The sequence below is a fragment of the Streptomyces sp. NPDC052109 genome (genome assembly GCF_040680195.1).
In the GTDB taxonomy this organism is placed as follows: domain Bacteria; phylum Actinomycetota; class Actinomycetes; order Streptomycetales; family Streptomycetaceae; genus Streptomyces.
Genome location: NZ_JBFAWF010000001.1, coordinates 390,625 through 505,967, shown reverse-complemented (window position 1 = coordinate 505,967; position 115,343 = coordinate 390,625). Strand labels below are relative to the sequence as shown.

Here is a 115,343-nt window from a genome sequence, read left to right as displayed (position 1 = left end):
CGGGTGGTCGGCAGGGGCGGCAGGTGTCCGGCGGAGCAGTGGTGCGCCCGCAGCCCGGCTCACCGGCCCCGGCCGCCACAGGACGATCTGCACACCGGAGCACGCATCTTCACCGCGCACCGGAGAGCACGGTGGTGCGCTTCACCCCGCGCAAGGCGTACCCGTGGAGCAACTCCCTCATCGCTCCTCCAGGAACGTCAGCTGAGCCCATCACGCAGAAGGGCCAGGTGAACATTCCCGGAGGCGCGTTGGGGCCAACCGGCTACTTGTTCACGACGGTCAGAGGGAGCAGCTTCTTTCCTGTCGGCCCAACCTGGATCTGCGTGTCCATGGCGGGGCAGACGCCGCAGTCGAAGCAGGGGGTCCAGCGGCAGTCCTCGACCTCCGTCTCGTCGAGGGCGTCCTGCCAGTCCTCCCAGAGCCAGTCCTTGTCCAGGCCGGAGTCCAGGTGGTCCCAGGGCAGGACCTCCTCGTAGGTGCGCTCGCGGGTGGTGTACCAGTCGACGTCGACGCCGTAGGGGGCGAGTGCCTTGTCCGCGCAGGCCATCCAGCGGTCGTAGGAGAAGTGCTCGCGCCAGCCGTCGAAGCGACCGCCGTCGTCGTACACCGCGCGGATCACGGCGCCGATGCGGCGGTCACCGCGCGAGAGCAGGCCCTCGATGATGCCCGGCTTGCCGTCGTGGTACCGGAAGCCGATCGAGCGGCCGTACTTCTTGTCGCCGCGGATCTTGTCGCGGAGCTTCTCCAGTCGGGCGTCCGTCTCTTCCGCCGAGAGCTGCGGGGCCCACTGGAAGGGGGTGTGGGGCTTGGGGACGAAGCCGCCGATCGAGACGGTGCATCGGATGTCGTTCGAGCCCGAGACCTCGCGGCCCTTCTGGATGACGTGCGTCGCCATGTCGGCGATCTGGAGGACGTCGTCGTCGGTCTCCGTCGGCAGGCCGCACATGAAGTACAGCTTCACCTGGCGCCAGCCGTTGCCGTAGGCCGTGGCGACCGTGCGGATCAGGTCCTCCTCCGAGACCATCTTGTTGATGACCTTGCGCATGCGCTCCGAGCCGCCTTCGGGGGCGAAGGTCAGGCCGGAGCGGCGGCCGTTGCGGGTCAGCTCGTTCGCCAGGTCGACGTTGAAGGCGTCGACGCGGGTGGAGGGGAGCGACAGGCCGATCTTGTCGTCCTCGTAGCGGTCCGCCAGGCCCTTGGCGATGTCACCGATCTCCGAGTGGTCCGCCGAGGACAGGGACAGGAGGCCCACCTCCTCGAAGCCCGTCGCCTTCAGGCCCTTGTCGACCATGTCGCCGATGCCCGTGATCGAGCGCTCGCGCACCGGGCGGGTGATCATGCCTGCCTGGCAGAACCGGCAGCCGCGCGTGCAGCCGCGGAAGATCTCCACCGACATGCGCTCATGGACCGTCTCGGCCAGGGGGACCAGCGGCTGCTTCGGGTACGGCCACTCGTCCAGGTCCATGACCGTGTGCTTGGACACGCGCCACGGAACGCCCGACTTGTTCGGGACCACGCGGGCGATCCGGCCGTCCTGCAGGTACTCGACGTCGTAGAACGCCGGGATGTACACCCCGCCCGTCTTCGCCAGGCGGAACAGGACCTCCTCGCGGCCGCCGGGACGGCCCTCGGCCTTCCACTCGCGGATGATCCTGGTCATGTCGAGGACGGCCTGCTCGCCGTCGCCGATGACCGCCGCGTCGATGAAGTCGGCGATCGGCTCCGGGTTGAAGGCGGCGTGGCCGCCGGCGAGGACGATCGGGTCGTCCTCGGTGCGGTCCCTGGACTCCAGGGGGATGCCGGCCAGGTCCAGGGCGGTGAGCATGTTGGTGTAGCCCAGCTCCGTGGAGAAGCTGAGGCCGAACACGTCGAAGGCCTTCACCGGGCGGTGGCTGTCGACCGTGAACTGCGGGACGCCGTGCTCGCGCATCAGCGCCTCCAGGTCCGGCCACACGCTGTAGGTGCGCTCGGCGAGGACGCCCTCCTGCTCGTTGAGGACCTCGTAGAGGATCATGACGCCCTGGTTGGGCAGACCAACCTCGTACGCGTCCGGGTACATGAGCGCCCAGCGGACGTCGCACTCGTCCCACGGCTTGACCGTGGAGTTGAGCTCTCCGCCGACGTACTGGATCGGCTTCTGCACGTGCGGGAGCAGAGCTTCGAGCTGCGGGAAAACCGACTCGACAGGCATCTCGCGAACCTTCATGAGCTGACAGGGGTGACCATCAAGCGTAACCCGGCCGAGGAGCTCCCCCGAACGCTCAGAGGGCCGCCCCGGAACTGATCTCCTTCCACAGCCCGGGCAGCTCCGCCTCGACCTGCGCCGCCCGTGCCTCCTCTCGCCCGTACAGCACCCCGAACGTGAACGTGTTCTCCCCCGCCGCGTGCGCCACCGCGGACAGCTCGCGCAGGGTGTGCCGGGTCATGACGCTGTCCTGGTGGTCGCCGAGGAGGGTGGTCAGGGACTTCATGGCCCGTGTCAGGGACCGGGCCGGTTTCCCGAGGGCCGGGGTGGCCGCCTCGGCCGCGTACCGGGTGCGCTTGCCCTTCTTGCGGGCCTCGTGCACGGCGAGGTCCCGCTCCTCGCCGTGCGGGGTGTCGAGCGCCCGCTCGACCAGGGCGGTAAGAGTCGCCAGGTCCTTGTTCACGGCCTTGCGGAGCACCTTCTCCGGCCGTTTCCCGCCGGCCTTGCGCAGCGGCGGGTCGGCGAGGAGCGCGTCCAGGGCGTCGAGCAGGGTCAGATAGCGGCGGGAGTCCAGCACGCCGGCCAGATGGGCGTGCGTGCCGCCGCGCCGGGCCCCGGCCCAGGCCGCGAGGCGTTCGGGGGCCGGGCCGGTGACCAGATCGGGCGGCAGGGCGTCGAGGGCGGCAGCCAGCCGTTCGGTCATCACCTCCCGGTCGCGGTCCACGCCCAGCTCGCCCGCGAGCCACTTCAGCTCGGCCCCGATGGAATCGGTCACCGTGCGGTCGAGCACGGAGCGGAAGGTGCGCAGGGTGCTGCGGGCGCGGCGGGTGGCGACCCGCATGCGGTGCACGGAGTCGGGCACGTCCCGGCGGACAGCGGGGTCGAGCTCGACCAGCACGTCCCGCTGGGCGCGCAGATAGGCGAGGACGTGGTCGCCGGCCGTCACCGGCGATGCGGGCTTGCCCTTCTTGCGGCGGTGTCCCGAGGTCTGCTCCAGGGCCCGGGCCAGCTTCGACGCCGACTTCGAGGGGCGCACACCCGCCCTGCGCAGCCGTTTCTCCACCAGGTCCAGGAAGGCGGGGTCGCCGTCGTCGGCCAGTTCCACCTCGATCTCGGTCCACTGGGCGGCCCCGCCCCGGCCGGCGAGCCGCTCGGCGGTGACGGCGTCGACGCTCGCCTCGGCCAGCAGGGTGCCGTCGGCGTCGACGAGGTGACGCACATCGCGGGCGGAGCGCAGCCGTACCACCGGGACCAGCTCGGCGTCCCGGACCCGGGAGCGGACCAGGGCCGCGATCTCCTCGGGGACGATGTCGGACAGCGGGGCCTGGATCTCGTCACGGACGCCGGGGGCGACGGGGAACTTCAGATGCCAGCCGGCGTCCGAGCCTCCGGTGCGGCGACGCAGGGTGAGGGAGGCATCGGCGAGGCGTTCGTCGGCGGTGTCGTAGTAGATGGCGTCGAGTTCCACCCGGCCCTTGTCCAGGACGGCCGCCACTCTGCCGACGCCGGTCAGGTCGGGCAGCCCGCTGTCATCGGACTCGTACTTGCGCTCGATCTCGCGCTTCGTATCCGCCATGAACCGAATCTAGTGGGCCGTGGAGCGGTGCGGCAGGGGCCGTTCCGGGTGAATGGCAGGAAAATTCCACACATCCACCCGGCATACGACCGCTGCCCGGACCGAACACCTAGGCCGACATGGGTCTCTGCACCTTGATCGACTGCAGCAGTCCCACGGCCACCCACACCACGAACATCGACGAGCCGCCGTACGACACGAACGGCAGGGGCAGACCGGTGACCGGCATGATGCCGAGGGTCATGCCGATGTTCTCGAAGGACTGGAAGGCGAACCAGGCGACGATCCCGGCGGCCACGATCGTCCCGTACAGCTCGGTGGACTCCCGGGCGATGCGGCAGGCGCGCCACAGCACCACCCCCAGCAGGAAGATGATCAGGCCCGCGCCGACGAAGCCCAGCTCCTCCCCCGCGACCGTGAAGACGAAGTCCGTCTGCTGCTCGGGCACGAACTGGCCGGTGGTCTGCGAACCGTGGAAGAGACCGGCCCCGGTCAGGCCGCCGGAACCGATGGCGATGCGGGCCTGGTTGGTGTTGTAGCCCACGCCCGCCGGATCCAGCTCCGGGTTGGCGAAGGCGGCGAAGCGGTTGATCTGGTACTGGTCCAGGATGTGCAGCTGCCAGATGGCGACACAGCCGAGCACACCGGCGATGAGCAGGCCGAAGATCCAGCGGTTGGAGGCGCCGGAGGCGAGCAGCACGCCCAGGATGATGGCCACCATGGCCAGGACCGTGCCGAGGTCGGGCATGAGCAGCACGATCAGGATCGGCACGGTGGCCAGGCCGAGCGCCTGCACCACCGTGCGGTGGTCGGGGTACGGCTTGTCCCCGGCGTCTACCCGGGCCGCCAGTATCATCGCCATGCCCAGGATGATCGAGACCTTCACGAACTCGGCGGGCTGCAGCGAGAAACCGCCGCCGAACACGATCCAGTTCCGGCTGCCGTTGATGGTCGCGCCGAGCGGGGTGAGCACCAGCAGCACCCCGAGCAGCGAGACGCCGTAGAGGATCGGCACGACGTTGCGCAGGGCGCGGTGCCCGAGCCAGATCGTGCCGATCATCAGGGCGAATCCGATGCCGAGGTTCATCAGATGGCGGACCAGGAAGTAGTACTGGTCGCCCTGGTTGATCTCGGTGCGGTTGCGGGTAGCCGAGTACACCAGCAGCGAGCCCAGCAGCGACAGCACGAGGGCCGCCAGCAGTATCGGCCAGTCGAGCCTGCGGGTCAGCGAGTCACGGGCGAAGAGCCTGGTCCAGCCGGCCCGGTCGGGGCCGTACCCGGAGACGGAGAAGCTGTTCACGCCGGTCATGAGGGCATCCTCCGGCTCCCCCTCTTGCGAGGCCGCCTGCGGGTGTTGCGGTTGCCCGTGGTGGGCGAGGCCGTGGTGGCGGGCTGCTGGTCGGACCCGTTGCTGGGGTTGTTCTGCTGGGAGGCCTCGGCGTCCTTCCCGGGGTCGCCGGTGATCTTCGGGGCGTCGATGGTGCCGTCCGTGCGGACCTTGGGCAGGCCCTTCTGCGGCTCGGGCAGCAGCGCCTTCTTGTTGTCGACGGAGCCGTCGCCCTGGACGCCGTAGAGCGCGCTGTAGATGTTGCGCACGGCCTCGCCGGAGGCGCCGGAACCCGTACCGGCCTGGGCGATCGTCATGATCACCGTGTAGTCCTTGGAATACGTGGCGAGCCATGAGGTGGTCTGCTTGCCGTAGACCTCCGCCGTACCGGTCTTGCCGTGCAGCGGGATCTTGTTCTGCGGCCAGCCGTTGAACTTCCACGCGGCCGTACCGCGGGTGATGACGCCCGCGAAGGCGTCGTCCATGCCCTTGAGGGTGGCCTGGCTGACCGGGAGCTTGGCACGCACCTTCGGTTTGATCGGGGTGACGGTCTTGCCGTCGGGGCTGATGATCGCCTTGCCGATGGTGGGCACGTACTCGGTGCCGCCGTTGGCGACGGCGCCGTAGATCATCGCCTCCTGGATCGGCGTGACGAGCGTGTCGCCCTGGCCGATGGAGTAGTTGATCTCGTCACCCTCGCGCATCTTGTTGCCTTCGAGGCAGTTCTCGTAATAGATCCTCTGGACGTAGGAGCCGTCCTTCTTGCCGCTCTTGCACCAGGCGTCCTTGTTGGCCTTCCAGTAGTCCAGCTTCCACTGGCGGTCGGGGACGCGGCCGGTGACCTCGTTGGGGAGGTCGACGCCGGTCTCCTTGCCGAGGCCGAACTGGTGGGCGGTCTTGAAGAAGTAGTCCTTCGGCTGGCCCTTCTTGGGGTTGATGCCGCCGTCCTTCTTCCACTCGTTGTCGGCTAGGCCGTAGAAGACGGTGTCGCAGGAGACCTCCAGGGCGCGGCCGAGGGAGATGTCGCCGAAGTTCTCGCCTTCGAAGTTCTTGAAGACCTGGCCGCCGACCGAGTAGGAGCTCGTGCAGGGGTAGCCGCCGTCCCAGGCGTAGCCGGCGTTGACCGCGGCGGCCGTGGAGACCACCTTGAACGTCGAACCGGGGGCCGCCTGACCCTGGATGGCCCTGTTGAGCAGCGGGTAGTCGGACCCCTTGCCGGTGAGGGCCTTGTAGTCCTTGGCGGAGATGCCGCCCACCCACACGTTCGGGTCGTAGGTCGGCGCCGAGGCCATCGCGACGATCCGGCCGGTCTTGGCCTCCATGACGACGACGGCGCCGGAGTCGGCCTTGTAGTTCTCGTGGGTGATGTCGTCGTACTGCTGGCGGGCGGCCCGCATGGCCTTGTCCAGTTCGTACTCGGCGACGCGCTGGACCCGGGAGTCGATGCTGGTGACCAGGTTCGAGCCGGGCTCGGCGGCGTCCGACTTGGCCTTGCCGATGACCCGGCCGAGGTTGTCCACCTCGTAGCGGGTGACGCCGGCCTTGCCACGCAGTTCCTTGTCGTACTCCCGCTCGAGGCCGGAGCGGCCGACCATGTCGGAGCGCAGATAGGGCGAGTCGGTGTTCTTCGCCTTCTGGATCTCGTCGTCGGTGACGGGCGAGAGATAGCCGAGCACCTGCGCGGTGTTGGAGTTGCCCGGGCCCGGGTAGCTCCGTACGGCCTCGGGCTCGGCGGTGATGCCGGGGAAGTCCTCGGCGCGCTCACGGATCTGCAGGGCCTGCTTGGGCGTCGCCTTGTCGGTGATCGGGATCGGCTGGTACGGCGAGCCGTTCCAGCACGGCTTGGGGGTCTTGGCGTCGCACAGCCGGACCTTCTGGATGACGTCCTCGGGCTTCACGCCGAGGACGCCGGCCAGCTTGGTGAGGACGGCCCTGCCGTCGTCCTTCTGCTTGAGCAGGTCGGTGCGGGAGGCGGAGACGACCAGACGTGTCTCGTTGTCGGCGAGGGGCACACCCCGGGCATCCAGGATGTCGCCGCGCACGGCGGGGTCGACGACCTGCTGGACGTGGTTGCCGGACGCCTCCTTCTGGTACTGGGCGCCCTCGCGGATCTGCAGGTACCACAACCGGCCGCCGAGCGTGCCGAGGAGGGACAGGACAAGGATCTGGAGCACGACGAGCCGGATCTGGACCCGTGGGGTCTTGCCGGTCTCGGGGATGTTGGTCACTGCTGGTGTCTCCCCCTCTCAGTGCGCGGATGTCCGGGCGGCCGGCGCGTGTGTGCGATGCGCCTGTGCGCGTACGAATGATGAACGACCAGCCTGTGAGCCCGCGTTCCGCGGCAGCTGACCTGTTCGGGTGAATGTGCGGCTGCCCGCTCGCGTGAACTCGTCCGCTCTCACAGCCGCTTGACCCCCTTGATCCGGCCGACCCGCACGGAACGGGTGCGGGCCTTGGCCTTCAGCGCACCCAGCCCGCCGCGCTGGCCGCCGACGCGCAGGCCCGTGCCGGAGGAGAGCCAGCCGGCGGAGATGTTGCCGGCCTTGGCGGCGGGGCCGCTCTCGGTCAGCGGGTCGTTGTCGGCGCGGCGGGCCAGCCACATGATCCCGGGGACCACGAACGGGGCGAGCAGCAGGTCGTACAGGGCCGCCGAGAACAGCAGCCCGGGCAGGCCGACATGACGGGCGGCGGTGTCGCCGACCAGCGCGCCGACGCCGGCGTACAGCAGCGTGGAGCCGACGGCGGCGGCGACCACGACGGCCATCGGCCCGGTCGCCGACTTCAGGCGGCCGTTCTCCGGCTTGATGAGCCCGGCGAAGTAGCCGATGACGCACAGCACGAGCGCGTAACGGCCGGCCGCGTGGTCGGCGGGCGGGGCGAGGTCGGCGAGCAGGCCGGCGCCGAAGCCGACGAGGGCGCCGCCGACATGGCCGTACACCATGGCGAGGCCGAGGACGGTGAGCAGCAGCAGGTCGGGCACGGCGCCCGGCAGATGCAGGCGGGCGAGGACGCTGACCTGGATCACCAGGGCCACGACGACCAGCGCGCTGGAGAGCAGGATCCGGTTGAGGCGCATGGAAGAAGTCAGCTCCTACTGCTGCTGGCCGGTCGTGTTGTTCGCGTTGGCCGAGGGGGTCACCGTGACGGTCACCGTCGGCGTCGGGACCGGCTTGGGCTGGGCCGGCAGGACCGCGTCGCGCGGGTCCTTCTTCGGGGCCTGGACGACCACGCCGACGATGTCGAGCTTGGTGAAGCCGACGTACGGGGTGACGTAGATCGTGCGGGTGAGGCCGCCGTTGGAGGGTTCGACGCGGGAGACCACGCCGACCGGCACGCCGGGCACGAACGGCCGGTCGGCCTGGGAGCCGAAGGTGACGAGCCGGTCGCCCTTCTTCACCTGCGCCTGGCCGTTGAGCAGTTCGACGCGCAGCGGTCGGTCGCCCTGCCCGGAGGCGAAGCCCAGTTCGTCGCTGCCCTCCATGCGGGTACCGACTGTGAAGTCGGGGTCGTTGGCGAGCAGGACGGTGGAGGTGTCGGGGCCGACCGTGGTGACCCGGCCGACCAGCCCGTCACCGTTGAGGACGGTCATGTCGCGCTTGATGCCGTCGTTGGCGCCGGCGTCGATGGTGATGGTCCAGGAGAAGCCCTGCGCCGCTCCTATGGCGATGACCTGGGCGCCCTTGATGCCGTACTGGCCCTCACCGGCGATCTTCAGCATCTTGTCGAGCTGGTTCAGCCGGCTGCGGTTGCGGTCGTCGCTGCCGAGCTTCGCCTTGAGGGCCGCGTTCTCCTTCTCCAGCCGGGCGAGCCGGTCGTGCCGGTTGCCGGAGTCGCGGATCGCGGAGACGGCGTTGCCGACCGGGTCGACCGCCGAGGACAGCCCGTTCTCGACCGGGCCGAACACCGCGGCCGCGGCCTGCCGGGCACCGTCGACCGGGGAGTTCCTGCCCCCGCGAATGTCCACCGTGATCAGCGCGAATGCGATGGCGACCAGCAGGACCAGGAGCAGCCGGCTCTCTTTCGTGTCCCTCACGTGCGGCGGCCGTGCCCTTCCTCAATAGGAATTCGGGAGCCCCTTGACGGGCGCTTGCGCGAAAGGCAAACCCAAGGGGGCCATTTGTGGGAGCTTATGCCTGTAATCAACGATCCGCCGCACGAGAGGAGAACGTCTCGTACGGCGGAATCGAAGAGTCATGTCATCTGCGCGGCTGAGCGTCCAGGACCTGCTGCAGCGCCTCGAACTCCTCGACGCACTTTCCGGAGCCGAGCGCGACGCTGTCCAGCGGATCCTCGGCGATGTGGATCGGCATGCCGGTCTCCCGGCGCAGCCGCTCGTCGAGGCCGCGCAGCAGCGCTCCGCCGCCGGTCAGAACGATTCCTCGGTCCATGATGTCGCCGGACAGCTCCGGCGGGCACTTGTCGAGGGTCGTCTTGACCGCGTCGACGATCGCATTGACCGGCTCCTCGATCGCCTTGCGGACCTCGGCGGCCGAGATGACGACGGTCTTCGGCAGCCCGGACACCAGGTCCCGGCCGCGGACTTCGGTGTGCTCGTCGGCGTCGAGGTCGTAGGCCGAACCGATCGTGATCTTGATCTGCTCGGCCGTGCGCTCACCCAGCAGAAGGCTGTACTCCTTCTTGATGTACTGGATGATCGCGTTGTCCAGCTCGTCGCCCGCGACCCGGATGGACTGGGCGGTGACGATGCCGCCGAGCGAGATGACCGCGACCTCCGTGGTGCCGCCGCCGATGTCCACCACCATGTTGCCCGTGGCCTCGTGGACCGGTAGGCCGGAGCCGATGGCGGCGGCCATGGGCTCCTCGATGATGTGCACCTGGCGGGCGCCGGCCTGGGAGGACGCCTCGATCACGGCGCGGCGCTCGACGCCCGTGATGCCCGAGGGCACACAGACGACGACCCGCGGCCGGGCGAGATACCGCCGCTTGTGGATCTTCAGGATGAAGTAGCGGAGCATCCGCTCGGTGATCTCGAAGTCGGCGATCACGCCGTCCTTCAGCGGGCGGACGGCCACGATGTTGCCCGGGGTCCGGCCGATCATCTTCTTCGCTTCGGCACCGACCGCGAGGATTCCACCCGTGTTGGTGTTGATCGCGACGACGGACGGCTCGTTGAGTACGATTCCGCGACCCCTGACGTACACCAGCGTGTTGGCGGTCCCGAGGTCGACAGCCATGTCACGGCCGATGAACGACATTGAGTTCCCCATCCGGATTCATCTGGCCTTCCCGAACTTTTGAGGGCATGTCAGGACGGCGAGGCGGGTGCTGTGACGTGAAGGCTTCCATCGTAAACGCGCCTGCACGAACACTGCGCGAGGGTCTCCGCCATTGTCACCAGATGGCGGCCCGCCCCGCTTGTGGAGACGGCCCATCAGGGGCACGCGTTCCCCCGATCGGCGAGGCATATGCCAAGGGACGGCCGGAAATGTACGGCCGTCCCTGGTCAGACGCCACCGGACGGAGCTGACGCCCACTCAGAAAAATTACCGAAAACTAAAGACGCGGCTCAGACCCGGCCCGGGAAGAAGATCTTCACCTCGCGCTCGGCGGACTCCTCGGAGTCGGAGGCGTGGATGAGGTTCTCGCGAACGATCACGCCGTAGTCGCCGCGGATGGAGCCGGGCGCGGCGGCGATCGGGTCGGTCGGGCCGGCGAGCGCGCGCACGCCCTCGATGACCCGCTCGCCCTCGACGATCAGCGCGACGACGGGACCGGAGGACATGAAGTCCACCAGCGGCTCGTAGAAGGGCTTGCCGACATGCTCGCCGTAGTGCTGCTCCAGCGTGGCGCGGTCCAGGGTGCGCAGCTCCAGCGCGGTGATCTGCCAGCCGGCCTTGCGCTCGATGCGGCTGATGATCTCGCCGGTCAGGCCGCGACGGACGGCGTCGGGCTTGAGCAGGACGAGGGTGCGCTGGCTCACGGGAGGACTCCTTCTGACGGACGTCGGCGGTGGTGGGACGAGGTTACAGGGCGTGTCGGGGCGTCCGTTACGCAGCGTCAGGTGTAGAGGGACCGGACTCCGCCTGGGCGGCGAATCGGGCCTTCGCCTCGTCCACCTTTCTGCCGAAGTGCACCGATGCCCACCACAGCGCCGCGAACACCGCGCCCAGGAAGTACATGGTCGGGACGAAGACGCCGGAGACGACCAGCGCGATCTGCAGGGCCCAGCCGAGGACGACCCCGCCGGGCCGGGTCACCATGCCGCACAGCAGGACGCAGAGCAGCATGGCGATGCCGCTGACCAGCCACACCGTGGACATGGACAGGCCCGGGTCCTTCATGGCGACCAGACCGGCGAACCCGATGACGAAGAACTCGCCGATCAGTGTCGATGCACAGAGCGTACGCATTCCTCGATCCTCAGCCCTTCCCCAGCAGCAGCCGGGCCTCGCCGACGGTGATGACGGAACCGGTGACCAGCACGCCACCGCCCGCGAACTCGCCCTCCTCCTCGGCCAGCGTGATCGCGGCCTCCAGGGCGTCCGGCAGCCGCGGCTCGACCTGCACCCGCTCCTCGCCGAACACCTCCACGGCGATGGCGGCCAGCTCGTCCGCGTCCATCGCCCGGTGACTGGAGTTCTGCGTGACGACGACCTCGGCGAAGATCGGCTCGAAGGCCTCCAGCAGGCCCCGCACGTTCTTGTCACCGCTGGCGCCCACGACACCGATCAGCCGGCTGAAGTCGAACGCCTCCTGCACCGCGTCCGCGGTCACCCGCGCCCCCGCCGGGTTGTGCGCCGCGTCCAGCACGACGGCCGGGGAGCGCCGTACGACCTCCAGGCGGCCCGGCGAGGACACGGCCGCGAAGGCCTTGCGGACGGCGTCGATGTCCAGCGGCTCGGCGCGCTGGGCACCGACGCCGAAGAACGCCTCCACGGCGGCGAGGGCGACGGCCGCGTTGTGCGCCTGGTGGGCGCCGTACAGCGGGAGATACACCTCGTGGTACTCGCCGCCGAGGCCGCGCAGCGTGAGCAGCTGCCCGCCGACGGCGACCTGCCGGGCCACGACGCCGAACTCCAGGCCCTCGCGGGCCACGGTGGCGTCCACCTCGACGGCCTTCTTCAGCAGCACCTGGGCCGCGTCCACCGGCTGCTGCGCCATGATCACCGTCGCGCCCTGCTTGATGATCCCGCTCTTCTCGCCGGCGATCTCCCCCGGGGTCTCGCCGAGGCGATCGGTGTGGTCCAGGTCGATGGGCGTGACGACCGCGACATCCCCGTCGATCACGTTGGTGGCGTCCCAGCTGCCGCCCATGCCGACCTCGACGACGGCCACGTCGACGGGCGCGTCGGCGAAGGCGGCGTACGCCATGCCGGTGAGGACCTCGAAGAAGGAGAGGCGGTACTCCTGCTGTGCGTCCACCATCTCGATGTACGGCTTGACGTCGTGGTAGGTCTCGATGAACCGCTCGGCGGAGATCGGGGCGCCGTCGAGGCTGATGCGCTCGGTGACCGACTGCACGTGCGGGCTGGTGTAGCGGCCGGTGCGCAGCTCGAAGGCGCCGAGCAGGGCCTCGATCATGCGGGCGGTGGAGGTCTTGCCGTTGGTGCCCGTGATGTGGATCGAGGGATACGACCTCTGGGGCTCGCCCAGGACGTCCATCAGCGCGGAGATGCGGCTGACGGAGGGCTCCAGCTTGGTCTCGCCCCAGCGGGTGGCCAGCTCCGCCTCGACCTCGCGCAGGGCCCTGTCGACCTCCGGGTCCTCCGGACGTGCGGGTACGTCGCCCTGCGACTGGCCGCCCTGGGTACGCAGGGTACGGCTGCCGGCCTCGATCACGGCGAGGTCGGGATCGCGGGTGGTTTCGGCTTCGATGATCTCGTCGAAGCGGTTCAGGGGGTCTGGCGTGTCGCTGGTGCCGGGGTGGTCGCTCACGGCCCCAGTCTACGGAGCGGCAGTGACAAAGAGTGCGGTGGCTTCGCGCCGCCGGTACGGGGTGGCTCGTCGTGTCGGCCGGCTGCCGGTGCGTGGTGGCTCGTCGCACAGTCCCCCGCGCCCCCTTGAGGTGGGCGAAGGCCCCGGCGCCTCATGGGCACCGGGGCCTTCGGTCACGCCGGACGACTCACGCCTGCGGCAGCTTCTCCAGCTGGGCGGTGATGCGCGCGATGTCCTCCTCGGCCTTGGAGAGGCGCGTGCGGATCTTGTCCACGACGTTCTCCGGGGCCTTGGCGAGGAACGCCTCGTTGCCGAGCTTGGCCGTGGCCTGGGCCTTCTCCTTCTCGGCGGCCGCCAGGTCCTTGGCGAGCCGCTTGCGCTCGGCGGCGACGTCGATCGTGCCGGAGAGGTCGAGGGCGACCTCGGCACCGGAGATCGGGAGGGTCGCCGTCGCCGTGAAGGAGTCGCCCTCCGGCTGGAGCCGCAGGAGCTGACGGATGGCGGCCTCGTGCGGGGCGAGGGCGGTACCACTCAGGGTCAGGCGGGCCGGGACCCGCTGACCGGGCTGCAGGCCCTGGTCGGCGCGGAAGCGGCGGACCTCGGTGATGACCGACTGGAGGGTCTCGATCTCCCGCTCGGCGTCGGCGTCGCGGAAGCCGCCGGGTGCGTCGGCACCGGGGACGAACACGGCCTTCGGCCACTCGGCGATGACGACCGACTCGCCGCCCGTGAGGGTGGTCCAGAGGGTCTCGGTGACGAACGGGACCACCGGGTGCAGCAGCTTGAGGGTGACGTCCAGGACCTCGCCCAGGACGCGCTTGCTGACCTCGGCCGGCTCGCCGCCCGCCTGGAAGGTCGTCTTGGACAGCTCGACGTACCAGTCGAAGACCTCGTCCCACGCGAAGTGGAAGAGGGCGTCGGACAGCTTGGCGAACTGGAAGTCGTCGTAGTACGCGTCGACTTCGGCCACGACCGAGTTCAGGCGGGAGAGGATCCAGCGGTCCGTCGCGGACATCCTCGCGGAGTCCGGCAGCTCGCCCTCCACCGTCGCGCCGTTCATCAGCGCGAAGCGGGTGGCGTTCCAGATCTTGTTGGCGAAGTTGCGGGAGCCCTGGACCCAGTCCTCGCCGATCGGGACGTCGACGCCGGGGTTGGCGCCACGGGCCAGAGTGAACCGGAGCGCGTCGCTGCCGTACTTGTCCATCCAGTCCAGCGGGTTGACCGCGTTGCCGAAGGACTTCGACATCTTCTTGCCGAACTGGTCGCGGACCATGCCGTGCAGCGCGATGGTGTGGAACGGCGGGGTGCCGTCCATCGCGTACAGGCCGAACATCATCATCCGGGCGACCCAGAAGAAGAGGATGTCGTAGCCCGTGACCAGGACGGAGTTCGGGTAGAACTTCGCGAGCGACTCGGTCTGTTCGGGCCAGCCGAGGGTGGAGAACGGCCACAGGCCGGAGGAGAACCAGGTGTCGAGGACGTCGGTGTCCTGGTGCCAGCCCTCGCCGGTGGGGACCTCGTCGTCGGGCCCGACGCACACGACTTCCCCGCCCGGGCCGTACCAGACCGGGATCCGGTGACCCCACCACAACTGCCGCGAGATGCACCAGTCGTGGAGGTTGTCGACCCAGTCGAAGTACCGCTTCTCCATCTCCTGCGGGTGGATCTTGACGCGGCCGTCGCGGACGGCGTCGCCCGCCGCCTTCGCCAGCGGGCCGACCTTGACCCACCACTGCATCGACAGGCGCGGCTCGATGGTGGTCTTGCAGCGCGAGCAGTGGCCGACGGAGTGGACGTACGGCCTCTTCTCGGCGACGATCCGGCCCTCGGCGCGCAGCGCGGCGACGATCGCCGAGCGGGCCTCCAGGCGGTCCATGCCCTGGAAGGGGCCGTGGACGGTGATGACGGCGTGCTCGTCCATCACGGTGATGGCCGGCAGGTCGTGCCGCTGGCCGATCTCGAAGTCGTTCGGGTCGTGGGCCGGGGTGACCTTGACGGCGCCGGTGCCGAACTCGGGGTCGACGTGGGTGTCGGCGACCACCGGGATGGAGCGGTCGGTCAGCGGGAGCCTGATGAGCTTGCCGACGAGGTGCTTGTAGCGCTCGTCGTCCGGGTGGACGGCGACGGCGGTGTCGCCGAGCATCGTCTCGGCACGTGTGGTGGCGACGACGATGGTGTCGTCCCCCTCGCCGTACTTCATGGAGACGAGCTCGCCGTCGTCGTCCTGGTACTCGACCTCGATGTCCGAGATGGCCGTCAGACAGCGCGGGCACCAGTTGATGATGCGCTCGGCGCGGTAGATCAGCTCGTCGTCGTAGAGGCGCTTGAAGATGGTCTGGACGGCCTGGGAGAGGCCCTCGTCCATGGTGAAGCGCTCGCGCGACCAGGCGACGCCGTCACCGAGGCGACGCATCTGCCCGCTGATCTGCCCGCCGGACTCGGCCTTCCACTGCCAGACGCGCTCGACGAAGGCCTCGCGGCCGAGGTCGTGTCGGGACTTGCCCTCCTTGCCGAGTTCGCGCTCGACGACGTTCTGCGTGGCGATGCCGGCGTGGTCCATGCCGGGCTGCCACAGCGTCTCGTAGCCCTGCATGCGCTTGCGGCGCGTGAGGGCGTCGATGAGGGTGTGCTCGAAGGCGTGGCCCAGGTGGAGGCTGCCCGTGACGTTCGGCGGCGGGATGACGACGGTGTACGGCGGCTTGTCGCTCTTCTCGTCCGCCTCGAAGTAACCGCGCTCTACCCAGCGCTCGTACAGCGGGCCCTCTACATCGGCCGGCGCGTACTGGGTCGGCAGTTCGGAGTCGGGCGCGGGTGGCTGCTGCTGAGCGTTCTCGGTCACGGGGGTCAGTTTAGAGGTGTCACGCGGTGGTCCCGAAACGCGTTTGTTCTGTAACGGTGCGGCCCCCGGTGCCGTGCGTTTCCCGTGCCTGGTCCAGGATGTCAGGAACACATAAGCATCTGGAGGGGAACCCAGAGATGAGCAACAACCAGCCGGGCCCGTACGGCGGACCGCCCCAGCAGCCGGGCCCTTACGGCCGGCCGGGGCAGCCTGGTCCGTACGGCCAGCCGGGACCCTACGGCCAGCCGGGCCCTTACGGCCAGCCGCCGCAGGCCCCGCAGCCCGGCTACGGCTACCCCCAGCAGGCCCCTCCGACTCCGCCGCAGCCGGGTTACGGCTACCCGCAACAGGGCGTCATGCCGCCGCAGCCGAACCCGTACGGCCAGCAGCCGGGCCCCTATGGGCAGCAGCCGAACCCCTACGGCCAGCAGCCCTACGGCATGCCCCAGGCGCCGCAGGCCGGCGGCGGCAAGAAGAAGACGGGCCTGATCATCGGCGCGGTGGCCGTGGTGGCGGCCGTGGCGGTGGGCGCTTACTACGCCTTCGCCGGGGGCAGTACAGGCATCGCGGACGACGGACCCCACAAGTTGACGACTCCGGAATCCGTGATCAACGGGACGTACACCAAGAAGAGCGATACCGGCTCCTCGGCCGACATCAGTGACTCCGATAAATCGGACTACGCGAAGTGGGGGGTGAAGAACCCCACGGAGGTGGGCGCCAAGTACGAGAACGGTACGGGCCTGACCATGAAGGGCATTGCCTTCAGCGGCGTTTACGGGACGATCGACAACCCCGAGGCGGTCGTCGACGCCATGTTCGCCAAGGCCAAGGCGGAGTCCGAGAAGGACCAGAGCGGTTCCGACACCAAGGGCAAGCTGATCGGCAGCCCCGAGACCGTCCACCCGGCGGGCTTCTCCAACGGCGTCATGAAGTGCCAGGTGGCCGAGATCGACACCAGCGGCTCGTCGGCCTCGCAGGCGGGGCTGCCGAAGAGCATGAAGCTGCCGGTGTGCATCTGGGGCGACCACAGCACCGTCGCCTTCGTCTCGTCGTACAGCGTCGCCTCCATCGCCTCGGGCCAGGGCGAGTCGATCGACGACGCCGCGGATCTCGGGGCCAAGCTGCGCAACGACGTGCGCGTCAAGGCGTAGCGCTCGTCACGCTCGGACGGAGCCCCGGTCGATCGACGACCGGGGCTCCGTCGTGCGGCGACTCCCCGAGGACTGTGTCGGCCCGCACGCTCCGGCCCGACCCACAGCCCCTGCCGCCGAACGCAGCCGTCCGATCGCGATGCGGCCGACATGCCGAAAGGGGGCGCCCCGTGCCCCGGGGCGCCCCCTTTCCTCGTCGTGCCGGACCGCCTACGCCGACTTCTGCTCCCCCGACCCCCGACCCCGCGCATCCCGGGGAATCAGGGTCGGGTTGACGTTGGAGAGGACCACGTCGGCCGTGATGACCACGCGGGCCACGTCCTTGCGGGACGGGACCTCGTACATGACGCCCTGGAGGACTTCCTCCATGATGGCGCGCAGGCCCCGGGCGCCGGTCTGGCGCAGGATGGCCTGGTCGGCGATGGCCTCCAGGGCCTCGCGCTCGAAGTCCAGCTCCACGCCGTCGAGTTCGAAGAGCCGCTGGTACTGCTTGACCAGGGCGTTGCGGGGTTCCACCAGGATCTTGAGGAGCGCCTCGCGGTCGAGGTTGTGGACCGACGTGATCACCGGGAGGCGGCCGATGAACTCCGGGATCATGCCGAACTTGACCAGGTCCTCCGGCATGACGTCCTCGAAGACGTCCTTCGACTCCAGCTCGCGCTTGGAGAGGATCGTCGCGCCGAAACCGATGCCCTTGGCGCCCGCACGAGCCTCGATGATCTTCTCCAGGCCGGCGAAGGCACCGCCCACGATGAACAGGACGTTCGTCGTGTCGATCTGGATGAACTCCTGGTGCGGGTGCTTGCGGCCGCCCTGGGGCGGGACCGAGGCCGTGGTGCCTTCGAGGATCTTGAGGAGCGCCTGCTGGACGCCCTCGCCCGAGACGTCACGGGTGATCGAGGGGTTCTCGCTCTTCCTCGCCACCTTGTCGATCTCGTCGATGTAGATGATGCCCGTCTCGGCCTTCTTGACGTCGTAGTCCGCCGCCTGGATGAGCTTCAACAGGATGTTCTCGACGTCCTCGCCGACATAGCCCGCCTCCGTCAGCGCCGTCGCGTCGGCGATCGCGAAGGGGACGTTCAGCATGCGCGCAAGGGTCTGCGCGAGGAGGGTCTTGCCGGAGCCCGTAGGGCCCAGCAGGAGGATGTTGGACTTCGCCAGCTCGATGGCGTCGTCACGGCCGCCCGGACCGCCGTTCTCGCCCGCCTGGACCCGCTTGTAGTGGTTGTACACCGCGACGGAGAGGGCCTTCTTCGCCGCCTCCTGGCCGACCACATAGCCCTCGAGGAACTCGTAGATCTCGCGGGGCTTGGGCAGTTCCTCCCAGCGCACCTCGCTGGTCTCCGCGAGCTCTTCCTCGATGATCTCGTTGCAGAGATCGATGCACTCGTCGCAGATGTACACACCGGGCCCTGCGATGAGCTTCTTGACCTGCTTCTGGCTCTTGCCGCAGAACGAGCACTTGAGCAGATCGCCGCCGTCACCGATGCGTGCCACGGTGTGCTTCCCCTTCGCCTGGGAGACGCCTGGACGCGGTGGTCCAGCGGCTCCTGGTGCTGCCTTATGTCCGACGGTACCTTGCCGGGCCCGGTGTTCGGGCCCCCCTTGGCAGGGTTCACTTTGACGTGCACCGCGCCAGGGGGAGCCCGGAGAGCGCCGCTCCGCGTCAGCGGACCGCGGCGTTGTTCAGCTTGCGGGTGGAGATGATCTGGTCGACGAGGCCGTACTCGAGCGCCTCCTCGGCCGTGAGGATCTTGTCGCGCTCGATGTCCTCGCGGATCTTCTCGATCGGCTGGTTCGAGTGCTTGGCCAGCATGTCCTCCAGCTGCTCACGCATCCGGGTGAACTCGTTGGCGATGATCTCCAGGTCGGAGAGCTGGCCGCGGCCGGTGGAGCCCGCCGGCTGGTGGATCAGCACACGGGAATTCGGCAGCGCCATACGCTTGCCGGGCGTACCGGCGGCGAGCAGGATGGCCGCCGCGGAGGCGGCCTGGCCCATGCAGACCGTCTGGATGTCGGGCTTGACGAACTGCATCGTGTCGTAGATCGCCGTGAGGGCGGTCATGTCGCCACCGGGGCTGTTGATGTAGATCGAGATGTCCCGGTCCGGGTCCATCGACTCCAGGCACAGCAGCTGCGCCATGACGTCGTTGGCGGAGGCGTCGTCGATCTGGACGCCCAGGAAGATCACGCGCTCCTCGAAGAGCTTCGCGTACGGGTCGTACTCGCGGATGCCCTGGGAGGTGCGCTCGACGAAGCGCGGGATGACGTAGCGGCTGTCGGGGCGCGGCCCCTCGTACATGCCGCTGGCGGCGCCGGGGAAGTTGCTCATGGGGTGTTCACCGTCCTGGTGGCGTTCTGGGGGGCTGGGCGTCGTGGCGGTGCGTGGCGTGGCCGGGCCGGTCAGGCACCGGTGCCGCCGCCTCCCGGAACACCCGAGGCGTGCGTGATGATCTCGTCAATGAGACCGTACTCCTTGGCCTCTTCCGGGGTGAACCAGCGGTCGCGGTCGCCGTCGCGGACGATCGTCTCGACGGACTGGCCGGAGTGCAGCGCGGTCAGCTCGGACATGGTCTTCTTGGTACGCAGCAGGTACTGGGCCTGGATCTTGATGTCCGAGACCGTACCGCCCAGGCCCGCGGAGCCCTGGTGCATCATGATGTCCGTGTGCGGCAGGGCGAAGCGCTTGCCGGCGGTGCCGCCGGTGAGCAGGAACTGACCCATCGAAGCCGCCATGCCCATGCCGATCGTCACCACGTCGTTCGGGATGTACTGCATGGTGTCGTAGATCGCCATGCCGGCCGTCACCGAGCCGCCCGGGCTGTTGATGTAGAGGTAGATGTCCTTGTCCGGGTCGGCGGCGAGGAGCAGCAGCTGTGCGGTGATCTTGTTGGCGATGTCGTCGTCAACCTGCTGGCCGAGGAAGATGATCCGCTCGCCGAGCAGCCGGTTGTAGACCTGGTCGCCGAGGCCACCACCGATGGAAGGCTCGCCGGCGGCTGAGGGCATCAGATTCGTCACGTATCCACCTGCTCGTCTTACGACGGCGCCGGGCCGTCTCATTGTTCTGCCTTTCATGGACCCTAACGCCATGGTCCCTTCGGGGAATCCCGGGAATGCGGGTGTTCGCCGGGGGCGTAGCGCGTGGGGCTCCACCAGGCGCCGGGTGCGGTTCGCCGGGGGGGGAGAGAGAGCGGTCGTCGGGCCGCGGGCGCGCTGTGGCCGGTCGCGCGGTCCCCGCGCCCCTTCAGGTCCGCCGCTCCCCCGTGTACGGCACAGGCCCCCGGGAGACACTCCCGGGGGCCTGTGCACGCGCTTCGGAGGCGCTGCGGGGCGGCTCAGCCCTCGGTGGTCTCCTCGGAGGTCTCCGACGCCTCGGCGGCCTCGGTCTCGTCCTCGTCGTCCAGGTCGACGATCTCGCCGTTGGTGTCCTTCACCGTGGCGGCCTCGACCACGACGGCCAGAGCCTTGCCGCGGGCGACCTCGCCGACCAGGAGCGGCACCTGGCCACCCTCGACGACGGCCTGGGCGAACTGGTCGGGGGACATGCCGGAGGAGGCGGCGCGCCGCATGAGGTGCTCGGTGAGCTCCTCCTGGTTGACGTTCAGCTGCTCCTTCTTGACCAGCTCGTCCAGGACGAACTGGGTCTTGATGCCCTTGACCGCGGCCTCGCGGGTCTCGGTCTCGAACTCCTCGGCGGTCTTGCCCTGGAGCTCCAGGTACTTGTCGAGGGTGAGGCCCATCTGGCCGAGCTGGTGGTGCTCCAGGTTGTGCTTGCGGGTGTTGATCTCGTCCTCGAGCAGCTTCTCGGGGACCGGGACCTCGACCAGGTCGAGCAGCTTCTCCAGGACGCGCTCCTGCGCCTGGGTGGCCTGGTCGAACTGCTTCATGTTCGCGAGGCGCTTGCGGCTGTCGGCCTTCAGCTCCTCCAGGGTGTCGAACTCGGAGGCGAGCTGCGCGAACTCGTCGTCCAGCTCGGGCAGTTCACGGGCGGCGACCTGGGTGACCTTGACGGTGACCTCGGCCTCCTTGCCCGCGGCGGAGCCGCCCTTCAGCTCGGAGGCGAAGGTGGCCTCGCCACCGGCCTCCAGGCCCTTCACAGCGTCGTCGATGCCGTCGAGCAGCTCGCCGGAGCCGATGGTGTAGGAGACACCGTTGGCGATGCCGTCCTCGAGGACCTCGCCGTCGACCTTGGCCTGCAGGTCGATGGTGACGACGTCGCCGTCCTCGGCGGCGCGCTCGACCGGGGACGTGGAGGCGAAGCGCTCGCGCAGCTGCTCGACCGACTTCTCGACGTCCTCGTCGGTCACCTCGACGGCGTCGACCTCGACCTCGATGCCCGAGTAGTCGGGGATCTCCAGGGCCGGGCGGACGTCGACCTCGGCGGTGAAGTTCAGCGTCTCGCCGTCCTTCAGCTCGGTGATGTCGACCTCGGGCTGGCCCAGCGGGCTCAGCTCGGCCTCGTTGACCGCGTCGGTGTAGAACTTCGGAAGCGCGTCGTTGACGGCCTCCTCCAGCACCGCACCGCGGCCGAACCGCTGGTCGATGACGCGGGCCGGGATCTTGCCCTTGCGGAAGCCCTTCACCGTGACCTGCTGGTTGATCTTCTTGTACGCCGCGTCGAGGCTGTCCTTGAGCTCCTCGAAGGGCACCTCGACAGTGAGCCGAACCCGGGTCGGGTTCAGGGTCTCCACGGCGCTCTTCACGGTTCGGTCTCCTTGTGGCTGACTTCTTGGTTTCTGCCGGAGCCAGACAGGTCCGGCGGATTCGCCGCCCGGAGGAGTACGTAGGCCGTGAGGGCCGGGTCACACGGGCGCGCAGCTTGCATAGTAACCGCAGCGGGTCAGCGCCCCAAAAGGCGATCATCACGACGTCGTGGGCAGGTGGTCGGGGTGGCGGGATTTGAACCCACGGCCTTCCGCTCCCAAAGCGGACGCGCTACCAAGCTGCGCCACACCCCGTCTGGTGCGACACGTAGGGTACATGGCCCAGCCGGTCACGTCGGCCGCATTCTCCGAGGCGGCATGCGCGGGGGCTCCGCCGCGGGGCACGAGAGTCTCGGGAACCAACTCGTTGGCCTCGGCGGCGGGCGACCCGCTACGATGCCTCCAGTGCCGCGGTCACCGACCTGCGGCGCACTCTCGCGGGCGTAGCTCAATGGTAGAGCCCTAGTCTTCCAAACTAGCTACGCGGGTTCGATTCCCGTCGCCCGCTCCAGAATGGCTCAGGCCCAGGTGAGAGGGTAAATTTACCCTCTCACCTGGGCCTTCAGCCGTTTTCGGGGACCGCTCGGCCCTCCGGGTTCCCCGCGCGCCCCTGCGGAGCGGTTGCGCAGGACGTGCTGCGGCCGAGGAGAGAGCGGCACACCCCCCTGGGACGACCCGGTCAGCCGCCCAGCAGTGTGCTCAGGAACGCGATGACGGCGCAGAGCGCCGCACCCGGCAGCAGGACGATCCCTGCCTGACCGAGTCGGATCCCTACGCGGCCGACGAGGCCGGCGCGGGGTTCGGGTCGGCCGGTGGAGCTCGCCCGGGAGGCGAATCCGGCCCCCGCAAAGACGAACAGCGCCACGCCGAACAGCGTCAACGCCGCGTACCCCGTGGTGCGGGCCGGGCTGATCCGAACGTAGGAGTCAGCGTCGACCCGGTCCAGGCGGGCTGTCTGCCCCGAGGCCAAGGACTGGTTCGCGGTGAAGCGTGCCGCCGGGTCCGTGGAGCGGCCGTCGTCCGACCGGAAGGTGCCGGTACACCGGATCTCGGGCTTCGGCTGACCGGCCCGTGCGCAGGATGCGACTGTGAGCGTGCCGGGCCGGCCGAGCAGGCCGACGGCGTGGCCTGCCTGGTCGAGCCCGAAGGCGATCAGCCCGGCCCCGGTCAGCGCGAACAGGACGGAGAACACCAGCCGCTGGGCCGGGTTCGCCGACCGCGACGGTCCACGGCTGGAGATCACTGGTGCCATGCACTACCTCCCCGACCCGGCGGTCCCGTGAAGACGACACGTGAGGCTACCCAACGGGCCCGAACCGGGCCGCTGGGGGGGCCACTCCGGCACGGCCGTACGAGAGCCGGCCAAGGGCCGGGAGCGGGCCAGGGTGCCGGACGGCCGTGCACACGGCACAGAGCCGCACGTACCCTCGGCGTGCCCGGTCTGGCGGCGCCCGTCGGGAACCCCCGGAAACACCAGCGGACGGACCAGGAACGCGCAGGTCACCCAGGTCAGAGGATCATTGCTCCGCCCGGCCCTGATCGCTTCGCCTCCGGCCGGTTGGTGGAGGAGGGAGCAGCGCGCCCCCTGGGGCGACTCCGTCGGCCGCCGCGGGCCGCCCGGTGGCACTCTCGGCGACCGCGTGAGAGGCGCCGCCCCGCGGCCGGACCGGGTGCCCGGCAGGCCCTGAACGCGCCCTGGAGCCGCATGCGCCCTCTGCGTGTCCGGTCGAGGAGTGCCCGACAGGGAACACCGGTGAGCGGGGAGCGGGCCGCCCCCGGTGAGGTCGACGGTGAGTTCGCGCACCGGTCCGGAGGCAGTGGGGCGGACGAGGGCGGCCAGGTGCCCGCCGGGTATGCGGGGCGTGGGCGCCCAAGGTCTCGGGACGCTCCCGCGCCGCCACCCACGCACCTTGCCGGCCGCGTGACCGGACCGGGGGCGAGGCCCGGCGTCGGCGGCGTGCCGGCCGTGGGCGGGGCTCGACCGCGTGCCGGCGGCCGCAGGCGGAGCAGGCGAGGTCACCGCGCCCTCACCCGACCGCGCCGCCCTGGCGCAGCGCCATCCCCGTACGCCCCCGCTGCTTCAGTTGTTCAGCGCGTTCGGTCGGCCGGCGCCCGCACCAGATCAGAACTTGATGGAGCTGATGGAGTCCGCTATCGAGTTCAGGAAGCGGTCGATGGACGGAGCCATGCCGGTCGAGGCGAGGAAGAAACCGAAGAGGACCGCGACGATCGCGGGACCTGCCTTGATGTTCCCCCCTCTCAGCAGCACTACCAGGATGATCGCCAACAGCAGCACCACAGACAGTGAAATGGCCACAACTGATCACACCCTCGGTCGGTCCGCTCTGCCGGCCCGGAGGTACGGCCCGCGCACCCCCGCCAGAACCATCGTGCCACCAACCCGGCCCGCTCATGCGGCCCGTGACACAACGTCGGACACCGGCCGCCGCGGGCCACCGGCCGCCCGGCAATTCGACCGAGCCTTCCGCACATGACTTCCCTGGGAATTGCGCGACTTCGTTTCCGCCTCCACACATCCCGTGCGCAGCTAATTCGAATTGATGACACAGAGGCGTCGTATGCCCCATTTCGTAGGGATGAATCGGGACATCGCGGGTGATCCGTCGACCCCGTGTGCGCACCATCACGTAGGCAGAGATGCCGAGTTCGGCAAAAGAGCGGGTACCCGAAGGCGATAACCAGGAATGACTGCGGGAGTTTTACGAAATCCCGCAGACGACGCTAGGGTGCCTGAGATGTTTGACGCCGCCTCGTCCCCCGGCCAGAACCGCAGGCCGCTCCCCCCGGCACAGTCGCCGGCGGACGGAGTGCCCGGTCCACGTACCCCGATGAGCGCGCAGAAGGGGCCGGCGAAGGCGGACAGACCCGACGAACAGCGCGACAGCCGACAGCGTGGCGGCAAGCAGCGCGACGCGTTCTTCGACAACGCCAAGTACCTGGCCATCGTGCTCGTCGCGATGGGGCACTCGTGGGAACCGCTGAAGGGCGACAGCCGGATCCTGGAGGGCGTGTACACGGTCGTGTACTGCTTCCACATGCCGGCCTTCATCATCATCTCCGGCTTCTTCTCGCGCGGCTTCGACATGCGCCCGGACCGGCTGAAGCGGCTGATCACCGGCGTCGTGGTGCCGTACGTCCTCTTCGAGACCGCCTACCCGACCTTCAAGAACCTGATCACGGGCTCGCACGAGGAGATCAGCCTCCTCGACCCCTGGTATCTGACCTGGTTCCTGGTCGCCCTGTTCGTCTGGCGGCTGACGACGCCGATCTGGAAGCTGGTGCGCTCACCGTTCGCGGTCGCCCTGGCCATCGCCATGCTCGCCTCCGCCACCCCGAACATCGGTGACGACCTCGATCTGCAGCGCGTCCTGCAGTTCCTGCCGTACTTCGTGCTCGGCCTGTGCATGAAGCCCGAGCACTTCCAGCTGGTCCGCCGTCGCTCGGTGCGGATCGCCGCGGTGCCGGTGTTCGCCGCCGCGCTGGCCGTCGGCTGGTGGGCGGTGCCGCGCATGAACACCGCGTGGTTCTACCACCGTGACTCCGCGCAGGAGCTGGGCGCGCCCTGGTGGTGCGGCCCGGTGATGACGCTCGCGATGATGGGTTGCTCGCTGCTGCTGACAGCCTGCTTCTTCTCCTGGGTGCCGGGCCGCAGGACGTGGTTCACGGCCCTCGGCGCGGGCACCCTGTACGGCTACCTGCTGCACGGCTTCCTGGTGAAGTTCGCCGACTACCGCGGCTGGTTCGACCACCCCTGGCTGCACCGCCCGCTCGGCGAGATCCTGGTGACCGTCCTCTTCGGCGCCGCCGTCACCGTGTTGTGCACCAAGCCCGTGCAGCGCGTCTTCCGGTTCGCGATGGAGCCGAGGATGGAGTGGGCGTTCAAGCAGGACGCGGCCGAACTCGCCCGTGAGCGGCAGAAGAAGGCGCGCGAGAGGGCCGGCGCCTAGCTCATCCCTGACCGAGGCCGAGAAGTGCGCGCATCCGGGCGTACTTCTCGGTCAGTCGTTTCCGGGTCGGCTCGTCGAGGACCGCCAGGCGCTCCGGGTCGGCGTTGTGCGCCAGGTCGGCCTCTTTCACCAGCCGTGCGCCGTCCGTGGCGAGGATCCGCCGGGCGTACGCCTCCGGCTCCTCCCCCGGCCGCTTGGTCAGGGCGTCCACGATGGCCTTCGTCCGCGCGGTCAGCGCCGATTGTGCGAGCCACTCCCGGGTCAGCGCGTCGTCCTCGACGGAGTCGTGCAGCCAGGCCGCCGCGATCTGCTCCGCGTCCCCGCCCCGGGCGCGCACCCCGGCGGCGACGGCGGCGAGATGGCCGGCGTACGGCCGTCCCGCCTTGTCCGTCTGGCCTTCGTGGGCGGCACGGGCGAGGGCCTCGACCTCGGCGAGCGTGAGCTGTGTCATCGCCCCAGTGTCTCGTGCCCGGCACCGGCTCCATGCTGTAATAAGCAGTATCCGCCATCACCTGTTACCTGCCGGGGAGGGGTCGTGCCTTTCGAGAGCACCGCCGAGGCTGTACGCGCATGGGTCGACGGCTGGGTCGTCTCACGCGGTGCGGCCGAACCGACGCGTGAGCCCTGGGGCTACACGGTCCAGGTCGGGCTGGCCGAGGAAGTGGCCCGGCACGTTCTGACCGCCGCGGACGAGGCGACCGTTCGGAAACTGGCCGAGCACAGCGCCGCCGGTGTCGCACTGAAGGTCTTCGTGCAGGCGCGGACCCTGGAGACGTGGCTGCCGCCGGGCTGGGGCCTGCTCGACGGCCACGCCGCCTTCATGGCCGCCTCCTTGGCCGACGTGGAGGCCACGCCCGGCCTTCCCGACGGTTACCGGCTGAGCAGCTGGAGCCGGGGTGGGGTCACCCGGGTGGTGGTGCGTGCCGCCGACGGTGCCTTCGCGGCACGCGGGCAGATCGCCGTCACCGGTACGACGGCCGCCGTCGACCAGGTGGAGACCGCCGCGGCCCACCAGCGGCGTGGACTCGGGCGCGTGGTGCTGGGCACGCTGGCCGAGGCCGGCGCCCGCCAGGGGGTGAGGGCGGCCGTGCTGGGCGCCACCGAGGAGGGCCGGGCGCTGTACGAGGCGCTGGGCTGGCGGGTACTGGCCCCGCTGAGCGCGGCCAAGCGGACCACCGACGCCGGCACGACGGACACCACCCCGGGCCGGGCCGCGCCGGCACGCTAGGACAGACGGGCCGATGAGGCCTGGCGGCAGATCAGGAGCAGGGCCCGGTCGTCGTTGACGTCCTTCGCGACCGCCTCGATGAGGTGCCAGGCGGCACCGTGGAAGCCGCCGGCCACATAGCGGTCGGCCTCGCCGGTGAGGCGGTCGATGCCTTCCACGATGTCGCGGTCGGAGGTCTCCACCAGACCGTCCGTGAACAGCATCAACACGTCGCCGGGGCGCAGCGAGCCCTTCACCGGGTCGAACTGGGCGCCGTCGTACACGCCGAGCAGCGGCCCCTCGGCGGCCTTCTCCTCCCAGCGTCCGCTGCCCGCGCTCAGTTGCAGGCCCGGTGGATGGCCGGCGGAGTACAGCTCGTAGTCGCCGGAGTCGAGGTCCAGGACGAGGTGGATGGAGGTCGCGAAGCCCTCGTCCCAGTCCTGGCGCAGGAGATAGCCGTTCGCCGCCGGGAGGAAGGCGTGCGGGGGGAGGGAGCCCAGCAGGCCTCCGAAAGCCCCCGACAGCAGCAGGGCGCGCGAAGCCGCGTCCATGCCCTTGCCGGACACGTCCGTGAGCACGACCTCCAGCGTCCGCCCGCCGTTCGTGCGGGACGCGACGACGAAGTCACCCGAGAAGGACTGACCGCCGGCCGGCCGCAGCGCCATCTCGTGGTGCCAGCCCTGGGGCAGCTTCGGCAGCTTGCTCTGCACCCGGATCCGCTCGCGCAGGTCGAACAGCATGGTGCCGCCGCGCCGCCAGGGCACGCCGACCCGGCTGCGGAACTGGGCCGTGAGCAGACCGAAGAAACCGCACGCCGCCACGACCAGGACCACGCCCGGCGTGACCCGCGAGGGTCCCTCGGTGTACGGGCCGAGCCGCACCGACTCCACGATGAGCGCGGTGGCCGCGGTCGCGTACAGGCCGAGCAGGCTCGCCGGGCGCAGCAACAGGCCGCCGGCGACGATCGGCAGCACCAGGGTGGCCGGGGAACACCACACCGAGTCGATGAGTGTCAGGCCCGCCAGGAGAGGCACGGTCAGCAGCAGTCCGGCGAACGCGATCCAGTCGGAGCCGTCGCCGCGGAAGTAGTCCACGGCGCTTCTGCGCAGGCCGATGCGGGCCCGGTGCCACTGCATCCTCCACCGGGCCGTGAACGTCTCGGCCTTCGCGCGCCGCTCTCGTCCTGCTGCCATTAGTTCGGGACCCTATCCATCTGACCGGCTGCTTGGCACGGGAGGTCCCACTTGTCCCCCGTGCGAGACTCCACTTCGCGGTTCGTCCTCACAGTGAACGGCACGCGAGGCCGGCGCGCCGCCGTCCGGGAGAAATTCGCTGGCTCGTCCCCCAACGCCCTGGTAGGCATGGCTCATGGGGACTGACCGGGGAACCGAGCTGAAGGTGCTGCGCGAGTCCGACTGGGACCGGTGGTACGACGTCCTGTACCGCGCCTTCGGTGCCTCGTCGGCGCCGCCCGAGGAGCGCGAACTGGACAGGTCCGTCACCGAGTTCGAGCGTTCCCTGGCCGCGTGGGACGGGGAGGAGATCGTCGGTACGGCGGGCGCGTTCAGCTTCCGGATGACCGTGCCGGGCGGTACCGCGGTCCCCGCGGCGGGCGTGACCATGGTGGGGGTGGCGGCCACCCATCGGCGGCGCGGCGTGCTGACCTCGATGATGCGCCGGCAACTGGACGACGTACGGGCGCTCGGCGAGCCGGTGGCGGTGCTGACCGCGTCCGAGCCGGCGATCTACGGCCGGTTCGGGTACGCCGCGGCGACCTTCCGGACGGCCGCCGAGATCGACACGAGCCGGGTGACGCTGGCCCTGCCGCCCGGCGTCGAGGACGTGCGGGTGCGGTACGCGGCACCCGCCGACGCCCTCGACGCCTGCGAGGCGGTCTACGCCGCGCTGGTGCCGCGGCGGCCCGGGATGCTGGCCCGGCAGCCCGGCTGGGAGCGGGCCGGACTCCTCGACCCCGAGAGCGAGCGGGGCGGGGCGTCGGCACTGCAGTGCGCGGTCGCGGAACGGGACGGCCAGGTCACGGGGTACGTCCGGTTCAGCACCAAGATCGGCTGGGGCGAGAGCGGGCACGACGGCACGGTGCAACTGAGGGACCTGGCCGCGCTCGATCCCGTCACCGAGGCGGCGCTGTGGCGGTTCCTGTTCGGGATCGACCTGATGACGACGCTGTCGGTGGGGTCGCGGCCGGTCGACGACGCCTGGCGGTACCTGGTCTCGGACATCCGCCGCTGCCGGCCGCGACTGCGGGACGACGCGTACGTCCGTCTCGTCGACGTGGGTACGGCCCTGTCGGCCCGCACGTATCAGGTGCCGGTGGACGTGGTGCTGGAGGTGGAGGACGCCTTCTGCCCGTGGAACGCCGGGCGTTGGCGGCTCACGGGTGACCCGAAGGGTGCCTCCTGCGAGCGTACCGCCGATGCCGCCGATCTCGCCCTTTCCGTACGGGAGTTGGGCGCGGCCTATCTCGGCGGGGTGACGCTGCTGTCGCTCGCGGCGGCCGGGCGGGTACGGGAGCTGCGGCCGGGGGCGCTGGCGGAGGCGTCGGTGGCGTTCGGCTCACCGGTGGCACCCTGGCTGCCGCACGGCTTCTAGACCCTGTCGTCAAACTCCCGTCGCCCCGGCCCTCGTACCGGATGCGACGAGAGTGCCTGCACGGCGTCGCGGGGCGGGCGGGAGTTCGACGACGGGGCCCGGTGCCGGGTCACCGCTGCTGGCAGGTGGGGCACCAGAAGAGGTTGCGGGCGGCGAGGTCGGCGGTGCGGACCTCGGTGCCGCAGATGTGGCAGGGCAGGGTGGCGCGGCGGTAGACGTACACCTCGCCGCCGTGGTCGTCCACGCGGGGCGGCCGGCCCATGGCCTCCGGTGTGTGCTCGATCCGGACGGTGTCGATGCGGTTCGCCCGAACCCCCTCGTGCATCAACGCGACGAGGTCGGCCCACAGGGCGTCCCACTCGGCGCGGGTGATGTCCTTGCCCGCGCGGTACGGGTCGATCCCGTGCCGGAACAGCACCTCGGCCCGGTAGACGTTGCCGACGCCGGCGACGATCTTCTGGTCCATGAGGAGGGCGGCGATCGTCGTACGGCTGCGGGAGATCCTGCGGTACGCGGCGTCCGGGGCGGCGTCGTCGCGGAGCGGGTCGGGGCCGAGGCGGTCGTGTACGGCCTGCTTCTCGGTGTCGGTGATCAGCGCGCAGGTGGTGGGGCCGCGGAGGTCGACGTACGCGGTGTCGTTCGCGAGGCGGAGGCGGACGGTGTCGGTGGGCGGGGGCGCGGGGGCGTCGCCGAAACCGACCTTGCCGAAGAGGCCGAGGTGGATGTGGACCCAGTCGGTGTCCCGGAAGCGGAGGAAGAGGTGCTTGCCGTGGGCTTCGGTGGCCGTCAGCGGGGCTCTGTCGAGCAGGGCGGCGGCGTCGGAGAACTTGCCCTGGGGGCTGGTGACGCGCGGGGCGGACCCCAGGAACCGCTCGGCGTAGTCGTGGGCCAGCCGATGGATGGTATGCCCTTCCGGCAAGGCGGGGTGTCCTTTCGGGATCATTTCGCCCACCATCCCGGCCGACTGCTTCGGGCGGCCGGCCCTCAGCCGCTTTCCCGCTCCCCCCTCGTACCGGTCGATCGGGAGGTGAGCATCTGGGACGGGGTGCCGGCGGTCGGTCGGGAAGCGGACGAGCGGAATGTACAGAGCCGGTCCGCCGAGAGACGGACGAGCCGGGTGCGCCGACGCGCTCGGCCGAGAGGTCAACGACTGGGATGGGCCGGCGGCGGTCAAGGCGGCTGAGTGGCCGGGCCACCCAGCCTTCCAGCCGACCGCGCCGCACGACCCGGCACTCCAGCCGTCCGAACCACACCGCCCGGCCCTCCAGCCCACCGCGTGTCAGCGGGGGCCGGGGCAGGGGGCGGAGCCTACTGCTGGGGGTGGTGGGCCGGGATCGGGGGGAGGTCGCCCGTCGTTTCGTAGGCCGACAGCATGTCGATCCGGCGGATGTGACGCTCGTCACCGGAGAACGGCGTGTTGAGGAAGACCTCGACGAATTTCGTCGCCTCCTCCGTGCTGTGCATGCGCGCGCCCACCGCGACCACGTTGGCGTTGTTGTGCTGCCGCCCCAGCGTCGCCGTCTCCTCGCTCCAGGCCAGCGCCGCACGCACGCCCTTCACCTTGTTCGCGGCGATCTGCTCCCCGTTGCCGGAGCCGCCGATCACGATGCCGAGGGCGTCGGGGTCCGCGGCCGTCTTCTCCGCGGCACGCAGACAGAAGGGCGGGTAGTCGTCCTGGGCGTCGTACAGGTGTGGCCCGCAGTCGACGGGCTCATGACCCGCCGCCTTGAGCCATTCCACGAGGTGGTTCTTGAGTTCGTAGCCAGCATGGTCGGAGCCGAGATACACGCGCATGCCACGAGTGTGACACGCCTCATCCGGGGCAGCAGCCTCGGGTGGCGGCGCCTCACCCGGCCCCGGGGAACAGCTCTCGGGTGCCCCGGGGAAAACCTTGCCAGGCTCAGGGAAATGTGAGTCAGACCATAGAACCTCAAGGGAACCTCAAGTAACGATACGGATTCAGAGGTTCCCGAATTCGTTCGCCTCGGATTCACTGGACCGACTCGTACACCGCTCGTACGTAATGCTCCGCCTGGCGTAAAGGAAATCCGTCCATGACCCCTGGTTCGGGACTCCAAGCAGGACTCAAGAACCGCCATCTGTCGATGATCGCGATCGGTGGCGTCATCGGAGCCGGCCTCTTCGTCGGTTCCAGCTCCGGTATCGCTACCGCGGGACCAGGCATCCTCTTGTCGTACGCGCTCGTCGGCACACTCGTCGTCCTCGTGATGCGCATGCTCGGCGAGATGTCCGCCGCCAACCCCACCTCCGGCTCCTTCTCCGCGCACGCCGACCGTGCCCTCGGCCGCTGGGCCGGGTTCTCCATCGGCTGGCTCTACTGGTTCTTCTGGGTCGTCGTGCTGGCCGTCGAGGCCACCGCCGGCGCCGGGATCCTGCACGGCTGGGTCCCCGCCGTGCCGCAGTGGGGCTGGGCACTCATCGTGATGAGCGTGCTGACCGCGACCAACCTGGTCTCCGTCGGCTCCTACGGCGAGTTCGAGTTCTGGTTCGCCGGCATCAAGGTCGTGGCGATCGGCGCGTTCATCGTCGTCGGTCTGCTGGCCATGTTCGGCGTGCTTCCGGGGGTGCACACCGACAAGGCGTCCTTCGGCAACCTGACGAACCACGGCGGCTTCCTGCCGCACGGTCCCGGCGCCATCCTCACCGGTGTGCTGCTGGTCGTCTTCTCCTTCATGGGCAGCGAGATCGCGACCCTCGCGGCCGGCGAGTCCGAGGACCCGCAGCGGGCGGTCACCAAGTCCACCAACAGCATCATCTGGCGTATCGGCGTCTTCTACCTGGGCTCGATCCTGGTCGTGGTCTCGCTGCTGCCGTGGAACGACCCGTCCATCAAGAAGGACGGCTCCTACGTCGCCGCCCTGAACTCGCTCGGCATCGCGCACGCCGGCGACATCATGAACATCATCGTGCTGACCTCGGTGCTGTCCTGTCTCAACTCCGGTCTGTACACGGCCTCCCGGATGGCGTTCTCGCTGGGCCAGCGCGGCGACGCACCGAAGGCGTTCGCCCGCACCACCTCCCGGGGTGTGCCGATGACGGCGATCCTGGCCTCGGTCGTCTTCGGCTTCGTGGCGGTCTTCTTCGACTACGCCTACCCGAAGACGGTCTTCCTCTTCCTGGTCAACTCCTCCGGCGCGGTGGCCCTGTTCGTGTGGCTGGTCATCTGCTTCTCGCAGCTGCGGATGCGGAAGATCATCCAGCGGGAGGCGCCGGAGAAGCTCGTCGTGAAGATGTGGCTCTACCCGTACCTGACCTGGATCACGGCGGCCTTCATCGTCGGTGTCCTCGGTTACATGCTGACCGACACCAAGGGCGAGAGCAGCGGACGTACGACCGTGCTGCTGTCGTTGGGCGTGGCGGCCGTCGTCGTGGTGATCGCCGTGGTCAAGCAGAAGCTCACGGCGAACCGCCCGGCCACCGCGGTCGAGGCCCCGGCCGACAAGGTGTCCGTCGGCTGATCCGCCCTCCGGCCGAACACGGCCGCATAACCTGACGGCAGTTGTCAGGTTATGCGGCCATGCTGCATGCCATGACCTATGTGGACGACCACCTCGACCTGACCCTCCTGCGCCCCGGCGACACCGGTTACGACGGCGAACTCGCCGGATTCCAGCTCGGTTTCGCCCAGCGGCCCGCCGTGGTCGTGCCCGCCCGTTCGGCGGCCGACGTGGTGGCCGCCGTCCGGTACGCGGCGGCCGCGGGCCTGCCGGTCGGGGTGCAGGCCACCGGGCACGGGCTGCCCGGCGGCTACGAGGGCGGGATGCTCATCGGCACCCGGCGGATGGACGGCGTCACGGTCGACCCCGAGGCACGGACCGTCCGGGTGCAGGCCGGGGTGCGTTGGGGGCAGGTGGTCGCGGCGGCCGAGCCGTACGGGCTGGCGCCGTTGAACGGGTCGGCGCCGAGCGTGGGCGCGGTGTCGTACACCCTGGGCGGCGGACTGGGCCTCCTGGCCCGGGAGTTCGGCTACGCGGCCGACCATGTGCGCCGGCTGGAGCTCGTCACCGCCGACGGGGAGCTGCGCCGGGTGACCTTGGACTCCGACCCCGAGCTGTACTGGGCTCTGCTCGGCGCCGGGCAGAACCTCGGGATCGTCACGGAGCTGGAGATCGGGCTGGTACCGGTGCGGACCCTGTACGGGGGCTCGCTCGCCTTCGACGGACGCATGGTGGACCCGGCGGCCGTGCTGCGGGCGTACGAGGACTGGACGCGGACGGTGCCGGACGGGCTGACCTCGTCCTTCGCCGCCGTTCCGTACCCGGACCTGCCCGCGCTGCCCCCGCAGCTGCGCGGCAGGTACGTGGTCTCCGTCCGCGTGGCCCACACCGGTGCCGACGGTGAGCGGATCACCGCCCCGCTGCGCGAGATCGGCCCGCCGCTGTCCGACTCGCTGCGCGAGATGCCGTACGCCGAGAGCCACACCATCCACAGCGACCCGGACTTCCCGCACGCCTACTACGGCGACAGCGCGGTGCTGCGGGACCTCGACGTCGAGCGGGCCGGAGAACTGCTGCGGGCGACCGGGCCGGAGGCGGACCTGATGTGCGTGGTGCAGATCAACCACCTGGGCGGCGCGCTCGCCCGGCCGGCGCCGAACGCGGTGCCGTACCGCGACGGGCGGTTCCTGGCGCGCCTGCTGACCGCCGGGGACCGGGAGCGGGCGCGGGCCGTGCTCGATCCGGTGTTCGCGCGGCTGACGGAGGGCACCGTCCGCCGGTCCCTCAACTTCGCCTTCGGTGCGGGCGACCGGGGCGCGGGGCTCTACGACCCCGAAACGCGCAAGAGGCTCGCCCGGGTCAAGGAGACCTACGACCCGGCGAACCTCTTCCGCAGGAACTACGGCGTCAGCGCATGAGCCTCAGCGCTTGTTCGCGAACTTCCAGGCGGTGGGCAGCGCGCCCATCGCCAGGGCCGCCTTGACGGCGTCGCCGATCAGGAACGGGGTGAGGCCGAGCGCGACCGCCTTGGAGAGGGACAGGTCGGCGGCGAGGGCCAGGTAGGGCACGCCCACGGCGTAGATGATCGCCTCGCCGAGGAGCATCGTGCCCGCCATGCGCAGCGGGGAGCGGTCGGCGCCGCGCCGGGCCAGGGCGCCCACGGCGGCGGAGGCGAGCAGCATGCCGATGACATAGCCGAAGGAGACCATGCCGGCACCGGAGGCGCCGTCCGCGAACCACGGCACGCCCACGACTCCGGCGAGCGCGTACAGGGCGAGCGAGAGGAAGCCGCGGCGGGCGCCGAGCGCGGTGCCGACGAGCAGCGCCGCGAAGGTCTGGCCGGTCACCGGCACCGGGGAGCCGGGCACCGGGACCGCCACCTGGGCCGCGAGGCCGGTGAGCACGGCGCCGCCGCCGACGAGGGCCGCGTCGCGGACGCGGGACGCGGGGAGCAGGTCGGCGAGTACGGCGCCGGGGCGGGCGATGGCGGTGGCGGTGCTCATGGGGACTCCGCGGGGTGATGTGGGCACGTCGGGACTCCGTGACGCTATCCCAGCGGGTGCGCGCCGATCACCGTCGGCGCCCGACAAAGGGTCGAACAGCGCCTTCGTGACCTTCGGACAAAGGGTGCTGCTTACACGCGGTCGGGCGTGATGCCGATCACTGAGGCGGCGATGCGCAGCTCACTCCCCCGCCCCGTACCGCGACTGTGGGGTCCCACCAAAGCCCGCGAGGTCCCGTCTCGCCCGTCGGTCACCGTCTGGGCAGCGCCGGGGCGCTTTGCTAGCTTCGACCGCATGGTTGCCCAGGCCCGGTACTTCACCTCGCGTCGCTATGTCGACCTGCGACGCCAGGGCACGGCCACCTGTCGCCGCCCGGGGTAGGGGCGGGCTTCGCGGCACGCCTCGCCTTTTCGAGTCTCCTCTGCCGAGTCCCGACGAGCCTCCGAGACGTGTCGGCCCCGTTTCCCGAGGACGGTTCCCATGCCCCGTACCGCGGTGTCCCCCCTTGTCTCGCCCGTTCCGCGGGCCGCCGAAAGCGACCGGCTGCGCACCAGCGCCAGTGTCGTGCTGCGGTCCGTGCTGGAGCACGGGCCGGTGGCGCGCAGCACCATCGCCCGGCTGACGGGGCTGTCCCCCGCGTCGGTGACCGAGCACTGTGCCCGGCTCACCGGTCTCGGCCTGATCCGGGAGTCTGCGGCGCCCCGCCGCTCGAACGGGGTCGGTCGGCCGCACGTTCCCGTCGATCTGGACGACACCGGGTTCCTGGTCGGCGGGGTGCATGTGGCCGTGCCGTACACGACGGTCGCGCTGCTGGACCTGCGCGGCCGGGTGCTGGCACGGCGTGAGCTGAAGCACGAACGGACCGATCCCGGCTGGGTGCTGGCGCGGGCCGCCGAGGGGCTGTGCGCACTGCTCGCCGGGGTGCCGGGCCGACGGCCGCTGGGGGTCGGGGTGGCGGTCGGCGGCTGGGTGGACCGGGAGACGGGCACCGTGGTCGAGCACGAGCTGCTGGGCTGGCGCGAGGTGCCGGCGCGGGAGCTGCTCCGCGCCCGCACCGGTCTGCCGGTCCATGTGGACGGGCACGCTCGGGCGTTGGTGCACGGGGAGCGGCTGTTCGGGCGGGCCCGGGGCAGCCGGAGCGTGCTGCATCTGTTCGTGGGCAATGTGGTCGACGCGGCTTTCGCCACCAACGACGAGGTGCACCACGGGCCGCGTTCGGCGGCCGGCGCGATCGCGCATCTGCCGGTGCCGGGCGGCACCGAACCCTGCCCGTGCGGCCGCAGCGGCTGTCTGCAGGCGGAGCTCGGCGAGCGGACGTTGCGCCGACGGGCTCGCGCGGCCGGTGTGATCGGCTCGCCCGATCCGATGCACGTGGTGGCCGCCGCGGCGGCCGGTGACGCGGTGGCCCGGCGGCTGCTGGTGGAACGGGCGGGGATGACGGGGCGGGCGGCCGGGCTGCTGCTGGACGTGCTCAATCCGGAGACGGTCGTGGTGACCGAGGTGGGGGTCATCCACTTCGAGGACTGCCTCGCCGCGCTGCGGGAAGCAGTCGGAATTCGGCGTGCGGCGGCCGTGCTGCCGACCAGTTTCCCGGATTCCGTGCTGGCGATGGCGGGCGGCTGCGTGGCCCTTGACGTGGTGTTCAGGGACCCGCTGGGCGCGTCACCTGAGGCTATTTAATTCAGAAACTCTGAATGTTGACAGGGGGCGTTCGCGGCCAGGAACATCCTGGTCATGGACGTCCTCACCAGCTGTCGCACCTTCTGTTGCTGACACATTGCCGCGCATGAAGCGCGTGTTTCCCGCTGCGTGAGTCTTTCTCCGTCTGGCCTTCCGTACCGGAATTCTTCCTGCCTTTCCCCTCCTTTCCTTCGGGGAGTACTCCCATGCACCGTCGTACCTTTCTCACCTCCGTGCTGGGCGCGTCCGCCGCCGTGGGCCTCAGCGGATGCGCCAAGGGCGACGCCTCCGCCGACACCAAGGGAGCCGCCACCAGGCCGCTCGCCGACAAGGTCCCGGCCGGCACCAGCCTGAAGATCGCCTCCTATCTGGGTCAGCAGCAGCTCCAGTTCAGGCTGGCGAAGCTGCCCACGCTGCCGTTCGCCGTGTCGAACTGGCTGAACATCGGGGCCGGCCCGGATGTCATCAACGCCTTCCGCGCCAAGTCCCTCGACCTCGCCAACAACGCGGGCATTCCTCCGATCCAGGCCCACTACCAGGGATACGCGGCCAAGATCGTGGCGATCGACCTCACCCGCAAGCCCAACTACCTCTTCGCCACCAAGCCAGGCAGCGACGTCCACACCGTCGACGACTTCAAGGGCAAGCGGCTCGCCTTCTCGCAGGGCCAGGCCCAGGGCGTCGTCCTGCTGCGGGCGCTCAAGAAGGCGGGCCTCGCGTACGACGAGGTGAAGCTGGTCCCGCTGACCAGCAACCAGTTCTTCACCGCCCTGCAGTCCGGGCAGGTCGACGTGGCACCGCTCGCCATCAGCCAGGCGCCCGCCTATCTGAAGCAGTACGCCGCGAAGGGCGCCCGCACCATCTCCACCGACGTCGTCGACCTGCTGAACCTGCTGTGGGCCCCGCAGTCCGTGCTGGACGACCCCGCGAAGGCCGCCGCGGTCGCCGCCTACATCCCGCAGTGGGCCCAGGGACAGGTGTGGACGTACGAGCACCCGGACGTGTGGAACGAGGAGTTCTACGTCAAGACCCAGAACCTGACCCTCCAGCAGGCGCAGAGCATCACCAAGCTCGCCAACAAGCCGCTGTTCCCGCCCAGTTGGGAAGAGGCGATCAAGTGGGAGCAGGAGACGGCCGATCTGCTCGCCGAGGGCGGGTTCGTGAAGAAGTTCGACGTCTCCTCGCTCTTCGACCACCGCTTCGAAGCGATCGCCGCCAGGGCCGTACCCGAGGAGTACCGCAAATGACCGCCGTGACCACGACGCCGACCGCCGTCGCGGCGGCGGAGGCCGGGGACCTGCCCCAGGTCCGCCGGCGCCGCCGCCTCTCCCCCGGCCGCCGGCTGCCCGCCGCCCGGCTGATCGGCCCGCTCGTCCTGCTCGCCCTGTGGGCCGTCGCCTCGGCCGCCGGGGCCCTCGACACCGGCGCCGTACCGGCGCCCTGGACGGTGGTGCGGACGGCAGGCCATCTGTGGACCGGTGGCACCCTGCCCACCGACATCCTGACCTCCCTGAGGCGGGCCGCTTACGGCTTCGCGATCGGTCTGGCCGCGGGCGTGCTGCTCGCGCTCGTCTCGGGGCTCAGCCGCACGGGGGAGGCGCTGATCGACGGGACCGTGCAGCTCAACCGGGCGATCCCGACCCTCGGGCTGATCCCGCTGTTCATCCTCTGGCTGGGCATCGGCGAGACCTTCAAGGTCGCCATCATCGCGATCGTCGTCTACGTCCCGATCTACCTGAACACGCACGCCGCGCTGTCCGGCATCGACAGCCGCTTCGTCGAACTCGCCGAGGTGCAGGGCCTGTCGCGGTTCGGCTTCATCCGCCAGGTCGTCATCCCCGGCGCGCTGCCCGGCTTCTTCGTGGGACTCCGGCTCGGCGTGACCGGCTCCTGGCTGGGACTGGTGGTGCTGGAGCAGATCAACGCCACCTCCGGCCTCGGCTACATGATGTTCCAGGCACAGAACTACGGCCAGACGGACGTCATCCTGGTCGGCCTGCTGATCTACGGCGTCTTCGGCCTGATCTCCGACAGCGTGGTCCGTCTCGTCGAACGGAGGGTGCTGTCGTGGCGCCGCACACTGAGCAGCTGACCCGGCCCGCCGTCCGGCTGCAGGGCCTGACCCGCTCCTTCGGGGGGCGTACGGTCCTCGACGGCATCGATCTCGACCTGCCCTCCGGCCAGTTCACGGCCCTGCTCGGGCACAGCGGCTCGGGCAAGAGCACCCTGCTGCGGGCCGTCGCCGGGCTCGACCACGGAGTCGCGGGCGGCGGCCGGCTCACCGCGCCGGAGCGGGTGTCGGTCGTCTTCCAGGACTCCCGGCTGCTGCCCTGGCGCAGGGTGCTGGACAACGTCCTGCTGGGCACCGACGGCAGGGACGCCGAGGAGCGGGGCCGGGCGGCGCTCTCGGAGGTCGGTCTGAAGGGCCGCGAGCGGGCCTGGCCGGGCGAGCTGTCCGGCGGTGAGGCCCAGCGGGCCGCGCTCGCCCGCTCCCTGGTCCGTGAGCCCGAACTCCTCCTGGCCGACGAGCCGTTCGGCGCGCTGGACGCGCTGACCCGGATCAGGATGCACAGCCTGCTGCGAGACCTGTGGCAGCGCCACCGGCCGTCGGTGCTGCTGGTCACCCACGACGTGGACGAGGCGATCGTGCTCGCCGACCGCGTCCTCGTCCTGGACCAGGGGCGCATCGGCCTCGACCTGACCATCGACCACCCCCACCCGCGCTCCTACCGCGAGCCGGTGCTCGGCGAGTACCGGGAGCGGCTGCTGGCCGCGCTGGGCGTCACGGAGGACCACCGGTGACACAGAGAAGTCTCCATCTGAACGCGTTCCTGATGAACACCGGCCACCACGAGGCGTCGTGGCGGCTCCCGGAGAGCGACCCGTACGCGCACGTAAACCTCGGCCACTACGTCAACCTCGCCCGGACAGCCGAGCGCGGCACCTTCGACTCGCTCTTCCTCGCCGACGGCCCCCAGCTGTGGAGCAACCTCGCCCAGCGCCCGGCAGGCGCCCTGGAACCGCTCACCCTGCTGACCGCGCTGGCGACGGCCACCGAGCACATCGGACTGATCGCCACCGCCTCCACCTCCTACAACTCCCCCTACAACCTGGCCCGCAAGTTCGCCTCCCTCGACATCATCAGCGGCGGCCGGGCCGGCTGGAACATCGTCACCACCGCCGGTGCCGAGGCCGCCCGGAACTTCGGCCTCGACGCCGAGCCCGCGCACGCCGAGCGGTACGCCCGCGCGGCCGAGTTCCTCGACGTGGCGCTGAAGCTGTGGGACAGCTGGGAGGACGACGCGATCGTCGCCGACAAGGCGGCCGGCGTCTGGGGCGACGACAGCAAGATCCATCCGCCCCGGCACCAGGGCACGTACTTCAGCGTCGCCGGCGCCCTCAACGTGCCCCGCACCCCCCAGGGTTACCCGCTCCTCGTGCAGGCGGGGTCGAGCGAGGACGGCAAGGCCTTCGCCGCCCGGTACGCGGAGGCGGTCTTCACCGCCCAGCAGACCCTCGCCGACGCGCAGGCCTTCTACGCCGACCTCAAGTCGCGCACGGAGCGGGCGGGCCGGAACCCCGAGCACATCAAGGTGCTGCCCGGGATCGTGCCCGTGCTCGGTTCCACGGAGGCAGAGGCGCGGGCCGCCGAGCGGCTGCTGGAGGACCACATCGTGTACGACCACGGGGTGGCCCGGCTGGAGAACCTGCTCCAGCTTCCGGCCGGGACACTGGAGCTGGACGCGCGACTGCCCGACGGCCTGCCGCCCGAGTCCGCCGTCGAGGGCGCCAAGAGCCGCTACACGCTCGTGGTGGAGCTGGCCCGCCGCGAGCGGCTCACCGTGCGCCGGCTGATCGGCCGGCTCGGCGGCGGACGCGGCCACCTCACCTTCGCCGGGACGCCCGAGCAGGTCGCCGACCAGATCGCAACCTGGTTCACACAGGGAGCCGCCGACGGCTTCAACATCATGCCGGCCGTGCTGCCCTCCGGCCTGGACGCCTTCGTCGAGCAGGTCGTACCGCTGCTGCGCGCCCGCGGCCTGTTCCGCACGGAGTACGGCCCCCACCAGACCCTCCGGGAGCGCTACGGCCTCCCTCGTCCGGCCAACCAGTACCTGCCCCCGGCTCCCGCCCTCGTCTGAAAGGACCCGCACATGTCCCTCGAGATCACCAAGGTCACCGCCCGCATCGGCGCCCGTGTCTCCGGCGTCGACATCACCCGGCCGCTCGCTCCGGAGGAGGTCGCCGCGATCCGCGAGGCCCTGAACGTGCACAAGGCGCTCGTCTTCGACGCGGCCGGCCTGGACGACGCCGGCCAGCAGGCCTTCGCCCGCCACTTCGGCGACCTCACCACCGCGCACCCGACGGTCGGCGCGGTCGACGGCGCCCCGAACGTGCTGCCCGTGGACAGCGAGCGGGGCCGCGCCAACCACTGGCACACGGACGTCACGTTCGTCCTCAACCCGCCGCAGGCCAGCACCCTGCGCTCGATCACCGTTCCGCCGTACGGCGGCGAGACCCTCATCGCCGACGCGGCCGCCGCCTACCGCGATCTGCCCGAGCCGCTGCGCCGTCTCGCCGACACGCTGTGGGCGGAGCACACCAACGACTACGACTACGCGGTGCCGGACGAGGAGATCGACGAGGAGAAGGCCGCTCAGCGCGCCCAGTTCACCTCGATCACCTACCGCACCGCCCACCCGGTGGTACGTGTGCACCCGCTGACCGGCGAGCGCGGGCTGTTCATCGGCGGGTTCGCCCAGCGGATCGTCGGCCTGTCCGCCGGCGAGTCCCGCAAGATCCTCGACCTGCTGCAGGCGTACGTCACCCGCCCGGAGAACATCCTGCGCCACCGCTGGGCCGAGAACGAGCTGGTGCTCTTCGACAACCGGATCACCCAGCACTACGCCGTCGACAACTACGACGGTCAGCCGCGCCGGCTGCACCGCGTGACCGTCGCCGGTGACGTGCCCGTCGGCATCGAGGGCAAGGAGAGCTACTCGATCGAGGGTGACGCCTCGCACTACACCCCGGTGCTCGAGGCGGCCGCGTAACCACCGCTTCACCCTGCGTACGCCGGGTGTCCGGATACTGGGCGGCCCCTTCGCGTGAGCGGACGGGCCGCCCAGACTGGCGGGGTTTTTGCCCGCCCATTGCCCTTGCCCGGGAGAGCGCGCCCATGCCCAGCAGCACGACCACCGAGACGCCACCGCAGCAACAGGACGGCACCTCTCTCCCCCACGGCCTCAAGCAGCGCCACCTGTCGATGATCGCCCTCGGCGGGGTCATCGGCGCGGGCCTGTTCGTCGGCTCCGGCGCGGGCATCGCGGCCGCCGGCCCGTCGATCGTGATCGCCTACACGCTCTCCGGCCTGCTGGTGATGCTGGTGATGCGGATGCTCGGCGAGATGTCCGCCGCGTACCCGTCGTCGGGTTCCTTCTCGGCGCACGCCGAGCGGGCGATCGGCCCCTGGGCGGGCTTCGCCGCCGGCTGGTCCTTCTGGGTGCTGCTGTGCACGGCGGTCGGCCTGGAGGGCATCGGCGCCGCGCACATCGTCACCGGCTGGCTGCCCGGCACCCCCGAGTGGATGTGGGTGGCGCTGTTCATGGTCGTCTTCTGCGGCACGAACCTGGCCGCGGTGAAGAACTTCGGCGAGTTCGAGTTCTGGTTCGCGGCGCTGAAGGTCGGCGCGATCAGCCTGTTCCTGATCCTGGGCGCCCTGGCCATCGCGGGCGTGCTGCCCGGCACCAACTCCCCCGGCGCCGCACACCTCACCCACTTCCTCCCGCACGGCAGCGAGGGCCTGATCATCGGCCTGCTCGCGTCCGTCTTCTCCTACGGCGGCATGGAGACGGTCACCATCGCCGCGGCCGAGTCGGAGAACCCGGTCAAGGGCGTGGCCTCCGCCGTCCGCACGGCGATGTGGCGCATCGCCCTGTTCTACGTCGGCTCCATGGCGGTCGTCGTCACCCTGGTGCCGTGGGACTCCAAGGAAGTCGTCGAGAAGGGCCCCTACGTCGCCACGCTCGACCACCTCGGCATCCCCGGCGCCGGTCAGCTGATGAACGTGGTCGTCCTGGTCGCCCTGCTCTCCGCGATGAACGCCAACATCTACGGCTCCTCGCGCATCGCCTACTCGCTGGTCGAGCGCGGCCAGGGCCCGAAGGTGCTGGCGAAGCTGTCCGGCGGGGTCCCGCGGATCGCGGTCCTCGTCTCCTGCGTCCTCGGGTTCGTGTGCGTCCTGCTCAGCTACTGGAGCCCCAACGGCGCCTTCAAGTGGCTGCTGAACATGATCGGCGCGGTCATCCTGGTCGTCTGGATCTTCATCGCGGTCTCCCAGCTGCTGCTGCGTCGCCGCATCGAGCGCGAGGCCCCGGAGAAGCTGGTCGTGCGCATGTGGGCGTTCCCGTGGCTGACCTGGGTCGCGCTGGCCGGCATGGCCGCGATCTTCGTCCTGATGGCCCGTGAGCAGGACACCCGGGTCCAGCTCTGCTCCACCGGCGGCATGACCCTGCTGCTCGCGGCCGTCGGCTACCTCCGGCAGCGGGCCCGCGCCCGGCGCTGAGCCTCGCACACCGAGAAGGCCCCCGCGTGCGACACGTGGGGGCCTTTCTGTTGCCCGCACGCTCTTCTTGCTAGCGTGCAGTTGCAAGTAACTTGCAATAAGCTTTCCGGAGGGGACCCTCATGCCCGTCTACACGCTGCCCGACCTGCCCTACGACTACTCCGCGCTGGCCCCCGTGATCAGCCCGGAGATCATCGAGTTGCACCACGACAAGCACCACGCCGCCTATGTGAAGGGCGCCAACGACACGCTGGAGCAGCTCGCCGAGGCACGGGACAACGACGCGTGGGGCTCGATCAACGGCCTGGAGAAGAACCTGGCCTTCCACCTCTCCGGCCACATCCTGCACAGCATCTACTGGCAGAACATGACCGGTCCGAAGGACGGCGGCGGCGAGCCGCTGGCCCAGGACGGCGTGGGCGAACTGGCCGACGCGATCGAGGAGTCCTTCGGCTCCTTCGCCGCCTTCAGGACCCAGCTGTCCAAGGCCGCGGCCACCACGCAGGGCTCGGGCTGGGGCGTGCTGGCCTACGAGCCGCTCAGTGGCCGGCTGATCGTGGAGCAGGTCTACGACCACCAGGGCAACGTCGGCCAGGGCTCCACCCCGATCCTTGTCTTCGACGCCTGGGAGCACGCCTTCTACCTGCAGTACCGCAACCAGAAGGCCGACTTCGTCGAGGCCATGTGGGAGGTCGTCAACTGGCAGGACGTGGCCCGCCGTCACGAGGCCGCGAAGTCCCGCGCGAACACCCTGCTGCTCGCCCCCTGAGAATCCCGGGAACGTCCTGCCTCGTGATCGTCTTCTCACCCTTCACGACGGCAGGCGGATGAACGGAAGGCCCCGCGAGGACGTGACTCGCGGGGTCTTCCTCTTGCCGGCGGGGTCTCAACGGCGGGTCTCCCCCTCGCAGGGCACGTGGGGCGACAGCAGCGCGGCGTGGTCGCCGTCCACGCGGATCTCACTGACCGCCGCGTCGCCGAGCCTCGACAGGACCCGGCGGCATGCGGCGAGCGGGATGTGCAGCAGCGGGCAGAGCACCAGCCGCAGCAGGGTGCTGTGGAGCCCGGCTGCGCGCCGAACCGCCCGGTGACGGCACCGGCCGGATCCCGGACCGGCTCGGCGGCGGCCCCCTTCAGGACCGGCGTCGTGCCGAGCACCGCGTTCCATGCGGCCTCGCGCAGTGCGCCGGAGGAGATCCGGGCCGCGCAGCCGTCGGTCACGCCTGCTGGGACCGGGGCTGGACGCGCTGCCGGCCGAGTCCCCGCCCGGCTCGTTCGGGGTGCGGGTGGTGCCGTACTTCGCGCCCTCGGGCGGGCGCGCGCCCTTCGTGGAGCCCGGGCTGCACGCCGAACTGCTCGGTGCCTCCCTGGAGGCCCGGCACGCTCGCGGTGTGCGGCGGGGCATCCGCAGCCCCGCCTGGATACGGCTGCCGGCGGATGTGCTGGGCCGGTCGCCGAGGGTGGTGTGGGGCGAGGTCGGCGCGCCGGGGGTCCTCGCGGCGGCCGAGCGGTACGGCGTCCGCCGGACACGGCGGCCTGGACCGGGCCGACCCGCGTCGTCGAGCCGGACCCGGACCGGGCGGCGTGCTGCGCCAGGGGGCACGAGGAGCACCTGGAGCTACTGCGGCGAGCACGCGAACGGGCCCGGCGCCGATCGGCACCGGGCCCTGGTCCCGACCGGGGCCTACAGGTTGCTGAAGTCCGGCCCCTGGGTGCGGGTCCGCTTGATCTCGTAGAAGCCCGGGACCGAGGCGACCGCGACCGCGCCGTCCCACAGGCGGGCCGCCTCGTCGCCCTTCGGGGCGGGGGTGACGACCGGTCCGAAGAAGGCGATCTGCTCGCCGTCGGGGCCGGGCAGCGCGATGACCGGGGTGCCGACGTCCTGGCCGACCTTCTCGATGCCCTCCTTGTGGGAGGCGCGCAGCTCGGCGTCGAACTCGAAGTCCTCCTGTTCGGCGTAGTCGATGAGGTCGGCGGGCAGGCCGACGTCGGCGAGGGCGCCGGCGACGGCCTCCAGGGTCGGGCCCTCGCCGTTGTTGTGGATGCGGGTGCCGAGCGCGGTGTAGAGCGGGCCGAGGACGTCGTCGCCGTGCTTCTGCCAGGCCGCGGTGACCACGCGCACCGGCTGCCAGGCCTTGGTGGCGAGCATCTCCCGGTACTCCTCCGACAGCTCGTCCAGCCTGTTCTCGTTGAGGACGGCGAGGCTCATGATGTGCCAGCGGACGTCGATGTCACGGACCTTCTCGACTTCCAGCACCCAGCGTGACGTCATCCAGGCCCACGGGCACAGGGGGTCGAACCAGAAGTCGACGGGGGTCTTTCCGGACTCGGACATGGGTCTCCTCAGCAACGCACTTTTTTCAATCGTCAACTATGTCAACGACGTCCTCGCGACCCGCATTCCCCGCTGTCCGCCGTCAGGGGCGCATGGCAGGATCGGTGCTGTCCAGCCGCCATTCACGCGATCACGAGGGAGTGCCGCCGTGCCCGGTGAGAATCTGTCCCGCGAAGAGGCCCGGGAGCGGGCCGCCCTGCTGTCCGTCGACGGGTACGACGTGTCCCTGGACCTCAGGTCCGCCGTCGGCGACGGGAACGGTGACCGGGAGCCGCGCACGTTCCGCTCGGTGACCACGATCCGCTTCCGCTGCAACGAACCGGGCGCGTCCAGCTTCGCCGACCTGATCGCGCCGAGCGTGACCTCGGTCTCGCTCAACGGCCGGGACCTGGACCCGGGCGAGGTCTTCGACGGCGCGCGGATCGCCCTCGAGGACCTGGCCGCGGAGAACGAGCTGGTGGTGGACGCGCAGTGCGCCTACTCCCGCACCGGCGAGGGCCTGCACCGCTTCGTCGACCCCGAGGACGGCGAGGTCTACCTCTACACCCAGTACGAGCCGGCCGACTCCCGCCGGGTGTTCGCCAACTTCGAGCAGCCGGACCTCAAGGCGCCGTACCGCTTCGAGGTGCGGGCGCCCGAGGGCTGGACGGTGTGGAGCAACGGCGCGGGCGAACTGACCGACGGCGTCTGGCAGTTCGCGGAGACCAAGCCGATCTCGACGTACATCACGTGCGTGGTAGCGGGCCCCTACCACTACGTGACGGACCACTACGAGCGGGTGTTCGACGACGGGACCAAGCTGGAGATCCCGCTCGGCGCGATGTGCCGCAAGGGGCTCGCCCCCCATTTCGACGCCGACGACGTCTTCCTGGTCACCAAGCAGGGCCTGGACTTCTTCCACGACCACTTCGACTACCCGTACCCGTTCGGGAAGTACGACCAGGCGTTCGTGCCCGAGTACAACCTGGGCGCGATGGAGAACCCGGGCCTGGTGACCTTCCGCGAGGAGTACATCTTCCGCGGGAAGGTGACGCAGGCGTCGTACGAGGCGCGGGCCAACGTCATCCTGCACGAGATGGCGCACATGTGGTTCGGCGACCTGGTGACGATGGAGTGGTGGGACGACCTGTGGCTGAAGGAGTCCTTCGCGGACTTCATGGGCACGTTCGCAGCCGTCGGCGCCACCCGCTTCAAGGATGCCTGGATCACCTTCGCCAACCGCCGCAAGGCCTGGGCGTACCGCGCGGACCAGCTGCCGTCCACCCATCCGATCACGGCGGACATCCGTGACCTGGAGGACGCCAAGCTGAACTTCGACGGCATCACCTACGCCAAGGGCGCCTCCGTGCTCAAGCAGCTGGTGGCCTACGTCGGCCGGGAGGCGTTCCTGGAGGGCGCCCGCCGCTACTTCAAGCGCAACGCGTACGGCAACACCCGCCTCGGCGACCTGCTGTCGGTGCTGGCCGAGACCAGCGGCCGGGACATGTCCGGGTGGGCGCGGTCGTGGCTGCAGACGGCCGGGGTCAACTCGCTGACGCCGCAGGTGCTGCTGGACGCCGAGGGCCGGGTCGCCGAGCTGGCGGTGGTGCAGGAGGCGCCGGAGTCGCACCCCGAGGAACGTCCGCACCGCATCGCGGTGGGCCTGTACCGCCGTACCCCGGAGGGCGCGCTGGAGCGGTACGCGCGCACGGAGACCGACGTGGAGGGCCCGCGCACGGTCGTCACGGACCTGGCGGGCGCCGAGCCCCCGGAGCTGGTCCTGGTCAACGACGACGACCTGACGTACTGCAAGATCCGCTTCGACGACACCTCGCTGGCCACCCTCAAGGCGCACCTGGGCGCGCTGACCGATCCGCTGGCCCGGGCCCTGTGCTGGTCGGCGCTGTGGAACATGACCCGGGACGCGCTGCTGCCGGCGCGGGACTTCGTCGATCTGGTGCTGCGGTTCGCGGGCCGCGAGTCCGACATCGGGGTGCTGCAGATGCTGCACGCGTGGGCGGACTCGGCGCTGGTGCACTATGTGGCGCCCGAGTGGCGGGCGACCGGCGAGGAGCTGCTGGCCGAGGGCGCGCTGCGGGAGCTGCGGACGGCCGGGCCGGGCAGCGAGCAGCAGCTGGCGTGGGCGCGGTTCTTCGCGAACGTGGCGTTCGCCGAGCCGGACCTGAAGCTGCTGAAGGACCTCCTGGACGGGACGACGGCGATCGACGGTCTCGAGGTGGACCAGGAGCTGCGCTGGGCGTTCCTGGAGCCGCTGGCCGCGCACGGTGCGGCGGACGAGTCGGTGCTGGCGGCCGAACTGGCCCGGGACGACACGGCGTCCGGCAAGCGGCACCAGGTGCGGTGTCTGGCGGCCCGCCCGTCGGCGGCGGTCAAGGCGCAGGCGTGGGCGCAGGTGGTGGAGTCCGACGCGCTGTCGAACGCGCTGGTGGAGGCGACCATCGCAGGGTTCGCCCGGCCTTCACAGCGGGAGCTGACCGCGCCGTACACGGAGACGTACTTCGCGGTGATCGAGCGGGTGTGGCAGGAGCGGTCGATCCAGATCGGCATGGACGTCGTACGGGGCCTGTTCCCGGCGCTCCAGGACCGTGCCGAGACGCTGCGGGCGACGGACGCGTGGCTGCAGGCGCACGCGGGCGCGGCGCCGGCGCTGCGCCGTCTCGTGCTGGAGGCGCGGGACGACCTGGCGCGGGCGCTGCGCGCACAGGAGTGCGACGCGACCGCGATCGCCGACTGACGCCGCCCGGCACCGGCTGACCATTGGCCTAAGCTTGGGCCGCCGGTCACCGTTACGGAATTCGTTCAATCGGAACCGTAACCCCTGGTCCGCACCCGATCGGACCAGGGGTTTCCCGTCCATACTCGGCACCCGAACACCTGACCTTTAGTCCCACCTTGTCCGCATTCTTCGACGACCGTGTAACAGCGGTTAAGGGTGGGACCGGGCGCGGGAATCCCGACGCCATGACGCACAACACCCCGCTCTCCCCCCGCCCCCTCCGCCACCTCTCCGAGGTCCACCGCCGCGTTCTGACGGCGGCCCAGCTCCGCTCCCACGGTGTGACGACCGCCGAACTGAACGAGCACTGCCGCCCTGGCGGACCCTGGCAGCTGCTGCTGCCGAACGTGATCCTCCTCCACCCCGGCCCGCCGACGAGCGAGGAGCGCCTGCACGGGGCCCTGCTGTACGCGGCCCGCGAGTCCGCGCCGGGCGTACCGGCCCAGCCGACGGCGGAGGAGCCGCACCGCCCGGTCTACGCCGAGGCGATGATCACGGGCCTCGCCGCCCTCACCCTCCACGGCTTCTCCGCCACCCCGCCGCTGCCGTCCCTGGACCATGTCGACGTCCTGGTCCCGCGGCTGCGCCGGCTGCGCTCCTCGGGGTACGTCCGGGTCCTGCGCACCCCCGCCCTGCCCACCCCCCGCGTGGTGAAGGGCCTGCCGGTGGCGCCGGTGCCGCGGGCACTGGCGGACGCGGTGGCGGAGCTGACGGAGGGGGAGGCGGTACGGCGGCTGCTGACCGAGGCGGTGCGTGCCGGCCACTGCGAACCGGCCGCGGTGGTGAGGGAGTTGACCCGGGCGAAGCTGCTGCACCGCCCGCACGTGGTGGACGCGGTGGACTCGCTGGTGGCGGAAGGCCGCTCGATCGCCGAGAACCGCCTGTACCAGATGGTCGCCACGTACGGGCTGCCCGACCCGGTCTGGAACGTCGACCTGCGTCTGCCCGGCGGTCCGCACCTCGGCGGCCTGGACGCGTACTGGCCCGACCAGGCGGTGGCGGTGGAGCTGGACACCCGCGCCCCCCGGCAGGACGACGACGCGCTCTGGTCGGAGTACGCCCGCAAGCGCGAGCACCTGGAGCGCCTCGGGATCACGGTCGTGCACATCACCCCGAAGAAGCTCAGGGAGCGGATGGAACAGCAGGCCGCGGTGGTCCGCACGGCCCTGATGGCCTCCGCCGACCGCGACCCGGCCGCGTATGTCGTGGTGCTTCCCCGGTAGTGACGGACCGGGAGAGCGCCAGGAGGGGAGAGGAGGGGCCACCGGGCTGATTCCGGTGGCCCCTCCTCGGAGTTACGGCCCCCGGGTGACGCTGCGTTCTCACCCGAACGGCGGAGCCTCGCGAGCGGCGCCGCCCGGTCCACGAAAGATGAGAGGTATGCGACATACCCGGACAGCCGCGTGCTCGTCGGCCCTCCTGCTCGCCGCCTGCCTCGTCACCGCCCCCGGGACGGCACAAGCGGCGGCGGCGAGAGCGGGCCCGGGGTACGTGGCCCTCGGCGACTCGTACTCCGCCGGGCTCGGTGCCGGCGACTACCTCCCCACCGGCACGAACTGCAAGCGCAGCGGCCGGGCGTACCCGGTCCTGTGGGCCTCGGCGCACAGGGTGGCGTCCTTCGCGTTCGCCGCGTGCAACCACGCCCGGACGGGCGACGTCCTGTCCGGCCAGCTCGGCGCGCTCGGCGCCGGCACCAGGCTGGTCACCCTCACCGTCGGCGGCATGGACGCGGGCTTCACCGGCGTCATGACGACCTGCGCACTGGGCGGCACCAGCCGCTGCCTCTCAGCCGTGGCCGGCGCCCGCGCCACGATGGACAGGTCCCTCGGGGACAGCCTGGACCGGCTCTACTCGGCCATCAGGGACCGGGCTCCCGCCGCCCGCGTCGTGGTGCTCGGCTATCCGCACCTGTACCACCTCAGAGGCACCTGCGAAATGGGCCTCCAGGACAGCGCGCGCGCCGCCATCAACGACGGCGTGGACGACCTCGACGCACTGATCGCCCGCCGCGCCGCCGCCCACGGGTTCACCTACGCCGATGTCAGGGCCGCCTTCGCCGGCCACGAGATCTGCTCCGGCAGCCCCTGGCTGCACAGCGTCGACGCGCTGTCCTTCACCGAGTCCTACCACCCCACGGCCCCGGGACAGGCCCTCGGCTACCTCCCGGCCCTCGACCGGGTCTCCTGAGCCCCACCGGGCCGGGACGGGCGACGTCCGTGCCTGCCGGGAACGCCGGCGCCCGGCAGCCGCCCGAGGCCCGCGGGCGGGGCACCGGCCGCCGGGCCCGGCTACAGCTCGTCCGCCACCTCTTCGACCACACCCCCGTGATGCGGATCGAGGCCGACACCGAGGCCGAGAACCTCGCCGAGCAACGGGCCCTGGAGCACGCCGGGTTCACCCGCGAGGGCGTACTGCGGGGCGTCGCCCTCCGGAACGGCCGGTGGCGTGACGACGTCGCCCACAGCGGGCTGCGGCACGATCCCCTGCCCGGCGACGTGTGCGGCGTACACCTCGTCGAGCAGCGTGGCGTAGGCCGCGATCATGCGGGTGCGGCTGAACCGCTCGCGGCTGCGTTCCAGGGCCGGGGTCAGGTCCGCGCGACCGGCGGCCGCGGCGGACCAGGCCAGGGCGATCGCGGCCGGGTCCGGCGGAGTGACATGGCCGAGGCCGTCCACGATCGACGCGCTGTCGCCGACGTCGGTCGTGACCGGGACGGCACCGCACATCATGCCCTCGATCAGGCACAGCGGCGCCGCCTCCCCGGAGACGGAGGTCAGGGCGACGACGTCGGCGGCGGCGTAGACGGCCGGCATGTCGTGCCGCACGCCGAGCAGGTGCACGCGGTCGGTGAGGGACGGCGCGTCCCCGAAGGCGTCGGCGAGGTCCGCGCGCAGTCCGGGGTTGTCCGGGGTCATCCCGGCGCCGCACATCACCACGTGCCCGCCGCCCTCGCGGGCCAGCCAGGTCCGGGCCGCGCGCAGCAGCAGGGGGACGTTCTTCATCGCGGCGTACCGGGCCGCGAAGACGACGACGGGTGCCCGGTCCGCGATCCCGAGGGAGGCGCGCAGGGCGAGGCGCGCGGCCGGGTCGGGGCGGAAGCGGAGCAGGTCGACACCGTTGGGGATGACGTGCAGCAGCCGGGACGGGATGCCGGCGGCCTCGTAGGCGGCCCGCGTGGACTCGGCGCAGCACACGCACGCGGCCACCGTGCCGTCGGCGATGGCGGCCTTCAGCTCGTCCAGGGCGGGGCCCTGGTTCTCCGGGTCGGAGCGGTGCAGACAGACCACGACCGGGCGGCGGGGCAGGCCGGCCTGGTTCAGCAGGGCCAGCGGCTGCTCCTTCAGGGAGAGGATCACATCCGCCCCTGCCATCGACCGAGCCGTTCCGGCCAGCTCGGGCCCGCTGAAGACGTTCGCCGCGAGCGACCCGTCCACCAGGCCCGCGCTGCGGCCGAGGGAGCTGACGCCGACCCCGCCGGCGGTCAGCGCCCGGTAGCAGTGGTCGTCCTCCATCCGCTGCCTGGTGGCCTCGCGATGGACCTCGCCGTGGATGCTGAGTACCTGGTGGGACTGGCCGCCCTCGGCCAGTCCCAGTACGACGTCGCTGTGCACGATCCGGGCTCCTCCGGAGAAGAAGCCCTCGTAGACCGACAGCACACGCAGTCCGTGCCTCGCGCGCACGCGACCACCCGCCTTGCATAAATGATCGAGAAGATCGAGCCATCCCCGTCCAAAGCGGGTTAGCCGATATGAGGCGGTATGGACATTACGTACGCGTTAACGGAGAACTACGCGCATGAAACGTTGACTAACAGAATTCCTCTTCCACGATCTTGCGCGCGTCGCCGGTCCAGTCGCCGTTGAAATTGAAGGCCAGCGCATGCCGGCCGTCCTGTGTCGTCACCGCCGTCGACGTGGAGCCGTGGATGCCGCCGTCATGGCCCCAGACGCGGACACCGCAGCTCAGCGGGGTCTCCATGAGGCCGAGGCCATAGCCGCCCGGATTCGGAGCGCCCTTGATCGGGACGGTGGTCTTCATTTCCTTCAGCTGGTGCGCCGGAAGGAGTTTTCCACCGAGCAGGGCGCTGTAGAAACGGTCCAGGTCGGCGGAGTCCGAGATCATTTCGCCCGCGGAGGAGGCGATGGAGGGGTTGAGGGCCGTGACGTCGTACGGCGGGCTGGTCGGATCGGTGAATTTCGAGTAGGCGCGGCTGCTCGGGGGCGGGACGTCCGTCCTGGTCCCGGGCAGGGAGGTGGCCCTCAGGTGCAGCGGGCCGAGGATGCGGCGGGTGATCTCGGTGGCGTACGTGTGTCCCGTCACCTTCTCGATCAGCATGCCGGCCACGACGTAGTTCGTGTTGGAGTAGTTCCAGGACGTGCCGGGCGCGAAGTCCGGCTTGTGCTTCATGGCGATGGCCACCAGATGGGCCGGGGTGAGGGTGTCGTAGCGGTGCCGGCGGAAGCCGTCCTTCGTGAAGTAGGCGCGGCCGAAGTCCGGGTCCGACGTGTAGCTGTAGATGCCGCTGGTGTGGTTGAGCAGCCGGCGGACGGTGATGCGGCGGCCGTCGTGGCCGTGGCCGTGGACGACGCCCGGCAGCCACTTCTCCACCGTGTCCTCCAGGGACAGCCGGCCCTCCGCCTCCAGCTGGAGCAGGACGGTGGCGAGGAAGGTCTTGGTGATGCTGCCGACGCGGTAGCGGTCGGCGGCAGAGCGGGGTGCGCCCGTGCGGAGGTCGCCCACACCGGCGGTGGCGGACCAGGTGCCGTGGGTGTCCTTGGCGGTGGCGGTCACCCCGGGCACGCCGGCCGCGACCGCCGCCTCGACGGCCTTGCGGGTGCGGGTGTGCCCGCCGCCGTCGGCGGCGGCCACGGCGGGAGCCGCGAGGGCCGCCGAGAGGAGCAGGGCGGTGGCGCCCACCAGGGTCGTGCGTACACGCATGTCTTCCCCCAACCTGTGGTGTTCCGTGCGGTCGGGGGAAGAAACACGTGTGGGATACGCGAAGGTTGCTTAGTTGTAGGCCGGTTGGGTGACAATCAGCCCTTCTTCAGCACCAGCTCGGTGTTCCGGTCGGCCGCGCTGCCGGCGAGGGTCTTGTTGGCGCCGGGGGCGTTGTAGGCCAGCTCGCGGTAGAGGGCGGCGAGGCCGGTCTGGGAGAGGTCGGCGAAGTCGGTGCGGTGCGGGGCGGCGGACTCGATCAGCGTGGTGAACAGGGAGATCGTGCCGTCCTTGTTGTCCACCAGCTCGACGATGCGGGCCAGGTGGGGGTAGTCGATGTGCGAGGCGGTGGAGATCTCCCAGAAGGAGCGGCCGCCGGAGTGTTGGTGCGGGGTGATGACGTTCTTGTGGATGTGGCCGTTCACCCAGGCCAGGACGTTGGCGTGGGCGCCCAGCAGGGAGAGCACCTCGGCGCCGCCGTGCCGCTTCTCGCCCGGGTGGGCCGGGTCGGGGCGGGTGTTGTCCATCGTCTTGCTGGTGTGGTGGCTGAAGACGACGGCGTAGGAGTCCTTGTTGTCCCTCAGCGTCTTGTCCAGCCAGTTCAGCTGGGCGGTGCCGATGGAGCCCTCGTAGTGGCCGCCGGCGTCGGTGGTGTCGAGGCTGATGCCGATGACGTCGTCGGAGATGCGGAAGGCGTAGTACTGGGTGCCCGCGTCGAGGTTCGCCGAGGAGTAGCCGTGCCCGACCGGGCCGTGGCCCTGGTAGGCGGGGTCCAGGTGGGCCTTGAGGTAGTCGGCCTGGGTGTACGGCGCCCGCTTCTCGTCCGGTGTGACCGAGCGCATCGAGCGGGCGTGGGCCTTGAGGAAGTCCCGGTAGCCGGTGCCCTTGGGGTCCTTGGCGTTCTTGATGGCGTCCTGGAGCTTCCTGGCGTCGGCGGCGGAGACGCTGAAGAGCTTCTTGCCGCCGATGGCCGCCTCGGCGAGGTAGGGGTCGCCGTGGGAGCCGTAGCAGCCGAGCGGGAGGGCGTCGTGGTTGCCGACGGTGGAGTACCAGGGCAGCTTCAGGCCCGGGCTCTGCACCTCGCGGATCGCGGCGGCCAGGAAGCCCTTGAGGTGGGGGAAGCCGAGCGCCTTGTCGTTGTCGCGCAGGGTGGCGTCGGACTGCCAGTACAGCTTCAGGCCGCTGTTCTGCACGCCCTCGTAGTGCTTGGCGTCACCGGTGTTGGGGATGATGCGGCCACCGCTCATGATCTTCATGAACCACTCCAGTTCGGAGTGGGCGTTGTTGTCGGTGTTGTCGCCGGTGGTCATGACGAAGTGCAGCGGGGCGCCGGTGACGGGGGCGCCCTTGAGCGCGTTGACCCGCTCGACGAGCGAGACGGCACCGGGCACGGTGAGCGCCTCCTGCGGGCGCCAGGAGTGCACGTCGGTTGAGCGCAGGTACTCCAGCCTCAGCGGGTGCTGCACGTCCTGCAGATGCAGGTCGGTGAACTGCACGAACGCGGCGAGGGTGGTACGGCGGCCCGCCCGGCCCGACTTGGGCGCGGCCAGCTCGCCGCGCACCACGCGCTGCCAGCCGGCGCCGTCGCCGAGCCGGCGGTAGCCGGAGCTGTTCCGCGGGGCGGCGACGGAGGCGAGGGTGGTGCCGTTGGTGTAGGGGGCGAGCGGAGCCGTCGCCGGGGCCTGCCGGGAGTGGGCGACCGGCGCCTCGGCCCCGGCCTGCGGCGAGGCCGGTGCGGCCTGGCTGTCGGCGGGGCGGAGGGCATAGCCGACGCCCGCGGAGAGCGAGACCGCTCCGGCGGCGGCGAGGACGGTACGGCGGTTGACCCCCGGAGCGGAGGTGGCGACAGAGCGTATGCGCGACATTGGCGCGATCTCCCCGAGTGCGAACGCGTCGGCAGTGGTCGCGGGCCGTCGCTGACGCGAACTTCCCGCTCACTCTGGATGGTTGGCACCGGGGATGACCCGCGCGTGAACGCGGCGGCAACGCGCAGCGCCGATCACCGTACGTGGATCACGGGGTACCGGTCGCGGTCATGGAGTGGATTGCGGGCGGCCGGAGGGCGGTCACTCCTCGTTCATCTCCTGGGGTAGGGGACGGGCCCCGGGGGTGAGATGACCGTTCGCGGGGCGTTCGCGCCAGAGCCTGAGCGCGGTGTCGACGAGCGGCACGCGCACCAGGCCGCCGACGGCGGACAAGTCCTGCCATGCGGCGAAGTCGGTCGATCCGCCTACTTCGTACCGTAGTTCACCGCCGACGACCTCGCCCTCGTAGAGGAGGCGCAGCGCGTGGTGGTCGGTGCGACGGCCCAGGGTCAGCCGGTACGAGTCCACGCCGAGGAGACCGGTCACCTCGATGCGGTAGCCGGTCTCCTCGGTGACCTCGCGGCGGACGGTGTCGTAGGGGTCCTCGCCGTGCTCCATGCCGCCACCGGGCAGCACCCACTCGGGAGTTCCGTCGGGGCTGGGCGAACGGGCCAGCAGGATCTGTCCGTCGCGGACGCACACGGCGTAGGCCGCCACCCTCAAGTTCCGTCGCATTCCCAGACGTTAGCCCGGTGGGCTCGGATTCGCCGGTGAGTATTCGGGCGCGGACCAGCGCAGCGGCAGGGCGGCCGGGGTCCACCGGGCCGCGCCGAGGGTGAAGCGGACGGTGCGGTCGCCGCCGGCACCGAACTCGGTGTGCGCCTCGCCGGTGAGCTGAAGGGTGGTGCCGGTGGTCCAGTCGAGGAAGAGCAGTCCGGCGCGGGGGTCGGTACGGAGGTTGCCCAGAGTGAGGAACATGGCGTTGCCGGGGTAGTCCGGCCAGGCCAGCTCGCGCGGCGAAACGACCTGTACGAAGCCGGGGTTGCCACCTCGATGGCTCACGTCGGCGCCGCCGGGGTGGGCCGTCGCCAGGAAGAAGGTGTCGGCCGCCCGTGCGAACTCCGCTTGCGGCGAGCGGAGTTCAGTCATGCAAGTGGAACCGTCCGGCTCACGGTCGCCGAGTGTCTCGTACGACTGCCTGCGCTGGATGTATTTGGGGCAGTTGGAGAAGACCTGGTCCGCCTCCACCGCGAAGCCCCTCGATGTCGGCCTCAGCCGGCCGTTGAGGCGCATGCGGCGGCGGGTTCGGGGGTCCAGGGCGATGGTGCCGATGGGGGTGCCGGGGGTTTTCAGCGCCGTCGCGAGGGGGTCCTCGAGGCCGTCGTGCGACTGCGGGTTGCCGGCGGATGCTCCCGCCCGCGCGGCGGTGGCCGCAGATCCGGCACAGCCCCGCGCCCCCTCGGGCCGACCGTCCTGCCCGGCGTCCGTGACGACCGACATCCGCCTCGGCCCCGTCGCCCGGACGAAACCGGGCGTGCCCGTGAGCGCCGACGCCCACACCCTGCCCGTCCCCGGGTCCGCCGCGCCCACCACCAGCAGGGGCTGCAGCTCCAGGAAGGCCGCCGCGATCGGCTTGATGTCCTGGCCGAGGGAGCGGCCCACGTGGTCGGCACGGTCGCGTACGCCCACCAGTTCCTGCACGGCGAGCGAGCCCGCGTGATAGGCACCCACGGCTAGAAGAAACCGCAGGTCGGGGCGGACGCGTGCGGGGCCGGAGCGCCGTCGGGGCCGAGCGGGGCGGAGATCTCCAGGCGGATGCCGTCCGGGTCGTGGAAGAAGATCCCGCCGGAGGTGCCGCCCTCGCGGTGGGCGACCACGCCGTCGTGGGCGAAGTCCACCCCGGCCGCCCGCAGCGCGGTCTCGTACTCCCGGACGCGGTCGACCGAGTCGACCGCGAAGGCGAGGTGGTGCAGCCCCGGCCGGCCGCTGTCGTACGACCCCCGCGCCTGCTGCCAGAGGGTGACGAGCGGCGTGCCACCGGCCTCCCCCAGCATCGCCCAGCGCTGGTCGTCCTCCTTGCCCTCGGCGAGCACGGCGAAGCCGAGGAGGTCGCGGTAGAGGGCGAGGGAGCGGTCGAGGTCGGTGACGTTCAGGCCTGTGTGCGCGATACGCGGAGCCATGGCGTTCTCCTTCGAGGGATCTAACCTTCATTAACGAGGCTAGACGGTTAGATGCGCCATGGTCAACCAGTCACCTACACTTCAACGGTTAGGAAAGAAGGAGTCCCCATGCGCACCGCCCACGACCCCCGCCCGCTCACCGGTGAGCCCCTCGCGCTCGACCTGCTCAACACCCGGTGGAACCAGGAAGGCGTCACCCAGGATCTGCTCCAGGACACCGAGGGGCTGGCGGTGTGGCTCGCGAGCAACGGGCTCGCCGGCGCCCATCCGGCCGACGCCGAGGTGCTGCGCCGTCTGCGCGAGGCCCGCGAGGCCATCGGGGCCGCGGTGCACGGGTCGCCGCGGGAGGCCGCGCCGCTCGTGGACGCCGTCCTCGCGCACGGCCGGATCCGGGCCCGGCTGACCGCGGACGGCCCCGCAGAGGATCCCGAGTTCGCCGACCCCTCCTGGGGGCCGGCCTGGCTCGCCGCGCGCGACTACCTGGACCTGATCGACAGGGCCCCCGAACGGATCCGCGCCTGCGCCGGCGGCGGCTGCATCCTGCACTTCTTCGACACGTCCCGGAACGGCACCCGCCGCTGGTGTTCGATGGCGGCGTGCGGCAACCGCGCGAAGGCGTCCCGGCACTACGCGCGCTCGAAGGAGAAGTGAGCGGACCCCGCACCGTATGGGTCGGTTCCGCACAAGACCCACCGCGGGTCCTCCCCGCGGGATGCCGATGACCCACACTCCCGGGCGTGCTCCCATACCCGGTCCGAGACGTCTGGCCCGCATAGCCGTGGCCGCGAGCGCGGTGGCCGCCGTCTCCGCGACCGGGCCGACACCCCTGGCCCTCGCCGCGGACGCCCCACGGGTGAGCCGAGCGTGGGGGCGGGTGTCCGGTCGGGCACCCGCCCCTCACGGCTCGTCGGTGGGCGCCTCGTCGGTGGTGCAGGTCGTGCGCCGGGACGTCGGCAGGGCCTTGGTGATCCAGGCGCGGTTCACGGCCACGCGGGTGTCTCCGACGGCCCACAGGCTCGCGCCCATCTGCCCGACGCCGACCCGGACGAGCACGTGCTGTCCCGTGCGCGGGGCCGGCTCGGCGCCGCCGTCGAGCAGGAAACTGACCTGGGCCGGTCCGTGCGGGGGCTGGTACGTGGGCTTGTAGGAGCGGATCACGGTCAGCGTGATCCGCCGCCACGGGGACTGCTTCTGTGGCTCCACCTTGGCCACCGTGCCCTCCACGACCAGCCTGGAGCAGGCCAGGACGCGTGGTGGGTCGGACGGCCGCCCGCCGTCCCCGGAGACCGTGGCCGGGGCATCGGCGGCGCTCTTGCCCGCCGCGCTGCCGGCGTCGTCGTCCGAGCCGTCGGAGTGCGCCACCAGCCAGCCGAACCCGACGACCAGCGCGAAGGCGGCGGCTCCCGCGAGCGACCCGAACGCGATCCGCAGCGCCCGGCGCGGTCCAGAGGGGCGGCCGGGGCGCGGGGGCCGCGGGGGACGACGGCGCCCGGCGCTCACCGGACGCGTGACACCGCGCGGACGGGGCACCGGCCGCTGGCCCCTGCCGGACTCCGTCTCCGCATCCTTCGCCGGCTCCGCGTCCACGTCCGCCCGCTCCCCGGTCAGCGCCTCGGCGAGCCAGGTCAGCTGCGCCCGCAGCACCGCCACGTCGGCCTCGGCCGCCCGGTGTTCCGCGCGGAAGGCCGGGTCCGCGCGGGCCTCCTCGGACAGCGGTTCCCCGGTGATCGCGGCCATCAGCGCGTCCGGGCCGCCGCACTCCCGCCTGCTCCCCGCGCCCGACGCGTGCCCGGTGTCCCGGGCGCGTCCGGCGCCCGGCAGATCGTCGGCGCCCCCCGCGCCTCCGGTGCCCTGCGCGCCCCCGTGTCCGGCGGTCATGTCACACCACCTCGTCCTCGTGCAGGCGGTCGCGCAGTGCGCGCACCGCCGTGTGCAGCCTGCTCTTGACCGTGCCCTCGGGGATGCCCAGTTCCTCGGCGATGCCCCGAACGGACAGGTCGGCGAAGAAGCGCAGGACGAGCACCTGCCGCTGGGCGGCGGGCAGTTCGTCCAGGCCCCGGGCGACGGCGAGGGAGAGCAGGCTGGTCTCCTCGCCGGAGGGGTGCGCGGGCTCGTGCAGCGCGGCCAGCCGTTCCCCGAGCCGCTCCTGGCGCCGCTTGGCCCGGTGCCAGTCCATGGCGAGGTTGGAGGCGACCACCGCCGCCCACGCCGACACGTCCCGCGGCCCCTCCCGGCCGCTCGCGGTCCGCTCCAACAGCCGCAGCCGTACCTGCTGCACCCCGTCCGGCAGGTCCGACTGCGGCACCCCGCCGAGCGCGAGCACCGCCCGCACCCGGCGTTCCTGGGCCGCGTCCAGCGGATCGTCGCCGGCCGGACTCCCCTGGTCCGTACCGGCGGCGTACGCCCCCTGGTCGCGGCGCCCCCCTCCGCGCAGCACAAGCCACCCCCTCACGCGTTTCCCCTACGACGCCGCAGTGGGCCGGAACGTTCGGACCGGTTCCCGGCGGCCCGCAGAGGCGTACGTCACATCACCGTGTGTCCCGGAACCGTACGGGCAGGGACGGGACAGCACAGCTTGCGGCCCGGGCGCCCGGCGGAGGGAATTTCTCCAGCTCACAGGGGGGTTCGGCGGAGGTACGGAACCGTCCGCCGGGTGATCGTGTCCCACCTTTCGGGCACGCTCCGCAAAGAATTGGACAGGTGGACCGGGGTCGGCCGCATGATGGAAAAGCCCCGGTCATGAGAGAGACACGTAGAGGGAGTCACTGTGAGGGTCGGAATCGTCGGAGCCACCGGTCAGGTCGGCACGGTCATGCGCAGGATCCTCACGGAACGCGACTTCCCGGTGACCCAGCTGCGCCTGTTCGCCTCGGCGCGCTCGGCCGGCACCGTACTGGACGGGGTGACGGTGGAGGACGCGGCGACCGCCGACTACACCGGACTGGACATCGTGCTCTTCTCCGCGGGCGGCGCGACCTCCAAGGCGCTGGCCGAAAAGGTCGCCTCCCAGGGCGCGGTCGTGATCGACAACTCCTCGGCCTGGCGCAAGGACCCCGAGGTCCCGCTGGTCGTCTCCGAGGTGAACCCGCACGCCGTCGCCGACCGTCCCAAGGGCATCATCGCCAACCCGAACTGCACCACGATGGCCGCGATGCCGGTCCTCAAGCCGCTGCACGAGGCGGCCGGCCTCGAGGCGCTGGTCGTGGCCACCTACCAGGCGGTGTCCGGCTCGGGTCTCGCAGGCGTGGCCGAGCTGCACACCCAGGCGCAGAAGGTGGTCGCGGACGCCGACAAGCTGACCCACGACGGCGCGGCGGTCGACTTCCCCGAGCCGGGCGTCTACAAGCGGCCGATCGCCTTCAACGTGCTCCCGCTGGCGGGCTCCATCGTCGAGGACGGTCTCAACGAGACCGACGAGGAGCAGAAGCTGCGCAACGAGTCCCGCAAGATCCTGGAGATCCCCGCCCTGAAGGTCTCCGGCACCTGCGTGCGCGTCCCGGTCTTCTCCGGCCACTCCCTCCAGGTCAACGCCCGGTTCGCCCGCCCGATCTCCCCGGAGCGCGCCACCGAGCTGCTCGCGAAGGCGCCGGGCGTCGCCCTCTCCGACATCCCGACCCCGCTGCAGGCGGCCGGCCAGGACCCGTCGTACGTCGGCCGCATCCGCCGCGACGAGACGGTGGACAACGGCCTCGCGTTCTTCATCTCCAACGACAACCTCCGCAAGGGCGCCGCGCTGAACGCGGTGCAGATCGCGGAGCTGGTCGCGGCGGAGCTGTCCGCGAAGTAACCCGCTCGCGGCCGAGGGGCGGTCACGGTCACGTGGCCGCCCCTCGGCCTGTCCACGGCCGCCGCGAGCAGCGCGAGGACCGCGCCCAGGTCCCGGACGCACGGTCGGCGCGTCCTCGCCGGTGACGGCTACATCAGTGCGCCGCAGAGCACCGCTCCCACGACAACGCCCACGACTGCGAAGCGGCGGTGGGCGATCACGGCCCGGGCCACGGGACAGAGGCTGAAGAACGTGCCGAAGGGTCCGAAGAGCGCGAACCAGTCCGGCCCCCGCCCGGAGAGATCGCCGAAGGTCAGCACCATGCCCGCGGTCACCGCGGTGAAGCAGGCACCGAAGGGAAGGGCGAGCAGCAGGGCGCCGGTGCGCCTCGGCTCCCAGCCTCTGACGCGAGACGCGGCAGAGGACCACTTCCCGGCCCCCGAGCCGGTTCTGTCGCCCGTTCCCGTCCCGTCCGCCCCCTCCGACGCCGAGAAGGGGACGGTGGCAAGGCGGTGGCGGCCTCTTCATTGCCTGACTCCGGCAGGGTCGGCGGGGCCGCCCTGCCGGAGCCGTGACCGTCGGCCCGCGCGTGCGGGAGGGCGCCCGGCACACGGTCCGGGCGCCCTCGGCGGCGTGTTACCTGCCCGCCGCCGCGTCCGCCGCCTGGGCCCTCAGGGCCCGCTCGATGCCCGCGCGGGACTCCGAGACGAGGCGGCGCAGGGCCGCGTTGGGTTCTGCGGTGGACAGCCAGGTGTCCGTCATCGCCAGGGTCGCCTCGGAGACCTGGACCGCCGGGTACAGACCGATGGCGATCTGCTGGGCGATCTCGTGCGAACGGGAGTCCCAGACGCCCTTGAGGACCTCGAAGTACGTGTCCGCGTACGGCGCCAGCAGCTCACGCTGGTCGGTCTGGACGAAGCCGCCGATCACGGCCTCCTGCACGGCGTTCGGCAGCTTGTCGGAGTCGACCACCGACGCCCAGGCCTCCGCCTTGGCCTCCGCCGTCGGCCGGGCCGCGCGGGCGGTGGCCGCGTGCCGCTCACCGGCCGCGGTCTTGTCCAGCTCGTACTCGGCCGCGATCTCCGCCTCGTCGAACCGGCCGACCGCCGCGAGACGCTCCACGAACGCCCAGCGCAGCTCGGTGTCCACGCTCAGGCCCTCGACGGTGTGCGTGCCGTCCAGCAGCGACTCCAGCAGGTCCAGCTGCTCCGGGGTGCGGGCCGTCGCCGCGAAGGCGCGGGCCCAGGCCAGCTGGTGGTCGCCGCCCGGCTCGGCCGCACGCAGGTGGGCCAGCGTGGCGTCGGTCCAGCGGGTCAGCAGGGCCTCGCGGGCGGCCGGGTCGGCGTACAGGTCGATGGCGAGCTTGACCTGGCGGTGCAGCGACTGCACGACGCCGATGTCCGACTCCTTGCCGATGCCGGACAGGACGAGCGAGAGGTAGTCGCGGGTGGCCAGCTCGGCGTCCCGGGTCATGTCCCAGGCCGAGGCCCAGCACAACGCGCGCGGCAGTGACTGCTCGAAGTCGCCGAGGTGCTCGGTGACCGTCTTCAGCGACTCCTCGTCCAGCCGGACCTTGGCGTACGTCAGGTCGTCGTCGTTCAGCAGGACGACGGCGGGGCGGGCCCGGCCCACCAGCTGCGGCACGGCGGTCAGGTCGCCCTCGACGTCCAGCTCGATGCGCTCGGTGCGCACCAGCTTGCCGCTCGCGTCGTCCAGGTCGTACAGGCCGATCGCGATGCGGTGCGGGCGCAGGGTGGGCTCGCCCTTGGCGCCGGCCGGCAGCGCCGGGGCCTCCTGGCGGACGGCGAAGGAGGTGACGACCCCGTCGGCATCCGTCTCGATCTCCGGTCGCAGGACGTTGATGCCGGCCGTCTCCAGCCACTTCCTCGACCAGGTCTTCAGGTCGCGTCCGGAGGTCTCCTCCAGGGCGCCGAGCAGGTCGGACAGACGCGTGTTGCCGAACGCGTGCCGCTTGAAGTAAGCCTGCACGCCCTTGAAGAACTCGTCCTCGCCGACGTACGCGACCAGCTGCTTCAGCACGCTCGCGCCCTTGGCGTACGTGATGCCGTCGAAGTTGACGAGCACGTCGTCCAGGTCGCGGATGTCCGCCATGATCGGGTGCGTGGACGGCAGCTGGTCCTGCCGGTACGCCCAGGTCTTCATGGAGTTGGCGAACGTGGTCCACGAGTGCGGCCAGCGCGAGCCGGGGGCGGCGGCCTGGCAGGCGATGGAGGTGTAGGTGGCGAACGACTCGTTCAGCCACAGGTCGTTCCACCATTCCATGGTGACGAGGTCACCGAACCACATGTGGGCCAGCTCGTGCAGGATGGTCTCGGCCCGGACCTCGTACGCCGCGTCGGTCACCTTGGACCGGAAGACGTACTGGTCGCGGATGGTGACGGCACCCGCGTTCTCCATCGCGCCCGCGTTGAACTCCGGCACGAACAGCTGGTCGTACTTGGCGAACGGGTACGTGTGGTCGAACTTCTCCTGGAACCAGTCGAAGCCCTGCCGGGTCACCTCGAAGATCGCGTCCGAGTCCAGGAACTCGGCGAGCGACGGACGGCAGTAGATGCCCAGCGGCACGCTCTGCCCGTCCTTCTCGTACACGCTGTGCACGGAGTGGTACGGCCCGACGATCAGCGCCGTGATGTACGACGAGATACGCGGGGTCGGCTCGAAGGCCCAGACGTTGCCCTGCGGCTCGGGCGTCGGCGAGTTGGAGATCACCGTCCAGCCCGCGGGCGCCGTCACGGTGAACCGGAAGGTGGCCTTCAGGTCCGGCTGCTCGAAGGAGGCGAACACGCGGCGGGCATCCGGGACCTCGAACTGGGTGTAGAGGTACGCCTGCTCGTCGACGGGGTCGACGAAGCGGTGGAGGCCCTCGCCGGTGTTGGTGTAGGCGCAGTCCGCGACGACCCGCAGGACGTTGCGTCCCTCCAGCAGGCCCGGCAGGGCGATCCGCGAGTCCCTGAAGACCTCCGCGGGGTCCAGATGGTCGCCGTTCAGGACCACCTCGTGGACGGCCGGCGCCACCAGGTCGATGAAGGATTCTGCGCCTTCGCGGGCGACGTCGAAGCGCACCGTGGTCACGGACCGGTAGGTACCGCCCTCCTGCGCCCCGGAGAGGTCGAGTTCGATCTCGTACGAGTCAACGGTGAGCAGCTCGGCCCGCTGCTGCGCCTCTTCGCGAGTCAGGTTTGTGCCAGGCACGCGGTCATCTCCTCGTTATGTGTGGGTTGCGCCATCCTTCCATGCCGTCCGCCGGGAACGCGATGTCCGCTTCCCGCCGGTGAGCGGGGGCCGGCGGAAGGACGCTGGATCCATGACGACGACGACGCACCCGACGACGTACACCGCGCGCCCCATCCCGCCCGAAGTGCTCGGGGAACTGCGGACCGCCGACGACGCGGGCCGCCCTCCGGCCCCCTTCACCGACGAGGAGGGCGGCGCCCCGCTGCGGTGCTGTCTGCGCCGCAGCGAGCCCGGCGAGCGGATCGCGCTGGTCTCGTACGCGCCCCTGCGCCGCTGGGCCGCCGAGACAGGCGCGAATCCCGGTGCGTACGACGAGCAGGGCCCGGTGTTCGTCCACGCCGGGCCGTGCCCGGGCCCGTCCGGCACCGCCCTGCCCTTCACCACCGCCCACCGCGTACTGCGCCGCTACTCGGCCGACGGCCGCATCCTGGGCGGCCGCCTGGTGGACGCCGGTTTCCCGTCCGCCCTCACCGAGGCCTTCGCCGACCCGCAGGTGGCGTTGGTGCATGTGCGGGCGGTGGAGTACGGGTGCTTTCTCTACGAGGTGCGGCGGGGCCAGGGCCTCCCGGCCGCAGGCCGCGGTGAGCCTGTCGGTCGGCGACCCGAGCCGGAAGGGCATTCCGGAGCGGCGTGAGGACGAGGCGGACCGGCGTCGTCGGATCACGGGTCGACACGCTGCTCGCCTACGAAGCCGGGGTCAGGGGCGAGGAGCAGGGCTGAACCGGCCCCCGGCGGGCGCTCGGCGTCATCGCCGCGAGGCCGGAGGTCTCCGCCTCGGTGAGGGACAGGCCGTACTCGACCCGCTCGGTGACGGCCCCGTGCCTCGACGTACGGGTCCGGCGCTCGGTGCGGACGCGCCTCCTCACGCCGCCTCCCGCAGTGCCGCCAGCACGTGGCTCACCGCCCTTCCCGTCTCCCCGCCCCTGCGGACGGCCGCCGTCACGTGCCGTACCGGCCCGTCCGGTCCGAGGTCCCGCATGACCACCCCGTCGCGGCGGCCCGCGGCCATTCTCGGGACCAGTGCCACGCCCATCCCCGCCTCCACCATGGCGAGGATCGCGGTCCAGCCGGAGGCCGAGTGGCCCTGGTGGGGGCTGAAGCCGGCCGCCTCGCAGGCGCGGCGGGTGATGTCCGACCAGGGGCCGCTGCCGCCGAAGATCCAGGGTTCCGCGGCCAGGTCGGTGAGGGTCAGCTCCGGAGCCGTGGCCAGAGGATGGCCCGGAGGCAGGGCCACGTCCAACGGGTCGGCCAGCAGCGGGACCCGGGTCAAGCGCGGGTCGGCGGCGCTCGGGGCCTCGGCCGCGAGGGACAGGGCGAGGTCGACGTCACCGGCGGCCAGCAGTTCGTAGGCCTCGGCGGCCTCGGCCTCGCGGACCCGTACGGTCACCCCGGGGTGCGCCGCCCGCAGGGCCCGGACGGCCGGTACGACCAGGGCGGGTACGGACGTCGAGAAGGCGCCGACCCGGACCTCCCCCTCCTCCCCCAGGCGGTAGCCCGCCAACGCGGCTTCCGCGCGCTCCAGTTGCTCGAAGACCGGCTCGGTGTGGGTCAGCACCAGGCGGGCCGCGTCGGTGAGGCGGACCCGGCGGCCGCGCGCCTCCAGCAGGGGCACGCCGAGTTGCCGGGCGAGATTGGTGAGCTGCTGGGACACCGCGGACGGGGTCATGTGCAGCGCCTCGGCCGTCGCGGTCACGGTCTCCCGCTCGCGCAGGGTACGCAGGATCTGCAGCTTCCGGATGTCCCACTCGGCCATGCCGGGAAAGCTACACGTCACCTGCGGGAACCCGCGCCCAGCGCCACCCCGCCCAGGATCAGCGCCATCGACAGCAGCTGTGGCAGGCCCGTCGTCTCGCCGAGCACCGCCCAGGACAGCAGGGCCACGCAGACCGGCTGGAGGTAGTAGACGATGCCCGCGCGGGTCGCGCCGATCAGGGCGACGGCCTTGTTCCAGGCGAAGAAGGCGACGGCGGAGGAGGCCACGCCGACGTAGAGGAGGGGCAGGACCGTGCCGGGGGTGGGGTGGAAGGAGCCCTGGACGGCGACGCTCACCGCCTGCGCGGGAAGCAGCAGGACCGTGCCGGTCAGGAACGTGGTGAACAGGAAGCCGGTGCCGTGGAGTTCGGCGGGTCTGCGGCGCAGCATCGCGCTGTAGCCGGCGAAACAGCAGGCGGCCGCGATCATCCACAGGTCGCCGGTGGAGAAGCCCGCGCCGCCGCCCGTGAGCAGCGCCACGCCCGCGCAGGCGACGAGCAGCCCGGTGGCGCGCCGCGCGCCGAGCCGTACACCCCCCAGCCGTTCGAACAGCGCCATGAGCACCGGCGAGGCGGCCATGATCACGCCCATGGTGGCGGCCGGTGTGGTCAGGCCGGCCTGGTTGACGAGGGTGTTGTAGGTGGCCACGCCGAGGAGGGAGGCGAGGAGGACGTGGCGGGCGTGGCGGCGGATCAGCGCTCGCTGCCGCCAGGCCCGCCGGGCACCGAGGGGGGCTACGGCGAGGAGGGCGACGACCCAGCGCCAGAAGGCGTGCTGGACGGGCGGAACGCTGTCGTGCAGAGCGCGGGAGGTGACGAAGCTGCCGGACCAGACGACCGTCGCGAGCGCGGCGCAGGCCAGGCCGAGCAGCGGGGCGGCGGCCTCGTGCGAGCGGCGCGAGCGGCGGGCGGCGGCCGGGGCGGTGGTCCGGTGCGGGGCTGCGGTCACGGGGTTCCTCTCGGCCGGGAGCAAGGGGTGGGGCCGTGCTCCTACCGTGGCAACGCATCACCTGTCAGGTCCATCGAAACTTTTCGACCGTTCTTTTCAGTAAATCCGAACGATCGGCCCCACTCAGCGCGCAGGGCCCAGGTGCCGGGTCAGGGCCGCCTCGACGTCCGCCGTGGTGGCCGAGTCGGCGGCCCAGGCCGCATAACCGTCGGGACGGACCAGCACGCTCGTACGGCGGCCGCTCGCCCAGTGGGCCACGGCCAGCCGGTCCGCACGACGGGCTCCGGCGTCGTACGGCTCCGGAGTGATCAGCACGAATCGGCCGCCGCGCAGCGCCTCGTAGAGGCGGCCGCCGCCGGCCAGGGCGACGTCCGGGACCCGGGTGCCGGTGAGGCGGTGGGCGCCTCGGGGGGCGGGGTAGCGGTAGCCGACGCCGGTGACCTGGCCGGCGAACCTGCGCCGGACGGGACCGGCCGCGTTCAGGAAAGTGCTGAGCGCGGCGCGGGCCGCGAGGGTCCAGGGGCGCTTGGCCATGGCCAGGCGGACGATCCCGCCGCTGCTGCGCAGCACCGCCCTGCCCACGGGGTGCCGCTCGGCCTGGTAGGTGTCGAGCAGCGCGGCGTCCGCGTGGCCGGCGGCCACCGCCGCCAGCTTCCAGCTCAGGTTGGCCGCGTCCTGGAGCCCGGTGTTCATGCCCTGACCGCCGGCCGGGGTGTGCACGTGCGCGGCGTCGCCGGCCAGGAAGACCCGCCCGACCCGGTAGGCGGGCGCCTGCCGTTCGTCGCTGTGGAAGCGGGACATCCAGCGGGCGTCGTGCATCCCGAAGTCCCGGCCGAGGGCGAGGCGGGTGATCTCCTTGACCTCGGCCAGGTCCAGCGGGGCGTGATCGGGGACGTTGCGGCGGCGGTGCCAGCCGATCACCCGGTAGTAGCCGTCGCCGAACGGCGCGAGGAAGGCGAACGCGTCGCCCACCGCGTTGACGGTGAGCAGGTTCGGCGGCTCCTCGGCGAGCCTGACGTCGGCGAGGACCACGGACCGGATCACCGACTTCCCCGGGAAGGGCAGTCCGATCGCCTCCCGTACGGCACTGCGCATACCGTCGGCGCCGACGACGTACGCCGCCCGCAGTCGCCCGGTGCGGCCGCCGGGACCGCGCACCTCGACGGTCACCCCGTCCGCGTCCTGACTGAGCCCGGTCACCTCGCTGTCGTACCGGAAGTCGACCCCGGCCTCGACCGCGCGTCGCTCCAGGGCCTTCTCGACCTCGTACTGCGGGAGGACGAGGAGGTGGTTGAACCGGGAGGGGAGGGCGGCGAGGTCGACGACGAGCCGGCCGAAGAGGCGCACGCTGTCGAGGGGCCGGCCGATCTTCTCCAGGTCGTCGGCGAGGCCGCGCGCGTCGAGCTGTTCGAGGGTGCGAGCGTGCAGGACGAAGGCGCGGGACAGATTGCCGATCTCGTGGTGGCGCTTTTCGAGCAGGGTGACCGGGACGCCGGCGGTGGCGAGGTCACCGGCGAGGAGCAGGCCGGTGGGGCCGGAGCCGACGACGAGGACGATGCTCGGGGTGCCAGTGGTGCCGTTCATGGTGGCCTCCTGGATGCCAACACCTGTTGGTCAACGCTTGTTGGCAAGACTAGAACCGCCGTCCGTGACGGTCAACACTTGTTGGCCTACATGTGTTGGCCTACGCTCGTTGGCATGACCGGCAGCAGCAGGACCAACCAGGCGCGCCGCTCCGACGCCACCCGTACCGCCATCCTCGACGCGGCCCGCGAGCGGTTCGCCGCCGACGGCTACGAGCGCGCCACCATCCGGGCGATCGCCAAGGACGCGCGCATCGATCCGTCGATGGTGATGCGCTACTACGGCAGCAAGGAGGGACTGTTCGCGGCGGCCGTCACGTTGGACCTGCGGCTGCCGGACCTGGCGCGGGTGCCGCGGGACGAGGTCGGGCGGGCGCTCGTGGCCCACTTCCTCGACCTGTGGGAGGAGAACGAGGAGCTGACGGCCGTCCTCCGGGTCGGCGCCACCAACCAGGCCGGGGCCGAGCGGTTGCAGGGCGTCTTCCGCGACCAGCTGCTGCCGGTGGCCCGGCAGGTGTGCCCCGACCCCGGACAGGTGCCGGCGCGGGCCGCGCTGTGCGCCGCCCAGCTGCTGGGACTGGCCCTGACCCGCTATGTGCTGCGCCTGCCGCCGGCCCGGGAGCTGCCCCGCGAGGAGCTGCTGGCGTGGCTCGGACCGACCGTGCAGCGGTACTTGACCGCGCCGAATCCCTGATCCCCGAGGCGCACCGGCACGGCACGAACCCCGCGCGCCCGAAAACCCGCGCCGGGGGCGGGATCGGGGAGCCGGGCGTCGCAGCGCACGCCGACGCACACCAACGGCGCGCGGACGGCGGAAGGCAGACGAACGGCCAAGGCCGCCGCCGAACGGCAAAAACGCCGGGGGCGCCGTCCCACCCGGGTACGGCAGTGCGCGCGTACCCGCGGAAGAACAGGCGCCCCCGGCGGAAGAACTGATGTCCGGGAAGGTCAGGCCTTCGCGCCGGCCCCGGACTTCGCGCCGGCGTCGGAGGAGGAGGTGGCACCCGGCTTGATGACCCTGATCTTGGACCTGTCCAGCGCCATCACCAGACCGGCGATGACCACGAACAGGGCGAGCGGGATCAGCACGTAGAGGCCCAGCGTCTGGATGACGCTCAGGCCGGGGCCGGGGTCGTCGCCGTCGTCGCGGGTCAGCGCGAGCGCGGGGGACGACATGAGCAGCATCATCAGCGTCGTACCGGCGGCCAGGGCGCCGGCGCGCAGGGCGTTCTTCTTGTCCACGACCTCAAGTTAGCGAATCACCCGGAAGGCCACGCGCCCGGGGTCCCATACGGGTGATCCTCCCGCCCGTCACCTGCGTGAACACGTCCAGCAGCGCCCTCGTCCGGGGTGACGCCGTCAGCTCCTCCAGGGACACCGGCCGGCCTGCGCGGTCGGCGATCGGCAGCCGCCAGTTCGGGTACTGGTCCCACGTGCCCGGCAGGTTCTGCGGTCGGCGGTCGCCTACGGCGTCCGGGAGCCAGACGCCGATCAGCCGGGCCGGAGTGCGCAGCAGGAAGCGGTGGACGGCGCGGATCTCCTCCTCCTCGTCGGAGCCGGGCGGTCCGGCGGCCGTCAGGTCCAGCAGGCCGAGGCTGCCCAGCAGGGCGAGCCACTCGGCGATGTCGGCGGTGGCCTCGGCGCGCTCCTCGGTCACGGGGCGGGTGAGCAGGCCCAGGCGGTCGCGCAGGTCCACGTGGTCGCCGGTGAGCCGGGCCGCGGTGGGCGGCAGGTCGTGGGTGGTGGCGGTGGCGAGGCAGTCGGCGCGCCAGCGGGCGGGCGGCAGCGGGCGGCCGTCGCCGTCCCAGTCCCGTTCGAACCACAGCACCGAGGTGCCGAGCACCCCGCGCCGCTGCAGCGTCTCGCGCACGCCGGGCTCGACGGTGCCCAGGTCCTCGCCGATGACGACGGCGCCGGCGCGGGTGGCCTCCAGGGCGAGAATCGCGAGCATGGCGTCGGCGTCGTAGCGGACGTAGGTGCCCTCGGTGGGCGGGCTGCCCTGCGGGACCCACCACAGCCGGAACAGGCCCATGACGTGGTCGATGCGCAGGGCGCCGGCGTAGCGGAAGAGGGCACTCAGGAGGTCGCGGTAGGGGGCGTGGCCGGTGGCGGCGAGCCGGTCGGGGCGCCAGGGCGGCAGGCCCCAGTCCTGGCCGCGGGCGTTGAAGGCGTCGGGCGGGGCGCCGACCGAGGTGCCGGCGGCGAACACGTCCTGCTGGGCCCAGGCGTCGGCGCCCACGGGGTGCACGCCGACGGCGAGGTCGTGCACGATCCCCACGGGCATACCTGCCTCGCGGGCGGTGCGCTGGGCGGCGCGGAGCTGGCCGTCGGTGAGCCAGGCGAGGCGGGCGTGGAACTCGACCCGGTCGGCGAGGTCGGCGCGGGCCCGGGCGGTGCCGGCCGAGCGGGGGTCGCGCAGCTCCTCGGGCCAGCGGTGCCAGTCGGAGCCGTGGATCTCGGCGAGGGCGTACCAGGTGGCGTGGTCGTCGAGGGCCTGGCCGTGGGCGGCGCGGAAGTCGTCGTAGGCGGCCCGGCGGCCGGGGCCGAGGGGGACGGCCAGGACCAGTTCGAGCGCCTCGCGCTTGGTCTCCCACACCGCGTCCCGGTCGATGAGGGCGCCCTTGTCGAGGACGGCGGCGCGCAGCCGCGCGGCCCGCTCCAACAGGCCGCTCAGCCGCTCCCGGTCCTCGACGTGGGCGTACTCGGGGACGTCCTCGATCCGCAGGTGCACCGGGTCGGGGAAGCGGCGGGAGGACGGACGGTACGGGGAGGGGTCGGTGGGGGCGCCGGGCACGGCCGCGTGCAGCGGGTTGACCTGGACGAATCCGGCGCCGGCGGTGCGTCCGGCCCATCCGGCCAGCTCGGCGAGGTCGCCGAGGTCGCCCATGCCCCAGGAGCGCCGGGAGAGCAGCGAGTACAGCTGGACGAGGAGGCCGTAGGAGCGGCCGGGCAGGGCGGGCAGCCGGTCGGGGGCGACGACGAGGTGGGCGTGGCCGGTGCGGCCGTCAGGCGCGAGGGCGGTCACCCGGTGCACGCCGAGCGGCAGCCCCTCGGCCGTGTCCCGCTCCTCGCCCTCCTCGGTCTCGACGCGCAGGCGGGTGCCGGAGGGCAGCGCGGCGAGGGCGGCGGGGCCCTGCGGATCACCGGCCCAGTGCACGACGGTCGGCGGCAGCAGTCGCTCGCGCAGCTCACGTTCGCGTGCGGCGAGCGCGGTGCGTACGGCGTCGGGTCCGCCCGCGTCGACACCGAGGGCGGCCAGGACGGCGACCACGGCGGAGGCGGGGACGGCGACCGTACGGCCCGGGGCGGGGCTGTAGGAGGTGGCGACCCCGTGCAACTCGGCGAGCCGGGACAGGTCCTCGTCCTCGAGCGCCGCCGTCATCTACAGCCCCGGGCCGAAGGAATCCGGGACCGGTTCGGACTCGCTGGTCAGCGGAGTGGCGTCGGACAAGGGAGGCTCGCTGGTCAGGGGCTCGGCGTCGGGCAGCGGCGGTTCGCTGGTCAGCGGCGCCTGCACGCAGGCGCTCTCCGCGCCGAAGGGTTTCTCCTCGTGTTTCCACTGGGCCGGGATCGAGAGACGCGCCGGTGCGGCCACGGGTGCTCCTTCGATTGAGGTCGTCGGTATGTCGGAGGCTGCGGCTTCTGACGGGGTCAGGGCAGGCCTACCCCGAGACGCCGCCGCCACTCGCCAAAACCCCGCGCCGGGGTGATCCGGCGCCGGACCGGTGATCGATAGAGAGGGTGTGAGACTGTTCCGCCCCATGGGGGGCCAGCGGGAGAACGACGAGGGAGCCGACGGCGCGGGCGGGGACGCGGCGCTGCTGCGGGCCGTCGCCGCGGGGGACGCGGCCGCGATGGCCGCGCTGTACGACCGGCACGCGGGCTGGCTGCACGTGGGGCTGACGCGCCGGTGCGCCGACCCCGAGGTGGTGCGCGAGGTGCTGCAGGAGACGTTCGTCACGGTGTGGCGGTCGGCGGCCGGGCATCGCGGACAGGAGGCCGGCGGCTGGCTGTGGACGATCGCCGCCCGCCGGCTCGTCGACGCGCGCCGGGCGCAGGAGCGGGCCGCACGGGTCGCGGGTCCACCGCTGGACGCCAGGACGGCGGAGGCCACCGGACGGTACGAGCCCGCCGCCGCGCCGTCCGCCGAGGACCGGGTGCTGGCGGGGCTGGAGTACGGCGATGTCGGCACCGCCCTGGACCGGATCTCCCCCGAGCTGCGCGAGGTGCTGCGCGCGACCGTCGTGGACGGGCTGAGCACCCGTGAGGCGCGGCCGCCGGACAACCGCCACCACGCCCCTCCTGGGCGTACAACACGGCCCGGATCTAGGCAGAAATGCCGTCGATCCGGGCCATGGCATCATCCGCGCCGTACGGCTGCAAGTAAGGCAGCCAGCGCGGGTCCCTATGGCCCGTGCCGATGATGCGCCAGGCCAGCCCCGTCGGCGGAGCCGGTTTGTGTCGCAGTCGCCACCCCAGCTCCACGAGGTGACGGTCGGCCTTCACGTGGTTGCAGCGGCGGCAGGAGGCCACCACGTTGTCCCAGACGTGCTTGCCCCCGCGGCTGCGCGGGATGACGTGGTCGACGCTGGTTGCGACGCCACCGCAGTACATGCACCGGCCCCCGTCGCGCGCGAAGAGCGCCCGCCGGGTGAGAGGAACGGGCCCCCGATAGGGAACCCGGACGAATCGCTTGAGCCGGACCACGCTGGGTGCGGGGACTGTGACGGTCGCGCTGTGCATAAAGGCGCCGGATTCCTCGAGGGAGACAGCCTTGTTCTCCAGGACGAGGATGAGCGCGCGGCGGAGCGGTACGACGCCGAGCGGCTCGTACGACGCGTTGAGAACCAGGACATGCGGCACGGGTGCCTCCTTGGGCGTCGGCGGCGCGTGGCTCGCGCCGGGACGATCTGCAGTCAGTCTCCCCTCATGCCTGGTGGAAGCGCCACCATGTCCCGGTAACGGGCTGGGAGTGTTTTCGACCACATCCGATACATCCCCCGGATCATGGCCTGTTCAAGCCAGGGTGAGCCCTGTCTCTCCTGTGCCTCTCCTTGGCGGATCCGCGCGGGGCACACACAATGCCCCGTTAGTGTGGTGGTCCTGTCCGTCCGGTGACCTTCTCGTGACCTCGAAGACCTTGACCGCCCCCGCCGGTACGGACTCGCGCAGCACCTTGGAGGTACCTGTCGTGTCGTCCTTGCCCGCCGCCCTCCTGGCCGCCGCAGCGTCGCCGACCCCCGCCCCCTCCCCCTCGGGATCGACGGAGCCGGCCGTGCCGTCGCTCCAGGACGCCCAGGAGAGCGCGACGAACGCGGCGAGCTGGGTCGAGCAGAACTGGTCGACGTGGCTCGCCATGGGGCTGCAGATCCTGCTGATCGTGGTGATCGCGGTCGCGCTGCGCGCGATGGTGCGGCGGGCGATCACCAAGCTGATAGAGCGAATGGGCCGCACCGCGGAGGCCGTGGACGGCAGCGCGCTGAGCGGGCTGCTGGTCAACGCCGAACGGCGGCGGCAGCGGTCGGCGGCGATCGGGTCGGTGCTGCGCTCGGTGGCGAGCTTCCTGATCATGGGTACGGCGGCGCTGATGGTGCTGTCCACCTTCAAGATCAACCTGGCGCCGCTGCTGGCGTCGGCCGGTGTGGCCGGCGTGGCGATCGGTTTCGGCGCGCGGAACCTGGTCACCGACTTCCTCTCCGGTGTGTTCATGATCCTGGAGGACCAGTACGGCGTCGGTGACGTGATCGACGCGGGCGTGGCCACCGGCGAGGTGATCGAGGTCGGGCTGCGCGTGACCAAGCTGCGCGGCGCCGACGGCGAGATCTGGTACGTCCGCAACGGCGAGGTCAAGCGGATCGGCAACCTCTCCCAGGGCTGGGCCACGGCCGGGGTCGACGTGACCGTGCGGGCGAGCGAGGACCTGGACAAGGTCAGGGCGACCCTGGACGACGTCGCCGAGCACATGAGCAAGGAAGAGCCCTGGAACGAGCTGCTGTGGGGCCCGATCGAGGTGCTCGGCCTGGACTCGGTCCTGATCGACTCCATGGTGGTCCGCGTCTCGGCGAGGACCATGCCGGGCAAGGCGCTGACGGTCGAGCGCGAGCTGCGGTGGCGGATCAAGCGGGCGTTCGACGCGGCGAGCATCCGCATCGTGGGCGGCGCGACGTCGGTCGAGGACGTGGAGGACACCCCGGACCCGACGGCCGCGGTGGCAGCCCCGTCGGTGTTCTCCAACGCGGATTCGCCGCAGGCGGCGGCAACGGCACCGATCGCTCCGCAGCGGCCGACACCTCCGGGCAAATAGGGAGCGGAACGAATTCGGCACACTCGTTCGCGTGAACAGGTGGGGCATTCCGGCGCCGAGTGCGCACGGGGTGCCCCGTCGTTCTGCCGGGGCACCCGGCGCGGGCTTGGCCCGGAAGGAGCGTGACGAGGAGAACCGGGGGTGAGCGCCGGTCTCCGCTGGGTGGCGTCCGGCGCCGCCGCCGTGACCGGTGTGCCGGTACCGCGGGCCCGGCGGGCCGGCGCGCCGCACACGTGGAGGGCGAAGAGGAAGCAGACGAAGTCGGCCTCGCAGCGTGCACAGCTTCCGCAGGGGCCTTCGGTCGGGCACCTTCGCCATCCGTTCGCCGACGGCCGGGCCACGCGCCCGGACAAGCGGTTCGAAGACCAGCCGGCCGTGAAGCAGCCGTACGGCCCCGCCCGCCGAGATAACGACTCTGTTGCCTCGGCGCCGTTGTCTATTGACGCCCCCTTCGTCCTGGGCTTACGTTCCTCCCACCCCAATAGGAAAGTTTCCTAACAATGATCTTCGGGCGGTCCGTGATCACGACTGGACCTCCGGCCAGGTCACTGAGAAGCTGGGCGGCTGGAAGGGCAGGTGTCGACCCCATGGCAGGAACCGCCGGTACGCCGGGCACACCGCGCGTGCTGCGCGCCATGAACGACCGCGCCGCACTGGACCTCCTGCTGGAGCACGGCCCGCTGTCGCGCACCCGGATCGGGAAGCTGACCGGCCTGTCCAAGCCAACCGCCTCCCAGCTGCTGGCCCGTCTCGAGGCGGCCGGACTGGTCCGGGTCACCGGCACCAGCGAGGGCCGGCCGGGCCCCAACGCCCAGCTGTACGCGGTGAATCCCGGCGCCGCGTACGCCGCGGGACTCGATGTCACCCCGGAGCGGATCCGCGCCGCCATCGCCGACATCACCGGCCGCACGGTGGGCGAGTACGAGCTGCCCACCCCGGGCCGCCGGCCCGCCCGGCCCGTCGTCCAGCAGGTCACCGACGCCCTCGACGGGGCCGTGAAGGCCGCCGGGCTCGCCCGGTCCGACGTGCACCGGCTGGTCATCGGCACCCCGGGCGCCTTCGACCCGGGCACCGGCCGGCTGCGCTACGCCTCCCATCTGCCCGGCTGGCACTCCCCCACCCTGCTCGACGAACTCGCCGCCGCCCTGCCGATGCCGGTGGAGTACGAGAACGACGTCAACCTCGTCGCCCTGGCCGAACAGCGGCTGGGTGCCGCCCGCGGCCACGGGGACTTCGTCCTGCTGTGGAACCAGGAGGGGCTCGGCGCCGCCCTCGTTCTCGGCGGCCGTCTGCACCGGGGCTGGACCGGCGGCGCCGGCGAGGTCGGCTTCCTGCCGGTGCCGGGCACACCCCTGGTACGACAGGTGACCAAGGCCAACAGCGGCGGCTACCAGGAGCTGGCCGGCTCCCAGGCCGTACCGAAGCTGGCCCGGGAACTCGGGGTCCAGGACGTGCCGTCGGGGTCGTACACCGAGGTCGCCGCCGAGCTCGTGGCACGGGGCGCCGACCACGCCGTCGGCCCCTACCGGGAGCTGCTCCAGACCTACGCGACCCGGCTCGCCACGGGTCTCGCCTCGCTCGTCTCCGTCCTCGACCCCGAACTCGTCGTCCTCAGCGGCTCCGCGCTCACGGCCGGCGGCGAGGTCCTGCGCGCCCTCGTCCAGGCCGAGCTGGAGGAGCTGGCCGCGGCCCGCCCCCGGCTGGTCGTCGGTGACGTGCACGAACACCCTGTCCTGCGCGGCGCGTTGGAGGCCGCGCTCGTCATGACCCGCGACGAGGTCTTCGACACCTCGCGCTGACCCCCGGCAGCACCTCTTCCGTCCACCTGCCCCTGGGAGACCTCGCCATGCCCGAAGCCATACCTTCAGTTGCCCGAAAGACGGCTTTTGCCCTGACCGCGTCGCTGGCCCTGCTCACCACCGCCTGCACCGGCCAGTCCAACTCGGGCGCCACGGACGACGCCTCGAAGGACACCACCATCAACTTCTGGCACGCCTGGAGCGCGCCGAACGAGGTGAAGGCGGTCAGGTCCCTGGTCGACGGCTTCGAGAAGGCGCACCCCAACATCCACGTGAACATCGTCGGCAACATGACCGACGACAAGATCAATCAGGCGCTGCGGTCGGGTGGTGACAAGGCACCGGACGTGATCTCCTCGTTCACCACCAACAACGTGGGCAAGTTCTGTTCCTCCGGCGCCCTGGTCGACCTCAACCCCTTCTTCAAGAAGTCGGGCATCGATCCGGCGAGGACGTTCCCGAAGCCGATGAACGAGTACACCCAGTTCGACGGCAACCGCTGCACGGTGCCACTGCTCGGCGACGCGTACGGGCTCTACTACAACAAGACGGCGTTCAAGAAGGCCGGTATCGCCGATCCCCCGAAGACCTGGTCCGAGTTCGAGGCCGACGCCAAGAAGCTGACCATCACCGAGGGCGACGGCTACAAGCAGCTGGGCTTCATGCCGGACTACCACGGCTGGGAGTCCACCACCGAGCACTACTTCGCCCAGTTCTCTCCGACGTACTTCGACAAGGACGGCAAGTCGGACGTCGCCAAGGACCCGGCGTTCCAGAAGGGCTTCGAACTGCAGAAGCGGCTCGTGGACGAACTCGGCGGATTCCGGAAACTGGAGAAGTTCCGGGCCACCCTCGGTGACGAGTGGGGCCCCAAGCACCCCTTCCACACCGGCCAGGTCGCCATGCAGCTCGACGGCGAGTGGCGGCTCGGCATGGCGGAGCAGGCCAAGCCGAACTTCGAGATCGGCGTCGCCCCACTGCCCGTGCCCGACGACCAGGTGAGCCAGTACGGCAAGGGCTACATCACCGGCACCATCGCGGGCATCGCCGCCACCAGCCACAAGCAGAACGCGGCCTGGGAGTTCGTCAAGTACATCACCACGAACACCGACGCCGTCGTCGGATTCGCCGACGACATCCACAACGTGCCCTCGACCCTGGCCGCGCTGAAGTCCCCGAAGCTGACGTACGACCCGCGGTTCAAGACGTTCCTGGACATCGCCGCCAACCCGAACTCCGCCACCTCCCCCGCCTCCATCAACGGCGGCCAGTACCTGGTGACGATCCAGCAGTTCGGCTACGACTACGAAAGCGGCAAGGTCACCGATCTGAAGGCCGGCCTGCAGAAGACCGCGGCGCAGATCGACACGGACATCGCGCAGGCGAAGTAGCCGATGAGTACGGTCACTCTGGCGTCGAAGCGCCGCCGCGCGGCGCTTCGCACCATCGCCTTCATGTCGCCCTGGCTGATCGGCTTCGCGGTCTTCTTCGCGTATCCGCTGATCTCGACGGTCTATTTCTCCTTCATGCACTACGACGGCTTCAAGCCGCCGACGTGGAGCGGGGCAAAGAACTGGGCCTATGTCTTCCAGCACTACCCCCTGTTCTGGCCGGCCCTGCGCAACACCCTGTGGCTGGTCCTGGTCATGGTGAGCCTCCGGGTCGTCTTCGGCCTGGGCATCGGCCTGCTGATCACCAAGATCAAGACCGGCACGGGTGTCTTCCGCACCCTCTTCTACCTGCCGTACCTCGCCCCGCCGGTGGCGGCGACCATGGCCTTCGCGTTCCTGCTCAATCCCGGTACGGGCCCGGTCAACTCCGTCCTGGAGAAGATCGGCGTCCCGGCGCCGGGCTGGTTCAACGACCCGAGCTGGTCCAAGCCGGCCCTGACCCTGCTGGCCCTGTGGGGCGTCGGCGACCTGATGGTCATCTTCATGGCCGCGCTGCTGGACGTGCCGACCGAGCAGTACGAGGCGGCCGAGCTGGACGGCGCGTCGGCGTGGCAGCGCTTCCGGTACGTCACCCTGCCGAACATCTCCCCGATCGTGATGTTCGCGGTGGTCACCGGCGTGATCCAGACCATGCAGTACTACACCCAGCCGCTGATCGCCGGGAAGGTCGCCTCCGGGGTGATCCAGGGCGCGGGCACCCAGTTCGAGCCCGGCTACCCGGACAAGTCCACGCTCACCCTCCCCCAGCTCGTCTACAACCTCGGCTTCCAGCGCTTCGACTACGGCTCGGCCTGTGTCGTGGCCCTGGTGCTGTTCGCCCTGTCGATGGTGTTCACCGGGTTCCTGATGCGGCGCCGGGGCGGTCTCATCCAGGCAGGTGACTGACCATGACCCAAGTACTGGACAAGCCGGTGGAGTTGCGCACCGACTCCACGGCCGCCGAGCGCACCGCCCGGCGCCGGGCACTGCTGGAATGGATCGGCATCCACTCCCTCGGCGTCGCCGCCGCGCTCTTCTTCACGCTGCCGTTCGTGTTCGTGTTCCTGACCTCGCTGATGAGCGACACCCAGGCGCTCAGCCGCGACCTGATCCCGCACACCTGGGAGTGGGGCAACTACCGCAAGGTCTTCGACACGCCGGGCTTCCTGACCTGGTGGAAGAACACGCTGATCTACGCCGGCCTCGGCACCGTGCTGACGGTGGTGTCGTCCATCCCGGTGGCGTACGCCCTCGCCAAGTTCCGCTTCCGGGGCCGCAACCTGTCGCTGATGCTGGTGATCTCGATGATGATGCTGCCCCCGCAGGTGGTCATCATCCCGATGTACCTGTTCTGGGCGAAGCAGCTGGACCTGTCCGGCACGCTGTGGCCGCTGATCATCCCGATGGCGTTCGGCGACGCGTTCTCCATCTTCCTGCTGCGCCAGTTCCTGATGACCATCCCGAACGAGTACCTGGACGCGGCGAGGGTGGACGGCTGCGGCGACCTCAGGACCCTGCTGAAGGTCGTCCTCCCGATGGCGAGGCCGGGCATCGCGGCCGTCGCCCTCTTCCAGTTCTTCTACGCCTGGAACGACTACTTCGGCCCGCAGATCTACGCGTCCGAGAACCCCGGCGCCTGGACCCTGTCCTACGGCCTGGAGTCCTTCAAGGGCGCCCACCACACCGACTGGAACCTCACGATGGCCGCGACCGTGCTGGTCATGGCCCCCGTGATCATCGTGTTCTTCTTCGCCCAGAAGGCGTTCGTCGAGGGCGTCACGCTCACCGGAGTAAAGGGTTGAACCGGATATGAAACTCACTGTGGTGGGCGGAGGCTCCACCTACACCCCCGAACTCATCGACGGCTTCGCACGCCTGAGGGACACCCTGCCCATCGAGGAACTCGTCCTCGTGGACCCGGCCGCCGAGCGCCTGGAGCTGGTGGGCGGCCTGGCCCGCCGGATCTTCGCCAAGCAGGGGCACCCCGGCCGGATCGTCACCACCGCCGACCTGGACGCGGGCGTCGACGGCGCCGACGCCGTCCTGCTCCAGCTGCGCGTCGGTGGCCAGGCGGCCCGTGAGCAGGACGAGACCTGGCCGCTGGAGTGCGGCTGCGTCGGCCAGGAGACGACGGGCGCGGGCGGGCTGGCGAAGGCCCTGCGCACGGTCCCGGTCGTCCTGGACATCGCCGAACGGGTCCGCCGTACCAATCCGCGCGCGTGGATCATCGACTTCACCAACCCGGTCGGCATCGTCACCCGCGCGCTGCTGCAGGCCGGGCACCGGGCGGTCGGGCTGTGCAACGTGGCGATCGGCTTCCAGCGGAAGTTCGCGGGCCTGCTCGGCGTGACCCCGGCGGACGTCCACCTCGCGCACGTGGGCCTCAACCACCTCACCTGGGAGACAGGTGTGCGGCTGGGCGGTCCGGAGGGCGAGAACGTGCTTCCCGAGTTGCTGGCCGAACACGGCGAGGCGATCGCCGGCGACCTCCACCTGCCCCGCCCCCTGCTGGACCGCCTGGGCGTGGTCCCCTCCTACTACCTGCGCTACTACTACGCCCACGACGAGGTCGTGCGCGAACTGCGCACCAAGCCGTCCAGGGCGGCCGAAGTCGCCGCCATGGAGCGGGAGTTGCTGAAGATGTACGGCGACCCGGCCCTGGACGAGAAGCCGGCGCTGCTCGCCAGGCGGGGCGGCGCCTACTACTCGGAGGCGGCCGTGGACCTGGCGGCGGCGCTGCTGGGCGGCGGAGGCAGCCCGTACCAGGTGGTGAACGCGTTCAACCGGGGCACGCTGCCGTTCCTGCCCGACGACGCGGTGATCGAGGTCCAGGCGGCGGTCGGCCCGAACGGCCCGGTGCCACTGCCGGTTCCGGAGCTGGACCCCCTGTTCTCCGGGCTGATCGCGAACGTGACGGCGTACGAGGACCTGGCCCTGGAGGCGGCGCTGCGCGGCGGCCGGGACCGCGTCTTCCGCGCCCTGCTCGCCCATCCGCTGATCGGCCAGTACACGTACGCCGACGCCCTCACCGACCAGCTGATCGCACACAACCGGGAGCACCTCGCGTGGGCGTGACCTCACCTCTTCCCGCGCGGGTACTCGCCATCGACGCGGGCAACAGCAAGACCGACGTGGCCGTGGTCACCGCCGCCGGGGAGGTCCTGGCCACGGCCCGCGGCGGCGGCTTCCGGCCGCCCGCGGTCGGCGTGCCGGCGGCACTGGACGCGCTGGCCGAACCGGTCGCCCGCGCCTTCGCGGACGCCGGCGTCACCTCCGTCTCCCATGTCTCGGCCTGCCTGGCCAACGCCGATCTCCCGGTCGAGGAGGAGCAGTTGGCGACGGCACTCCAGGCGCGCGGCTGGGGCGGGTCGGTGGCGGTGCGCAACGACACCTTCGCGATCCTGCGGGCAGGCGTCGCCGAGCCGCGCGGGGTGGCCGTGGTGTGCGGGGCCGGCATCAACTGCGTCGGCATGCGCCCCGACGGCCGCACCGCGCGCTTCCCGGCGATCGGCCGTATCTCCGGTGACTGGGGCGGGGGTTGGGGTCTGGCGGAGGAGGCCCTGTGGCACGCGGCGCGCGCGGAGGACGGCCGGGGCGAGCCGACGTCCCTCTCCCGCACCCTGCCCGCGCACTTCGGACTGCCGACCATGTACGCGCTGATCGAGGCGCTGCACCTGGAGCACATCGACCACGACCGCCGGCACGAGCTGACGCCGGTGCTGTTCGCGACGGCCGCCGCGGGAGACCCGGTGGCGCGGGCGATCGTCGCCCGGCTCGCGCAGGAGGTGACGGTGATGGCGACCGTGGCGCTGACCCGCCTGGACCTGCTCGACGAGGAGACGCCGGTGCTGCTCGGCGGCAGCGTCCTGACGGCCGGTCACGCCCTGCTCGACGACGGCATCCGCGACCTGCTCGCCGACCGCGCCCCCAAGGCCGACGTCCGCGTGGTCACGGCGAGCCCGGTCCTGGGCGCGGCCCTGCTGGGCCTGGACCGGCTGGGGGCGGACAGGGAGGCGCGGGAGCGGGCGCGGGGGTACTGGGCCCGGCCCTGAGGGCCCGTGCTCATCCTGTCGGCGGGGGACGGCGGCGACCGCGTCACCCGAAGTGGAGGTCTCCCTCGATGGTGCCGGTCTGAACGACGGGACCGCGGATGTCGCCTCCGCTGATGGTGTTGTGCACGGTGGTGCCCTGCTCCGGGGAGCGCCCTGCCGCCGCGATCAGGGCGCGCAGCTCGTCCCGCGCCGCCGGGTCCTCGTGGAGCAGGAGCAGCAGCCGAGCCTGCCATACGGACTCGATCGCGGCGAGGGCCGCCCGATCACCGCTGTCCGTGGCGGCGACGACCGCGGTGCGGGCCTCTTCCAGGTCCGCGTCCGCCGCCTGCGCATCCCCTGACCGCCCACGCCCGAACAGTGCTCTCAGCCGGCTCTTGACGGTGGCCCACGCGTCGCCCGCCATCAGCTGCACCAGGGTCGTCGCCCCGGACACGGCCATGGCGTTCAGTTCAGCCTCCACACGGCCTCCTCCGCTTCCGCGGCCCTTCGCACTCCGGCGAACTCCGGTCTTTCCCAGCCTACTTGGAGCACGTTCGGGACGCGGGCTATGGTGCTCGACCAGGAGACGGCGGAGGTGCGCGAGACGTGGGGCGAGCCGGGGGGAGCGGGTTCCACGACGTGCACAACACCTTCCACGGTGACGCGGAGACGGTCATCCAGGCCGGCTCCATCGGCCGCGTCCACCTCTATGGCATCCCCTTCCAGCTGACGCCCCTGTCCCGCTGGTCGGTCGTCCGGCGCTGTGCCGTCACGGCGGTCCTGGTGGCTCTCGGCGGCTTCCTCCTGGACACGGGACTCACCGCCGCGACCGGCCGGAAGGCGCCGTGGCTGGTCGTCGCCGGACTCGCGGTGCTGATGACGGCGTACACGGTGGGGTGGGTGACCTGGCAGTGCCGGCAGCTGTCCCGCGGCCGCCACGAGAACGCGCTGCGCGCCACGGTGAACGGCGTGCTCGCCGGACTGGCCCGGGAGCAGGCCAAGCAGTGGCGCGACGAGGCGATCGCGCGCCGCGTCCAGGGACCGCGACTGCTGCCCGTGCTGTGCCGCACCGCCGAGCGCGACCTGTTCGACCACTGGTCCAACATCCGAACCGGCGAACGCGGAGACCGGCCCCTGCCCCTCGACGGCGACGTCGCGGAGATCGACCGTCTCTACGGCCTGGTGCCCTCCGGACGGCTGGTGATCCTGGGCGAGCCGGGCGCGGGCAAGAGCGTCGCGGCGCTCCGGCTCGGACTGCGGCTCCTGGAGCGACGAGAGCCTGACGGCCGGGTCCCCGTCATCCTCCCCCTCGCTTCCTGGAACCCGGGCGAGACGGGCCTGTGGCGGTGGGCCGCGCAGCGGCTCGCCACCGAGCACCCCGAACTGTCGACACCGACCGGCTTCGGCAGCGTACTGGCCGAGGAGGTGGCGACCCCCGAGCGGCTCCTGCTGATCCTCGAAGGGCTCGACGAAATGCCGCCCGAACGGCGGGCCGTGGCCCTGCGGACGCTCAACGAGAGCCTGGACGAACACACTCATCTCATCCTCACCAGCCGCACCGAGCAGTACCGGAACGCGGTGCGCCGGACCGACGTACTCGTTGGCGCGGCGGCCGTGACGCTGCAGCCGCTGACCGTACGGGAGCTGAGCGAGTACCTGAGGACCAGCACCCGGCGGACGCGGAAGGACGGCACCCCGCTGTGGGAGCCCGTTCTCGCCCGCATCCGTGACGGCGACGATCCGCACGCCCGGCGGCTGCGCGCCGCGCTGTCGTCACCGCTCATGCTCGGGTTGGCGCTCGCCGTCTACGGCGACACGGCCGCCGACCCGGCCGAACTGCTGGACACGGCCGCGTTCCCGGACAGAGCCGGGATCGAGAAGCACCTCATCGCCCGGCTCGTCCCGGCCGTCTACTCGGCCCCGCCCGACGTGGGCAGACCACCCCGCTGGCGGGCGCGGGACGCCGAACGGCACCTGAGCCGGCTGGCCCGGGACGCCACGCGTCACGATGCCCCCGGCGGCGAACTCGCCTGGTGGCGCTGGTATCCCGAGCAGGCGAAGGCCGCGACGGCGGTGGCCGTCACCCTGGTCTACGGCGCGGCCGTGGCCCTCACCGCCGCCCTGCCGCCGCACGGCACGATCCGGTGCTGGGACATGACACTGCCGCCCTGGGCCGCACTGGCACTGATCGGCGCCTTTCCCCTGCTCGTCGCCCTCGTGGACGTCTACGCCACCGAGCCCGTCCCCGCACGCCTGCAACTGCGCCGCCGCATGCCCACGATTCTCTGGCGCGCCGCCGGAGGCGCCGCCGGGATCGGCTTCGCCTGGCTGAGCAACCTCCCCACCAAGGAGCATCCCTACCCGGCGGGCTTCCCGATCCCCGTGGCCATCGTGTTGGGTGTGCTCTTCGTCGTCCGCGCCGCACCGAGCATGGCGACCGACGTGGCGTCGGCCACCCCCCGCTCGCTGCTGCGGGCGGACCGGGTGTCAGCCCTGACGCTGGCGGTCAACCACTCGGTCACCGGGCCACGCCGGTGGTGCCTGGAAGCGGTGGTGCTGTTCCCCGTCCTTCTCCTCAACACCTGGAGCGACCACGCGGGAGCGGAGGTGACGGGCCCGGCGGAGTGGGCCACCGCGGTGTCGGGCGCCCTTGTCATCACCGCCCTGCTCGGGATCACCAACACGGCATGGGGCCGCCACGCCGCGGCGCGCGTCGTCCTGGCGGCCACCGGCAGGCTGCCCTGGCGGGCGATGGCCTTCCTGGAGGACGCCCACGCGCGCGGTGTGCTGCGCCAGTCCGGCGGGGTGTTCCAGTTCCGCCACGCACGCTTGCAGGAACACCTGGTCGGCGAAGCACCACCGGCCCGTGACGGCGGGGTTCGCATGCGCGCGCACCCGCGTGCCGTCCGGCTGCTGCGCCGGTGGCCCGCTCCCGTGCTGGCGGGGCTGGTGCTGGCCGTCGGGAGTGCCACTGTCCCCGCGGCCGTCAGCCATGTCCGCAGGCCGGCCGGCCCCTACGCCGCCCCTGCGCCGGCCTGCTCCCTCCTCGACCGGAGCGCGGTCAGCTCGGCATTGCACGGAGCTCCGGTGCGCGACCGTGAGGCGGGACACGACGGCGGCCTCTATGCGCCGTGGCCCCGCGACGACGACGTGTGGTGCAGCTGGCACACCGAGGCCAACGCCTCGAGGCTCGCGCTGGCCACCGATACGGAGCCACCGACCCCCGACGAGAGCGGCGCCGAGAAGGCCAGGGACGTGTTCGCCTGGCTGACGACCGGGCTCGGTAGGGCCCACGTCGATCCCTCGGCCACCCCGTGCGACGGGGCGCACGAACGCATCGAGCCGGTGGACGACTTCGCGGGCAGGGCCGTACTCGTCTGCGGCAACGTCCTGTTCGAGATCGACTACGCCGCCGCGCCGGGCGAGGAGTCGCACGCGACCGCGCTCATGCAACGACTGCTGCACCTCGCCGTGGGCAGAGGGCTTCGCGCGCGCATCGACACGTCGCCCTGAGCACAGGGAACCGACGTGCCCTGACAGGCGTGTTCCTGTGCGGGGGGTGGTGCGCCGGGCGTCGCGCGCCGTCGGGCACACTGCGATCCGATCAAGATCCAGTGAAGGCCGGTGCGGATGTCAGTGCCGGCGGTGATACTTGGCGGCGAACGGATGACCATGGGGGAGGTCGAGTGACACACCCGCCGAAGAGCGCGGCACCGCCAGTGACGGGCCCCGGCGTGCCCGCCGCCCCCGGCATCCCCGCGCAGACCCCCCGCCCCGCACCCGCGGGCTCCCCCGCGCCGTCCGCGCGACGGACCGCGTTCGCCGAGGGCGCCGACCGGTTGCGGGCCGCGGCGACCACCGAACCGGGGCGGCTGCGGATCATCGGGGCCGTACTGGCGCTGCTGGTCGTGGCGTTCGGCGCGGTCACCGCCTGGCAGGCCAGTGAGCGGGCGGCCGCCGCCGACGACGTGCTGCACCGCAGCCAGCCGCTCAGCTCCGGCGCGGCCGGCATCTACCGCTCGCTGGCGGACGCCAACACGGCGGCGTCCAGCGGCTTTCTGGCCGGCGGCCAGGAGACGGCCGCCTCCCGGGACCGGTACGAGAAGGACATCAGTACGGCCGCCGCCGGCCTGGTGACGGCTGCGGCGAACGCCGAGCCGGGCTCCGCCTCCGAGGCGACGATCACCAGGCTGAACCGCCTGCTACCCGAGTACAAGGGGCTCATCGAGCGGGCGCGCACCTACAACCGGCAGGGCTATCCGGTCGGCGGCGCCTATCTGCGGTACGCCAACGAGAAGATGCAGAAGGAGATGCTCCCGGCGGCGGAGGATCTCTACACCAAGGAGAACCAGCGCCTCGACGCCGACTACGGGAACGCCACGCCGTATCCGTGGCTCGCCATCGCGCTCGGCGTGCTCGCGCTGGCCGGCCTCGGCTGGGCCCAGCACCGCACCTACCGGCGCACCAACCGCGTCCTCAACCACGGCCTGGCCGCCGCCTCGGCCGCCACCACGATCGCCCTGCTGTGGCTCGTCGTCGGGCACGCGGTGGCCCGCGCGGAGCTGAACGGCTCCTACGACCACGGCATCCGCTCGCTGACCGTCCTCGACGACGCCCGGATCGCGTCCCTGAAGGCGCGCGGCAACGAGAACCTGAGCCTGGTGGCGCGCGGCGCCGAGACCATCACGGTCGACGGCAAGCCGTACGACGCCTACTACTACGCCTTCGACACGGACATGGCGGGCCTCGGCGGGGGCCTGGCGCAGGCGGCGAAGCTCGCCGACGACCAGGGCGGCACCGCGCCGGTGAAGGCGGCCCAGAGCAACATGGCGGTGTGGAAGCAGCGCCACGCCGCGGCCCGCGCCGAGGACGAGAACGGCAACTACCAGCAGGCGCTGGACAAGGTCATCGGTGCCACGGGCGCCACCGGTGAGTGCTTCGACGGCGTGGACCGCAGTCTGGCCCGGGCCATCGACCACGAGCAGGCCGAGTTCCAGCGGGCCGCCGGTCACGGGCGGGACGCCATGACCGGGCTGCCGGTGGGCGCGGCCGTGCTCGCGGTGCTCGGCGCGGCCGGCGCCGTGTCCGGCATCGGGCGCAGACTTTCGGAGTACCGGTGACAGGGGGCATGACGATGTACGCGGCGCGTGTACGGACCTCCCTGCGGGGCTGGGGCGGGGTCGGCGTGATGGCGGTGCTGTGCGCCCTGGCGCTGGCGTTCGTGCTGCTGCTGCCGTGCACCCAGCGGGCACCGGACCACCGTCCGGACCGGGACGGCCCGACCGTCGCCCACGGTGTGCAGGCCCGCGCCGAGGACTGCAAGGACTCCGACGCGCAGAAGCAGACGCTGTCGCCGTCCGGTGCGGACGGGCCGACGATCGACGCGATCAAGGCCCGTACGGGGGCCAAGCGCAAGCTGGTCGTCGGCGTCGACCAGAACAGCTACCACTGGGGCTACCGCAACCCGAACACCGAGGGCGCGGAGCTGGAGGGCTTCGACATCGACCTGGTGCACCGGATAGCGCAGGACATCCTCGGCGACCCGGACGCGGTGCAGTTCAAGGCGATCCCGACCAGCCAGCGGATCTCCGCGATCCAGGACGGCCGGGTGGACATGGTGGTGCGGACCATGACCATCACCTGCGACCGGCTGTCCCAGGTGGCCTTCTCCGCGCCCTACTTCAAGACCGGGCAGCAGGTGCTCGCCCCCAAGTCGTCGTCCATCACGGGCTACAACGCCACCCTGGCGCACAAGCGGGTCTGCACGGCGGCCGGTTCGACGGCGTACACCAAGCTGGACGCCGACAGGAGGGACGGCACCCTGCCCGTCTCCACGGACATCTCCACCACCGTCCCCAACCAGCTGGACTGCCTGGTCAGGCTGCAACTCGGCGAGGTGGACGCGGTGGTGACCGACGGCGCGCTCGCCGCGAGCCAGGCCGCGCAGGACCCGACCGTCGAACTCAAGGGCGCGGCGTTCACGACCGAGTACTACGGCGTGGCGATGAAGAAGGACGCCTCCGATCTGGTACGCCGGGTCAATCGCATTCTGGTGGGCTACCGCGCCAGCGGCTGGCAGGCGTCCTACGACACGTGGCTGTCGGCGACACTGGGGAAGGACTCGTCGGCGTCCAAGCCGCCCGCGCCCGAGTATCTGCGCACGAGCTGAGCCACATCCGACCGGAACACTTGACAGCAGCGAGAGGTGATCGATGGGCGTCACGGACCCCGCCGGGCCGGTGATGGACCGGGACGAGGTGGACCGTGCGCTGGCGCGGCTCGGCCAGGAGCACGAGGCGATCGAGACCTCGCTGCTGGCGCTGCAGGACCACGCGGGCCGCAGACTCCTCGAGGGCGCCGAACTGACCGGGGTCACCAAAGAGCGCTGGCAGTCCACGGAGGCGGAGATCACCCTGCTGTGGGGGTACTTCGACGCCTACGCGGCCGCGCTGCGCTCCGCCCGCGAGATCCGCGCCCGGCGCCGCTGGTCCAGCCGCGAGGACCTGGTGGAGCTGACCGAGCTGCTGCGCGGCGAGTCCGTGACCGTCTCCGGCAGCGGGAGCACGCTCAGCGAGTCCTACTCGCTGGCCGGCCTGGTGGACCGGATGAACGAGTTGTACGCGACGAGCCTGGACCTGGTCGTCACCGCCGACGCGGTGTGGTCGGCGCTGCCCGCGCGGATCGATTTACTCGCCGCGGAACTCCAGCGCACCCGCAAGCTCGCGCACTCCGTCGGCGTGCGCCCCGGCGAGCATCCGTCCGGTGACGACCTGGAGCGGATCACCCGCACGCTGACCAGGCTGCGCGAGGACGTCGTCTCCGACCCGCTGGCCTTCTGGGTACCGGCCGAGGGCAGTTCGGCGCCCGGCGGCGGCCGTCCGGACACCACCGTGTACGACCGAGAGGCACGCGCCCTGGAGGACGTGCGGCGGGAGATCGACGCCGTGCTGACCGTCCGGCAGGACGCGGAGGCGCGGTTGATCCGGTTGCGGGACGTGCTCTCGCGAGCCGACCGCACCCTCGCCGAGGCCCGTACCGCGCGCGGCGAGGTGCTGGCGAAGATCGCGGCGACCGAGGTGCCGGTGGTCAGCGGCCCGCCGACCGTGCTGCAGGAGCAGCTGGCGACGGCGGCCGAGTACCGCAGGCAGGCCCAGTGGCACCGGCTGTCCCCGCTGCTGGAGTCGCTGGAGCAGAAGGCCGAGGACGAACTGCTGCGTGCCCGCGAGTCGTTGACCGCGGTCACCGCGCCGCTCGCGGTCCGCGCCGAGCTGCGCGGCCGGCTGGACGCGTACAAGGCGAAGGTCGCCCGGCACGGACTCGCCGAGGACCCGTTCCTGGTCGAGCGGTACGACGCGGCCCGGCGGATGCTGTGGAGCGCGCCCTGCGACCTGCGGGTCGCGGAACAGGCGGTGCTGCGCTACCAGCAGCTGGCGAGCGAGCTGCTCGGCGGCGCGGGCGCGCCGGAGGACCGTAAGGGGGACCAGTCATGAGTCAGCCGGGGCAGAGCTGTCAGCGGCCGGGCTGCGAGGGGTCGTACGAGGACGTCGGCGGCGGCGAGCTGTACTGCGACACCTGCGGCCTCGCACCCGTGGTGTCGGCGAGCGGGATGGTCGGGTCGCCGGCGACGGGACTGACCAAGGGTTCGGCCGACAGCGGCAGTTCGCGCAGCAGCTCACGGACGTCCTCGCAGTCGTCGAAGTCGCGCCGCTCGGTGTCCGGGCGGCTCTCGCGGTCCCTGTCGGGCCGGTCCACCGGGCGTTCGGTGTCGGTGCGCAGCTCCGGCTCCTCCTCCGGCACCTCCACGCGCGGCCGGCTCGGCGCCGGGCTGGTGAACGTGCCGCAGGTGCCGCGCCCGGACCCGCGCTCGATGGTGCTGGAGAACCCGGAGGTGCCGGAGCGGAAGCGGTTCTGCTCGCGCTCGGACTGCGGGGCGCCGGTCGGACGGGCACGAGGTGACCGTCCTGGCCGTACGGAAGGCTTCTGCACCAAGTGCGGGCACCCGTACTCCTTCGTGCCCAAGCTGAAGGCCGGGGACGTGGTGCACGGCCAGTACGAGGTCGTGGGCTGTCTCGCGCACGGCGGGCTCGGCTGGATCTACCTCGCCGTGGACCGGGCCGTGTCCGACCGCTGGGTGGTGCTCAAAGGCCTGCTGGACACAGGCGACCAGGACGCGATGGCCGCCGCGATCTCCGAGCGGCGCTTCCTCGCGGAGATCGAGCACGCCAACATCGTGCGGATCTACAACTTCGTCGAGCACCTCGACCAGCGGACCGGCTCCCTCGACGGCTACATCGTCATGGAGTACGTCGGCGGCAAGGCCCTTAAGGAGATCGCCAACGCCCGCCGTACGCCGGAGGGGCGGCGTGATCCGCTGCCGGTGGAACAGGCGTGCGCGTACGGCATCGAGGCCCTGGAGGCCCTCGGGCACCTGCACAGCCGCAACCTGCTGTACTGCGACTTCAAGGTCGACAACGCCATCCAGACCGAGGACCAGCTCAAGCTGATCGACATGGGCGCCGTGCGCCGCATGGACGACGACGAGTCGGCGATCTACGGCACGGTCGGCTACCAGGCGCCCGAGGTCGCCGAGGTCGGCCCGTCGGTGGCGAGCGACCTGTACACGGTGGGCCGTACGCTCGCCGTGCTCACCTTCGACTTCCAGGGCTACACGAACGTCTACGTCGACTCCCTGCCCGACCCGGACACCATCGACGTCTTCCGCCGTTACGAGTCCTTCTACCGGCTGCTGGTGCGCGCGACCGACCCCGACCCGGCCCGCCGGTTCGCCTCCGCGCAGGAGATGGCCGAGCAGCTGACCGGTGTGCTGCGCGAGGTCGTCTCGCTGCAGAGCGGTCAGGCCCGGCCCGCGCTGTCGACGTTGTTCGGCCCCGAAGTGAAGGTCACGGACCGGGAGTTGTTCCCGCGGCTGGACGGGGACGTGTCCCGGCTGGGGGCGCGGGAGGTGCGTACGCGGAAGCGGACGGCGGCCGGAGCGCCGGGGGCCGCGTCCGGTCCCGCAGCCGGGGTGCCCGCCCCGCGGCAGGCCGGTGCCGGTGTGCCCGCGTCGGCGTCCCTGCCGCCGGCCTCCGTACCGGCCGGCACCCTCGTGAAGCCCGTCGACACCCCCGCCACCGCGCTCGCCCTGCCCGTCCCGCTGGTCGATCCGAACGACCCCAACGCAGGCTTCCTGGCGGGCCTGCTCGCCTCCGCGCCCGCCGAGCTGATCAGTGCCCTCGGTGCGGCGCCCGCACAGACCGTGGAGACCCGGCTGCGGGAGATCCGCGCCCGGCTGGAGAGCGGCGACCACCAGGCAGCGCTGATGAGCCTCGGCAAGCTGGACGAGGAGCGGCCCGACGACTGGCGGGTGGTGTGGGTCCGGGGCGTGGCCGCCCTGGTCACCGGCGACTTCGAGGGCGCCGCGCTCGCCTTCGACGCGATCTACGACGCCTTCCCGGGCGAGGCGGCGCCCAAGCTGGCGCTCGGCCTGTGCGCGGAGGTGCTGGGCCAGCTGGACAACGCGGCCGAGTACTACCACCTGGTGTGGGCGACCGACCCCAGCTATGTCAGCGCCGCGTTCGGGCTCGCCCGGGTACAGCTCGCGGCCGGGAACCGGCACGGGTCCGTGCGGACCCTGGAGTCGGTGCCGGAGTCCTCCATCCACTACACGGCCGCCCGGGTCGCCGCCGTCCGGGCGCGGCTCAGACAGCGCACCGCGACCGCCGGTGACGTGGCTTTCCTGGACGATCTGACGGCCGCCGCCGGGCAGGTCGAGGCACTGGACGCGTACGGTCTGGACCCGGCGCGACGCGAGGAGTTGTCCGCGGAAGTGCTCGGCTGTGCGCTGGACTGGATACTCTCCGGGGGCCAGGGCAACCAGGCCGCGGGCGGCGGACGGGTGCTGCTGGGCAGCGGTCTGGACGAGCGGGGCCTCCGCTTCGGCCTGGAGCGCGCCTACCGCACGCTGGCCCGGCTGGCGCCCGGCGGCGAGGAGAGGATCGAACTGGTGGAACGGGCCAACCGTTACCGCCCCCGGACGTGGGTGTAGTCGATGTCGCAGATGCCCCAGCAGGCCGCACTGCCGAAGTGCCCGAGCTGCGCGGAGCCCGTGGAGTCGGGCGACCTCTTCTGCGGAGCGTGCGGGTACGACCTCTCCGTCGTACCCGCACCGCCGCAGGACCATCCGACCCTCACCATGACCGGCTCCCCCGGGGACGGCGTGGACTGGCCCGCCCCCGGGCCGGAGAGCTCCTCCGCCCCGCCGGCGGCGCATCTGCCGGCCGACCCGCCCGGCACCGACGCCGGCGGCACATCCCTGCCCGGCGACGGACCCGGCGCGGCCCCCTACGCGCACGAGCCCGGCGCGGCTCCGCGCGGCCACGAGCCCGGCGCGCAGGAGGCGCGGCAGCCGGCCGGTTCCGGGGTGCGCTTCGACCGGCCCGCGGAACCCGAGGAGTACCCGTTGCAGGCGCCCGACCCGCGCATGGCCGAGAGCGTCGCCGAGCCGGAGGAGCCCGCGCAGATGTGCGTCGCCTGCCGGGCCGGCCAGGTGGACAGCGACGGCTACTGCGAGAACTGCGGTCACGCCCAGCCCCGCGAACGCGACCACGTCGAACGGGAGTCCGGCCCGGTGGCCGCCGTCAGCGACCGGGGTCTGCGCCACCACCGCAACGAGGACGCCTTCTCCGTCGGCCACACCGCACTGCCCGACGGCACCCCGGCCGTCCTCGCGATCGTCTGCGACGGCGTGTCCTCCGCGACCCGCCCCGACGACGCCTCGAGTGCCGCCTCCCAGGCGGCCGGTGACACCCTGCTGGCCGCCCTGCCGCGCGGCACGCATCCGCAGACCGCCATGCACGAGGCGATCGTCGCCGCCGCGCAGGCCGTCAACGCGCTCGCCGAGGAGCCCGCCACGGCCCGCGAGCACGCCCCGCACCAGAACGCCCCGGCCTGCACGATCGTCGGTGCGGTGGTCACCTCCGGGCTGCTGGTCGTCGGCTGGGTCGGTGACAGCCGCGTCTACTGGGTGCCGGACGACCGCGGCGCGCCCGCGGCCCGGCTGACCGAGGACGACTCCTGGGCCGCGCAGATGGTCGCCGCCGGCCTGATGAGCGAGGCCGAGGCGTACGCCGACGAGCGCGCCCACGCGATCACCGGCTGGCTCGGCGCGGACGCCTACGAACTGGAGCCGCACACCGCGTCCTTCAAGCCGGACCGCTCCGGTGTGGTGGTGGTGTGCACGGACGGCCTGTGGAACTACGCCGAGACGGCCGAGGAGATGTCCGAGGTCGTGCCGGCGGACGCGGCCGCGCGCCCGCTGCACAGCGCCCGGGTCCTGGTCGGCCACGCCCTGGACGGCGGGGGCCACGACAACGTAACAGTGGCCGTCGTGCCGTTCCCGGCGCCGCCGCAGGGGGCAGGATCGGCCTGAGGCCACACGAGCCGGAGGGGACCGGCCCGTTCACAGCCATCGCCCTGCGTCAGCGGGGCGGCCAAGGGGGATTTGAGTACGCATGGCCAATTTCGCGAAGTCGCATGTGCCGCAGTTCTCGATGGACGTCTACCAGAACGAGTACCTGCCCGAGGGCGGGCGCGAGGTCAACGCCATCGTCACCGTGACGGCGACGGGCGGCGGCACCGTCGGCAGTGCCGTCGCTCCGGTGTACGCGCGGGGCCGGGGGCCGTCCGCGGCCGTGGCGGTCATGGTCGACTGCTCCGGCTCCATGGACTACCCGCCGACCAAGATGCGGGGCGCCCGGGACGCCACGGCCGCCGCGATCGACGCCCTGCGCGACGGCACGCACTTCGCGGTGATCGGCGGCACGCACGTGGCCAAGGAGATCTATCCGGGCGGCGGGCGGCTCGCGATCGCCGACGCCGTCACCCGCGAGCAGGCCAAGCAGGCGCTGCGCCGGCTCGGCGCGGGCGGCGGCACGGCCATCGGCACCTGGCTGCGGCTCGCCGACCGGCTGCTGGAGTCGGCGGACGTCACCATCCGGCACGGCATCCTCCTCACCGACGGCCGCAACGAGCACGAGTCGCCGGAGGACCTGCGGGCGACGCTTCAGGCGTGTGCCGGACGGTTCACCTGTGACGCGCGGGGCGTGGGCACCGACTGGGAAGTGAAAGAAGTCACAGGGATCGCCTCCGCGCTGCTCGGCACCGCCGACATCGTCGCCGACCCGTCCGGCCTCGCCGCCGACTTCACGCGGATGATGGAGACGGCCATGGGCAAGGAGGTCGCCGACGTCTCCTTGCGGGTGTGGACGCCGGTCGGCACGACCATCCGGTACGTCAAGCAAGTGGCGCCCACCGTCGAGGACTTGACCGCCCGCCGCACCGAGGCCGGGCCGCGCGCCGGGGACTATCCGACCGGGTCGTGGGGCGACGAGTCCCGCGACTACCACCTGTGCGTCGAGGTCCCGCCGGCCGGTCTCGGCCGGGAGATGCTCGCCGCCCGGGTCTCGCTGGTCGTGCCGCAACCGGACGGCTCGGTGCGGAACCTCGGCGCGCAGGGGCTCGTGCGGGCCGTGTGGACCGACGACATGGTGGCCTCCACCTCCATCAGCCCCCAGGTCGCCCACTACACCGGGCAGGCGGAACTGGCACAGGTCATCCAGCAAGGGCTCAGCCTTCGCAAAGCGGGCGATTTCGATGGAGCAACGGCCAAACTGGGACGCGCTGTTCAGCTCGCGAACGCCTCCGGGAACGCCGATACTGCGAAACTGCTTGCGAAGGTGGTGGACGTGGTCGACGCCGCGACAGGTACTGTGCGGTTGAAGACGAAGGTCGCGGAGGCGGATGAGATGACTCTGGAGACCCGGTCCACAAAGACTGTTCGTGTAAAGAAGTGACCCTGGAAGCGTAGGAGAAGGGGAAGCGCCGACATGCCGACCTGCCCGAACGGACACCAGTCGGGTTCCGACGACTGGTGCGAGGTCTGCGGTCACCGCATGGCCGGTGCCGTACCTCCGCCCCCGCCGCCGCCCCCGCCCGCGGGCGGTTACGGCTTCCCGCCCCCGCAGGGCGGCCAGGCCGGCGCCCGCCCGCCGGCCGCGTCGGCCCCGGAGCCGGAGCTGTGCCCGCAGTGCCGTACGCCCCGCGAGGGCGGCGCGCCCTTCTGCGAGGAGTGCCGGTGGAACTTCCTGACCAACACGGCCACCTCGTACACCCCGGCCGCGCCGCGCCCGGCGCAGCCGCGGTTCCAGCCGCCGAGCGCGACGTACGGCGGCGGTGACGGGTACGAGTACCAGGGCTCGCGGCCCTCGCAGATGAACCGGCCCGCCGAGCCGATCCCGTCCTTCGGCAGCGAGCCCTCGGGTCCGACGCCGTTCGCCGGCGAGCGCGGCCCCTCCGGCCCGCCGACCTCTCCCGGTCCCGGCGGCCCGGGCGGTCCCGGCGGTTTCGGCGGCAGGCCTGGGCAGGGCCCTGGCCAGGGGCCGGTTTCCGGTGGTCCGGGTGGTCCGGGCGGTCCCGGTGGCCCCTCCGGCTTCGGTGGCGGTCCCGGCCAGGGCCAGGGTCCCGGCGGTCACGCCGGCCCGCCGTCCTTCGGTCGTGAGCCCGCCGGTCCCGGCTCCCCCTTCGGCCGCGAGCCCTCGGGCCCCGGCGGTCCCACTCCTCCCGGCCGGCCCCAGGGCGGCCCCGGCGGCTTCGGCGGCGACCCCTCGCGTCCGGTCCCGCCGCCGCCCGGCCCGACTCCGCAGGCGTATCAGCAGTCCGGTCCGCCCGCGCCGCCCGCGTTCCCCGGCGAGACCGGCCGGCCCCCCGCCGGCGGTCCGCCCGCCGGAGGGCCCTCCTTCGGCGGCGGTGACGACGACTGGGTGATCTCCCCGCCGTCGTCCGCCGGCCCCTCCGGAGGCCCCGGTGGCGGTCCGAACGGTGCTCCCGGCGGCGGGTACGGCTATCCGCCGCCCGGCGCCACCCAGGCCCCGCCCGGTGCCCCCGGCTTCCCGCAGCAGCGGACGACCTGGACGGCGACCATCGGCCCGGACCGCGGCTACTTCATGGCGATGATGCAGCGCTCCGGTCCCGAGGCCGCGGGCCTGAACCTGCCCGCGTACTCGCCGGAGCAGCAGCGCACGCTCAGCGGCAACCAGATCACCATCGGCCGCCGCCGGCACTCCACCGGCGACACCCCCGACATCGACCTGGCGGTGCCGCCGGAGGACCCGGGCGTCTCCCACCAGCACGCGGTGCTGGTGCAGCAGCCCGACGGCAGCTGGGCGGTCGTCGACCAGAACTCGACCAACGGCACCACGGTCAACATGTCCGATGAGCCGATCCAGCCGTTCGTCCCGGTTCCGCTGCAGGACGGCGACCGGGTGCACGTGGGCGCCTGGACGACGATCACCATCCGCCGGGCCTGACGGGGCTCACGGGAGGGGCCAGGCGTACGGCCCCTCCGGTTCGTCCAGCCACGTCCAGGCGTGCTCGCCGCCGACCGTGACGCCGTACCGCTCGCGTTCCGGCTCGCCCTCGCGCTCCCACAGCGCGTAGGCCTCCTGCGGATCGAGAGTGCCCCGGGTCAGCGCGAGCAGGAAGCGGAACGTCTCCTGCTCGCGGGCCCGGCCCGGCAGCCCGGCGAGCGAGACGCCCTCGGGTTCCGGCCTTCTCGCGCCGCGCAGCGGTACGAAGTAGACGGCCGTGGGCAGGAAACGGCCCTCGGCGTGTGCGGCGTCCCGGACCGTCAGCGCCAGCAGGCCGGTGGCCAGCGGGGTCAGGATGCGGGCGCCCGGCCGGCACTGGGTGAGCCAGGCGCGCGGGACCGTGGGAAGTTCGCAGGTGGCGATGATCCGGTCGAACGGAGCGCGTTCGGGCACCCCGCGCGGGCCGTCGCCGGTGACGACAGCCGGGTGGAAGCCGGCCGCCTCCAGGTGCCGGCGGGCCGACTCGGTGATCTCCGGTTCCAGGTCGACGGTGGTGACGAGGTCGTCGTCGCCGAGCCGGTGGGCGAGCAGGGCCGCGTTGTAGCCGGTGCCGGCGCCCACCTCCAGGACCCGGTCGCCGTCCTCGACGTCCAGCGCGACCAGCATCCGCGCCATCAGGGAGGGCTGGCTGCTGGAGGAGACCAGCTCGCCGTCGCGCAGCCGGGTGGCCAGCGGCGCGTCCGCGTAGGCGCCGCGCACCCAGCGCGCACGGGCCTCCGCGTCGGGGCTCTCGCCCCAGCGGCGCTCGTAGCCCCGCGGTCCGGCGACGTAGTAGTACGGCACGAACAGGTGCCGGGGCACCACCGCGAACGCCTCCCGCCACACGCCGTCGCCTGCCCAGGCCTCCTCGGCGTCGATCTCCCGTACCAGCGCGTCCCGCGCGGCGGCGGCCAGGCCCTCGGTCTCGGCGTCGTAGGCACCCATGGGTCCACAGTAGGGGCGGGCCGGCCCCAGGGGTCCTAAGGCTCGAGTCCTCGGTCACCCGGTCTGAGACCATGGGGGACGTGAATGAGATTCGGCGCGGCACGCTTCAGGAGCAGACCTTCTACGAGCAGGTCGGCGGGGAGGAGACCTTCCGCCGGCTCGTCCACCGGTTCTACGAGGGAGTGGCCGGGGACCCGTTCCTGCGGCCGATGTACCCGGAGGAGGACCTGGGCCCGGCCGAGGAGCGGCTGGCCCTGTTCCTGATGCAGTACTGGGGCGGTCCCACCACCTACAGCGCGAACCGCGGCCACCCCCGGCTGCGGATGCGGCACGCCCCGTTCCCCGTGGACCGGGCGGCGCACGACGCCTGGCTGAGGCACATGCGGGTGGCCGTGGACGAACTCGGGCTGTCCGAGGAGCACGAGACGACGCTGTGGAACTACCTGACGTACGCCGCCGCGTCGATGATCAACACCCCGGACTGAGCAACCGTCAACCCGCCGGGGGCGGAAGGCCGCATTCCGGTCGCCCGTGGCCGGATTCCGGTCACGATCCGGTATAGACCGGTCGACAACCGCTTACCCGGAGCCGGTCCGCTCTGTCAGCATCGCCCGAAGGTCTGGAACCGCCGGACACACGGGGGCCGAGTGGCGGGGTTGGTCTTCTCACGTGCGCGTGCGCACCGGCTGCTGCTGGGCGCCGCGTTGCTCACCGTGGTGCTGACCACCGCGGTCCTGGCGACCCTCACCGCGTACTCGGCGGCGATCGGCGACGCCGCACTGCGGCATGTGCTGGCCGATCCGCGCGACGCGGCGGACACCGCGCTGATCGTCAAGGCCGACGTGCCGCCGGCCGGGCAGGCCGCTGCCGGCACCGCCGTGCGCGAGGGCGCCCGGAAGACCTTCGACGGCCTGCCGGTGACGGTACGGACCCTGCGCCGCTCCGGCCCGTACGCGCTCCCCCGCTCGCTGCAGCCGCCCGCGGCCCGGTCCGGCGACCCGGACCTGACCTACCTCGCGGCGCTGGACCCCACCCAGCTGCGGCTGACCGCCGGGCGACTCCCCCGCCGCGGTGAGGGCACGGTCGAGGTCGCGCTCCCGCAGACCGCCGCCCGGGCGCTGCGGCTGGGCCCCGGCGACCGGCTCACCCTGACCGACCGGCTGGACGGCCCGGCGGTACGGGTGCGGATCACCGGGCTGTACCGGCCCGTCTCGACGACGGCGCCGTACTGGCAGCTGGACGACCTGTCCGGCCGCGGCGCCAAGAAGGCCGGCTTCATGACGTACGGCCCGCTGCTCGCCGACTCCTCCGTCCTCACCGGCGGCCGGGTCAGCGCCGGGACCACGGCGTGGCTCGCGTCGGCGGACTTCTCGCGCATGACGACCGCGCGGATCGGCCGGCTGCGTACGGCGGCCCGGGCCGGGAGCGCGGACCTGCGCGGCCGCGCGGCGCTGCGCGGGACGACGATGGCGCAGACCTCACTGCCGGACGTCCTGGACCGGGTGGACCGCTCGCTGCTCGTCGCCCGCTCCACCCTGCTGATCGTCACCCTGCAGCTGGTGCTGCTCGCCGGATACGCGCTGCTGCTGGTGGCCCGGCTGCTGGGCGGTGAACGGGCCGAGGAGACGCGGCTGTTGCGGGCCCGCGGCGCCTCCCGTGCCCGGCTGGCCACCCTCGCCGCCGCCGAGGCGCTGCTCCTCGCGCTGCCCGCGGCGGTGTGCGCCCCCCTGCTCGCCGGCCCGCTCACCACCGTGCTCGCCACGCACGGCCCGCTGGCCCGCCTCGGCCTCCACCTGGACCTGCCCCCGGCCGGCCGCCCGCTCGTCTGGCTGGTCGCGGCCGCGGCGGCACTGGGCTGCGGGTCGGCGGTGACGGTACCGGCGGTGGCGGGAGCGGGGACAGGGGACCGCGGGGGGCGGGCGCGAGCCTTCCTGTCCCGCACGACGAAGCGTGCGCGCCCGCGCAGCGCCGTCCTTCCCGCTCCCTTGCGCGCCGGCGCCGACCTCGGCCTGCTCGCGGTCGCCGGGGTCGCGTACTGGCAACTGAGGCGGCAGGGCTCGGGGGGTGTGGCCGCCGACCGGTCCGGGGCGCTCGGGATCGATCCGCTGCTGGTGCTCGCGCCCGCGCTGGCGCTGCTCGCGGGAACCGTGCTCACGCTCCGGCTGCTGCCGCCCGTGGCGCGGTTCGCCGAGCGGTGGGCCGCCGGCGGGCGCGGGCTGCCGGTGGCGCTGGCCGGCTGGCAGTTCAGCCGGCGCACCGCGCGCGGGGCGGGCCCGGTGCTGCTGCTGGTCCTCGCCGTGGCGCTCGGCATGCTCGCGATCGGGCAGGCCGCGTCCTGGGGCCGCTCGCAGGACGACCAGGCCGACTTCCGCGCCGGGGTGCCGGTGCGGGTGGTGTCCGCCGGGGAGGGCGGGCTCGGCCGTACCGACCTGTACGCGCGGCTGCCGCACGTGCGCGAGGCGGCCCCGGCCGTCCGCGTCTCCCAGCCGCTGTCCGGCGACCGTACGGCGACCGTGCTGGCACTGGACACCGGGCACGCGGCCGACGCGGTGCTGATGCGCCCGGACCTGGCCGATGTGCCGGTACGGCCGTTGCTCGCCGGGCTCGCTCCGCACGGCTCCCCGGCCGGCACCCGGGTGCCCGCGGGCACCGCCCGGCTCCGGCTGGCGGCGACCCTGCGCAGCTCGGCCGGACCGGGGGTGGTCACCGACGTGACGGTGACGCTGACGGACCGGTACGGGGTGCCGTACCAGCTGCCGTTCGGGCAGCTCCCCGCCGACGGACGCCCCCACCCGCTGAGCCTCGACGTGACCGCCACCCCCGGCCCGCTGACCCTCACCGGACTCCGCCTGGACATGAACCAGCCCGGCAAACCGGCCGAACACCGGCTCGCACTGGGCGAGTTGACCGCGACCGGCACCGACGGCACGGCGCACCGCCTCGCGCTGCCCACCCGCTGGAAGACCGCCACGGAGACCGCGGGCGACGCCGTCGTGAGCCCGGCCACCAACCCCACCCGCCCCAGGATGACCGGCGCCCACGCCCTCACCTACGGCACCGGCTATCTCCCGGAGGCGGACGCCTGGCGGGTCGCCTCCCTCACGGTCCGGCTCGACGTGCCGCAGCGTGCGCCCGCCGCGGTGCCCGCCGTGGCCACCGGCCGCTATCTGGCCTCGGCCGGCGCCCGGCTCGGGCAGCGCGTCGACCTGACGATCGGCGACCACACCGTGCCGGTGCGGATCACCGGCTCGGTGCGCGCCCTGCCCGCCACCGCCGATCCGACGGTCACCGGTGCCCGCGACGGCGGCGCCGTCCTGCTCGACCTGCGCGCGCTGAACCAGGTGCTGCAGGCGCGGTACGGCGACAGCGCGACGCCGGACGAGTGGTGGCTGGACACCGGACCCGGCGACGCGGCGGGGGTGGCCGCCGCCGTACGGGCGCTGCCGGACGTGGAGCCGGGGCAGGTGGTGGTGCGTGACGAGATCGCCGCCGAGCTGCGCGACGATCCCTTCGGCGCGGGCCCCGAGGCCGCGTTCACCGCGGCGGCCGTGGCGGCGGCGGCGCTCGCCGCGGTCGGCTTCGCGGTCGGCGCGGCGGCCGCACAGCGGGCCCGCGGCACCGAGTCCGCCGTGCTGCGCGCGCTCGGCGTGCCCCGCCGACAGCTGGCCCGCACGGCCGCCGCCGAACAGGCCGTCCTGGTGGGCCTGGCGCTCGCGGTGGGCCTGGGCCTGGGCACCGTCCTGGCCCGCGCCGTCCTGCCCCTGATCGTCCTGACCGGCGACGCCACCCGCCCGGTGCCGGACCTCCTGGTCCGGCTCCCGCCCGGCCGCGTCGCCTTGCTGCTGGCCGCGGTCGCGGTGGTCCCGCTCACGGTGGCGGCGCTGCCGGCGCTGCGCCGGCCGGATCCGGCGCGGGCGCTGCGCGAACAGGGAGGTGAGTGAGGTGGGGCGTGCCGAGAAAGGGATGACCGAGGTCGGCCGTGCGGCGGCACGGGTCCTTACGTCCCGGGCCGAACCGGCGCGCGGGGTCAGCCCCGCCAGCCGATCGGTTCCCGGCGCCCTCGCGGCGGTACCCCTCATGGTCGCGCCGGGCCGCCGAGGAGGTGGGTGAGGTGGGGCGTCGTGGGCCGCGGGTCGTCGCGCCCTGGGTGCGGACGCGGTTGCGGGCCGCGCCGGGGGGCGCCCTCGCGCTCGCGCTGCTCGTCGCGCTCGCCGCGTGCCTGGCGGGCGCGTTCCCGCGCGCGGTCGACCGGTACGAGGACGCCGGCCTGCGGCGCGCGTTCGCGCAGGCGCAGCCCGCCCGGACCACCGTCCAGGTGATCGCGCCCCAGTACGACACCGGGCTGCCGGAGGACCGGCAGGCCGCCGCGCTGCGCCCCGCCGTGCTGGAGAAGCAGTACCGGAGAATCCTCACCACGGTCGGCGGCCCGCTGACCGTCGACCGCGCCCAGTCGGTGTACGGCGTCGCCGGCGGCGTGAACCCGGCGGTGCCGGACGCGTTCCTGCCCCAGCCCTCCGGACTGCCCGCCCACGTCTCGCTGTTCGCGCCGAGCGGCCTGGCCGACCACGCGCGCGTGCACGCCGGGCGCATGCCGCGCGCCGACCGCCCGGTGGACGCGAACGCAGGGCAGGTGGAGGCCGCGGTCACCACCGACACCGCCACGTCGATGCACATCGGGGTCGGTTCGGTCATCCACGTGCCGGTGCCCGGCCGGTCCGCGCTCGCGGTCCGGGTCACCGGCATCCTCGATCCGCGCGACCCCGCCGGCGCCTACTGGTCGACCGTGCCGAGGCTGCGCACCCCGGTCCTGGTGAGCGTGCCCAGCCTCGGCGGGGACCCGCCGAAGTACTGGCTCGGCACCCTGCTGCTCCCCCAGGAGGCGGCACCCGCGCTGCTGGGCACGACCGTGAACCCCTTCCGCTACTCCTTCCTCGCGCCCGACCCGCACGCCCTGCACGCCCGCGACCTGGACGGGCTGAAGTCGGCCGTGGCGGCCCTGGAGTCCGGCCCGGCCCTGGAACGCGTCCGCGCCCTGACCGGCAACGGCACCGAGATCACCACCGGCCTGGACGACACCGTGGCCTCGTTCGCCAAGCTGCGCTCCGGCATCTCCCCGCTGGTCTCCGTCGCCGCCGCCGGCACCGCCACGGTCGTCGCCGTCGTCCTGCTGATGGCGGGGGGCCTGGCCGCCGACCGGCGCCGCGCCGAACTCGCCCTGCTGCGCGCCCGCGGCGCCTCCCTGCCCGCGCTCACCGGCCGGCTCCTGGCCGAGACCGCCGTGGTCGCCGTACCGGCCGGCGTGCTCGGCCTGGCCGCGGCCCTGCTCGCGGTCCCCGTCGGCCGCACCGGCTACGCCGTGGCCGCCGCGGCGGCCGCCACCCTCATCGCCTGTGCCGCGCTGCCGCTGCGCGCCGCCCTGGCACACCGCGCGGTGCGCGCGACGGAAGACCGCGCGGACGTGGCGACCGTACGCCCCTCCCGGCGCCGTACGGTCGCCGAGCTGACCCTGCTGGTACTGGCGGCCGGGGCGGTCGCGGCACTGCGCCGGCGCGGCACGAGCGGCGACCAGCTGGTGGCGCTCGCCCCGGTGCTCGTCGGCGTCATCGCCGCCCTGCTGCTGCTCCGCCTCCACCCGCTGCTGCTGCGCCGCCTGGCCGCTCCCGCGGCACGCCTGCGCGGAGCCGCCGGGCACCTCTCCCTCGCCCGGGCGGGCCGCACCGGGACCTCGGCGGTGCTGCCGCTGCTGGCCCTGCTGACCGCGCTGACCACGGCGGCGTTCGGCGGCTCGGTGCTGGCGGGCGTGGCCGACGCCCGGGAACGGGCGGCGCTGCTGACCGTCGGCGCCGACGCCCGCCTGGACTCCGACGCCCCGCTCCCCGCGGCCCTGCCGGCCCGGGTCCGCGCCGTGCCCGGGGTGCGGGACCTGGCGGCGGTGAGCATCGACTACCAGGCCAAGCCGATCGACGGCCAGGACTCGATCCCGCTGGTGGGCGTGGACCCTCCGGCCTATGGCGCCATGGCGGCCCGTACGGGCCTCGGAGCCTTCCACCCCGCCCAGCTGACGCCCCGCCCAGGACACCCCCTGCCGGCCGTGGCCTCCCCGTCCGTCGCCTCCGAGTACGGCACCCGGCGCCCCTTCCCGGTCCGGCTCTCGGACGGCAGCACGGTCACCGTGCGGATCGCCCTGGTCCGTGACACCACTCCGGCGGTGTCCGGCGGCAACTTCCTCGTCGTGGGCCGCGCGGGCCTGGACTCCCCCGCCGACCGCCCGACCGCCCTGCTCCTCACCGGCGGCCACCTGGACGCCGGCGCGCTGCGGCACACGGCCGGCGACTCGGCCGACGTCCATCTGCTGGCCGCCGAACGCGCCCGGTACGCCGACTCACCGCTCCAGTCGGGCGCCGAGCACGTCTACACGGCGGCGGTGGCCGCGGGCGCCGGCTTCGCCGTACTGGCCCTGCTCCTGGCCCTCCTGCGAGCGGCCCCGGAACGCGCCGCGCTCCTGGCCCGCCTGCGCACGATGGGTCTCACCCGCGCGGAGGGCCGCCGTCTGCTGGTCCTGGAGTCCCTCCCTCAGGCCCTGCCGGCCGCGCTGGGCTCCGCGCTGACGGGCTGGTCCACGATCCGTCTGCTGTCCCCCGGCATCGATCTGACGACCATCGCCCTGTCGTCGGCCCAGTCCCCCCTGGACGAAGCCCGCCTGCGCCCTGACACCTGGTCGCTGACGGTCCCGGCGGTCCTGGTCGTGGTGGTGACGGTGGGAGTCGCGACGGCGCAGGCCTGGTGGACGGGGCGGAGGGGGTCGGTGACGGAACTGAGGGCGGGGGACGGCCGATGACGACCGCCGTACCCGCGGGCAGCCGCACCGGCCCAGACGCAGGCGACCCCACCGCCCCGGACGCGGGCGACCCCACCGCCCCCGACGCGGGCGACCGCACCTGCCCGGCTGCGGGCCGTCGTGCCGCTGCGGCGGCACGGGTGCGCGCAGCGGGACCCCGCGCGCGGGCAGGCGAAACCCACCCCCGCCCAGCCACAGCACCGGGCAGCCACTCAGGAGACCCGATGACCACCAACCCCACCCTCACCGACCTGGCGAACCGCGTCGCCGAGACGCGGAACCAACCCGCCTACGGCCACGACGCCCTGATCACCTGCGACCGCCTCGTCCGCATCTTCTCCGCGGACGGCATCGAGGTCCAAGCCCTCCAGGGCCTGGACCTCCTCGTCCGCGAAGGCGAACTGATGGCCCTGGTCGGTGCCTCCGGCAGCGGCAAGTCCACCCTGATGAACATCCTCGCCGGCCTGGACACCCCCACCGCCGGCGCCGCCCGCGTCGCCGGTCACGACCTGCTCACCATGACCGCACGGGACCGCCTGGCCTACCGTCGCGGGACCGTCGGGTTCGTCTGGCAGCAGACCTCCCGCAACCTGCTCCCGTACCTCACCGCCGCCCAGAACACCGCCCTCCCCCTGCAGCTCTCGGGCACCCGCACCCGCCGCCGCGCCCGCGCCGAACGCGCCCTGGAACTGCTGGAGTTGCTGCAGGTGGCCGACTGCCGCGACCGCCGCCCGCACGAGATGTCCGGCGGCCAGCAGCAGCGCGTCGCGATCGCCGTGGCCCTCGCGAACGGCCCGTCGGTGCTGCTCGCCGACGAACCCACCGGCGAACTCGACTCCCGTACGGCCGCGCAGATCTTCGACGCGTTCCGCACCGCCAACGAGACCCTCGGCACCACGATCGTGATCGTCACCCACGACCAGGCCGTGGCCGGCGAGGTCCGCCGCACGGTCGCCATCCGCGACGGCCGCACCTCCACCGAGGTGCTGCGGCGCAGCGAGATCGACGCCGCGACCGGCCATGAGACGGTCGTGGCCCGCGAGTACGCCATGCTCGACCGCGCGGGCCGTCTCCAGCTGCCCGCCGACTACCTCCGGGCCCTGGAGATGCGCGATCGCGTGGCCCTGGAACTGGAGTCGGACCACATCGGGGTGTGGCCGGACGACACCCGGTCGCCGGAGTGAGCCTCAGCGCACGGTGACACCGAGCGAGCCGAGGCCCGTGCGCCGTACGGCGACGGACCCGTAGGGGGTACGCAGCCTCAGCCACGCCCCCGAGGAGAACAGCCCGGTGTCGGCCGGCCCGACGCCCGGCCGCAGGAAGCCCAGGGACTGGGCCGCGTGCACGGCCCGCACCGGCAGCCCGGTCCGCCCTATCTCCCGGGACCAGATGTCCCGTCCGATCCGGTCCAGCTCCGCGCGGCTACGGCCGTCCGGTGCCAGCTCCTCCGTACGCGACCGGAACTCGGCGACGGCCGCGGCCACGGTCGCCCGCAGCGCGTCCGGCGCGGGCAGCCCCGGCTCGGCCTGCCAGCCGCCGCGCGGCGGCAGCACACCGGCCCACGGCGGACCGGTCACCGCGGCGGGTACGGCGGCGGTGGCCGCACGTTCGTCCACGGACTCCAGGAACTCACCGGCGGAGACGGTCACATCGAGGGTGACGTCGAGCCCGTTCTCGTACGGCTTCGCCAGCCGTACCGCGCGGACGGCGAGCACCTCGAAGGACGGCGGGCGGCCGAAGACGGCGAGCGCCGTACCGGCCGCCTGCAGGCGCACCGCGGCTCCACGGTCGTAGTGGAGCAGCCGGGAGAGGAAGGCGGCGAGATCGGCCGCCTCCGTCTCGTCGGCCAGGTGCAGCACCGTCATGCGGCGACGGCCTCCTCGTCGGCGTCGTCCCGGTACTTCTCGAGGAACTCCCGCTCCGCGTCGGTTATCCGGCGCGGCCGCTGGGTCTCGAAGTCGAACGGGACGACCACGGTGGACGCCTTCACGTAGATCGCCTCCGCGTCCTTCACCTCGTAGGAGACGGTGAAGGACGCGGCCCTGATCTGTGTGACCCACAGCTCGACGTCCACGGGCGTGGGCCGGTGGACGAGCTGCCGCTTGTAGTCGATCTCATGGCGCGCCACCACGGACCCCTGCCGGGACTCCTTGCCCCGCAGGGACAGGAAGTCGATGCGCGCCTCCTCCAGATAGCGAAGGAAGATCGCGTTGTTGACATGTCCGTACGCGTCCATGTCCGACCAGCGCAACGGGCAGCGGTAGATGTGGCGCAAGACCGATCAGCCCCGGGTCAGCTTCTTGTAGGTGGCGCGGTGCGGACGCGCGGCGTCCGGCCCGAGCCGCTCGATCTTGTTCTTCTCGTACGACTCGAAGTTGCCCTCGAACCAGAACCACTTCGAGTCACCCTCGTAGGCGAGGATGTGCGTGGCGACGCGGTCGAGGAACCACCGGTCGTGGGAGACGACCACGGCGCAGCCGGGGAAGTCCAGCAGGGCGTTCTCCAGGCTGGAGAGGGTCTCGACGTCGAGGTCGTTGGTGGGCTCGTCGAGGAGCAGCAGGTTGCCGCCCTGCTTGAGGGTGAGCGCCAGGTTGAGGCGGTTGCGCTCACCACCGGAGAGGACACCGGTCGGCTTCTGCTGGTCCGGACCCTTGAAGCCGAACGCGGACACGTACGCCCGGCTCGGCATCTCGACCTGGCCGACGTTGATGTAGTCGAGCCCGTCGGACACGACCTCCCACAGCGTCTTCTTCGGGTCGAGGTTGGCGCGGGTCTGGTCGACGTAGGAGATCTTGACGGTCTCGCCGACCTTGATGTCGCCGGCGTCCGGCGTCTCCAGGCCCTGGATCATCTTGAACAGCGTGGTCTTGCCGGCGCCGTTCGGGCCGATGACGCCGACGATGCCGTTGCGCGGCAGCGTGAAGCTGAGTCCGTCGACGAGGACCTTCTCGCCGAAGGCCTTGTTGAGCTTGTCGACCTCGACGACGATGTTGCCGAGCCGCGGGCCCGGCGGAATCTGGATCTCCTCGAAGTCCAGCTTCCGCATCTTGTCGGCCTCCGCGGCCATCTCCTCGTAGCGCGCGAGACGGGCCTTGGACTTGGCCTGGCGCCCCTTGGCGTTCGACCGCACCCACTCCAGCTCTTCCTTGAGCCGCTTCTGCCGCTTGGCGTCCTTCTGGCCCTCGACCTTGAGACGGGTGGCCTTGGTCTCCAGGTACGTGGAGTAGTTGCCCTCGTACGGGTACGCGCGACCGCGGTCGAGCTCGAGGATCCACTCGGCGACGTTGTCGAGGAAGTACCGGTCGTGGGTGATCGCGACGACGGTGCCCGCGTACTTGGCCAGGTGCTGCTCAAGCCAGTTCACGGACTCGGCGTCGAGGTGGTTGGTGGGCTCGTCGAGCAGCAGCAGGTCGGGGGCCTCCAGCAGCAGCTTGCAGAGCGCGACGCGGCGCTTCTCACCACCGGAGAGGTTGGTGACGGGCCAGTCGCCCGGGGGGCACCCGAGCGCGTCCATGGCCTGCTCCAGCTGGGCGTCGAGGTCCCACGCGTTGGCGTGGTCCAGCTCCTCCTGCAGCTTGCCCATCTCGTCGAGCAGCGCGTCGGAGTAGTCGGTCGCCATGAGCTCGGCGATCTCGTTGAACCGGTCGAGCTTGCCCTTGATCTCGGCGACACCCTCCTGGACGTTCTCCAGGACGGTCTTCTCCTCGTTCAGCGGGGGCTCCTGCAGCAGGATGCCGACGCTGTAGCCCGGGGAGAGGAACGCGTCGCCGTTCGACGGCTGCTCCAGCCCCGCCATGATCTTCAGCACGGTCGACTTACCGGCACCGTTCGGGCCGACGACGCCGATCTTCGCTCCCGGCAGGAAGTTCAGGGTGACATCATCGAGGATCACCTTGTCGCCGTGCGCCTTGCGCGTCTTGCGCATGGTGTAAATGAACTCAGCCAAGAGAAACCGTCCGGCAGCTTGAAATCTGGCAGTGGGCAGATACACCCCATCTTGCCTGAACGCCAGGCTTGGGTGTTAACCCGTTTGATCCGGGGGCTGTGACCTGGGGTTTCTTGGTCGGTGTCTCCGCCCCACCTGTCGCCGACGGCCGTCCGATCGTTATCGGGCTGGGACGACGCATCCGGGGGCAGGCTCGCCGTCGACATCCTGGCAAGCACTTGGTGTCACCGTCAGTCACACCGTGGAACAGCCGGAGCCGAGGTGGGCGACCGCCGAGCGTCGATACTCGGCGTCCAGAAGGCCGCGCTCGTCACGCACATCCGACGGACGTACTGCGGTGGTGACACTGTCAGGGCTTGAAGGAGCCCTTGGCCCCCTCTTTCGCGCCCCGCATCCTGCCCCGCGCTTCGAGGGCGGCACCCTTTGCTGCGAGATCATCTTTGTGTACCGCGTGAGCCAGCGTTCGCACGGTCCTTCCTACAAGCTGTTCGGCCTTTGCCTTGGCCTTCTCTCCGGTACTCATCTCGGTACCTCCACGCTCACTGACCGAGTGCCCTTGAAGGAGGCGAGGCAACCCCCTGAGCCTGTGATGTCCCACCATGCGCCCTCAGCTTGGGAAGCTGAGGTGATCCAGTGCCCGCTGCGGTGCTGACCTGCGGAGACAGCGTGTCGATGCCTGGTGGGTGGGTCCTCGATTCCCCGGCGTTCCCCGTGGTTGCCCGTACGATCCGGCACGCGTCTGGCACCACCGCTTCGTCCCGGACCACTGGCGGGACAGTCGTGGCAGGCGGCTGGCCACCCGGGATGCCTGGGCTGATGGCGGTTGGCTGCGGTCGCAGTCGCTGTACTTCGCCGCACTCCAGCAAGATCTGCCGGCATGGAATTCTCCGAGGTGATCCGTCGGCGGCCCATGGTCCGGCACTACTCCGACAAGCCGCCGGCCCCCGAAGTGATCGAGCACATCCTCGCGTCAGCGCTGCGAGCACCGTCCGCCGGGTTCTCCCAAGGTTGGGCGTTCCTCACCCTCACCGATCCCGCCGACCGAGCTGCTCACGGCGGTGGACGAAGGGCTGGGCGCTTGCTTCTTCGGCATCATGCCCGAACAACTGCTGCCCAGCCACAGGCGGTCGACGTCCTGACCTGGTGCTGAACTGTGAGCACCGCATGAGGGGTTCGATCAGCGGCCCGGAAGCCCCCGACGCCGGCATGAGAAGACGGCCACGGCGGGTCGCCCCGGACCGGCCTTCCAGCGGCAGCACTTCACCGCGCGCCGAGCGACTGAAGGCCTTCACCCCGATCACGCGGGGTGAACTCTCGTCGTCGTACGGGAGGCCCGAGCTGCGGACGTCCTTGGGATCGCGGCCGACGGCCCGCTCCAAGGCGATCACATGTGAGATCGCAGCCTGTTCCGTCTCCTTGTGACCCACGACAGTCCCTGATCCGCCCCACCCGCCGTCGTGGCCTGCCTTCCCCGTGCTAGGTTGCGCCTCTTGATCGTGAAGGTTATGTGGGGGCCTTTCATGAAGCCGGCGCGATTCTCGTCGCTGACCACCGCAGCGCTGCTCGTGGCACTGACGACTGTCATCGGTCCCACCGCGGTCGACTCGTACGCCGCATCGGACGTACCGCTGCCGATCGCGCACTTCTCGCACATGGTCGTGGACGAGCCGCACGGACACCTGTTCATCAGCGGCGGCGCCGGCACCGACGGCATTCTGGTCACCGACCTCGACGGCGGGAACCCGACGATGATCAGTGGTGAGCCGGGTGCCACCGGTCTCGCCCTCTCCGACGACGGATCCGCACTGTACGCGGCTCTCCCGGACCAGGACGCGATCGCGGCGATCAGCACGGGGAAGCTGACCGAGTCGGCTCGTTACGGCACGGGCGCGGGCACCCATCCGGACTCGCTGGCCGTCGCCGGGGGCACCCTCTGGTTCGGCTACGGCACAGCAGGCGTCGGCGGCATCGGGTCCGTCGACGGAAGCGGTACGGTCACTTTGCGGCAGGACTCCGGCAGTTGGGCAGCAGCGCCCAAGCTGGCGACGACCCCGACGCCCTCCGGCGTACTCGTGGCCGCCGTGCAGACGGGCGATACTTCCGCCTTCGTCACGTACCGGGCCGAGGGCGGTGCGCTGATCCGGCAGGCCGCGAAGGCGCTGCCCGTCCCCGACCTGAGCGACGTCGCGGTCACGGCGGACGGGTCGCATGTGGCGGTTCCGTCGTTTCAGGGCGCGACCGCCAATCGGTATCGCACCTCGGATCTGGCGGTTGACGGGCAGTTCGCCACGGGGGTGTACGGCAAGGCCGTCGCCGTGGCCCCGGACGGGACCATGGCAGGCGGCGACCGAGGAGTCGTGACGTTTCCGGAGACGGGCGAGGGCTATTACACCGAGTACTTCTACGCGCCGGAGCTGAACTCCGCCGCACACGGCCTCGCCTGGGCGCCGGACGAGAGCCGGGTCTACGCCGTCGCGGTCGACGCCGCCGGGGGAACACCGACGCTCCACATCTCTCGTAACCCGGAAATCGCGCCGGTCACGCTCCACGGAAGCCGGACCACTCCACTCGCCCCCGGCGAGGCCTACTCGTTCGTGGTGTCGCCCGATTCGAGCCTCAGCCTCAGCGCCGGAGAATCCATGCTTCCCGGCACCGTACGCATCGTGCGCTACGACGACGCCGATCCGGACGGCGTGCTCGTCCCGGACCCGACAGCCACCCCGGCAAAGGGCCCGGTCAGCTTCTTCGGCTCCTACCGCGTCGACGGCACGGCACCCCTCACCGGTCAACTGAGCTTGCGCGTCGACTACTCCGGAAGTGGCCACTACGGGCCGGCCAGCCGCCCCTTCGACATCCCGGTGGCCAAGTACGCGCCCACCATGGCGCTGGCCGCTCCCTCCTCCGCCGGTCGTGCCGCATCGCTGACCGTCACCGGTCACCTCACCTGGCCGCACGCGCATGTGACGACCGGTGCGGTCGACGTCGTCAAGACCGACCTGGCGCACCCCGCCGGCTACTCGGTGGGCACTGTGTCCGTCGCCGCCGACGGCAGCTTCGCCTTCCACGACACCCCGCAGGTCGGCGGCGCGAACACGTACGCCTTCACCTACGACGGTGGCACCTCCTACCTCCCGGTCACAGCGTCGGCGAAGGTGCAGGTATCCCGAGCCACTCCGTCCCTGAGTGTGGCGACTGACGCGAAGTCGTACCACTCCGGCGCGACCGCCAAGGTCACCGCGCATCTGGGGACCACGTACAACTCCCGCTCCGTGACGCTGTACGTCCAGCCCGCGGGCAAGTCGCGGTCACAGCTCAAGAGCGGCAAGGTCGACGCGCAGGGGAACCTCGTCGCGCACTACAAGATCGACCGCAACACCGTCTTCAGCGCGGCCTTCGCGGGGGACTACCGCTACGCGCCACGCACGGTGACCACTGGTGCGACCCTCACGCCGACGGCCCGGACGGAAATGCAGTGGCCGCTCTCGACCACGCGCATCGGATCCACCACCTACCAGGTCTTCTACAAGTCCGAACTCAACATGGGCTTCAACCTGCAGGTCACTCCCCGTCAGTCCGGCGGCTGCATGTCTGTGTACGTCGAGCACTACTACTCGGGGGCCTGGCACCAGGTCACCTCGCAGAGTTGCGTGCCCTTGTACTCCGACGGCTGGTACGGCTACGGCCGGGCTCTGAAGCTCTTCGCGAGCAACGACCACTACCGCATCCGCGGCCACTACACGCCGCCGGCCACGGGGGCACAGACCGGCAGCGTGTGGAGCCAGTGGACCTACCTCACCGTCCGCCCCGGCAGCCCCTCATGAGGCCGGGGATCCCCGAGAGGAAGCTGGTCGAGTCGTACGCCGAGTCCCGTGAGAACGGCGTGCACCGCCCCAAGGCACGGCCCACGCCCACCGATAAGCCCCCTACCGGCGGCGAACCCGTACGTAGGGGGCTTGATCGTGCAGGCTTGCCTCTTCTTGCGCTGGGTCTTGTCGGAGATCTTGGTGAGCTGCATGTGAACGCACCCCACCTCGTCACCCTCGTCCGCGCCGGAGCCCGCTTCGAACGCGGTCACCTCGTGGAACGCCGAGAGGAGATCGCCGCGTGAGCCGACCGGCGGCTGTCGAGGCACCCTGGATGGTTCTCATCGGTCCGGCCGGCACCGGAAAGACCACCCTAGGCCGCGAGATCGCGGCAAGGACGCGCAGACCGTTCGTCGATCTGGACGCCGCCGCGGACGGGTACTACGCCGAGGCGGGATGGAGCATCGACAAACTCCGCGAGCGCATCACCGCGGTCGGGCGCCTTGCAGCCGAGGCCGAGTGGGAACCGGCCCGGGCACACGCCGTGGCCCGCGCTGTCGCCGATCATCCCGGCGCCGTCATGGCACTGGGCGCGGGACACACCAGCTACACCGACCACCGACACCTGGTCACGGTCCGCACTGCACTGAGCCGTTGTCCAGACCAGGTCCGTCTCCTGCCCTCTCCCAACCGCGAGATCTCACTGAGCGTCCTACGACGACGCTGCACCGAGAGCAAGGGACGATCCTGGATCATCGACGGGCACGACTTCCTCGCCGGCTGGCTCGACGACCCCGGCACCGAACAGCTCGCGACACGGACGATCTACACCCGTGACGAGACACCCGCCCAGACCACGGCACGACTGCTCCCAGGCGGCTGATCAGGTCGACCCTGTCCGTCGCCGTTGGTCGGCCTCGGGGGCCTCGGACGGCCCGGGGAGAGTCACCGATCAGCTGCCCGACGACAGGCTCCCGGACGAACACCTGGGACACCCGTGAGGTCGTCCTCTGCGTCTCGGCAGACACATCACCTGCCCGTAGATGCCCCCAGGCCCGCCGAACGCGACCGTGGCGTGCCCGCAGGGCTCGTCAGCCGTCCAGCTGCTCGCGCTTGCGCAGCACCACCAGGACCGCCCCGCCGATCACCACGAAGCCGATGGCCACCCCGGCGATCAGCGGGGTGATCGCGGAGCCGCCGGTCGCGGCGAGGTCGGTGTCGGGGACCGCGGTGCCGCCCACGGAGGCGGGGCTGGGCTCGTTGTGGGCCTGGGCCGCCCGGGTCGTGATGGCACCCTGTGTCCTGCAGTCGAGGACGCCGGTGAAGCGGTGGCTGAAGCCGTGCGGACCGGTGATCGTGAAGTCGTAGGCCTGGTCCTCCTGGAGCGGCACGGTCACCGTGCGGGAGGCGCCCGCGGGGATGGTGTGCTCGGCACCCATCAGCTCGAAGGTGAAGGGCTCGTCGCCCCTGTTGACCACCATGATGTCCACGCCGCCCTTGGCGCAGTTCTTGTGGGCCGACACCGCCGGTATGGGGCCCTCGGACGCCCAGGTGGCGGTCGCGGTCGCGGAGGCGGTGGACTCGCTGGAGCCGGCCAGGATCTGGGTCTGGCTGCGGCTGTCGGAGGCGAACGCGCGGCCGACGGGCACCGTGGTCGACGCCTGGACGGTCAGCTGCGCCGAGCCGCTCGAGGCGTCCTCGGGGACGTCGAAGTACAGCCGGCTGCCGTTCTGCGCGGACGTGATGACCTTGCCGGTCTTGTCGACGATCCGCACCCCGCTGGTGGCCGCGTCCGCCGGCGGGGTCACCGTGACGGCGTCCGCGTTGGTGTGCACGGTCACCGGCCCGAGCGGTTCTCCCGGCCGGCCGGAGACCGCCGGCGGGTCCAGGGTCAGCGAGGCCTGCGGCTCGGCGACGTTCCGCGCGCTCTTCTCGAGGTAGTCGGCGAGCTTCTCGGCCTGCGGGTCCACGGCGTCGACCTTCGCGTGGTCGGAGAAACGCCAGATCGCCACCTGGGTGCCGGCCGCCGCGTCCTGCTCGGTCAGCGTGCCGGCACCGGCCTGGTGGGCGAGCGCGGCGAGGTCGTTGACCTGGGGGTAGGAGTTCTGCAGGATCCAGCGGATCCGGCCGGCGTCCTTGTTGGCGCCCAGCGAGGTGCCGCTCCAGGGCGTCTCCTCGTAGTGGGCGTCGCGCTGGGTGGGATTGTGCAGGTCGACGCAGTACGTCTGGAGGGTGCCGCCGCCGTCGACGGACATCTCGAACAGGCCCGCCTCCACGCGCTGGTCGCCGCCGTCCTCGTGGATCACGGCCTCGCCGTAGGTCTTCAGACCGTCGATCGTGGCCGTCGCGCCGCCCTGGGTCTGCGGTGTTCCGTCGATGCCGTCGGCCCCGTCGGCCATGGCCGTGCCGGCGCCGGACAGTACTCCGGCCGCCACGAGACCGGACACCGTCGTGGCGGCGGCCAGGCGTGCCGCTCCGGCGGAACGGCGGAACCCAGAGAACGCAGCAAGCACAGAATTCCCCTTCGAGCAGGACCCGTTGGACGTGGGGGACGGTCCCACCAGCAGAATCGGCAGCCCCTAGGGGCACGCCCGGCATCCTATGGATCAGACGGAGCCTCTCCTGCCGGTCGGATGATCCGATGGACGATCCGATCCGCAATCGTTATCGCCGGGACCGTCCATGAGCTGGGCATAGCGACAAATCCACCGGTTCGTACGGGGCGTTCGCGGTGATCGGGAGGTTGCGGCGATCGGGACGTTGGCGGCGATCGCGGTGATCGGCTGAGCAGCGACCGGATGACAGCGGTCCGACCCGTCGATGAATCCGAGTTGATGTCATGTCACTGCTGCTGGCTCCGGGGCCGGTTGGGGCGCATCCTCGTCCGCGACGTCGGCGGGACGCGGTGTCTCCCAGTTCGGCTCCGGTCGGGTCGCCGTCAGGGGTGTCTCCGGTTTGGCCGCGCGCTGGAAGGCCGCCGTACCGCGCGCGAGGTCGTGGCCGATCGCCACGGCGTCGATGTCGGCTGAGGCCCACTGCTGCTGCCCGTCGCGCACCTCCGTGCGCACCTTCAGCCGGCCCTGTACGACGACCGGTTGGCCCACCTCCACGCACGCGGCCACGTTGGCCGCGAGCTGGCGGTTGGCCCACACCGTGAAGAAGTTGGTGTGCCCGTCCGTCCAGGCGCTCTTCTCCCGGTCCCAGTAGCGGGCGGTCACCGCCAGCCGGAACCGGGCCGACGGGCCGGTCGACAACTCCCGGTACACCGGCTGGGTCGCCACGTTGCCCACCACACAGATCACTGTCTCGTTCATGTCCTCGCTCCCCTCCCGCGCC

Annotated in this window: 93 protein-coding genes, 2 tRNA genes and 3 pseudogenes; 47 read left to right on the top strand and 51 right to left on the bottom strand. The window is 71.8% G+C overall.

The genetic code is table 11. The annotated features are described in order from the left end of the window. Positions 1–262 precede the first annotated feature (262 nt). From AB0L59_RS02290 to AB0L59_RS02240, 11 genes are all read right to left on the bottom strand, one after another. On the bottom strand, positions 263–2,191 hold the full coding sequence (locus tag AB0L59_RS02290) for a TIGR03960 family B12-binding radical SAM protein (protein WP_365578293.1): 1,929 nt from the start codon (positions 2,189–2,191) through the stop codon (positions 263–265). A gap of 70 nt (positions 2,192–2,261) precedes the next feature. Further along, on the bottom strand, positions 2,262–3,761 hold the full coding sequence (locus AB0L59_RS02285) for a CYTH and CHAD domain-containing protein (protein WP_365578291.1): 1,500 nt from the start codon (positions 3,759–3,761) through the stop codon (positions 2,262–2,264). Between the two features lie 109 nt (positions 3,762–3,870). Next, complete coding sequence (gene rodA, locus AB0L59_RS02280) at positions 3,871–5,070, bottom strand: rod shape-determining protein RodA (RefSeq protein WP_365578289.1); 1,200 nt, start codon at positions 5,068–5,070, stop codon at positions 3,871–3,873. Beyond that, positions 5,067–7,316: a penicillin-binding protein 2 gene (gene mrdA, locus AB0L59_RS02275; protein WP_365578287.1), complete on the bottom strand. Its 2,250-nt coding sequence runs from the start codon at positions 7,314–7,316 to the stop codon at positions 5,067–5,069. The genes rodA and mrdA overlap by 4 nt, the downstream gene beginning before the upstream one ends. Before the next feature lie 170 nt (positions 7,317–7,486). Beyond that, a complete protein-coding gene (gene mreD, locus AB0L59_RS02270; RefSeq protein WP_365578285.1) occupies positions 7,487–8,164 on the bottom strand; it encodes a rod shape-determining protein MreD in 678 nt (225 codons plus the stop codon). 15 nt (positions 8,165–8,179) lie between these two features. Further along, positions 8,180–9,121 (bottom strand): rod shape-determining protein MreC, encoded by a 942-nt coding sequence (gene mreC / locus AB0L59_RS02265; protein ID WP_365578283.1) that lies wholly within the window; start codon positions 9,119–9,121, stop codon positions 8,180–8,182. Between the two features lie 163 nt (positions 9,122–9,284). After that, a complete protein-coding gene (locus AB0L59_RS02260; RefSeq protein WP_031158632.1) occupies positions 9,285–10,304 on the bottom strand; it encodes a rod shape-determining protein in 1,020 nt (339 codons plus the stop codon). A 311-nt stretch (positions 10,305–10,615) separates the two neighbouring features. Then, positions 10,616–11,029 (bottom strand): nucleoside-diphosphate kinase, encoded by a 414-nt coding sequence (ndk, locus tag AB0L59_RS02255; RefSeq protein ID WP_365578281.1) that lies wholly within the window; start codon positions 11,027–11,029, stop codon positions 10,616–10,618. Between the two features lie 67 nt (positions 11,030–11,096). Further along, the gene (locus AB0L59_RS02250; RefSeq protein WP_365578279.1) at positions 11,097–11,459 is read right to left on the bottom strand and encodes a DUF4233 domain-containing protein; all 363 of its coding nucleotides are present in this window, start codon (positions 11,457–11,459) and stop codon (positions 11,097–11,099) included. A gap of 10 nt (positions 11,460–11,469) precedes the next feature. Beyond that, positions 11,470–12,984, bottom strand: a complete 1,515-nt coding sequence (locus tag AB0L59_RS02245; protein WP_365578277.1) for a folylpolyglutamate synthase/dihydrofolate synthase family protein — start codon at positions 12,982–12,984, stop codon at positions 11,470–11,472. A 187-nt stretch (positions 12,985–13,171) separates the two neighbouring features. Next, the gene (locus AB0L59_RS02240; protein ID WP_365578275.1) at positions 13,172–15,823 is read right to left on the bottom strand and encodes a valine--tRNA ligase; all 2,652 of its coding nucleotides are present in this window, start codon (positions 15,821–15,823) and stop codon (positions 13,172–13,174) included. 137 nt (positions 15,824–15,960) lie between these two features. Here AB0L59_RS02240 and AB0L59_RS02235 point away from each other — a divergent pair, with 137 nt between their 5' ends. Further along, positions 15,961–16,977, top strand: coding sequence for a hypothetical protein (locus AB0L59_RS02235; RefSeq protein WP_365578273.1), 1,017 nt, complete (start codon positions 15,961–15,963; stop codon positions 16,975–16,977). A gap of 210 nt (positions 16,978–17,187) precedes the next feature. Here the strand turns inward: AB0L59_RS02235 and clpX are convergent, their stop codons facing one another. The 5 genes from clpX to AB0L59_RS02210 form a co-directional block, all read right to left on the bottom strand. Beyond that, on the bottom strand, positions 17,188–18,474 hold the full coding sequence (gene clpX / locus AB0L59_RS02230) for an ATP-dependent Clp protease ATP-binding subunit ClpX (protein ID WP_189948500.1): 1,287 nt from the start codon (positions 18,472–18,474) through the stop codon (positions 17,188–17,190). Positions 18,475–18,643: 169 nt separating this feature from the next. Beyond that, entirely contained in the window at positions 18,644–19,309 is a 666-nt protein-coding gene (locus AB0L59_RS02225) for an ATP-dependent Clp protease proteolytic subunit (protein ID WP_365578271.1), read from the bottom strand. A gap of 71 nt (positions 19,310–19,380) precedes the next feature. Continuing rightward, entirely contained in the window at positions 19,381–19,986 is a 606-nt protein-coding gene (locus tag AB0L59_RS02220) for an ATP-dependent Clp protease proteolytic subunit (protein WP_228625250.1), read from the bottom strand. Between the two features lie 329 nt (positions 19,987–20,315). Further along, positions 20,316–21,683 carry a trigger factor gene (tig, locus tag AB0L59_RS02215; RefSeq protein WP_365578269.1) on the bottom strand — a complete coding sequence of 456 codons (1,368 nt, stop codon included), beginning with the start codon at positions 21,681–21,683 and terminating at the stop codon, positions 20,316–20,318. A 178-nt stretch (positions 21,684–21,861) separates the two neighbouring features. Beyond that, a tRNA-Pro gene (locus AB0L59_RS02210) sits at positions 21,862–21,938 on the bottom strand. A 182-nt stretch (positions 21,939–22,120) separates the two neighbouring features. Here AB0L59_RS02210 and AB0L59_RS02205 point away from each other — a divergent pair. After that, positions 22,121–22,194 (top strand) — tRNA-Gly (locus AB0L59_RS02205). Positions 22,195–22,362: 168 nt separating this feature from the next. Here the strand turns inward: AB0L59_RS02205 and AB0L59_RS02200 are convergent. After that, the gene (locus tag AB0L59_RS02200) at positions 22,363–22,935 is read right to left on the bottom strand and encodes a hypothetical protein (protein ID WP_365578267.1); all 573 of its coding nucleotides are present in this window, start codon (positions 22,933–22,935) and stop codon (positions 22,363–22,365) included. Between the two features lie 870 nt (positions 22,936–23,805). Next, positions 23,806–24,000, bottom strand: coding sequence for a hypothetical protein (locus tag AB0L59_RS02195; protein WP_055703542.1), 195 nt, complete (start codon positions 23,998–24,000; stop codon positions 23,806–23,808). Between the two features lie 532 nt (positions 24,001–24,532). Between AB0L59_RS02195 and AB0L59_RS02190 the strand changes: the two genes are divergently transcribed. Further along, a complete protein-coding gene (locus AB0L59_RS02190) occupies positions 24,533–25,651 on the top strand; it encodes an acyltransferase family protein (RefSeq protein ID WP_365578264.1) in 1,119 nt (372 codons plus the stop codon). A gap of 1 nt (position 25,652) precedes the next feature. Here AB0L59_RS02190 and AB0L59_RS02185 read toward each other — a convergent pair whose 3' ends face one another. Then, the gene (locus AB0L59_RS02185; protein ID WP_365578262.1) at positions 25,653–26,102 is read right to left on the bottom strand and encodes an HD domain-containing protein; all 450 of its coding nucleotides are present in this window, start codon (positions 26,100–26,102) and stop codon (positions 25,653–25,655) included. Between the two features lie 84 nt (positions 26,103–26,186). Between AB0L59_RS02185 and AB0L59_RS02180 the strand changes: the two genes are divergently transcribed. Continuing rightward, positions 26,187–26,879, top strand: a complete 693-nt coding sequence (locus AB0L59_RS02180) for a GNAT family N-acetyltransferase (RefSeq protein ID WP_365578260.1) — start codon at positions 26,187–26,189, stop codon at positions 26,877–26,879. Here AB0L59_RS02180 and AB0L59_RS02175 read toward each other — a convergent pair. Then, complete coding sequence (locus tag AB0L59_RS02175) at positions 26,876–28,051, bottom strand: PP2C family protein-serine/threonine phosphatase (RefSeq protein ID WP_365578258.1); 1,176 nt, start codon at positions 28,049–28,051, stop codon at positions 26,876–26,878. The two genes, AB0L59_RS02180 and AB0L59_RS02175, sit on opposite strands and share 4 nt — an antisense overlap. Before the next feature lie 175 nt (positions 28,052–28,226). Here AB0L59_RS02175 and AB0L59_RS02170 point away from each other — a divergent pair, with 175 nt between their 5' ends. Next, positions 28,227–29,468, top strand: coding sequence for a GNAT family N-acetyltransferase (locus AB0L59_RS02170; protein WP_365578256.1), 1,242 nt, complete (start codon positions 28,227–28,229; stop codon positions 29,466–29,468). 109 nt (positions 29,469–29,577) lie between these two features. On the opposite strand, the gene AB0L59_RS02165 is transcribed toward AB0L59_RS02170, so the two are convergent. Both AB0L59_RS02165 and AB0L59_RS02160 read right to left on the bottom strand, forming a co-directional pair. Next, positions 29,578–30,387, bottom strand: coding sequence for a DNA-formamidopyrimidine glycosylase family protein (locus AB0L59_RS02165; RefSeq protein WP_365578254.1), 810 nt, complete (start codon positions 30,385–30,387; stop codon positions 29,578–29,580). Between the two features lie 389 nt (positions 30,388–30,776). Then, complete coding sequence (locus AB0L59_RS02160) at positions 30,777–31,262, bottom strand: ribose-5-phosphate isomerase (protein WP_365578252.1); 486 nt, start codon at positions 31,260–31,262, stop codon at positions 30,777–30,779. Between the two features lie 260 nt (positions 31,263–31,522). On the opposite strand from AB0L59_RS02160, the gene AB0L59_RS02155 reads away from it, so the two are divergent. Together AB0L59_RS02155 and AB0L59_RS02150 are read left to right on the top strand one after the other, a co-directional pair. Next, positions 31,523–32,947, top strand: coding sequence for an amino acid permease (locus AB0L59_RS02155; protein ID WP_365578250.1), 1,425 nt, complete (start codon positions 31,523–31,525; stop codon positions 32,945–32,947). A 71-nt stretch (positions 32,948–33,018) separates the two neighbouring features. Continuing rightward, positions 33,019–34,344, top strand: coding sequence for an FAD-binding oxidoreductase (locus AB0L59_RS02150; RefSeq protein WP_365578248.1), 1,326 nt, complete (start codon positions 33,019–33,021; stop codon positions 34,342–34,344). A 3-nt stretch (positions 34,345–34,347) separates the two neighbouring features. On the opposite strand, the gene AB0L59_RS02145 is transcribed toward AB0L59_RS02150, so the two are convergent. Next, positions 34,348–34,929, bottom strand: a complete 582-nt coding sequence (locus AB0L59_RS02145; protein WP_365578246.1) for a biotin transporter BioY — start codon at positions 34,927–34,929, stop codon at positions 34,348–34,350. 480 nt (positions 34,930–35,409) lie between these two features. Between AB0L59_RS02145 and AB0L59_RS02140 the strand changes: the two genes are divergently transcribed. The 8 genes from AB0L59_RS02140 to AB0L59_RS02105 all read left to right on the top strand — a co-directional run bounded on the left by AB0L59_RS02140 (position 35,410) and on the right by AB0L59_RS02105 (position 43,943). Beyond that, positions 35,410–36,609, top strand: a complete 1,200-nt coding sequence (locus AB0L59_RS02140; RefSeq protein ID WP_365578244.1) for an ROK family transcriptional regulator — start codon at positions 35,410–35,412, stop codon at positions 36,607–36,609. A 206-nt stretch (positions 36,610–36,815) separates the two neighbouring features. Continuing rightward, entirely contained in the window at positions 36,816–37,856 is a 1,041-nt protein-coding gene (locus tag AB0L59_RS02135) for an ABC transporter substrate-binding protein (protein ID WP_365578242.1), read from the top strand. Next, the gene (locus tag AB0L59_RS02130) at positions 37,853–38,701 is read left to right on the top strand and encodes an ABC transporter permease (protein ID WP_365578240.1); all 849 of its coding nucleotides are present in this window, start codon (positions 37,853–37,855) and stop codon (positions 38,699–38,701) included. The genes AB0L59_RS02135 and AB0L59_RS02130 overlap by 4 nt, the downstream gene beginning before the upstream one ends. Continuing rightward, positions 38,677–39,411 carry an ABC transporter ATP-binding protein gene (locus AB0L59_RS02125; RefSeq protein WP_365578238.1) on the top strand — a complete coding sequence of 245 codons (735 nt, stop codon included), beginning with the start codon at positions 38,677–38,679 and terminating at the stop codon, positions 39,409–39,411. Before AB0L59_RS02130 ends, AB0L59_RS02125 begins: the two co-directional genes overlap by 25 nt. Beyond that, positions 39,408–40,751 carry an LLM class flavin-dependent oxidoreductase gene (locus tag AB0L59_RS02120; RefSeq protein WP_365578236.1) on the top strand — a complete coding sequence of 448 codons (1,344 nt, stop codon included), beginning with the start codon at positions 39,408–39,410 and terminating at the stop codon, positions 40,749–40,751. Before AB0L59_RS02125 ends, AB0L59_RS02120 begins: the two co-directional genes overlap by 4 nt. A gap of 12 nt (positions 40,752–40,763) precedes the next feature. Then, positions 40,764–41,663: a TauD/TfdA family dioxygenase gene (locus AB0L59_RS02115; RefSeq protein WP_365578234.1), complete on the top strand. Its 900-nt coding sequence runs from the start codon at positions 40,764–40,766 to the stop codon at positions 41,661–41,663. A 125-nt stretch (positions 41,664–41,788) separates the two neighbouring features. Continuing rightward, a complete protein-coding gene (locus AB0L59_RS02110) occupies positions 41,789–43,174 on the top strand; it encodes an amino acid permease (RefSeq protein ID WP_365578232.1) in 1,386 nt (461 codons plus the stop codon). Positions 43,175–43,295: 121 nt separating this feature from the next. Then, a complete protein-coding gene (locus AB0L59_RS02105) occupies positions 43,296–43,943 on the top strand; it encodes a superoxide dismutase (RefSeq protein WP_365578230.1) in 648 nt (215 codons plus the stop codon). Between the two features lie 117 nt (positions 43,944–44,060). Here the strand turns inward: AB0L59_RS02105 and AB0L59_RS02100 are convergent, their stop codons facing one another. Further along, positions 44,061–44,213, bottom strand: coding sequence for a hypothetical protein (locus AB0L59_RS02100; RefSeq protein ID WP_365578228.1), 153 nt, complete (start codon positions 44,211–44,213; stop codon positions 44,061–44,063). Positions 44,214–44,412: 199 nt separating this feature from the next. Here AB0L59_RS02100 and AB0L59_RS02095 point away from each other — a divergent pair. Next, positions 44,413–44,822 (top strand): annotated as a pseudogene (locus AB0L59_RS02095) (carbohydrate kinase); the annotation flags it as partial. Between the two features lie 36 nt (positions 44,823–44,858). Here the strand turns inward: AB0L59_RS02095 and AB0L59_RS02090 are convergent. Further along, positions 44,859–45,509: a DsbA family protein gene (locus AB0L59_RS02090; protein WP_365578226.1), complete on the bottom strand. Its 651-nt coding sequence runs from the start codon at positions 45,507–45,509 to the stop codon at positions 44,859–44,861. A gap of 148 nt (positions 45,510–45,657) precedes the next feature. Here AB0L59_RS02090 and pepN (AB0L59_RS02085) point away from each other — a divergent pair, with 148 nt between their 5' ends. The 3 genes from pepN (AB0L59_RS02085) to AB0L59_RS02075 all read left to right on the top strand — a co-directional run bounded on the left by pepN (AB0L59_RS02085) (position 45,658) and on the right by AB0L59_RS02075 (position 50,472). Further along, positions 45,658–48,243 (top strand): aminopeptidase N, encoded by a 2,586-nt coding sequence (pepN, locus tag AB0L59_RS02085; protein WP_365578224.1) that lies wholly within the window; start codon positions 45,658–45,660, stop codon positions 48,241–48,243. Between the two features lie 227 nt (positions 48,244–48,470). Then, complete coding sequence (locus AB0L59_RS02080; protein ID WP_365578222.1) at positions 48,471–49,508, top strand: hypothetical protein; 1,038 nt, start codon at positions 48,471–48,473, stop codon at positions 49,506–49,508. 157 nt (positions 49,509–49,665) lie between these two features. Then, entirely contained in the window at positions 49,666–50,472 is an 807-nt protein-coding gene (locus AB0L59_RS02075) for an SGNH/GDSL hydrolase family protein (RefSeq protein WP_365578220.1), read from the top strand. Positions 50,473–50,573: 101 nt separating this feature from the next. Here AB0L59_RS02075 and AB0L59_RS02070 read toward each other — a convergent pair whose 3' ends face one another. The 6 genes from AB0L59_RS02070 to AB0L59_RS02045 form a co-directional block, all read right to left on the bottom strand. Continuing rightward, complete coding sequence (locus AB0L59_RS02070) at positions 50,574–51,941, bottom strand: glycosyltransferase (protein ID WP_365579472.1); 1,368 nt, start codon at positions 51,939–51,941, stop codon at positions 50,574–50,576. Positions 51,942–52,092: 151 nt separating this feature from the next. Beyond that, positions 52,093–53,223 (bottom strand): serine hydrolase domain-containing protein, encoded by a 1,131-nt coding sequence (locus tag AB0L59_RS02065; protein WP_365578218.1) that lies wholly within the window; start codon positions 53,221–53,223, stop codon positions 52,093–52,095. A gap of 95 nt (positions 53,224–53,318) precedes the next feature. Beyond that, complete coding sequence (locus AB0L59_RS02060; protein ID WP_365578216.1) at positions 53,319–55,085, bottom strand: TIGR03767 family metallophosphoesterase; 1,767 nt, start codon at positions 55,083–55,085, stop codon at positions 53,319–53,321. 201 nt (positions 55,086–55,286) lie between these two features. Next, positions 55,287–55,742, bottom strand: coding sequence for an NUDIX hydrolase (locus tag AB0L59_RS02055; RefSeq protein ID WP_365579470.1), 456 nt, complete (start codon positions 55,740–55,742; stop codon positions 55,287–55,289). A gap of 27 nt (positions 55,743–55,769) precedes the next feature. Further along, positions 55,770–56,756: a pyridoxamine 5'-phosphate oxidase family protein gene (locus AB0L59_RS02050; protein ID WP_365578214.1), complete on the bottom strand. Its 987-nt coding sequence runs from the start codon at positions 56,754–56,756 to the stop codon at positions 55,770–55,772. Between the two features lie 2 nt (positions 56,757–56,758). Further along, on the bottom strand, positions 56,759–57,205 hold the full coding sequence (locus AB0L59_RS02045; RefSeq protein WP_365578212.1) for a VOC family protein: 447 nt from the start codon (positions 57,203–57,205) through the stop codon (positions 56,759–56,761). A gap of 108 nt (positions 57,206–57,313) precedes the next feature. Here AB0L59_RS02045 and AB0L59_RS02040 point away from each other — a divergent pair, with 108 nt between their 5' ends. Next, positions 57,314–57,856, top strand: a complete 543-nt coding sequence (locus AB0L59_RS02040; protein ID WP_365578210.1) for a CGNR zinc finger domain-containing protein — start codon at positions 57,314–57,316, stop codon at positions 57,854–57,856. 246 nt (positions 57,857–58,102) lie between these two features. Here AB0L59_RS02040 and AB0L59_RS02035 read toward each other — a convergent pair whose 3' ends face one another. Both AB0L59_RS02035 and AB0L59_RS02030 read right to left on the bottom strand, forming a co-directional pair. Further along, complete coding sequence (locus tag AB0L59_RS02035; RefSeq protein WP_365578208.1) at positions 58,103–59,083, bottom strand: hypothetical protein; 981 nt, start codon at positions 59,081–59,083, stop codon at positions 58,103–58,105. 1 nt (position 59,084) lies between these two features. Beyond that, positions 59,085–59,561, bottom strand: coding sequence for a sigma-70 family RNA polymerase sigma factor (locus AB0L59_RS02030; RefSeq protein ID WP_365579468.1), 477 nt, complete (start codon positions 59,559–59,561; stop codon positions 59,085–59,087). A gap of 411 nt (positions 59,562–59,972) precedes the next feature. Here AB0L59_RS02030 and AB0L59_RS02025 point away from each other — a divergent pair, with 411 nt between their 5' ends. Then, positions 59,973–60,992 carry an aspartate-semialdehyde dehydrogenase gene (locus AB0L59_RS02025; RefSeq protein WP_365578206.1) on the top strand — a complete coding sequence of 340 codons (1,020 nt, stop codon included), beginning with the start codon at positions 59,973–59,975 and terminating at the stop codon, positions 60,990–60,992. Between the two features lie 128 nt (positions 60,993–61,120). On the opposite strand, the gene AB0L59_RS02020 is transcribed toward AB0L59_RS02025, so the two are convergent. After that, the gene (locus AB0L59_RS02020) at positions 61,121–61,294 is read right to left on the bottom strand and encodes a hypothetical protein (protein WP_365578204.1); all 174 of its coding nucleotides are present in this window, start codon (positions 61,292–61,294) and stop codon (positions 61,121–61,123) included. A 313-nt stretch (positions 61,295–61,607) separates the two neighbouring features. Further along, the gene (gene pepN, locus AB0L59_RS02015) at positions 61,608–64,184 is read right to left on the bottom strand and encodes an aminopeptidase N (RefSeq protein ID WP_365578202.1); all 2,577 of its coding nucleotides are present in this window, start codon (positions 64,182–64,184) and stop codon (positions 61,608–61,610) included. A 112-nt stretch (positions 64,185–64,296) separates the two neighbouring features. Here pepN (AB0L59_RS02015) and AB0L59_RS02010 point away from each other — a divergent pair, with 112 nt between their 5' ends. Then, positions 64,297–64,860, top strand: coding sequence for a DUF1203 domain-containing protein (locus tag AB0L59_RS02010; RefSeq protein ID WP_365578200.1), 564 nt, complete (start codon positions 64,297–64,299; stop codon positions 64,858–64,860). A 49-nt stretch (positions 64,861–64,909) separates the two neighbouring features. On the opposite strand, the gene AB0L59_RS02005 is transcribed toward AB0L59_RS02010, so the two are convergent. From AB0L59_RS02005 to AB0L59_RS01990, 4 genes are all read right to left on the bottom strand, one after another. Further along, a complete protein-coding gene (locus AB0L59_RS02005) occupies positions 64,910–65,092 on the bottom strand; it encodes a hypothetical protein (RefSeq protein WP_365578198.1) in 183 nt (60 codons plus the stop codon). Continuing rightward, positions 65,089–65,979: a LysR family transcriptional regulator gene (locus AB0L59_RS02000; RefSeq protein ID WP_365578196.1), complete on the bottom strand. Its 891-nt coding sequence runs from the start codon at positions 65,977–65,979 to the stop codon at positions 65,089–65,091. Before AB0L59_RS02000 ends, AB0L59_RS02005 begins: the two co-directional genes overlap by 4 nt. Positions 65,980–65,996: 17 nt before the next feature. After that, positions 65,997–66,848 (bottom strand): DMT family transporter, encoded by an 852-nt coding sequence (locus tag AB0L59_RS01995; protein ID WP_365579466.1) that lies wholly within the window; start codon positions 66,846–66,848, stop codon positions 65,997–65,999. Positions 66,849–67,049: 201 nt separating this feature from the next. Next, positions 67,050–68,510 carry an FAD-dependent monooxygenase gene (locus AB0L59_RS01990; RefSeq protein ID WP_365578194.1) on the bottom strand — a complete coding sequence of 487 codons (1,461 nt, stop codon included), beginning with the start codon at positions 68,508–68,510 and terminating at the stop codon, positions 67,050–67,052. A 114-nt stretch (positions 68,511–68,624) separates the two neighbouring features. Between AB0L59_RS01990 and AB0L59_RS01985 the strand changes: the two genes are divergently transcribed. After that, entirely contained in the window at positions 68,625–69,203 is a 579-nt protein-coding gene (locus AB0L59_RS01985) for a TetR family transcriptional regulator (RefSeq protein ID WP_365578192.1), read from the top strand. A 254-nt stretch (positions 69,204–69,457) separates the two neighbouring features. Here AB0L59_RS01985 and AB0L59_RS01980 read toward each other — a convergent pair whose 3' ends face one another. The 3 genes from AB0L59_RS01980 to AB0L59_RS01970 are packed head-to-tail and all read right to left on the bottom strand — an operon-like array spanning position 69,458 to position 72,080. Continuing rightward, a complete protein-coding gene (locus tag AB0L59_RS01980) occupies positions 69,458–69,751 on the bottom strand; it encodes a hypothetical protein (protein WP_365578190.1) in 294 nt (97 codons plus the stop codon). A gap of 4 nt (positions 69,752–69,755) precedes the next feature. Further along, positions 69,756–71,891 (bottom strand): 4-alpha-glucanotransferase, encoded by a 2,136-nt coding sequence (gene malQ / locus AB0L59_RS01975; protein ID WP_365578188.1) that lies wholly within the window; start codon positions 71,889–71,891, stop codon positions 69,756–69,758. Continuing rightward, complete coding sequence (locus AB0L59_RS01970; RefSeq protein ID WP_365579464.1) at positions 71,892–72,080, bottom strand: hypothetical protein; 189 nt, start codon at positions 72,078–72,080, stop codon at positions 71,892–71,894. A 190-nt stretch (positions 72,081–72,270) separates the two neighbouring features. Here AB0L59_RS01970 and AB0L59_RS01965 point away from each other — a divergent pair, with 190 nt between their 5' ends. Then, positions 72,271–72,933: an RNA polymerase sigma factor gene (locus tag AB0L59_RS01965; RefSeq protein ID WP_365578186.1), complete on the top strand. Its 663-nt coding sequence runs from the start codon at positions 72,271–72,273 to the stop codon at positions 72,931–72,933. Here the strand turns inward: AB0L59_RS01965 and AB0L59_RS01960 are convergent. Beyond that, positions 72,836–73,372 carry an HNH endonuclease gene (locus AB0L59_RS01960; protein WP_365578184.1) on the bottom strand — a complete coding sequence of 179 codons (537 nt, stop codon included), beginning with the start codon at positions 73,370–73,372 and terminating at the stop codon, positions 72,836–72,838. The two genes, AB0L59_RS01965 and AB0L59_RS01960, sit on opposite strands and share 98 nt — an antisense overlap. 328 nt (positions 73,373–73,700) lie before the next feature. Between AB0L59_RS01960 and AB0L59_RS01955 the strand changes: the two genes are divergently transcribed. From AB0L59_RS01955 to AB0L59_RS01925, 7 genes are all read left to right on the top strand, one after another. Next, positions 73,701–74,813 (top strand): mechanosensitive ion channel family protein, encoded by a 1,113-nt coding sequence (locus AB0L59_RS01955; protein WP_365578182.1) that lies wholly within the window; start codon positions 73,701–73,703, stop codon positions 74,811–74,813. Between the two features lie 587 nt (positions 74,814–75,400). Further along, positions 75,401–76,612, top strand: coding sequence for an ROK family transcriptional regulator (locus tag AB0L59_RS01950; protein ID WP_365578180.1), 1,212 nt, complete (start codon positions 75,401–75,403; stop codon positions 76,610–76,612). Positions 76,613–76,659: 47 nt separating this feature from the next. Then, the gene (locus AB0L59_RS01945; protein WP_365578178.1) at positions 76,660–78,003 is read left to right on the top strand and encodes an ABC transporter substrate-binding protein; all 1,344 of its coding nucleotides are present in this window, start codon (positions 76,660–76,662) and stop codon (positions 78,001–78,003) included. Between the two features lie 3 nt (positions 78,004–78,006). Beyond that, a complete protein-coding gene (locus AB0L59_RS01940; RefSeq protein WP_365578176.1) occupies positions 78,007–78,948 on the top strand; it encodes a sugar ABC transporter permease in 942 nt (313 codons plus the stop codon). Positions 78,949–78,950: 2 nt separating this feature from the next. Continuing rightward, positions 78,951–79,844 carry a carbohydrate ABC transporter permease gene (locus AB0L59_RS01935; protein ID WP_365578174.1) on the top strand — a complete coding sequence of 298 codons (894 nt, stop codon included), beginning with the start codon at positions 78,951–78,953 and terminating at the stop codon, positions 79,842–79,844. Between the two features lie 7 nt (positions 79,845–79,851). Next, positions 79,852–81,117 carry a 6-phospho-beta-glucosidase gene (locus tag AB0L59_RS01930; RefSeq protein ID WP_365578172.1) on the top strand — a complete coding sequence of 422 codons (1,266 nt, stop codon included), beginning with the start codon at positions 79,852–79,854 and terminating at the stop codon, positions 81,115–81,117. Continuing rightward, on the top strand, positions 81,108–82,094 hold the full coding sequence (locus AB0L59_RS01925) for a BadF/BadG/BcrA/BcrD ATPase family protein (RefSeq protein WP_365578170.1): 987 nt from the start codon (positions 81,108–81,110) through the stop codon (positions 82,092–82,094). Before AB0L59_RS01930 ends, AB0L59_RS01925 begins: the two co-directional genes overlap by 10 nt. 43 nt (positions 82,095–82,137) lie before the next feature. Here the strand turns inward: AB0L59_RS01925 and AB0L59_RS01920 are convergent, their stop codons facing one another. Continuing rightward, positions 82,138–82,554, bottom strand: coding sequence for a hypothetical protein (locus AB0L59_RS01920; RefSeq protein ID WP_365578168.1), 417 nt, complete (start codon positions 82,552–82,554; stop codon positions 82,138–82,140). A 125-nt stretch (positions 82,555–82,679) separates the two neighbouring features. Here AB0L59_RS01920 and AB0L59_RS01915 point away from each other — a divergent pair, with 125 nt between their 5' ends. The 8 genes from AB0L59_RS01915 to AB0L59_RS01880 all read left to right on the top strand — a co-directional run bounded on the left by AB0L59_RS01915 (position 82,680) and on the right by AB0L59_RS01880 (position 96,436). After that, on the top strand, positions 82,680–85,586 hold the full coding sequence (locus tag AB0L59_RS01915) for an NACHT domain-containing protein (protein ID WP_365578166.1): 2,907 nt from the start codon (positions 82,680–82,682) through the stop codon (positions 85,584–85,586). Between the two features lie 173 nt (positions 85,587–85,759). Next, positions 85,760–87,193, top strand: coding sequence for a hypothetical protein (locus AB0L59_RS01910; protein ID WP_365578164.1), 1,434 nt, complete (start codon positions 85,760–85,762; stop codon positions 87,191–87,193). Between the two features lie 14 nt (positions 87,194–87,207). Then, a complete protein-coding gene (locus AB0L59_RS01905) occupies positions 87,208–88,242 on the top strand; it encodes a glutamate ABC transporter substrate-binding protein (RefSeq protein WP_365579462.1) in 1,035 nt (344 codons plus the stop codon). Positions 88,243–88,285: 43 nt separating this feature from the next. Continuing rightward, the gene (locus AB0L59_RS01900; protein WP_365578162.1) at positions 88,286–89,563 is read left to right on the top strand and encodes a hypothetical protein; all 1,278 of its coding nucleotides are present in this window, start codon (positions 88,286–88,288) and stop codon (positions 89,561–89,563) included. Further along, positions 89,560–92,118, top strand: a complete 2,559-nt coding sequence (locus AB0L59_RS01895; RefSeq protein ID WP_365578160.1) for a tetratricopeptide repeat protein — start codon at positions 89,560–89,562, stop codon at positions 92,116–92,118. The genes AB0L59_RS01900 and AB0L59_RS01895 overlap by 4 nt, the downstream gene beginning before the upstream one ends. Positions 92,119–92,121: 3 nt before the next feature. After that, positions 92,122–93,501, top strand: a complete 1,380-nt coding sequence (locus AB0L59_RS01890; RefSeq protein WP_365578158.1) for a protein phosphatase 2C domain-containing protein — start codon at positions 92,122–92,124, stop codon at positions 93,499–93,501. Positions 93,502–93,583: 82 nt separating this feature from the next. Next, positions 93,584–94,924 carry a VWA domain-containing protein gene (locus tag AB0L59_RS01885; protein WP_365578156.1) on the top strand — a complete coding sequence of 447 codons (1,341 nt, stop codon included), beginning with the start codon at positions 93,584–93,586 and terminating at the stop codon, positions 94,922–94,924. Between the two features lie 33 nt (positions 94,925–94,957). Next, positions 94,958–96,436 (top strand): FHA domain-containing protein, encoded by a 1,479-nt coding sequence (locus AB0L59_RS01880; RefSeq protein ID WP_365578154.1) that lies wholly within the window; start codon positions 94,958–94,960, stop codon positions 96,434–96,436. A 6-nt stretch (positions 96,437–96,442) separates the two neighbouring features. On the opposite strand, the gene AB0L59_RS01875 is transcribed toward AB0L59_RS01880, so the two are convergent. Next, positions 96,443–97,420, bottom strand: a complete 978-nt coding sequence (locus tag AB0L59_RS01875) for a methyltransferase domain-containing protein (protein ID WP_365578152.1) — start codon at positions 97,418–97,420, stop codon at positions 96,443–96,445. A 71-nt stretch (positions 97,421–97,491) separates the two neighbouring features. On the opposite strand from AB0L59_RS01875, the gene AB0L59_RS01870 reads away from it, so the two are divergent. The 4 genes from AB0L59_RS01870 to AB0L59_RS01855 all read left to right on the top strand — a co-directional run bounded on the left by AB0L59_RS01870 (position 97,492) and on the right by AB0L59_RS01855 (position 105,442). Next, entirely contained in the window at positions 97,492–97,905 is a 414-nt protein-coding gene (locus AB0L59_RS01870; protein ID WP_365578150.1) for a globin, read from the top strand. A 162-nt stretch (positions 97,906–98,067) separates the two neighbouring features. Next, positions 98,068–101,361 carry an ABC transporter permease gene (locus tag AB0L59_RS01865; RefSeq protein ID WP_365578148.1) on the top strand — a complete coding sequence of 1,098 codons (3,294 nt, stop codon included), beginning with the start codon at positions 98,068–98,070 and terminating at the stop codon, positions 101,359–101,361. Between the two features lie 170 nt (positions 101,362–101,531). Further along, positions 101,532–104,258, top strand: a complete 2,727-nt coding sequence (locus AB0L59_RS01860) for an FtsX-like permease family protein (RefSeq protein WP_365578146.1) — start codon at positions 101,532–101,534, stop codon at positions 104,256–104,258. 224 nt (positions 104,259–104,482) lie between these two features. Beyond that, positions 104,483–105,442 (top strand): ABC transporter ATP-binding protein, encoded by a 960-nt coding sequence (locus AB0L59_RS01855; RefSeq protein WP_365578144.1) that lies wholly within the window; start codon positions 104,483–104,485, stop codon positions 105,440–105,442. Positions 105,443–105,445: 3 nt separating this feature from the next. Here AB0L59_RS01855 and AB0L59_RS01850 read toward each other — a convergent pair whose 3' ends face one another. The 3 genes from AB0L59_RS01850 to ettA are packed head-to-tail and all read right to left on the bottom strand — an operon-like array spanning position 105,446 to position 108,204. Continuing rightward, entirely contained in the window at positions 105,446–106,123 is a 678-nt protein-coding gene (locus AB0L59_RS01850; RefSeq protein WP_365578142.1) for a hypothetical protein, read from the bottom strand. Further along, positions 106,120–106,533: a thioesterase family protein gene (locus AB0L59_RS01845; protein ID WP_365578140.1), complete on the bottom strand. Its 414-nt coding sequence runs from the start codon at positions 106,531–106,533 to the stop codon at positions 106,120–106,122. The genes AB0L59_RS01850 and AB0L59_RS01845 overlap by 4 nt, the downstream gene beginning before the upstream one ends. A 6-nt stretch (positions 106,534–106,539) precedes the next feature. Then, positions 106,540–108,204, bottom strand: a complete 1,665-nt coding sequence (gene ettA, locus AB0L59_RS01840) for an energy-dependent translational throttle protein EttA (RefSeq protein WP_365578138.1) — start codon at positions 108,202–108,204, stop codon at positions 106,540–106,542. A 211-nt stretch (positions 108,205–108,415) separates the two neighbouring features. Between ettA and AB0L59_RS01835 the strand changes: the two are divergent. Together AB0L59_RS01835 and AB0L59_RS01830 are read left to right on the top strand one after the other, a co-directional pair. Beyond that, positions 108,416–108,537 (top strand): annotated as a pseudogene (locus tag AB0L59_RS01835) (GntR family transcriptional regulator); the annotation flags it as partial. Positions 108,538–109,081: 544 nt separating this feature from the next. Continuing rightward, positions 109,082–109,210 (top strand): annotated as a pseudogene (locus tag AB0L59_RS01830) (nitroreductase family protein); the annotation flags it as partial. Between the two features lie 19 nt (positions 109,211–109,229). Here AB0L59_RS01830 and AB0L59_RS01825 read toward each other — a convergent pair. After that, on the bottom strand, positions 109,230–109,631 hold the full coding sequence (locus AB0L59_RS01825; protein ID WP_365578136.1) for a hypothetical protein: 402 nt from the start codon (positions 109,629–109,631) through the stop codon (positions 109,230–109,232). A 93-nt stretch (positions 109,632–109,724) separates the two neighbouring features. Between AB0L59_RS01825 and AB0L59_RS01820 the strand changes: the two genes are divergently transcribed. Further along, positions 109,725–112,025, top strand: coding sequence for a hypothetical protein (locus tag AB0L59_RS01820; protein WP_365578134.1), 2,301 nt, complete (start codon positions 109,725–109,727; stop codon positions 112,023–112,025). A gap of 283 nt (positions 112,026–112,308) precedes the next feature. Continuing rightward, a complete protein-coding gene (locus AB0L59_RS01815; RefSeq protein ID WP_365578132.1) occupies positions 112,309–112,890 on the top strand; it encodes a shikimate kinase in 582 nt (193 codons plus the stop codon). A gap of 208 nt (positions 112,891–113,098) precedes the next feature. On the opposite strand, the gene AB0L59_RS01810 is transcribed toward AB0L59_RS01815, so the two are convergent. Then, positions 113,099–114,520, bottom strand: a complete 1,422-nt coding sequence (locus tag AB0L59_RS01810; protein WP_365578130.1) for a Cys-Gln thioester bond-forming surface protein — start codon at positions 114,518–114,520, stop codon at positions 113,099–113,101. 324 nt (positions 114,521–114,844) lie between these two features. Continuing rightward, positions 114,845–115,321, bottom strand: coding sequence for a single-stranded DNA-binding protein (locus AB0L59_RS01805; RefSeq protein WP_365578128.1), 477 nt, complete (start codon positions 115,319–115,321; stop codon positions 114,845–114,847). Positions 115,322–115,343: the final 22 nt, after the last annotated feature.

Bases quoted from the DNA above. Each gene is read 5' to 3' on its own strand.
- AB0L59_RS02260 (WP_031158632.1), bottom strand. From the start codon at position 10,304: ATGTCGTTCATCGGCCGTGACATGGCTGTCGACCTCGGGACCGCCAAC.
- AB0L59_RS02175 (WP_365578258.1), bottom strand. From the start codon at position 28,051: ATGGCAGCAGGACGAGAGCGGCGCGCGAAGGCCGAGACGTTCACGGCC.
- AB0L59_RS02145 (WP_365578246.1), bottom strand. From the start codon at position 34,929: ATGAGCACCGCCACCGCCATCGCCCGCCCCGGCGCCGTACTCGCCGAC.
- AB0L59_RS01855 (WP_365578144.1), top strand. From the start codon at position 104,483: ATGACCACCAACCCCACCCTCACCGACCTGGCGAACCGCGTCGCCGAG.
- AB0L59_RS02080 (WP_365578222.1), top strand. From the start codon at position 48,471: ATGACGCACAACACCCCGCTCTCCCCCCGCCCCCTCCGCCACCTCTCC.
- AB0L59_RS01850 (WP_365578142.1), bottom strand. From the start codon at position 106,123: ATGACGGTGCTGCACCTGGCCGACGAGACGGAGGCGGCCGATCTCGCC.
- AB0L59_RS02065 (WP_365578218.1), bottom strand. From the start codon at position 53,223: ATGCGTGTACGCACGACCCTGGTGGGCGCCACCGCCCTGCTCCTCTCG.
- AB0L59_RS02185 (WP_365578262.1), bottom strand. From the start codon at position 26,102: ATGACACAGCTCACGCTCGCCGAGGTCGAGGCCCTCGCCCGTGCCGCC.
- AB0L59_RS02135 (WP_365578242.1), top strand. From the start codon at position 36,816: ATGCACCGTCGTACCTTTCTCACCTCCGTGCTGGGCGCGTCCGCCGCC.
- AB0L59_RS02010 (WP_365578200.1), top strand. From the start codon at position 64,297: ATGACGACGACGACGCACCCGACGACGTACACCGCGCGCCCCATCCCG.
- AB0L59_RS01820 (WP_365578134.1), top strand. From the start codon at position 109,725: ATGAAGCCGGCGCGATTCTCGTCGCTGACCACCGCAGCGCTGCTCGTG.
- AB0L59_RS01895 (WP_365578160.1), top strand. From the start codon at position 89,560: ATGAGTCAGCCGGGGCAGAGCTGTCAGCGGCCGGGCTGCGAGGGGTCG.
- AB0L59_RS02220 (WP_228625250.1), bottom strand. From the start codon at position 19,986: ATGCCCTCAGCCGCCGGCGAGCCTTCCATCGGTGGTGGCCTCGGCGAC.
- AB0L59_RS02075 (WP_365578220.1), top strand. From the start codon at position 49,666: ATGCGACATACCCGGACAGCCGCGTGCTCGTCGGCCCTCCTGCTCGCC.
- AB0L59_RS02020 (WP_365578204.1), bottom strand. From the start codon at position 61,294: ATGGTGCTGACCTTCGGCGATCTCTCCGGGCGGGGGCCGGACTGGTTC.
- malQ (WP_365578188.1), bottom strand. From the start codon at position 71,891: ATGACGGCGGCGCTCGAGGACGAGGACCTGTCCCGGCTCGCCGAGTTG.
- AB0L59_RS01900 (WP_365578162.1), top strand. From the start codon at position 88,286: ATGGGCGTCACGGACCCCGCCGGGCCGGTGATGGACCGGGACGAGGTG.
- mreD (WP_365578285.1), bottom strand. From the start codon at position 8,164: ATGCGCCTCAACCGGATCCTGCTCTCCAGCGCGCTGGTCGTCGTGGCC.
- AB0L59_RS02225 (WP_365578271.1), bottom strand. From the start codon at position 19,309: ATGAGCAACTTCCCCGGCGCCGCCAGCGGCATGTACGAGGGGCCGCGC.
- AB0L59_RS01870 (WP_365578150.1), top strand. From the start codon at position 97,492: ATGGGGGACGTGAATGAGATTCGGCGCGGCACGCTTCAGGAGCAGACC.
- rodA (WP_365578289.1), bottom strand. From the start codon at position 5,070: ATGACCGGCGTGAACAGCTTCTCCGTCTCCGGGTACGGCCCCGACCGG.
- AB0L59_RS02155 (WP_365578250.1), top strand. From the start codon at position 31,523: ATGACCCCTGGTTCGGGACTCCAAGCAGGACTCAAGAACCGCCATCTG.
- AB0L59_RS02290 (WP_365578293.1), bottom strand. From the start codon at position 2,191: ATGCCTGTCGAGTCGGTTTTCCCGCAGCTCGAAGCTCTGCTCCCGCAC.
- AB0L59_RS01880 (WP_365578154.1), top strand. From the start codon at position 94,958: ATGCCGACCTGCCCGAACGGACACCAGTCGGGTTCCGACGACTGGTGC.
- AB0L59_RS02060 (WP_365578216.1), bottom strand. From the start codon at position 55,085: ATGTCGCGCATACGCTCTGTCGCCACCTCCGCTCCGGGGGTCAACCGC.
- AB0L59_RS02035 (WP_365578208.1), bottom strand. From the start codon at position 59,083: ATGACCGCCGGACACGGGGGCGCGCAGGGCACCGGAGGCGCGGGGGGC.
- AB0L59_RS02110 (WP_365578232.1), top strand. From the start codon at position 41,789: ATGCCCAGCAGCACGACCACCGAGACGCCACCGCAGCAACAGGACGGC.
- AB0L59_RS01885 (WP_365578156.1), top strand. From the start codon at position 93,584: ATGGCCAATTTCGCGAAGTCGCATGTGCCGCAGTTCTCGATGGACGTC.
- AB0L59_RS01990 (WP_365578194.1), bottom strand. From the start codon at position 68,510: ATGAACGGCACCACTGGCACCCCGAGCATCGTCCTCGTCGTCGGCTCC.
- AB0L59_RS01930 (WP_365578172.1), top strand. From the start codon at position 79,852: ATGAAACTCACTGTGGTGGGCGGAGGCTCCACCTACACCCCCGAACTC.
- AB0L59_RS01890 (WP_365578158.1), top strand. From the start codon at position 92,122: ATGTCGCAGATGCCCCAGCAGGCCGCACTGCCGAAGTGCCCGAGCTGC.
- AB0L59_RS02170 (WP_365578256.1), top strand. From the start codon at position 28,227: ATGGGGACTGACCGGGGAACCGAGCTGAAGGTGCTGCGCGAGTCCGAC.
- AB0L59_RS02285 (WP_365578291.1), bottom strand. From the start codon at position 3,761: ATGGCGGATACGAAGCGCGAGATCGAGCGCAAGTACGAGTCCGATGAC.
- AB0L59_RS02160 (WP_365578252.1), bottom strand. From the start codon at position 31,262: ATGCGCGTGTATCTCGGCTCCGACCATGCTGGCTACGAACTCAAGAAC.
- AB0L59_RS02090 (WP_365578226.1), bottom strand. From the start codon at position 45,509: ATGTCCGAGTCCGGAAAGACCCCCGTCGACTTCTGGTTCGACCCCCTG.
- AB0L59_RS02105 (WP_365578230.1), top strand. From the start codon at position 43,296: ATGCCCGTCTACACGCTGCCCGACCTGCCCTACGACTACTCCGCGCTG.
- AB0L59_RS02115 (WP_365578234.1), top strand. From the start codon at position 40,764: ATGTCCCTCGAGATCACCAAGGTCACCGCCCGCATCGGCGCCCGTGTC.
- AB0L59_RS02150 (WP_365578248.1), top strand. From the start codon at position 33,019: ATGACCTATGTGGACGACCACCTCGACCTGACCCTCCTGCGCCCCGGC.
- AB0L59_RS02140 (WP_365578244.1), top strand. From the start codon at position 35,410: ATGCCCCGTACCGCGGTGTCCCCCCTTGTCTCGCCCGTTCCGCGGGCC.
- AB0L59_RS01935 (WP_365578174.1), top strand. From the start codon at position 78,951: ATGACCCAAGTACTGGACAAGCCGGTGGAGTTGCGCACCGACTCCACG.
- AB0L59_RS01950 (WP_365578180.1), top strand. From the start codon at position 75,401: ATGGCAGGAACCGCCGGTACGCCGGGCACACCGCGCGTGCTGCGCGCC.
- AB0L59_RS02200 (WP_365578267.1), bottom strand. From the start codon at position 22,935: ATGGCACCAGTGATCTCCAGCCGTGGACCGTCGCGGTCGGCGAACCCG.
- AB0L59_RS01940 (WP_365578176.1), top strand. From the start codon at position 78,007: ATGAGTACGGTCACTCTGGCGTCGAAGCGCCGCCGCGCGGCGCTTCGC.
- AB0L59_RS02045 (WP_365578212.1), bottom strand. From the start codon at position 57,205: ATGGCTCCGCGTATCGCGCACACAGGCCTGAACGTCACCGACCTCGAC.
- AB0L59_RS02040 (WP_365578210.1), top strand. From the start codon at position 57,314: ATGCGCACCGCCCACGACCCCCGCCCGCTCACCGGTGAGCCCCTCGCG.
- AB0L59_RS02130 (WP_365578240.1), top strand. From the start codon at position 37,853: ATGACCGCCGTGACCACGACGCCGACCGCCGTCGCGGCGGCGGAGGCC.
- AB0L59_RS01805 (WP_365578128.1), bottom strand. From the start codon at position 115,321: ATGAACGAGACAGTGATCTGTGTGGTGGGCAACGTGGCGACCCAGCCG.
- AB0L59_RS01965 (WP_365578186.1), top strand. From the start codon at position 72,271: ATGGGGGGCCAGCGGGAGAACGACGAGGGAGCCGACGGCGCGGGCGGG.
- AB0L59_RS01875 (WP_365578152.1), bottom strand. From the start codon at position 97,420: ATGGGTGCCTACGACGCCGAGACCGAGGGCCTGGCCGCCGCCGCGCGG.
- AB0L59_RS02000 (WP_365578196.1), bottom strand. From the start codon at position 65,979: ATGGCCGAGTGGGACATCCGGAAGCTGCAGATCCTGCGTACCCTGCGC.
- AB0L59_RS01945 (WP_365578178.1), top strand. From the start codon at position 76,660: ATGCCCGAAGCCATACCTTCAGTTGCCCGAAAGACGGCTTTTGCCCTG.
- AB0L59_RS02235 (WP_365578273.1), top strand. From the start codon at position 15,961: ATGAGCAACAACCAGCCGGGCCCGTACGGCGGACCGCCCCAGCAGCCG.
- AB0L59_RS01985 (WP_365578192.1), top strand. From the start codon at position 68,625: ATGACCGGCAGCAGCAGGACCAACCAGGCGCGCCGCTCCGACGCCACC.
- AB0L59_RS02190 (WP_365578264.1), top strand. From the start codon at position 24,533: ATGAGCGCGCAGAAGGGGCCGGCGAAGGCGGACAGACCCGACGAACAG.
- AB0L59_RS01905 (WP_365579462.1), top strand. From the start codon at position 87,208: ATGTACGCGGCGCGTGTACGGACCTCCCTGCGGGGCTGGGGCGGGGTC.
- AB0L59_RS02250 (WP_365578279.1), bottom strand. From the start codon at position 11,459: ATGCGTACGCTCTGTGCATCGACACTGATCGGCGAGTTCTTCGTCATC.